This is a genomic window from Nonomuraea sp. NPDC048881 (assembly GCF_040649795.1).
Classification (GTDB): Bacteria; Actinomycetota; Actinomycetes; order Streptosporangiales; family Streptosporangiaceae; genus Nonomuraea.
In genome coordinates, this window is the sequence record NZ_JBEZGC010000005.1 from 53,891 (window position 1) to 162,419 (window position 108,529).

Sequence of the window (108,529 nt, forward strand, 5' to 3'; positions counted from 1 at the left end):
ACCCGCGCGACTCGCGGGCCACCCGCATCCGCCGCATCTCCTCCAGGATCACGTCCATGTACCTGAGCATGAACATGGCGATCTGCACCAGCAGGCTCGGCAGCCGCAGCCGCTGCGCCCCGACGAGGATGATCCGCGGCTCGGTGGTGGCCGCGAGCAGGATCGAGGCGATCACCCCGAGCGTGGCCTTGACCAGGATGTTCCAGGCCGCCCACAACCCCGGCACGCTCAGCGAGACGCCGAGCACCGTCGTGCGCTCGCCCATCCCGATCACCGGGATCAGGAACGCGAACAGCACGAACGGCAGCTCGATCACCATCCGCCGCAGCACGTGCCCGACCGGCACCCGCGCGGCCAGCGCGACGCCCCCGAGCAGCGCCGCGTAGACCGCGAACGCCCAGAAGCGCTCCCGCGGCGTGGCCACCACGACGACGGCGAAGGCGAAGACGGCGAGCAGCTTGCACTGCGGCGGCAGCCGGTGGACGAGGGAGTCACCCGGCAGGTAGAGATCGTGCCGATGCCCCGCGCCCACCGTCACTCACCGTCTCTCACAGATCAGACCCCCACGTTCGTACGGCTGCGCGCGGCGAACGCCACGGCCCCGGCGATGAGCAGCACCAGCCCGACGCCGACGATCCCCGCCACGCCGACCGGGATGCCGCCCACCTCACCGTAGTCGGCCAGCGCCCACGACCCGAACGCGTGGTCGGCCGCCTGGCCGCCGAAGCCCTTGTTCTCGGCCACGGCCTCCAGCCCGTCGGGGTCGGAGGCGGCGAAGAAGGACACCACGCCGGCCAGCACCAGGGTCAGCCCGATCCCGCCCAGCAGGAACGGCTTGAGCGCGCCCGGCCGGGCCGCCGGCGCCGGCTCGTCCACGGTCGTGGTGGCGCCGTCGGCCCCCTTGAGCACCAGCGGCTTGGCCAGCCCGCGGGCGCCGTACACCAGGTCGGGTCGGACGGCCAGCACGGCGGCGACGGTGGTGGCGGTGATCAGCGCCTCGCCGATGCCGATCAGCACGTGCACGCCGCCCATGGCCGCGGCCACGGCCGACACCTCGATGGGCGCGGTGCCGCCGATCCAGAACAGCACGGAGAACACCAGCGCCGAGGCCGGCACCGAGATCAGCGCCCCGAGGAAGGCCCCGAGCGTCACCCCGCCCCGCCCCCTGGCCATGGCGGTGACCAGCCGGAAGACGCCCCACCCGACCAGCACGGTGACGATGCCCATGATGGTGATGTTGACGCCCAGCGCGGTCAGCCCGCCGTCGGCGAAGAACACGGCCTGCACCAGGAGCACCACGGCCATGCAGAGCACGCCTGTGTAGGGCCCCACGAGTATCGCCGCCAGCGCGCCGCCCAGCAGGTGGCCGCTGGTGCCCGCCGCGACGGGGAAGTTCAGCATCTGGACCGCGAAGATGAAGGCCGCCACGAGCCCCGCCATGGGCGCGGTCCGGTCGTCCAGCTCGCGACGGGCGCCCCGCAGGCAGACCGCTACCCCGGCGGCCGCCACCGCTCCGGCGGAGACGGATGTAGCTGCGTTGAAGAAGCCATCGGGTACGTGCACGGCAACGCCTCCAGAAGGACGAACAAATCCTCCTCACTTTAGAGCATCGCCTTGCACCTGCACATAGGTGGCAATTACTGAAGGAGCTTCCTGAGGATCGTTCGCGGCGTCAGCCGGTGCACGACCGTGCTCAGCCGTCCCTTCCCCGAGGTCGCGTACGGCCGCACGCTGCGCAGCAACGCCGCGCCCCGCCACCTGCGCGGGCCGGCGACCGTGTCGGCGTCGGTCTCGATCCTGAACAGCGCGGGCGGCCCGCCGAGGTCGAGCTCCAGGTAGGCGTCCCAGGTGCCGGGCGGGAGCCGGCCCACCGCCGGCCGGGCCGCGAACCCGCCCTCGGGCAGCGCCGTCACGCGCTCGGCGCGCTCGCGGCCGGTACGCCGTTCGCGCCAGACGATCTGCCTGATCGCCGCGCACTCGGGCACCTGCCCGGCCACGCTGACCTCGCCGTGCACGACCAGCCGGTGGCCCAGCCCCCACCTGGTCCGCTCCAGCCGGACGGTGCCGGGCACGGCGACGACATGGCCGCCGACGTCGATGCTCAGGTTGCCGTTGTCCCTGGTGAAGTACGGCAGGGTCACCACGCCGCCGATCAGGCGGGGCTGCGGCCGGGTGACGCCGTTGTCCCGGTCGGCGCCCAGCCGGCCGTGGCGCACCACCCCCTCCAGCTCGACCGCCACCCGCAGGTCCCAGACGCCGGAGGCGAGCGCGGCGGCCTCCACCCGGGCGGTGAACTCCGCGCCCCGCCGCTCGGCCGGGACGACGAGCTCGCCGTGCGGGTCGTTGCGGGGGCGCAGCACCAGGGCCACGCCGTCGTCCTGGCTGATGCCCTCCAGCCCGGCCGTGCCGCTCACCACCAGGTGGTCCTCCTCCCAGCGCAGCCCGGTCAGCCGCCGCCGCACGGTGGCGCTCTCGATGCGGGCCAGCCGGACCAGGCGCTCGACGTCGCCGAGCGCGGCCACGCGCTGCTTGTCGATGGTGTTCAGCCGGGCGTGCACGCCGGGGGTGAACCACTCGTCGCACAGCGCCGCGACCTCCTGGGCGATCTCCTTGCGGCGCACGTCGTCGCTCTCCAGGAACACCGTGCCGAGCTGGCTGAAGGCGTCGAGCCTGAAGTGCCGGCGCAGCAGGTGGTCGCGCAGCGGGCCGGGCTCGACGTGCCGGGCCATGAGCCGGATGGGCCGCCGGATCATGGTCAGCCAGGCGATCGGGTCGCGGCTGCCCGCCCGCTGCATGATGCTGCTGCCGTCGGACCTGGAGACCAGGTGGTAGCAGTCGTAGTCGGCGACCACCGAGATCACGCCGGCGTGGCAGTAGGCGTGCACGGTGAACATGATGTCCTCGCCGACCAGCATGTCCTCGGCGAAACGGATGCCGTGGCGCTCGACCATCTCCCGCCTGAACAGCTTGAAGCAGCTCAGGCTGTTGTAGACGTTGCTGTCGGCGAGGGTCAGGCGCTCGGCGTTCTGCTGGAACATCGAGGCCGGGGCCCGCCTGCCGTGGCCCACGATCTTGCCGAGCACGATGTCGGAGCCGTTCCTGTCGGCCATGGCGACCATGCGTTCCAGCGCCTCGGGGCCGAGGTGGTCGTCGGCGTCGCAGAAGAAGACGTACCGGCCGGTGGCATGGGCGAGGCCGACGTTGCGCGGCCGGCCGGCGCCGCCCGACCCCTCGATGTGCACGACCTTGACGCTGGACTGGTGGTAGGTGGCATAGAGGTCGAGGAGCTCGGCGCCGCCGTCGGTGGAGCCGTCGTCGACGACGATGATCTCCTTCTTCACCCGCTGCACGAGCGCCGAGGTGAGGCACCTGTCCAGATAGGGACGGCAGTTGTGCACCGGGATGACGACGCTGACGTCGACCGTCTCGTCGTTGTTACCCGCCGCCGACATCGCCACCACTGCCGTCACCTCGGAGTCACGTTGCGCCGCCATGTCGTTTCAGTATGTGACGAACGCCCGTCGCCGCGGGGGGCGATCGGCCGTCTTGGAGTCACCTATTTGCCGACCCCGGCGATTCGTTGCATTCTTCGGATAGACCCCACAGATGGCTCTAATCAGGACATTCACCAGGGACCGAATGAGTTTCAGGGGAAAATCCTCGACCTGTCAGAGGAAGAAAACTCTCCGTCGGGATCAGGGACGTACTCCGTGGGCGTCTCAGGTCATCCTCCGGCGGGGTACACACGTCTACAGTTAGGCAACCTTGACCGGGGAGGTGGCGGTAATGGCATCGAATCTTCGCTGGCATCGGGCGGGCGGCACGGGTATGGGCAAGGCCGAGTTCGCTCGTTCATCGGCGCGCCTGACGGAGCTCTTCCAGTGCTCGGCGATGCTGCGACGTACGCGGCTGCGGGCCGAGGAGATCGTCGACGAGGCCCGCGCGCTGCTGGCCGAGGCCGAGGCCGAGGAGTTCGCCGACCCCGACCGCATCGAACGTCTGCGCGGCCAGCTGGAGGAGGCCCGGGCTTCCTACTCCAAGGTGCTGACCGCATATGTCACGATCTGCCGCAGGATCAACCAGGAGCGGCAGGAGATTCTGGCGATGCAGATGGACATCGAGTTGAACCGCGATTCCGGCCTGTCGGGAGTCGCTTGACGATTTGTCCGGGACAATTCCCGGAACCCTCGACGGAATGACTCCCTCTCCCTCCGGTCCGCGCCTCCCCTGAGAACGTTTCAGATAGATGTGAACCTATGTGACACCTGAGACGTCTTTTGTTCAGGGAGGCCCACCATGCGCGTCCTTGACGGTCTGGCGTCGCCGGACCTGGAGGAGCTCAACCTGGAGCTGATCCTGGTCGCGGCGCTGCACGAAGAGGCGGAAAGGCTAGCCGCCGAATGAACGGGCTCCAGCTCCCCGGCCCCGCCGGGGAGCTGGAGCAGGGGGCCGCGGCGTAGGATCACGGATCATGCTGCGCTGCGCCGTCCTCGACGACTACCAGGGCGTGGCCCTCGGGCTGGCCGACTGGTCGCGGGTCCGGGCCACGAGCTTCCGGGCCCACTTCACCAGCCAGGACGAGCTGGTGGCGGCCCTGGCGGACTTCGAGATCGTGGTCCTCATGCGGGAACGCACTCCGTTCTGCGCGGAGCTGTTCGAGCGGCTGCCCCGGCTGCGCCTGCTGATCACCACGGGCATGCGCAACGCCTCCGTCGACCTCGACGCCGCCAGCGCCCGCGGGGTCACGGTGTGCGGCACCGGCAGCGCCTCCACCCCGCCGGCCGAGCTGACCTGGGCGCTCATCCTGGGCCTGGCCCGCCACCTGGTGCCCGAGGCGACGGCGATGCGCTCCGACGGCCCGTGGCAGAGCACCGTCGGCATGGACCTGCACGGCGGCACCCTCGGGCTGCTCGGCCTCGGCAAGATCGGGGCGCAGATGGCCCGCATCGGGCAGGCGTTCGGCATGGACGTCATCGCCTGGAGCCAGAACCTGACCGCGGCGCGCGCCGACGAGCTGGGCGTGCGGGCGGTCGCCAAGGAGGAGCTGTTCGCCGAGTCCGACGTCGTCTCCGTCCATCTCGTGCTGAGCGAGCGCACCCGCGGGCTGGTCGGCGCGCGTGAGCTGGCGTTGATGCGGCCCAGCGCCTACCTGGTCAACACCTCGCGGGCGGCCATCGTCGACCAGGCCGCGCTGGCGTCGGCGCTGCGCGAGGGGCTGATCGCGGGGGCCGGGCTCGACGTGTTCGAGACCGAGCCGCTGCCCGCCGGGCACGAGCTGCGCAGACTGCCCAACGTGCTGGCCACCCCCCATCTCGGGTACGTCACCGGCGGCAACTACGAGACCTACTTCCGCGACGCCGTGCAGGACATCGACGCGTTCCTGGCCGGCGCGCCGATCCGCGTCCTGGGCTGACCCGGCTCACCACGGCTCACTCCGCCTTCGTCCTGGCCCGGAAGGCGGCGGTCTTGACGCGGTTCTGGCAGGCCGTGGAGCAGAAGCGGCGGGTGCCGTTGCGGGAGACGTCCACGTAGACGCGGTCGCAATGGGGGGCGGTGCAGACGCCGAGCCGGTCGCTGAACTCGCTGCCGAGCACGATCGCGAGCCCGGTCGAGCAGCTCGCCGCCCAGTCGCCCGCCACCGAGCCGCCGGGGCCGTGGAAGTGCAGGTGCCACGGCTCGCCGTCGTGGCGTTCGAGCATCGGCCTGGCCCTGCTCTCCTCCAGCAGCGCGTTCGTGGCCATGGCGGCGGCGTCGACGTCGCCGTCCGCCACCGCGCGGAACACCACGCGCAGCCGGGCCGCCACCTCGGCCAGCTCGGCGGCGTCGGCCGCGCCGATCCCGCGGTGGCCGGAATAGACGCTGCCCAGCGCGCCGGAGGCGGCCGCGGCGAGGTCGTCGGGGACGGGGAACTCGCGCCCGCGCTGCTCGCCCGGGGTCAGCGCGTTGACCAGCGCCACCGCGACCCGGACGATCGCATCTGTGTGACTGTTGTAATCCACTTGACCGGTTACACCTTCGCGTTCTAAGTTGTGACTGCTCAAATCTTAGACGACAGTTACAGGGAGATCTGATGCTCACTCAGGAAGCCGCGCTGGCATGGATCGAGCGTTGGGACCGTCAGCAGGAGGGCTATCTGCCCGACCGGGAGGCCCGCTTCACCGCGCTGATCGACGCGGTCGAGGCGCTGGGCCGGCCGGACCCCGTGGTCATCGACCTGGGGTGCGGGCCGGGGTCGTTGTCCGCCCGGCTGCTCGAACGCCTGCCTGCGGCCACCGTGATCGCCGTCGACGCCGACCCGCTGCTGCTGGGGCTGGGCCGGGCCGCCTACCCGGGGCTGCGGTTCGTCTCGGCCGACCTGCGCACCGGCGGGTGGACCCAGGCGCTCGGCCTCGACCGTCCGGCCGACGCCGCCGTCAGCACCACCGCGCTGCACTGGATCTCGCCCGAGGAGCTTCAGGAGACGTACGCCGAGCTGGCCGGCGTGCTGCGCCCCGGCGGGATCCTGCTCAACGGCGACCACATGGACTCCTCCTCCCCCACCCTGGCCCGGCTGGAGCACGCCGTGCACCAGCGCGAGACCGACCGCGTCTTCGGCGACCGCCGGCCCGAGGACTGGCGCGCCTGGTGGGACGCCATCGCCGCCGACCCCGCCTTCGCCGACCTCAACCAGGAGCGCAGCACGGCCGGCGCATCCCATCACGGCTCGGAGTCCCACCTGGTCGAGCAGCACGTCGGCGCGCTGACCAAGGCCGGGTTCGGCGAGATCGGCACGTTGTGGCAGCGCGGGAACAACCGCCTGCTGTGCGCCGTGCGAAGCTGACCCGCGCCGCCATCCGGCGGGCGCAGGCGGGCGAGACGTGGTTTCCTGTAGGTCATGGACGAGTCGCAAGTCACCCGCTACCTGGACAGATTCGGAGCGTCCCGGCCGGTGCCGCCGGACGTCCACGGTCTGCGGGCCCTGCAGCTCGCGCACCTGCGGGCGGTGCCGTTCGAGAACCTGAGCATCCACCTCGGCGAGCCGATCTCCCTCGCTCCCGACGCCCTGTTCGACAAGCTCGTCACCCGCCGTCGCGGCGGCTTCTGTTACGAGCAGAACGGCCTGTTCGCCGCGCTGCTCACCGCGCTCGGCTACCGGGTGACCCTGCTCGCGGCGCGGGTGTTCGGCGGCGGCCGGCCGGGGCCGCTGTTCGACCACCTCGCGCTCCGCGTCGACCTGGACGAGCCCTGGCTGGTGGACGTCGGCTTCGGCGACTTCGCCGACGAGCCGCTGCGGATCGACGAGCGCGGCGAGCAGAAGGACGGCGCGGGGGTGTTCCAGATCGTCCCCGCTCCCGGGGAGCACGGCGATCTCGACGTGTCGCACAACGGCGAGCCCGCCTACCGGCTCACCGCGCGGCCGTACGAGCTGGCCGACTTCGTGCCGACCTGCTGGTGGCAGGCGACCTCGCCGGACTCGCACTTCACCAGGTCGCCGGTGTGCTCGATCCGCACGGCGGAGGGGCGTACCACGATCAGCGGGCGCAAGCTGATCGTCACCCGGCAGGGCGAGCGCGCCGAACGCATCCTGAACGAGAACGAGCTGCTTCCGGCGTACCGGGAGCACTTCGGCGTGACGCTCGACCGGGCCCCGGCGGCGGGAGCCTGACCCGGGGGACGTCACACCGGCTGGACTACGGTGGCCGATCATGGCCGACTACATCTCTCCCGTCTTCTACGACCTGCTCGCGGTGCACAGCCACGTACCGGGCGTGCGCGAGAAGTTGCCGTCCCTCCTGGCCGGGGTTCGCCGCAGCGTCCTGGAGGTGGGCGCCGGAACCGGCCTGATCACCACGTCCCTGGCCGAGTGGACGCCCGCCGAGATCTTCGCGCTGGAACCCTCGGCCACGATGCGGGCGATCCTGCTCTCCCGCCTGGCCGAACGGCCCGACCTGCTCGAACGGGTCACCGTGCTGCCCTGCGACGCCATGGGCCTCGCCCTCGACGAGCCGGTCGAGGCCATGCTGATGATCAACGTGTTGTACGCCCTGGAGCCCGGTTACCGCAGGCGGCTCTGGCCCGTCCTGGCCGACCGGCTGGAGCCCGGCGGGCTTCTCGTGCTCACCTGGCGCGACGGCGGTCCGCCGAAGCCGCGGCCCATGCGGCACCTGGACTCCCGGCGGGTGGGCCGCCACACGTACACGGTCTCGTCCGAGATCATCGAGTCGGACGACGAACGCGCCACGTGCCGCTACCTCTACCGGATCACCCGGGGCGACGAAGTGCTCAGCGAGGAAGAACTCGTCGGGCACGCCTACCGTCCCGCCTGGGAGGTCCTGCGGGACGAACTCGTGGGCGCGGGTTACGTCCGGGCCGCCGCCCCCGACGGCCTCCTGGCCTGGCGACGCGCCTGATCTCCCGGGTGGGCCTCAGTCGTCGCTCCAGACGTACCAGCGTCCGTCGAAGTGGCGGTAAGAACCCGGCGCGTCGATGTCGGGCTCACCGTTCGAGCTCCAGGCGAATCCGTAGCTGCCGAAGAATCCCGCGTCCTCGATCATGAACCCGACGGCTCCGCGGGAGCCTACCAGGTACTTGACGGGATAAAGCCCGATCCATCGCCGCTCCTCGGGCGGCGTCCCGTCTGACACCGTCTGCGCGAGGTGCTCAAGACTGCCCCGCGACAACTCGAACCGCACCCTGACCGGCGCACCGACGTAGACCAGTGCCCCTGCCAGAGCCGCGGCCAAGGGCGGCACGACCCAGAACCGCCAGTGACGGCGTAACTCGACCGCCCGGTCCCTCCGGAGCAGAGCGCCACCGAGCATGACAAGCCAAGGAACCCCGAACAACACCCAGCCGGCGCCGATGGCCATCAACCACATGAAATGCCAGCCGGGAACGCTGGTCGCATAAACCGTTCCCAGAGCCAGTACAACGGCAATCGCTCCCCATGCCCTGTCCCTCACACCCAAGGAATCCTCCGCACGTGACGAGAGCGGACGCGAGGGCCGCTCTTTTTCCATCCTCGAAATCACCAGTCGGCACCCGATCGTTACGAGATATCGTCCGTCCGCCCGACACCCCTCTCTTACTCTTTTCCCTGCTATATCCACGAAATGAAGGACACTGATGAAGCTTCTCTTCGCGGGCCTCGCGACCACGACCGCAGTCGTGTGCGCGGCAGCCTTGCCCGCTCAGGCCGCATCTCCGGCAACCGCGCAGGCCGCCCCCGCGGACGCGGTGAAAGCCCTGAAGGCCCAACTACTACCAGGCAAGGGCGTGAAGATCACCGAATTAAGCAGCATCACCCTCGATTTCACCGTCGACGGCCAGGCCATGCAGGTGGAGGTGAAGACCCGCACCACCGGCACGCTGGCGTTCGGAAAGGGCAAGGTGGCGGCAGCCGACCTCCGTGTCCGCATGTCGTCCCGCCAGAAGGAGTTCGAACCTCCCTACCGGGTCGTGGCCGAAGGCAGAAACGCCTACGTGACCAACCCCGGCATCGCCAAGGCGTTGCCCGCCGGCCGCTCCTGGATCGGCTCGCGGACCAGTGAGCGCGAGAACTCCATCCTCGACATGGGCGCCACCCCGGCCGACCTGAAGTTCATGCTGGATCACTCCTCCGAGGTGGCGCCCGGCGAATACCAGGGCACCTCCACCCTCGCCGCCTACCGGCACAACAAGGCAGCCGGTGAAGGCAGCGTCGAGTTCCACCTGTACTTCGACAAGAACAACCTGCTCACCCGCACAGTCGTCGACTCGACCCCGTCGTCGGACGAGGACGACTACGGTCAGATGGCCTTCCACACCGACACCAGCTTCTCGGGCTGGGGCGCCAAGGTGCAGATCACCGCACCGGCGGCCGGCAAGGTCATCAACGAGAAGAAGCTCACCCCGAAGACCCGCAGGGCCGTCATCAAGGCCGGATACCCGGAGCCCGGCCCCTTCTGACCACCTGGCACAGGGCCCGGCCCCTTCTGACCACCTGGCACAGGGCCCGGCGTCACCGGCCCGCCGCCCGCGCGCCGAGGCGGGGCTGCCGCCGCAGCCCCGCCGATCTGCTCCGCCAGGCCGGAGCCTCCAGTACGGCGATCCGTTCGCTCAGCCACTCGGTGACCTTCTCCGGACGAAGCCCGGCGACGAAGAGCCAGGGCCGGCCCATGAGAAAGGGACGCTGTTCGAGTTGCTCCGCGAGAGCCGACGGGGCGCAGACGGTGAGCTGAAATTGTTCCTCGCCCGGCTAATTGATGACCCCGCCCATGCCTGCGAACTCCTGTAAATGTATGTCGGCCCTCACGGGGGATCAGTTACCCAGCGCTCACCCGACGGTCGTTTCGGTGACATCTCCCGCGTTCATCGACGCGCCTTTCACGGCCCACGAACGGGAACTCACTTTTCGGCCCCGACGTCTGAGAAGAGGTGAGACGTTCCGCATATTCGAGGCTGCCGATTACCGCATTAGGGGCCCTGCTCACCGCCGGCACAGGCGGTTGCTCGACACATGTCTCGCAATCGGCGTCACGACCGGCTGCCCCTCCTCCGGTACCGGACTTGCCTGCGGCCGAGGACGTCTGGCCCGAGGCGTTCTTCTCGGTGCCACGCTGGTTCAGCGACACCCGCGACGTTCGTCCACTGGCGATGCTCAGCAGGCACGAGGTGCTGATGGCCGACCCGAACGAGCACCGGCCGGTCCTGGTGAACTACGACCGGCGGACCGGCAGGCACGAACTCTTGGGGACCATCCCCGAGAGCGCGGCACGCCATCACCGGATCGAGAACGTGACCGTCAGCGATTCGCAGATCGTGTGGATCGCCGCAGTCCGCCGTCCGGACCCGCACGAGCCCCGAGTTGCAACTGTGGACGATGCCGATCACCGGCGGTCACATCCGTTTCGTGGCCCTCGTCGCGCCCGACCCCGACCGGCCCGGGGGCCGGGACGGTCGGATGTACCGCCTGGAGATCGCGGGCGACCAGATCGTCTGGTGGACGACAGGGGAGGCTCCGTCCACCGCGTCCCCCTCACCGGCGGAACTCCGGCCCTGATGGGCTCCGGCCACGTCTCCACCTGGCCTTGGACGCACGACGGCAGGAACACCGTCACCAACCTCGTCACCGGCGAGAAACGCTCCGCCGAAAAGGTCGACGGCACCTCTTCCACGACAGGTTCGGGTTCTTCGATCCGCCGAAGGTCATCGGCGAGGGTTCCTCCATGTCCACAGCCCGTGTCGGGACGTTGGAGAACGGCAGCGTGATCTACGACCGCTGCGCCGACCGGTCCGCCGCGCTCCGGCCGAAAGCGGGCAAGCCTGCCAAAAGCGGGCAAGCCTGCCAAAAGCGGGCAAGCCAGGCCGAAGGTGAGTTGACCCGTTCAGGTCGGCGGTTCCCTCTCCGGCAGCCCGCTGTTGTTCTGGCGGGACGACGCCCGCAAGCGATACATGGTCATGGATCTGGCCGCCGTCCCCGGGCAGGGATGCTGACCGACGTTCGGCTCGCCTACGGACGCTTCCGCGCGACGCCCACCGCCGGCCGCCTCCCGACGACAGAGCCTTCCTGTCGGTGCCGACTGCCAGCATGACGGCATGTCCTTGCAACCCCCCGATGTCTCCTGGCTGCGCGGCGAATACGCCGAGGAGTGCTACAGCTTCATCTACGTGCGCGCCACGCCCGAACAGGTGATCGCGCGCCTCGGCGGCCGCTGGGAGGACTTCACCCCGGGCCCCTTCCTCGAAGACCCGGACCCCAGGGCCCCTGTCGGCGTCACCTCCCTCGGCGAATGGACGTTCATCTCCGAGCCCGACTGGCTCGGCACCTGCGAAGACCTGATCACCGAGCTGTCCACGGGCACCCGCCTCGTCTCCCAGGCAGCACTCGGCGTCAAGGGCCTCGACTACTTCTACTGGTGCGAGGACGGCGAGATCAGATTCGGCTGGGGCGGCGACGACGGCTTCCTGACGGAAACGCCCGCCGAACTCCTGGACACGATGGAGGAGATCGACAGGCTCTACCCGTCGCGTCCCCGGCTCTACGAAGGCCCCGCCTTCCTGCTCGTCGAGCACCTGACCGGCATCAGGACGACGGAGCACCTGCTGAAGAGCTCCACGTTCAGATGGGGCGTCCTCCCACCTGCGACCAAGTCCTGACGCCGGCACATCGAAGCCGAGTCGTCCCCATGGCGCCGCTTGTCGGTGGTCATGTGCCCACGTTTCCCCGCGAGGCGGGATGTTGTGCCACCATGATCGCCTTGTATGCGGCAAGGGAGGCTGTTTGGTCGTCTTCTCCTGTGCGTCGTGCGGCGCCGTGTTGACCGCGCGGGTGGCGCGGGTGGCGCTCCCCGACCACTCCGGCCAGAAGTACGGCCATGACCTGCTCCCCGGTCTGCTGGAGCCGGGAACATACGTCGTGGACCCTGGGGATGGCCGCGCAAGGGCTCCCTTGACGCCCGAACCGGAGGATCACGGCGTCCGGCAGATGATGTACTGCATCACGGGCCCTCCGGACAGGATCGGGATCGCGCCGGGCGACGTCCGCGGAACCGTCTTCATCCCGGACCGGTTGGGCGGCTGCTGTTGCGGCTGGGACGGCCAGTACGGCCCCAATCTGGCCTGCGCCAGGTGCGGCTGCCCGGTGGCGACCCGCGTCGACGACTGCGGGTTCTGGCAGGTGGTGTGGCTGGAACCGGACGCCGTGCGTCCCGTCGCCGTCGCCGGCCCCGTCCAACGCGTGATGGACTGGACGGAGCTGCCGAGCACGCCGCCCGTTGATCCGCTTGGTTTCTGGAGCCCCCAGTGGGAGGCCGCAATCGCGGTGGCCCTGGCACATTTGGTGGTGGTTTCGGGCGGCAGGCGGGTGTCCGTCCCTGAGGGGCTCGTCGCGGAGACGTTTCGCCGGACGATCGACAGCCTCCTCCCTCCCGGGCCGCCGGAACGACACCTCGTCCTGGCCGGCCCCGGCCTGTCCACCCCGATCACGGACCTCGCCCTGGTGCCGAAGCACCCCCAGACCGGTGAGGTATGGCCGTGCGACGCGGAAACGGTGGTGCCGCTCGCTGCGGACGTGTGGACGTACCTGGCCTTCGACGACGATCGACGGCTCATGCCCGCGGCGCGCGGGATGCCTGCCGCCGTCCGCCGCGACGACCCGCCCGCGCTGCTGCCACACACGCTGTTCCGTCCCGATGGGCGCGCATTCTTCAACGCACTGGAGCGCCTGACGGCGGTTCGGCAACCATGGCTGCGCCGCATCCACGACTCGATGAAGGACCGCCCGTACCTGGCCCCGTTCGCATAGACCTCCCCGCGTCAGCGCGGAGATCCGGTCCCGTCGACGGGGGCCTGACCAGAGCTCCGCAATCGCTTCGCCCCCCGTACGCACGGTTGTCCAGAACGTGGGTCGCGCGCCAGTTCAGAGCGGCCCGGCAGGGCTCCCGAAGGCCATCAAGACCTCACCATCGAGACCGGCTCCGACGTCCTCCTCGATCCAGTACCAGCCGTCAGTAGCACAAACCAATGCAGGACGGGTGGATCATCACCCCATGGCACGACCTCAGAGAGGCTCGGGCAGGTAAGGATAAATTCAAGGATGCGCCTTGCCGATCTCATGGGTCATGAACTCCCAGAACGGCCGATAGCGAACGACACCGGGATACCGGGTGGGTGTCCGGATGAGATCACGCCTTGAACCAGGCAGCGAAATGTCTCCTGCGAATTTGCGCCGCCTTCCAGAGCCCTGGTGCCCTCACTGAGCTGCTGCGGCGCGGCAGCAGCAGACGCGCTGGGCAAGCTCGCACCATCTAGCATTCCCCCTCTTATGGTCGCAAGCGCCAAGCATGACCGGTACTGGACACTTTGGAGTGTTGACTTGGAGGTGACCAGAAGTAAAGATCATTTGAATTGATCACTTATAGTGATCCATCTCCCAGGAGGTACGGATGAAACGCGGTTTAAGCATCGCCGCCACACTTGCAATGTCAGTGATCGGCATCCAGTCCGCTGCTGCGAATGCCGAGTCATTGGAAAGCGACCCGCTCGTCATCACGTCAGGCATTCAATCAGGCCAGCAATACCCGACCCTCGACAGACTCGCCAGAGAGGCTGAGCAGAAGGGGGTTTCGCTGAAGAGCGCACTTGACGCCTATGCATCACACGTGGTCGCCAGCAACCCGTCCGCCCAGGGCGCTATGCCGGACGGGCCGGTACCCGATCCAACGATCAAGGTGGATGGCATTCCCTTCGCCGAGCTGATCGACCTGAATCGCCTGGCCGACAGCAAGAAAATTTCCTTCAAAGAAGCGATCGATCGCTATGCATGGACTCCGAAAATCAACTCCATCGCTGCCCAACTACGCTCGGAGCTCTCCGACGATGTCGCCGATATAGCCATTGTCGATGAAGGGCGCGGCGTTCGGATCGGATTCAAGGGAGAGATTCCGAAGAGGGCCGCCGACATTGTCGGCAATCTGCCTGTCCAGGTAAAACTCTTCCCGAACCGAGGATTTTCAGAGAAGGAGCTCCAGGCGGTCAAGGATGCCGCCTACCAGCGGCTTCGCCAAACCGGCAAGGTAGCATCGGCCATCGCCAAGCACAATGCGGAGACCGGCGAGATCACCTTCGAACTATCCCTCAAGGACAAGGCGACCAACGCGACTATGCGCGCCCAGGCGGAATCCGCCCTACAGCCGCCGGCTCCCGTGAACGACCGCATCCATATCACCATCAAGGTGGTCGACAGGCCAAATATCACACTTAAGGACAAATACATTCGCGGCGGCGGCCTGCTTGATGGCTCCTCCTTCATCTGTACCAATGGATTCAACGTCATCAATTCATCGACCGGCGCCAAGGCCAGCCTGACCGCCCGGCACTGTGCTGACCTTGAGCAGTACTTCACCTATCGAAACCATCCGACCCAGGCGGACGACACCACCACACTGTCGCGCTGGTACAGATCCCAGAACTACGACATGGCCCGGTACGACAAGAGTTCAACCACGTCCATGACGCAGACGCGCACATTCTACTATGATTGGAATCTCGCGCGCTACGCTCATGACGTAGGGACGTCGCCGGTCATCGGACAGCCCGTCTGTAAATTCGGCAGGAATAGCGGGGCCTCCTGTGACAACATCACCGACACTAATGTCGACATCACCGACTGGATGGATGACGGCAAGCAGTATCGCGGCAACATCGAGACCGATGAGATAAGCGTCAAGGGTGACAGCGGCGGGCCGCTGTACTATGGAAACCGCGCCTGGGGGATCCTCTCCGCCGGCGGATGGCGATTCAGCACATGGACGGTCGACTACTGGGTGCCGACAGACCGCGTGAACGACGCGGATGGTCTCGGGACCAATTGGAGTGTATGGACGTGCCCCACCTGTTAAGGGTCGCCCTGTCCATCTTCTTCATCACCGGCTGCGCGAGTACGGGCGTTCGCGTCGAAGGGGATGATCCCTTCATCCTCGTCCATGGCTCCAGCGTGTCGATGAAGGCCGAGTTCTCCGGAGTGCTGACCTTCGACGCGAAGAGCCGCTGTCTCAGGCTGAGTCCCGCTTCCGGCACCGGGACAGAAGCGATGCCCATTTGGCCCAACGGTACTGAGCCTATTCGAGTCAAGGGGAAACGAGGGGTCACTGTGCCGGGCGTGGGAGTGATCGTGGAGGGCGACAGATTCCGAGCGGGAGGTGGCGGGTCCACCTGGCGCGCCAATCCGCCGCAAGGAGTCATCGTCCCCAAGGGCTGCTTGCCACCTGGGGCTGAAGGGACGGTATTCATCATCGGCGAGGTCGACGAGGTCCAGCCCTCGGCCACGAGGTAGACCTTCCTTAAGGCGTCGGTGACCAGCTCGCTCACCAGGGCGTTCTTGGCCTCCTCATCGTCCCAGGCGATCTCCGGCTTGCCTGGGACGATGTAGTCGTGGGCGTGGCAGTGTGCCGCAATAGGTGCGTTCGCGCCGCGAGCCTGGCGGGCTACCCGGCGGATCGCGGCAATCAGCTGGGTGATGGTGTCATGGCTGGCGACCGCATCCAGCTGGCCCCCGGCCCAGCTCCGCGCGTTCCTCGCCACCACACAAGAGCATCGCCTGTACGCCTTCTTGTACCTGGCCGCCTACACCGGCGCGCGACGCGGGAACTGCTCAACCTCCGCTGGACAGACGTCGACCTCGATATGCCGCAGATCCACATCACCGGCACCGCAGCAGTGATCGACCACCAGCGAGCCGAAGGCACCAAGAGCGGACGTTCCCGCGTGGCGTCTCTCGGCCTCGGCACGGTCAAGGTCCTCAAGGCCCACCGCGCCCGCCAGGACGAGGAACGCCCGCCTAGGCGAATCCTGGAAGGGCGGCGGCGCATACGTCTTCACCACCGGCTGGGGAGATCCGCTGTCCCTCGACACACCCAGTTCCTTGATGCCCAAGCTCATCAAGACCCACAACGAGCAGAATCCGAAGGCTCAACTCCCGCATGCCCGCCTGCACGACCTCCGCCACGTCCACGCCGCGCCCCTGCTCCTGGCCGGCGTCCCCGTCCACGTCGTGGCGGCGGTCCACGTCGTGGCGGGCCGCCTCGGCCACGCCGATCCCGCCATCACGCTCCGGGTCTACGCGCCCGTCATCACCAGCAAGCGGCGACTGCCGCAGACGTCTTCGCCGAAGCACTCAGAAGCACGGCCTTATGTCACGTACAGAGAGGGCTCTCCGTCTTCGGGAGGGCCTCTTTTCATTGTTCGATCCACTCAGCAAGGACCTCGGTGCAGATCACACGCCCATCGACATCGAGGTCCAAGTTGACCATCGCTTCATCCATCGTGACCGTCCTCGCGATCCCACCCTGAGCGATAGAACCTCGCAGGTTGACGTACGCAGCTCCGCCCTCAGGGGCGTAGGTCCATGTGCCTGAGCGCTCTTCCGAGGCCACGAGACCCCCCGTTAGCAAGAGTGTTAGCAAGATCGCGCTATTGTCCTGACAAACAAGGAAGCCCCTGACGGCATAACGCCTGTTCAGGGGCTTCCTGTTGCAGAGCCGACGAGGGGAATCGAACCCCTGACCTTCTGTTTACAAGACAGATGCTCTGCCGATTGAGCTACGTCGGCACGGCCTACCAGTGTAGACGCTAGCGGCGCCTGTGACGAGCGACCTCGTACAGTGCCACACCGGCGGCGACGCCCGCGTTGAGGGATTCCGCGGCGGCCTGCATGGGGATGCGGACGACCACGTCGCACTGCTCCCGGACCAACCGGCCGAGGCCCTTCCCCTCGGAGCCCACCACGACCACGAGCGGCTCGGCGAGGAGGTCGGCGTCGCCGATGTCGATCTTTCCGGCGCCGTCGAGGCCGATGATGAAGAGGCCGGCTTCGCGGTATTCGCGGAGGGCGGCCGTCAGGTTGGAGGCGCGGGCGACCCGCAGCGTGGCGAGCGTGCCGGCCGAGGTCTTCCAGGCGCCACCCGTCACCCCGGCCGAGCGGCGGGACGGGATGAGCAGGCCATGCGCGCCGAACGCGGTGGCGGAACGGGCGATGGCGCCCAGGTTGCGCGGGTCGGTGACCGAGTCGAGCGCCACGATCAACGGGACCTCGGCCGCGTCCTGGGCCAGTTCGACCAGCTCGGACGGATGCGCATAGTCGTAGGCGGGGATCTGGAGCGCGATGCCCTGGTGGACGACGCCCTCCGTCATCCGGTCGAGCTTGTCGCGGGTGACTTCGAGCAGCGCGATCCCGCGCTCTGCCGCGATCTTGATGGAGTCGCGTACGCGGTCGTCGCTCTCGACGCGCTGGGCCACGTAGAGGGCGTTGGCGGGCACCCCCGCCTGCAACGCCTCCAGCACCGGGTTACGGCCGCCGATGTATTCGGGGGCGTCCTCGGAACGCTTCTGCCGGGCCGGGCCGCTGCCTGGACGGCGCGTCTCGCCGCCGCGGTCCTCCCTGGCGATGCGCTCGGACCTGGCCTTGTCCTTGTACCAGTGGCGCATCTCGGCAGGCGGCGTCGCGCCCCTGCCCTCGAGCGACCGGCGCTTCTGGCCCCCGGTGCCCTTGGAGGGGCCCTTCTTCTTCGCGGGCCTGCCCGATGCCCTACCGCCTGCTGCCATGCCATCAAGGGTATCGGCCCGTCGACCCACCCGATCCCGCCGGGCAAGCCCCCATCCGATCCCGCCAAGACCAAGAAGGGCGGCGTCCGCACACTGACGTCCGCACATGACCGGCCGCGGCACACCCGGCGAGCCGCCTGCCCTCAGGGCGCACGTAGCGCCGCTCACCACCTCACCGAGCGTCTTGCGTCAGCACATCACCACAAATCGCCTCATCGGGCCGCACGCGAGATCGGGCCGCACGCGACGCCATGACCGCACACGACGCCGTGACCGCACATCGCGACGACCGCAGGCCCGCCCGCCTCTCCCAGCAGAGCCCCCAAACCGCCCCCGCACAGCCCCCCGCACAGTGCAAAAGGCGCCCACCTCGAACCGGCCCCAGACGACTCCGAAAGCGCCCACCCCAACCCCAAAGGCCGGTTATGGTCCTTGGCCATGACTGAGTCCGCCTACCTCCAAGCCACCCGAACGGCCTACGACACCGTCGCCCCCGGATACGCCGACCTGCTGAGGAACGAACTCGACACCAAGCCCCTGGACCGGGCCATGCTGGGAGCGTTCGCCGAGCTCGTGCAGGGCCCGGACGCCGGAGAGGTGGCCGACCTGGGCTGCGGACCGGGCCGCGTCACCGCCCACCTCCACGCCCTCGGAGTGAACGCCTTCGGCATCGACCTGTCGCCAGGGATGATCGACGTCGCCCGCCGGAGCCACCCCGGCCTCCGCTTCGAAGTGGGCTCGATGACCGCGCTGGACCTGGCGGACGCGTCCCTGGCCGGCGCCGTCGCGTGGTACTCCACCGTCCACACCCCGCCGGAGCTCCTGCCGACGGTGTTCGCCGAGATCCACCGGGTGCTGGCGCCGGGCGGCCACCTGCTGATCGCGTTCAAGGTCGGCGACGAACGCCGACACCTCAGCCAGGGCTACGGCCACATGCTGTCACTGGACGTCTACTGGACTCCCCCGGAGCACATCGCCGACCTCCTCGCCACGGCCGGACTGTCCCTGGACGCCCAGCTCATCCGCGAACCCGACGAGAGCGAAAGACCCCGCTCAGGCCGCCAAGCCTTCTTCCTGGCCCACAAACCAACCGACAAACCAACCGACAAACCAACCGACAAGCCGACCGACGAACCAACCAACAAACCGACCGCCAAGCCAACAGACAAGCCGGAAACCCCAAACTCCATCAGCCAGCCCCCCGAGCACGAGCCCCGAAAACACTGACGGAGGATGTCAGCGACCACCGAATAACGTGCCCGCCACCCAGCACTACCCCGACCATCCCCCAAGGAGCAGCCGCATGATCCTGGAGATCCGCACCTACCGCCTCAAACCCGGCACCCGCGCAGACTTCCTCCGGATCATGCACGAAGAAGCCCTCCCCCTCCTGGCGAAGGCCGGCATCGACGTCGTGAGCAGCGGCGCCTCCCTCGTGGACGAGGACGGCCACGAGGAGGCGTACCTCATCCGCGCGTTCCCCTCGAAACAGACCCGCGACGAGCACGAGGACGCCTTCTACACCAGCCCGGCATGGCACCAGGGCCCGCGTGCGGGCATGGTCTCGCGCATCGACGGCTACCACACGATCGTGATCGAGACCACCGACGCCGCCGTCGCGGCCCTCCGCGGCTGACGGCGGACGCGAAAGGCGCCCGCCGTCACTCAGGAGCGGCGGAAGGTCAGCGGGCCAGCTCCCAGCGCGCGCCGTGCGGCGTGTCCTCGACCGTGATGCCCGCCGCGGCGAGCTGGTCGCGGATCGCGTCGGCCGCCGCGTAGTCCTTACGGGCCCGCGCGGCCTTGCGCTGCTCCAGAGCCACCGCCACCAGCGCGTCGACCACCGGCGACAGGTCGGAGCCGCTCCCGCGCCACTGCGGCGAGCGAGGGTCGAGGCCGAGCACGTCGAGCATGTTCTGGGTCTCGGCGAGGAGGCGCGCGATGGCCTCCTTGTCGCCCCGCGACAGCGCCACGTTGCCCTCGCGCACCACCTCGTGCACCACGGCGAGCGCCTGCGGCGTGCCGAGGTCGTCGTCGAGCGCGTCGGCGAACGCCTGCGGAAGGGGCGCGTCGGCGTCGACGTCGTGGATCACCTCGGCGGCGCGGGTGACGAAGCCCTCGATCCGCTGGTAGGCCGCCGCCGCCTCAAACAGCGCTTCCTCGGAGTACTCGATCGAGGATCGGTAGTGCGGCGCGGCCAGGTAGTAGCGCAGCTCCACCGGACGCACCTTCTGCACCATCTCGGGGATCAGCAACGAGTTGCCGAGCGACTTGCTCATCTTCTCGGCGCCGATCTTGAGCATGCCGTTGTGCATCCAGTAGCGGGCGAAGCCGTCGCCGGCGGCCTGCGACTGGGCGATCTCGTTCTCGTGGTGAGGGAAGATCAGGTCGATGCCGCCGCCGTGGATGTCGAACGTCGGCCCGAGGTATTTGGTGGCCATCGCCGAGCACTCCAGGTGCCAGCCGGGACGCCCGAGCCCCCACGGCGTGGGCCAGGTCGGCTCGCCCGGCTTGGCGCCCTTCCACAGGGCGAAGTCGCGCGGGTCGCGCTTGAGCGACTCGTCGTCGGTGTCGGCCGCCCCCCGCATGTTCTCCAGCTTCTGGTTGGAGAGCTTGCCGTAGTGGTCGGCGTAGGACTGGACGCTGAAGTAGACGTCGCCGCCCGAGGCGTAGGCGTGGCCGCGCTCGATCAGCCGCTCCATCAGCGTGATCATCTCGGGCACGTGGCCGGTGGCCCGCGGCTCGACGGTGGGCGGCAGGCAGCCGAGCGTGTCGTAGGCCCAGGTGAAGGCCCGCTGGTTGCGCTCGGCGATCACGAACCAGGGCACGTCCTCCGCGGCCGACACCCTAATGATCTTGTCATCGATGTCGGTGACGTTGCGGCAGAACGTCACGTCGTATCCGGAACGCGTGAGCCAGCGCCTGAGCACGTCGAAGTTCACGCCTGAGCGGATGTGCCCGATGTGCGGAGGCGCCTGCACGGTGGCCCCACACAGGTAAATCGACGCCCGGCCGGCTTCGACCGGAACGAATTCACGGATGGCGCGCGTGCTGGTGTCGTAGATGTGCAGGCTCACGATGGCAAGGCTAACGCCTCGGGAGCTCTCGTAGGCCGATTACTCAGCCTCGTACCGTGACCTTGTCGGGACGGATCCGGATGATCAGGCGCTCGGTGCCCGGCTTGTCCTCCCACGGCTCGCCCGTGTACTTCTGGGCCAGCTCCTGGATCAACGCGCCCTCGGGGTCCTCCTCGATCGTCACCCGGCCGCGCACCTCCACGTAGCGGTAGGGGTTCTCCGGGTCGATGACCAGCAGACTCGTCCGCGGGTCGCGCGCGAAGTTGCGCGGCTTCACCCGCCCCCGGACGGTCGAGAACAGGACGTCGTCGCCGTCCGTGCGCACCCACACCACGGTCGACTGCGGTCCGCCGTCGGGGTTGAGGCTGGTCACCGTCGCATGATTCGGGGCATCCAGGAGTTCGCGCGCTTCTTCCGGCAGCTCGGGCATGTGTCTCCCTTGATCGGTCGTGATCCCCATTCTTCTGTAGTCTCGAAGGCGCCATGGACGTGACTCCCCCCTCTACGCTCCGTCGCCTGGGCATCGCCCTGGCCGGGCTCGCGGTGGCCGCTCTGACCGGAGCCGCCTGCGCGCTGTCCTTCGACGATCTGCGCGCGCTGGCCGTCACCGGCGAGGCGCGGCAGGACCTCGCCTTCCTCTATCCGGCCGCCTTCGACGCGCTGCTCGTGGTCGCGCTGCTCGGCGTGCTGCTGCTGCGCCCCGCGCGGCCGCTGGTGCGGGCGCAGGCCGCCACCGTGCTGGTGCTGCTCATCGTGGCCGCCGCGGCGGCCAACGTGGCGACCGCGCTGCGGTTCACCTTCGACGCGCGCCAGGTGGCCGTGGGCGTGGCCCTGGCGCCCTGGGTCATGCTGGCCGTGGCCCTGTGGCTCTGGCTGCTGCTGATCAAGCACGTCCAGGCTCACCGGGGCGCGGCGCGTGAGGAGGCGGACGACGACGACTTCGTGCCCTTCCACCCGGGCCGCGCGGCCGACACGCCGCCGCCGCTCGTGACCGAGGCGCCCCCGCCGGTGCTGGAGTCCACGCCGCTGGTGGGGCCCACGGCCGCGCCGGAGACGCCGCCGGTCCCGGCCCAGGTGCCCGAGTGGCAGGCCGTACCGCAAGATCCGGACCCCGAGCCCGTACGCGCCCCTGAGCCCGAACGAGCCCCCGACCCCGAACCGGAACCCGAGCCCGAGCCGGATCCGGAACCGGAGCCCGAGCCGGAGCCCGAGCCCGAACCCGAACCGTTGAGGCGGCCGGTCCGGTGGGGCGACCGGGTGAAGCCGACCGACGTCCTGGTCCACCCCCGCACCGACACCCGGGCCACCGACACGCGCGACGTCGACACCCAGCCCGTCCCCGTCATCGAGGACGACCGCCGGACCCGCCCCGCCGCCGACGAGCCCCGGACGCCCCAGAGCGACTCTGAGGCCACCGCGCCCCACCCGGTGATCCACGAGGACACCCAGGCCCCGTCCGGCCGCCTGCGCAGCACTCCGCGCCCGCCGGACCCCGAGGAATAGCGGGCCACGCCCCGAAGAAACGCGTGAAACACGAGAGGCCCGTCCGGGATGATCCCGGACGGGCCGTTTCGTGTGCGTCTATCTCGTCTACACCCCTGGCGCCCGCTAGACCCTGGAGCCGCGGCGTAGGCCGGCGACCAGGCCGACACCGACGATCGCCAGGACGACCTGCATCACGAGCTCGATCCAGTCGATGCCGGGGGTCGTCTCGACGCCGAGCACCTGGGCGATGAGGGTGCCCAGCAGGGCGGCGACGATGCCGACGACGATGGTGAGGATCCACCCGATGGCCTGCCTGCCAGGCAGCAGCAGGCGACCGATTGCGCCAATGACGGCGCCAATCACGATGGCGCCAAGGATGGACTGAATGGTCATGACACGAAACCTCCCCGTGAGAGTGAGCCGTTCACTCTCACGGGGAGCTTCGCTACCCGATCGCCGGCGATTATGCGCCGGCTTTACGAACGAGCAGGTCAGGTCGTGGTTCGGCCGGTGCGTCCACCGCGTCCTCCCCAGCCCATCCGCGTCACGAGGAGCACGCCGACCACAGCCAGGACGAGCTGGAGTATGTGTTCGAGCCAGTCGATGCCCTTGGTGTCGGCCCAGCCGAACGCCTGTGCGATCAGGGTGCCGATCAGGGCGGCCACGATGCCCACGATGAGCGTCAGGCCGATGGACATGTTCTGCCTGCCAGGCACTATCAGCCGGGCCAGCGCACCGACGATGGCGCCGATGACTACTGCGGAAACGATCGCGCCGATCATGTGTAGCTCCCCCCGAGACGTTCACATGTCTTAGATGGGGACATACCCGACACCTGGGGAAACTACCCCTTGAGGAAGGCGGCGGCCCGTACCGCGCCAGTGACGAACCGCCGCCCCCACAGTTGGCGGGTTCGGCGACGACCCGCCGGGACACCCTCACGCATCCCACACATAAGACGCTGAATGCCTAGGAAAGGTTGACCACGAGGGCCGTGGCGATGGCGGCGATCCCCTCGCCGCGCCCGGTGAGCCCGAGCCCGTCGGTGGTGGTGGCCGAGACGCTCACCGGCGCCCCCACGGCGCCGCCGAGCGCCAGCTCGGCCTCGGTACGCCGAGGAGCCATCTTGGGACGGTTGCCGATCACCTGAACGGCCACGTTGCCGATCTCGAAGCCCGCCGCGCGCACCTGGCGGGCGGTCTCCTCCAGCAGGGTGACCCCGGAAGCCCCGGCCCAGCGGGGATCGGACGTGCCGAACAGCCCGCCCAGGTCGCCCAGGCCGGCCGCGGACAGCAGCGCGTCGCAGGCGGCATGCGCAGCGACGTCGCCGTCGGAGTGGCCGTCGAGCCCGATCTCGGCCGGCCAGTGCAGGCCGGCGAGGCTGAGCTCACGCCCCGAGTCCGCCGAAGCGAACGGGTGGACGTCGACTCCGACGCCCACCCGTGGAAGATTCGTGTTCAGGAGTTGAGAACCTCGTCGAGCAGGGCCTCAGCCTTGTCCTCATTGGTCTTCTCGGCGAGCGCGAGCTCGCTGACGAGGATCTGACGAGCCTTCGCGAGCATGCGCTTCTCGCCCGCTGACAGGCCGCGCTCGCGGTCGCGACGCCACAGGTCGCGAACCACCTCCGCAACCTTGTTCACATCGCCGGAGGCGAGCTTCTCCAGATTGGCCTTGTAACGGCGCGACCAGTTGGTCGGCTCTTCCGTGTGCGGCATCCGAAGAACATCGAAAACCCGCTCAAGGCCTTCCTGGCCGACGACGTCGCGCACACCGACGAGTTCCGCGTTTTCTGCTGGCACCTGGACGGTAAGGTCGCCCTTGTCGACCTTGAGCACCAGGTAGGTCTTTTCCTCACCCTTGATGGATCGCTTCGTGATTGCTTCGATCCGAGCAGCCCCATGGTGGGGGTAGACGACAGTGTCGCCGACCTGGAAAGTCATGTGACAAGTACCCCTTCCGCTGTACTCCAGGGTACCACGCATCCACAGGCTCCCGGAACAGTGAAATCCTCATAACTGCAGGTCAAAGCCGCATATTGGGGCTTGACAAGTCCTCGACCGTATGAATCGCATTTCCGGACATAGCGAATGACCTGCAGGGGTGCGGATATGACCATGGATTCAGGTGGATATGGTAGGCGCTGCCCAACACCCCATGCGCCATACCGCGCAAGAGCAAGGAGAACCCGCACGTGACCAGCCGTCGCTGGATTGTCGTAGCCGCCGCGTTCTTGGCAGCCCCCGTGCTCGCGGGCTGCGGGGCAGGATTCGACGCCAACACCAACAAGCCGTACGCCCCGAACGAGGCGGTCGCACTCATCGACCAGGGTGCTTATGGCACGCGCGGCATTCACATCCCGCAGGCGTTCATCCTCGGCCCCGACTCCGGAGCCCAGCTCCCGTGGCGCGGTTCAGCCCCGATCTACCTGAACATCCTCAACACCGCGGGCGCCGCCGACACCCTCCAGGCCGTCTCCGCGGGCTCGGTCGGGTCCGTGAAGGTCGCCACGCCGATCCAGCTTCCCCCCAACCAGCTCGTCAACACCGGCAAGCCGCAGCCCCAGCTGATGCTGGAGAGCATCTCCACGAGCCTCAGAGGCGGCGAGAGCGTGCGTCTGGACCTCCAGTTCGCCAACGCCGGGACAGTGACCCTGAACGTCCCTGTGGTCACGCGCAGCCGTGAGTTCAAGGACTACCCCGCCGCCCCCAACGCCACCCCGGTCGCGACGCCCTCGGCGTCGCCCACCCCGACGGCCACCGAAGAGGCCCACTGACGGCATGAGAGAACCCTTGTTCTGGTACGAACCCACGTACCAGAACAAGGGTCGTTCACTCCTCGGCGGCGTCGAACTTGTAGCCCAGGCCGCGCACGGTGAGGATGCAGCGCGGGTTCGACGGGTCCGCCTCGATCTTGGCCCGCAGGCGCTTGACGTGGACGTCGAGCGTCTTGGTGTCGCCCACGTAGTCGGCGCCCCAGACGCGGTCGATGAGCTGGCCGCGGGTGAGCACCCGGCCGGCGTTGCGCAGCAGCACCTCCAGCAGCTCGAACTCCTTCAGCGGCAGCTGCACCTGCGCGCCGCGCACCGCGACGACGTGGCGGTCGACGTCCATGCGCACCGGGCCGACGGCCAGGACGGCCGTCTCCAGCTCCTCCACCACGTCGCCCTGACGGCGCAGCACCGCGCGGATGCGGGCCACCAGCTCCCGCGAGGAGAACGGCTTGGTCACGTAGTCGTCGGCGCCCAGCTCCAGGCCCACGACCTTGTCGATCTCGCTGTCCTTGGCGGTCAGCATGATGACCGGCACCTTCGAGCGCTGCCGCAGCGAGCGGCACACCTCGGTGCCCGGCAGGCCGGGCAGCATCAGGTCGAGCAGCACGAGGTCCGCGCCATTGCGGTCGAACGTGTCGAGCGCCTCGGGCCCGGTCGCCGCGACCGACACCTCGAAGCCCTCCTTGCGCAGCATGTAGGACAAGGCGTCGGAGAAGGACTCCTCATCCTCAACCACTAGAACTCTGGTCATTTTGCGGTCTCCAGGGGAATCGAGGGTGGTACTGCCACCGCCGTGCCGCCGAAGGCGGGCAGACGGAGGGTGAAGGTGGAGCCGGAGCCTTCCTTGCTCCAGACGGACACCTCGCCCGCGTGGGCCGCGGCGACGTGCTTGACGATGGCCAGGCCGAGCCCCGTGCCGCCGGTCGCCCGTGACCTGGCCGCGTCGACGCGGAAGAAGCGCTCGAAGATGCGCTCCAGAGACTCCTCGGGGATGCCGATGCCCTGGTCGCTGACGCTGATCTCGACGGAGTCGCCGGCCGGACGGACGCTGACCACGACCCGCGTGTGCTCGGGGCTGTAGGCGACGGCGTTGTCGATGAGGTTGCGCAGGGCGGTGACGAGCAGCTCGTCGTCGCCCCAGATGCGCAGGCCCTCGGTGCCGCCGGTGACCAGCGTGATGTCCTTGGCCACCGCCTTGGTGTTGCAGTGGTCGATGGCGTCGTGGACGGCCTCGTCGATGGCGACCTGGCCCGGGGTGGGGATGGGCTCGGCGCCCTGGATCCTGCTCAACGTGATCAGGTCCTGGACCAGGTAGGTGAGCCGGGCGGCCTCGTGCTGCATGCGCCCGGCGAAGCGGGTGACCGCCTCGGGGTCGTCGGCGGCGTCCTGGATGGTCTCGGCCAGCAGGCTCAGCGCGCCCACGGGGGTCTTCAGCTCGTGGCTGACGTTGGCGACGAAGTCGCGGCGCACCGCCTCGACCCTGCGCCGCTCGGTCTGGTCCTCGGCCAGCACCAGCACCTGGCCGTAGGAGCCGAGGGGGGCGACGCGGACGGCGAAGTTCGTCGTCTCCTGACCGAACTTGTGGCCGGCGACGTCGATCTCGCTCTCGCGGATCTCGCCGTCGCGGCGTACCTGTCTTGCCAGTGCGAGCAGCTCCGCGGCCATCAGCCTGTCGCCCTTGACCAGCCCGAACGCGCGCGCGGCCGAGCTGGCGCGCAGCACGCGGTCGTGCGCGTCGAGCACGACGGCGGACGAGGGGAGCACGGCGAGCACGGAGGCCACGCCCTGCGGCAGCGCCGCTCCGGTCTCGACGCCGTCGGCTGAATCGGTCCTCTTCGGAGCCTCGATCTGGTTCCGGTAGAACAGGACCGCCAGGGCTCCCACGACGAACCCGGCCAGGGCCGCGAAGCTCATGGCCATCTCACTCATGCCTCCGATGGTAGGTGGCGAAGCTCAAGGGACAGACCTCTCACCTGCGGATGAACGGCCCTTTCCTGGAAAGTTCATCTCGCAGTAGAGGTTCGTTCATCGAGTGGCACGTACGGTGACGACATGCGCGACGCGTACCATGAAGAACTTGATCTCCTGACGGGCAAGCTGGTCGAGATGACGAGGCTGGTCCGCTCGGCCATCTCCCGTGCCACCACGGCCCTCCTCGACGCCGACCTCCAGCTCGCCGAGAGCGTCATCTCCCGCGACCAGGAGGTGAACGCCCTCTTCGCCGACATCGAGACGTCGATCTTCGAGCTGATGGCCAGGCAGCAGCCGGTCGCGGTGGACCTGCGAATGGTCATCACGGCACTGCGCATGGGCACCGACCTCGAACGCATGGGCGACCTCGCCGTCCACGTGGCCAAGGTGGCCCGGCTGCGGCACCCCGACTCGGCGATTCCGCCCGAGACTCGCTCGACCATCGTGGAAATGGGGCAGATCGCCGAGAACCTGGTCACCAAGGCCGGGAGCTGCGTGGCCTCCAGGGACGTTGAGTCGGCCCTTGAGCTGGAGGAGGACGACGACGCGATGGACCGGCTGCACCGCCGGCTGTTCCGCAACATCCTGGCCAAGGACTGGCAGCACGGCGTGGAGCCGGCGATCGACATCACGCTGATCGGCCGGTACTACGAGCGGTACGCCGACCACGCGGTGCGAGTGGCGCGGGACGTCGTCTACCTGGTCACCGGCTCCCGTCCCAGCTGACGGCCTCCCGGAGGCGAGCTCTTCACCCGGACGCAGCGGGCGGCACCTGTCGGGGGGCCGCCCGCTTCGCACGTCCCCGGCCGGGAATGAGGCAATCCGGCGGGACGAACAGCGACAAGCAGCGACAGACGCCCGCCAAGCGCCCTGTCTCCTGGCCAAAAGCGGATGCGGTGACGTCTCCGCATGTGGCAGGCTCCGCCGGTGAATCGTGAACAGATCTCCCGACTCGCCCACGCGGACCATCCGATCGCGGCTCCGCTCGACGACGACTCGGTGAGCCGCCTTCTCGACCGCGCCCTCCCCCAGGGCGGCTCGCGCGTGCTCGACCTCGGCTGCGGCGGCGGGGAGTGGCTGCTGCGCGCGCTGAGCACGCGTCCCAAGCTGCAGGCGGAGGGCGTGGACATCGCCGAGGGCTCGCTGGCGCACGCCCGCGAGAGCGCGGAGGCGCTCGGCGTCCACGACCGGCTCGTCCTCCATCGTGCGGACGCCGCCGAGTTCACCTCGCCGCACGCGTTCGACCTGGTGATCAGCGTCGGGGCGACGCACGCGTTCGGCGGCCTGCCGCCCACGCTCGCGGCGGCGCGCGAGCACCTGGCCCCCGGCGGGCGCGTCCTGGTCGGCGACGGTTTCTGGGCCGGGGAGCCGTCCGCCGAGGCGGTGGAGATGCTGGGCGAGCTCACCGGCCTGCCGGCCCTGATGGACCGCGTCACCGCCGACGGCTGGACGCCGGTGCACGGCCACATCAGCACCCGTCAGGAGCTCGACGACTACGAATGGGCCTGGACGGGCTCGCTGGCGTCCTGGGCTCTGGACAACCCCGACCATCCGGACAGGTTCGAGGCCCTCACGACGGCCGACACCCACCGCGCCGAGTGGCTGCGCGTCTACCGGGACGTCTTCGGGTTCGTCACCCTCGTCCTGCGCCCGACGTCCGACTGACGGGCCGCGCCCGCGCCTCGGCCGACGTCAGGAGGCCGCCTGCCGGCTCCTGCACACATGCCGCCGCGCCAGCTCGGCCCAGACCGCGGCGGCACGGGCGTACGGGCCCCTGGCGGTCTCCTCATGGTCCCCGCGCTCGGTGACCCGCCGCACGAAGAACTGCGCCGCCTCGAAGCACAGGACGTACTCCTCGCAACAGGACGCTTCGACCACGCGTACGAGCCCGCGCGACACATGGGGCTCCCACGTCGGCACGTCAGACCGTCCCGCCCGGAACGCGGGCTTCCCCGGCGGACGGAAGGGGGCAGGAGCGCTCAGCTCTGGCAGAGGTGCTCACATCCCCGAAAGCATAGGCACCTCGCCCCAAGCCGGCCCACACATTTCAGTGTCCGGCATCAGTGACATGCCTTCCCCGCCGCCGACACCAAGCCCCGAGCCCTCGCACGGTCGTGCGAAGGCGCCTCGCGCGGCACGCCGGGCGCCGCGCGAAGCGCCCGAAGGGCTGTGGGGTCAGCGGCCCTGGTTGGCCACTGCTTCGATGGCGGCCTTGGCGGCCTCCGGGTCGAGGTAGCGCCCGCCGCGCACCTGCGGCTTGAAGTCGGCGTCCAGCTCGTACGCCAGCGGGATCCCCGTGGGGATGTTGAGCCCGGCGATGTCGTCGTCGCCGATGCCGTCGAGGTGCTTGACCAGGGCCCTCAGCGAGTTGCCGTGCGCGGTCACCAGGACCGTGCGCCCCGCGGCCAGGTCGGGGACGATCTCGTCGTACCAGTACGGGAGCATGCGGTCGACGACGTCCTTCAGGCACTCCGTGCGCGGCATGAGCTCCGGCGGCAGGAGGGCGTAACGGGGGTCGCCGGCCTGGGAGTACTCGTCGTCGTCGGCGATGGGCGGCGGCGGCACGTCGTACGAGCGGCGCCAGAGCATGAACTGCTCGTCGCCGAACTCCTCACGCGTCTGGGCCTTGTTCTTGCCCTGCAGGGCCCCGTAGTGGCGTTCGTTCAGCCGCCAGCTGCGCTTGACCGGGAGCCAGAGCAGGTCGGCCTCGCCCAGGGCGAGCTGGGCCGTCTGGATGGCCCGGGTCAGGAGGCTGGTGTGCAGGACGTCGGGCCGCAGACCGGCCTCCTGCAGGAGCCGGCCGCCGCGCCGGGCCTCGTCCTCGCCCTTGGCCGACAGGCTGACGTCCACCCAACCGGTGAACAGGCCCTTCGCGTTCCAGTCGCTCTCACCGTGCCGTAGCAGCACCAAAGTCGCCATGCGGCCAATCCTATGGCCGCCGCCCGGAGCGCCGGCAGGTCACTGCCCGGGGTCGGCGAATCGGGCGAAAGCCTGCAGGTTGGCCAGGGATTCGCCGCGTTTGGCACGCCACTCCCACTCCCGCCTGATGGAGGAGGCGAAGCCCAGCTCCAGCGCCCGGTCGAACCAGTCGTCGGCGTACGTCAGCACGCAGCCGAGCAGCCGGTCGACCTCCTCCTCGCTGACGGCGGCCAGCGGCACCCGGCCGACCAGGTAGACGTCGCCGACGGGGTCGAGGGAGAAGTGCACGCCGTACATGGCGCCGTTCTTGCCGAGGAGCCAGCGGTAGAACTCCTCGTGGTTCTCGTCCGGCTGGCGGCAGAAGAACGCCTCGACGTGCAGCACCCGCTCGCCGACGATCAGCCAGGTCATGGTGGCGAGCTTGTGCTGTCCGGGCAGCTTGACCAGGAACGCCCCGGGCCGCGGCTCGTCGTAGGAGACGTCCGCGGCCTTGAGCGCGGCTTCGACGACATCGCGCATGGGATACAGCTTAGGAGCGCGCGACGTGAGGCCGTCCAGCCGCTAGAAGTTGAGCGCCACGGGCACCTTGTGCAGGTTCGCGACGGCGCCCGCGTACACCTCCATGAGCCGGCCCGCCGTCGCCTGCCAGCCGAAGGCGGCCGCGTGCGTGCGCGCCCCCCGCGACAACTGCTCACGCCAGTCCGGCAGGGTGACCAGGCGGTGCAGGACGCGGGCCCATTCGTCCGGGTCGTGCCCGTCCACCAGCACGCCGGAGACCCCGTCGTGGACGGCGGTGCGCAGCCCGCCCACGGCCGCGGCGGCGACCGGCGTCCCGCAGGCCTGCGACTCCAGGGCCACGAGCCCGAACGACTCGCTGTAGGACGGCACGACCGTCACGTCCGCCGCCCGGTACCAGTCGGCCAGTTCCTCCTGCGGGGCCGGCGGCACGAGCCGGACGACGTCGGAGATGCCCAGCTCACCGGCCAGTTCGGTGAGGATGGACGGCCGGGCGAGCCCGTTGCCCGACGGCCCGCCGACGCAGGCGACGACCAGCCGGCCGCGCAGCGAGGGGTCGTCGATGAGCATGCGCGAGGCCGCGCGCAGCAGCACGTCGGGGGCCTTGAGTGGCTGGATGCGGCCGACGAACAGCAGCACGCGGGCGTCCTGCGGCAGGCCGAGCCGTTGCCGCGCGGCGCCCTGCGAGGCGGGCTGGAAGACGGTGAGGTTGACGCCGGGGTTCACGACGGCCACGCGCTGTGGGGCGGCGCCGTACAGGTCGATGAGCTCGCGGGCCTCGTCGGCGGTGTTGGCCACGAGACGGTCGGCGATCTCCACGACCTGTTCCTCGCCCACCACGCGGGCCTGCGGCTCCGGCTTGTCGTCCTGGGCGAGCAGCAGGTTCTTGACCTTGGCCATGGTGTGCATGGTGTGCACGAGCGGCACGCCCCAGCGCTCCTTGGCCAGCCAGCCGACCTGCCCGGACAGCCAGTAGTGGGAGTGGATGACGTCGTAGCGGCCGGGGTCGTACATGGCCTCGGTGCGCAGCACCTCGGACAGGAAGGCGCACAGCTGCCCGGGAAGGTCCGCGCGGTCCATCTCCTCGTACGGCCCTGCCGTCAGGTGACGTACCAGGACGCCTGGGGCGAGTTCGGCCACGGGTGGCTGGTCGCGGGCGGTGGCCCTGGTGAAGATCTCCACCTCCACGCCGAGTTGCGCCAGCCTCCTGGCCGACTCGACGATGTACACGTTCATCCCACCGGCGTCGCCCGTGCCGGGCTGGTCCAATGGCGATGTGTGCATGCTGATGGTCGCGACCCGGCTGACCCGTCGTCGCCTCACTCGACATCACCTCCAAGCGGAATACAACTATCCGAATTTTTTCGACATTCCCTGCCGCGGTTCGCACCGCGTCCGCCCTGGCAGGATGAGGGGCATGCAGAGAACGGCAGTGGTGACCGGCGCGAGCGGCGGGATCGGCGAGGCGACCGCGCGGCGGCTCGCCGCTGAAGGTTACGTGGTGGTGGCGGGCGCACGGCGCCGCGACCGGCTGGACAAGCTGGCCGCGGAGGTGCCCTCGATCAGGCCGGTGACGCTCGACGTGACCTCTCAGGAGTCGGTTGACGCGCTGGTGGGCTCGCTCGACCGCTGCGACGTGCTGGTCAACAACGCCGGTGGCGCGCTCGGCATGGAATCGGTCACTGACGGCCTTCTGGACGACTGGCAGCAGATGTACGACACGAACGTACTCGGCTCCCTACGCATGACCCAGGCGCTGATCCCCAAACTCGTGGAGTCGGGCGACGGCGTGCTGGTGATGCTGACCTCGACCGCCGCCCTGGTCTCCTACGAGGGCGGCGGCGGCTACTGCGCGGCCAAGCACGCCCAGTCCGCGATGGCCGAGACCCTCCGCCTGGAGCTGGTCGGGCAGCCGGTCCGGGTGGTCGAGATCGCGCCGGGCATGGTCAAAAGCGAGGGCTTCGCGGTCACCCGCTTCCGCGGCGACGAGACGGCCGCCGCCCGCGTGTACGAGGGCGTCCCCGACCCGCTGTCCGCCGACGACGTGGCCGACGCCATCGCCTGGTGCGTGACGCGCCCGTCGCACGTCAACATCGACCGCCTGGTGATCAGACCGCGCGCCCAGGCCGCCCAGCACAAGGTGCACCGCGTCAGCGGCGGTTGAGCCGGATGGCCAGACCGGTCGGCGCGATCACCCGTGGCACGACGTGGCACAACCGGCTGCGCCGGGTCGACCGCTGGACGGCCGCCGTGCACGGCCCGGCCCTGCGCGCCGCCGTCCGCCCGCTCGTCGTCGACCTCGGCTACGGCGCCTCGCACACGACCACGTTTGAGCTGTTCACCCGGCTGCGCGCGGTCGCGCCCGACGTCGAGGTGGTCGGCATCGAGATCGACCCGGCCAGGGTGGCCCTGGCCAAGCCGTACGAGCGGGAGGGGCTGAGCTTCGCGCTCGGCGGCTTCGAGCTGCCCGTCCCGCGCCCGCCGACGCTGGTCCGCGCCTTCAACGTGCTGCGCCAGTACGGCGAGGCGGAGGCGTGGCACTACTGGGACGTGCTGTGCGGCAAGCTGGCCCCCGGCGGCGTGCTGGTCGAGGGCACCTGCTCCGAGACCGGACGGCGGGCGGTCTGGGTGGGCCTGTCCCCCGACGGCCCGCGCACGCTGACGTTCTCCGCCCGGTTCGACGCCTTCGAGCGGCCTTCCGACCTGGCCGACCGGCTGCCGAAGACCCTCATCCACCGGAACGTGCCGGGTGAGCGCATCCATGCGTTCCTGCGTGACTTCGACCACGCGTGGGCGGTCAGCGCTCCTTACGGCGTGCACGGGCTGCGGCAGCGCTGGCTGGCGTCCGTGCGGCTGCTGGCCGGGCAGTGGCCGGTGGCGGTGCGCCCGCCGCTCGGCGGCCCGGCCCGCTGGCGGCTCGGCGAGCTGACGCTGCCCTGGTCGGCGGTGGACCCGCGCTGACGGGATCCGGGCCATCGGGAGAGCTGACGGGATCCGGGCTATCGGGAGAGCCGTGCGAGGAACACCTCGTAGGCGGCGGTGTCGAACAGCACGAACCTGACCTCCTCCACCGACGTCCCGGCCGCGCGCACGGCGGCGACGGCGATGCGGGCGGCGTCGTCGAGCGGCCAGCCGTAGACGCCCGTGGAGATCGCGGGGAAGGCCACCGTCCGCGCGCCCAGCTCGTCCGCCACCCGCAGCGACTCCTGGTGGCAGGAGGCCAGCAGCTCGGAGCGGTCCTGCGACCTGGAGTAGACCGGCCCGACCGTGTGGATCACCCAGCGGGCCGGCAGCAGCCCGGCGGTGGTGGCGACGGCCTTGCCGGTCGGCAGGCCCTTGCCGTAATGCCCGGCGCGCAGCCGCCTGCACTCCTCCAGGATCTCCGGCCCGCCGCGGCGGTGGATGGCTCCGTCGACGCCCCCGCCGCCGAGCAGCGAGGAGTTGGCCGCGTTCACGATCGCGTCGGCCCGCTGCTCGGTGATGTCGCCCTGCACCAACGTGACATTCATCTCACCGAGCCTGCCAGGCGGGGTTCCGGGCCGCCACTTGCCGCTCCCGGATGCCAGCTCGACGCTTTGTAGAGCTACCCTGAAGGGCGTGAAGGGTCTTGGCGAGCTTGAGCGCAGCATCATGGACATCCTCTGGGCGGAGCACAACCCGCTGACCGCCCGCGAGGTCGGCAGGCTCATTGCCGATCGCGACCTCGCCCCCACGACGGTGATGACCGTACTCGACCGCCTCACGCGCAAGGGCTTCCTGGAGCGCACCAGGGACGGCCGCGCGTGGCGTTACGAACCGGCCGCGAGCCGTGACGCCTACATCGCCGAGCTTATGCTTGAGGCGTTGGACCTGACGGGCGACCGATCGGCCGCCCTGACCCGCTTCGCCCAGGCCGTGTCGGGCCCGGAGGCGGAGATCCTGCGGAGAGCTCTCACGGAGCTGGAGGAAGAGTGATCACGGCAGCGGTGCTAGCGGCGCTCGCCACGGCGTGCGCGCTCGGCTCCTGGCGTTTCACGACGGCCCGGTGGACCTCCCGTGCCCCGAGGCTCGCCATCATCGTCTGGCAGTCCCTGGGCGTGGCTTGGGGCCTGGCCACCACCGGCGCCATGCTGGCCTACGCGGTCCTGCCCTACAACGTGGGCGTGCTGCCGGGGCTGATCGCCTTCGCCCGCGGCAGGACACCGGTCGAGGCCTGGGACCCGCTGCACGTCCTGGCCATGATCGCCGGTCTCACGTCGCTGGCGGTGCTGGTCGTGGTGCTGCTGACGGCCGGCGTGCAGGCGTTGCGCGCGCGGCGGCGGCATCGCGTGCTGCTCGCGCTGATCTCCCGCGACGATCCGGGCGTGCCGGGGGTGCGGGTGCTCGACCATCCCAGCGCGGCGGCGTACTGCGTGCCGGGGTTGCGCTCGCAGGTCGTGGTCAGCGCGGGCGCGCTTGAGCTGCTGTCGCCGGACGAGATGGCGGCCGTGCTGGCGCACGAGGCCGCCCACGTGCGCGAGCGGCACGATCTGGTGCTGCTGCCGTTCGCCGCGCTGCGCCGGGCGCTGCCCTGGTCGAAGGTGGTGGCCGACGCGCAGGCGCAGGTGGAGCTGCTGATCGAGATGGCCGCCGACGACCGCGCGCGCCGCTACTGCTCACCGCGCAGGCTCGCGACGGCGCTGCTCAGGTTCGGTACGGCCGGCGCCATGCCGACCCCGCAGGGCATGCTCGGCGTGCACGCGCACAACGTCATGGCCAGGGTGGACCGCCTGATCAAGCCAGGGCCGGAATTGTCAGCATTTGTCCGGTACGGCTACCTAGCCCTCTCTGTGAGCTTGCTCACCACCACCCCCTTCCTGTGGGTCTACCAGCTCTGACTGCTTGCAGGTGTTAGCCGTTCCGTTTGCAATTGCAAGCACGGGACGGCAGACTGTGGGTATGGCACTACCGAAGGTCGGCTCGATCGGCGAGTACATCCGCGAGCAACGGCAACAGGCGAAGATCTCGCTGCGCCAGCTCGCGCAGGCGGCAGGGGTCTCCAACCCCTACCTGAGCCAGATCGAGCGCGGGCTGCGCAAGCCGAGCGCGGAGATTCTCAACCAGATCGCCAAGGGTCTGCGGATCTCCTCGCAGGCGCTCTACGTGCAGGCCGGCCTCATCGAGGACCGGGAGCCGCCGAGCGACGTGATCACCGCGGTCAACGCCGACACGCTGCTCACCGAGCGGCAGCGCCAGGTGCTGATCGACATCTATGAATCGTTCCGCAAGGAGAACCGCACCGAGGGCGAGCAGACCTCCCAGAACGCCCGCCCTCAGCACGACTCCACCGCGGACGACGAGCCGCCGCTGCCCAAGGAGTATCTCGCCGCGCTTGAGCCCTACGCGGCCTCCCCCGGCAACGGGACCGTCACCCAGGAAACCAAGGAAGGTTAACCCATGACGCTTGCCACCGAGGTCAAGAAGCTCACCGACTCCAAGCCGTTCTACGCCTTCGCCGGCGCCGGCGACTTCGCCGTCGAGAAGCTGCGCGAGCTGCCCGAGCAGCTGCGTCAGCTCCAGTCCCGCCGCTCGGAGCTGGCCAGGGACCTGCCGGAGAAGACCCGCGCGTACGCCGACAAGGCCGAGGGCTTCGTCCGCGAGTTCCCGGACAAGGCCCGCGAGTACGCCGACCAGCTGAGCAACAAGGCCACCGAGGTCTACGAGGACTTTGCCACCCGTGGCCGCAAGGTCGTCAGCAAGACGACCGGCGAGGCCGCCCTTGAGCTGGAGGAGGTGTCGGAGGCCGCCGAGCCGCCCGTCGCCGAGCCCGTCAAGAAGACCACGCGCACGCCTCGGGCCAAGGCCTGAGTGAGCGAGCGGGCCCGCCTCTTCGGAGGCGGGCCCGTTCCTGTTCCGGTGCCCGCTTGTCGGGGACGCCTATTAGGCTGGGGCCGATTTCATCGCGGCGTTGGGTGGAGCCAGCAACATGAATATGATCAACGGCGTTTTCAACTTCCTTTTCCTGGTGCTCGCCGCCGTCATCTTCGGCATGTCGGTCTACTCGCTGGTGCACGCGGCGCGCGTGCCGACCAACGCGTTCGTCTCGGCGGGCAAGCTGCAGAAGAAGATCTGGGTGCTCATCCTCGCGCTGGCGACCCTGCTGTCCGGCGGCGGCGCGCTGGGCTACTTCAACGACTTCATGCTGATCGGCGGCTTCCGGTTCATCGGCCTCAACGGGCTCGGCCTGTTCTCCATCCTGGCCGTCATCGCCGCCACGATCTACATCGTCGACGTCAAGCCCGCGGTCAAGGGCATGGGCCGCGGCAACAGCGGCCCCTACGGCCCCTGGTAGGCCGGCCCCGTCCAGATCAGGCCAGCTCCGCCGCCAGCCACGCGGCGATGCGCTCGTGCCCGGCGAACGTGGGATGCACGCCGTCGGGCAGCACCGTCTCCGACGGCCTGCCGGTCACCCATTTCCGGCGCATCGGGTCGAGGAACGGCACGCCCGCGGCGTCGGCCACCTCCGCCAGGGCGTCGCGCACCCGGTAGGCCTTGGCCGGGGTGTCCTCCAGCCAGATCGGGCCGACCATGACGACCTTGGTGACCGGCCAGCGGCGGCGCACCTCGGCGAGCAGTGCGGCGGCGGCCGCGCGCACCTGCCCGGTGCTCCAGCGCTGGTCGTTGTGGCCGCCGGAGATGACCAGCACGTCGGGGGCCGGCCGCCAGGCCAGCTCCTCCTCGAACGACCGCCGGAACGTGCGGCCCACCTTGCCCTCGTTGAGAAAGCCGGTGCCGCCGGCGCCGGCGATGACCGGCTGCCAGCCGAGCAGCCGCGCCGACTCCGAGGCGTAGGTCCGCCAGGGCGGCACCGGGCCGGATCCGACGGTGAAGCTGTCGCCCACGAACATCATCACGGGAACCGCCGGACGGGCGGGAGGGACGGCCTCGGGCGCCCGCTGCGGCGGCGTCCGGGCCACCGCACTCGTACATGCTGAAATTCCAGCAAATATCCCTATTAGTGCGACGACCGGGGCGATTCTTCCTCGAAGCATCAGGCCACGCATAATCACCCCGGGGCACTAGGCTGCCGATATGACCGCCGACCTCCACGGACGCACGCAACGGCTCGAACTGTCCGACCAGAGCCTGCGGGATTTCGAAGCCGTCGTGCTGGACGCGACGCCTGAGGGGATCGTGCTGAGCAGGTCGGCATTCTATCCAGGCGGCGGCGGCCAGCCTGCCGATCACGGAGTTCTGGTCTGGCAGGGCGTGGAGACGCGCATCGTCGGGGTGCGCAAAGGCGACGATCTCTACCTGATCCCCGCCGAAGGCGACCCGATCCCGCCCGCCGGCACGGTGGTCGAGGCAGCGGTGGCCGACGCCCGGCGTTCGGCGCTCATGCGTACGCACTCGGGCCTGCACGTGTTGTGCGGCGTGGTGTTCAGGGACTACGGCTGCCTGGTCACCGGCGGCAACATGGACGAGCTGAGCGCCCGCATGGACTTCGACCTGCCCGAGGTGCCGCCCGGCTTCAAGGAGGCCGTCGAGGACGCGTGCAACGCCGAGATCGCCGCCGACCGCCGCATCGACGTGCGCGTGCTGCCGCGGCGGGAGGCGTTCGAGATCCCCGACATCATCCGCACGGCCAGCAACCTGGTGCCCGAGGCCGTCCAGGACGTGCGCGTCGTCGACATCGTGGGCCTCGACACGCAGGCCGACGGCGGCACCCACGTGGCCTCGACCAAGCAGATCGGCCGCATCAGGGTGGCCAAGATCGAGAGCAAGGGCCGCGGCTTCCGCCGGCTGCGCATCGCGATCTCCGACTAGCGCCCCTCGACCAGCCCGGCGAGCCCGTCGAGCAGCGCGTCGAGGCCGAAGGCGAACAGCCGGTCGAGGTCGAGGTCGAACTCGCCGCCCAGCTCCTCGATGACGCCGGTGAAGGCGGTCAGCCGCCCCGACTCCGCCAGCGCCTGGAGCTCCCCCTCCCGGCTGGTCATCCACTCGTCGGCGGTCAGCCCGGTCGCGGCCTGGGCCTGCTGCTCCATCTCGATGTTGGCGGCCAGGCCCTGGACGAAGCTGAACAGCAGGGTGTGCACGTGCATCTTGCTGATCGGATCGAGGGGCGAGCCCTCCAGCGTGCGCATGACCCACTCGGTGTGGGCGATCAGGCTGGCCGAGGGCAGCGGCCTGGTCAGTGAGGTGACCCTGGCCATCCACGGGTGGGTGCGGTAGCCCGCCCACTGCACCCGGGCGGCGGTCTCCAGCCTGGCCCGCCATCCGTCGGGCGGCGGGTCGGGCAGCGGGAACTCCCTGATCACGTGGTCGATCATGAGCATGACCAGGTCGTCCTTGCCGCCGACGTGCCGGTAGAGGGACATGGTGGCCACGCCGAGGCGGCCCGCGACGCCGCGCATGGTCAGCTCGGCGAGGCCGTCGGCGTCGGCGATCTCGACGGCCGCGGCCACGATGCGGTCGCGGGTCAGGTCGTCGCCGGACGGGACGGGGGCCCGCCGCGCCCTGCCGCCGCGGATCTCGGCCACGATCGTGCCGACGCGCGGCTCGGCGACCACCACGCCCTCCTGGGCCAGGACCGTGAGCGCCTTGGCGGCCGTGGCGAGCGCGACCTCCCAGTCGCGGGCGAGCTGCCTGGTGGAGGGCACCCGGTCGCCGGGGCGGAGCCGGCCGTCGGCGATGCGCCGCCTGATGTCCTCGACGATGCGCGCGTAGGGCGGAGCGGTCATCACAATCCTTTCTCTGTACTAGTACAGATCGTACCAGTGGACCCTTGTGAACTGCTGTATGTACGACGTACATTCAGTCTCGCGTACAACGTCAACAACAAGGAGCGCGTCATGAAGGTTCTGGTCTCGGGAGCGAGCGTCGGTGGGCCCGTCCTGGCTCACTGGCTGCGGCGGCGCGGCTTCGAGGTCACGCTGGTCGAGCGCGCGCCGCGCCCGCGCAGGGGCGGCCAGGCCGTCGACCTCCGCGGCGCCGCCCTGGTCGTGGCCGACCGTATGGGCATCCTGGAGCAGGTCAGGGCCGCGCGGACGACCATGCGCGGCATGTCCATGGTCGACGGCGACGGCAACGAGATCATGCGCAGCACCGAGGAGACGATCAGCGGCGGCCGGCTCGACAGCCCGGACGTCGAGATCGCCCGCGACGACCTCACCGCGATCCTCGGCGCCGTCACCGACGCCCCCTGCCGCTACGGCGACTCCATCGCCGCCCTCGCCCAGGACGACGACGGCGTGGACGTGACCTTCGACAGCGGCGTCCGGGAACGCTACGACTACGTGATCGGCGCCGACGGCCTGCACTCCAACGTCAGGCGTCTGGTGTTCGGCCCGGAGCAGCGCTTCCTGCGGCACCTCGGCATGTACGTCTCCATCTACACCGCCGACAACTTCCTCGGCCTGGATCACTGGCAGCTGTGGCACCGCGAGGGGGAGGCCGGGTTCGGCCTGTTCAGCGACCGGGAGCCGGCGGTGATGAAGGTGAACATGGGCTTCGCCGCGGGCCCGATCGACTACGACCACCGCGACGTCGAGCAGCAGAAGCGCCTGGTCCAGGAGCACTGCTCGGGGCTGCGCTGGGAGGCGCCCAAGCTGCTCGCGGCCATGTGGCAGGCCGACGACTTCTACTTCGACGCCATGGCCCAGGTGGAGATGGACCGCTGGTCGCAGGGCCGGGTCGCGCTGATCGGCGACGCCGCCCACTGCCCCTCGCCGCTGTCGGGGCAGGGCACCAGCCTGGCCCTGGTGGGGGCGTACGTGCTGGCCGAGGAGCTGGGCCAGGCCCCCGAGGGGGCGTTCGACCGCTATGAGCGGCGCATGCGGCCCTACGTCGCCCTGAACCAGGCTCTGGCCCTGGAGAACCCGGGCATGGCCGCCTCGCCCGAGAGCGTACGCCGGGCGGCCGACGCCATCACCCTGGATTGACACCCGCAACCGCTACGATGTCCCGCCATGACGGGTTTCAGACTCACATTGGCCGCCCTGGGAGCCACCGCTCTGACGTTGCTGGCCACCCCCGCCTCGGCGGAGGCCGGGATCACGGACCAGGTGACGATGACGCTCGCCAAGGACGGCACTCTCCACGTGGTCGAGAAGATCACCGGGGCGTCCGGCGGCCTCAAGCGCACCCTGCTCACCAAGACCCGCTACGACGACGACAACGACCGCGTCTACCGGGTCACCAACGTCAAGGGCGGCAAGCTCGACGGCGACGTCCTGACCGTGACCGGCCAGACCGTCGAGTACGACGTCAAGGGCGCGGTGACCACCTCCGGCGGGGTCGAGGAGCTGCGCTGGTTCGCCGTCAGCGGCTGGAGCGTCCCCGTCACCAAGGCGACCGTCCAGGTCAGCGGGCCCGGCCAGGTGCAGAACCTGTCGTGCTTCGCCGGCGACCTGACCTCGGCGATCGGCTGCACCTCGGCCTCGATGGACCACACCGCCACCCGGGCCGACTTCGAGCAGGACAACCTCGCGGCAGGCCAGGCCCTGACGGTGGTCGTCGGCTATCTCAAGGGCTCCAGCTCCGGGGCGCCCATCCTGGAGCGCCGCTTCTCGCTGGCCTCGGCGTTCACCCTCGACCTGGTCACCGGCGGCGCGCTGGCCGCCCTGCTGGTGCTGCTGCTCGGCGGCGTCGGCCTGCTCTACTGGACGCGCGGCCGGGACGCCCGGGTCGCGGGCCACGAGAAGGGCGGGGTCGATCCCATCCAGAACGGGCACTTCACCCCGCCGGACGGCGTGCGTCCCGGCCAGATCGGCACGCTGGTGGACGAGCAGGCCGACGTGATCGACGTGACCGCCACCATCGTCGACCTGGCCGTCCGCGGCTACCTGCGGATCGACGAGCAGCCCCGCCAGACCTACGACGCCCCCGACTGGCTGCTGGTCAGGCTGCCGAACGCGCCGGTCAACTCGCTGCTGACGTACGAGCGCGCCCTGTACGACGCGGTCTTCGACGGCCGCGACGCGGTGCTGCTCTCCCAGCTGTCCGGCTCGTTCGCCGGCCATCTGGGCAAGGTGCGCGACGCGCTCTACAGCGACGTGGTCGAGCAGGGCTGGTTCGCCCGCCGTCCCGACACCGAGCGCACCCGGTGGACGACGATCGGCGTCGTGCTGATCGGCGTGGGCCTGCTGGCCACGGTCGGGCTGGCCTGGTTCACCACGTACGGGCTGCTGGGGCTGGCCCTGGTCATCGCGGGCGGCGCGCTGGCCGCCGGCGGCCAGTACATGCCGGCCAAGACCGCCAAGGGCTCGGCCGCGCTCGCGCACACGATGGGCTTCCGCGAGTACCTGTTCTCCGGCGACCTCGGCGAGGTGCCCGAGCAGCACCGGGTGGAGCTGTTCTCGCGCTACCTGCCGTACGCGGTGATCTTCGACGGGGTCGAGCACTGGTCGCGGGTGGTGGCCTCGGTGACCGGCAACGGCCACCAGGCCGACAACCTCTACTGGTACCACGGGCCGGCGGAGTGGGACCTGTCCAAGTTCGCCGGGTCGATGCGCACGTTCACCACGACGACCTCGGGGGCCATCTCCGCCAGCCGCCAGTTCCGCACCCTGTAGACACTCCGCGCGGCGGCGGCTCTCGCCCCTCTAGCGGATCCGCAGCTCGCCGACCGGCCGGCCGCCGCCCAGCAGCGCCGGCCTGGCCAGCTCGGCCAGCTCGGGCGCGTCCAGGCCGAGCGAGCGCAGGGCCGCCACGGTGACGGGCACGCGGGCCCGCGACGAGCCGTCCTCGATCTTGATCGTGCCGGCTCGGCCGTCCTCGAACGCGAACGCGTCGAACGCCTCCGCGCCCGCCTTCAGCATCAGCCCGGGGATCGCCCGCATGAGCTTGGCCTCGGGCCGGTCGGTGCCGGAGGTCCATTCGGGGTGGGCGCGCATGGCGTCGAAGATGCGCCGCTCGAACGAGCCCTCCGCGGCCAGCGGGAAGGCCCGGAACGCCTTGGTCACGCCGAGCATCGAGACGAAGAACAGCGGCGCGCCGCAGCCGTCCACGCCGGAGGCGGCCACCCGCTCGCCGGTCAGGTCCTCGACCGTCGCGCGGATCGCGCGCTGGAGCGGGTGCGCGGGCTCCAGATAGGTGGTGAGCGGCCAGTCGTTGAGCACGCAGGTGGCCAGCATGGCGGCGTGCTTGCCGGAGCAGTTCATGTAGACCCGGCCGAACTCGGTCGAGGTGCGCTCGAACGGGTGGTCCTCCGGACACAGCAGGGCGGACTCGTCCAGGCCCGCTCCGGCCAGGATGTTCCGTACGCCGTCCACGTGGAACGCCTCACCGGAGTGCGAGGCGCAGGCCAGGGCCAGCAGCTCACCCTCCAGCTGGAGGCCGTTGCGCATCATGCCGAGCGCCTGCAGCGGCTTCATCGACGATCGCGGCGAGGCCGGCACGTGCACCGCTCCCCGCGTCTCCACCGGGACGCCCTGCGCGTCCACGGTGAGCATGCGGGCCAGATGAGTGGACTCCACGAACCCCGACCGGACAACCTCGACAACAAGCGACATTACGCGCCCCCTTTCGGCACGAGTCTACGAACAGTTCTTTCTGCGCCAGAATGGGATGCCATGCGAGCAGTCATACAACGAGTGAGCTCGGCCTCCGTCGAGGTCGAGGGGCAGACAGTCGGCGCCATCGACGAGCCGGGGCTGCTCGTCCTGGTCGGCGTGACGCACACCGACACCCGCGCCGAAGCCGCCAAGCTCGCCGCCAAGCTGTGGGGCCTGCGCGTGCTGCACGGCGAGAAGTCGTGCTCCGACGTCTCCGCCCCGCTCCTGGTGATCAGCCAGTTCACCCTCTACGGCGACGCGCGCAAGGGCCGGCGCCCCACCTGGCAGGCCGCGGCCCCGGGGCCGGTCGCCGAGCCGCTGGTGGAGGCCGTGGTCGAGGAGCTGAGGGCGCTCGGCGCCCACGTGGAGACCGGCCGCTTCGGCGCCGACATGAAGGTCTCGCTGGTCAACGACGGGCCGATCACGCTCGTCCTCGACATCGACGCCTAGCGGGGTCAGCGGATCCGGCGGCGCAGCGAGGGGTCGATGCTGACGTTGCGACCGGCGTCCGGCGACACGACGACCTCCTGGGCGGCGGCCACGCCACCGGCCAGCAGCGGCGCGTCGACCGGGACCGTGCGCTTGACCACGGCCAGCGCGATCGGGCCCAGCTCGTGGTGGCGGGCGGCCGAGCCGACGACGCCGATCTCCTGGCTCTCGAAGATCACCGGGTCGCCGTGCGCGGGCAGGGTGTCGACGCTGCCGTCGAGGTGCAGGAACACCAGGCGGCGCGGCGGGTGGCCCAGGTTGTGGACGCGCGCGACCGTCTCCTGGCCGCGGTAGCAGCCCTTGCTCAGGTGGACGGCCGAGCCGATCCAGCCCACCTCGTGGGGGATCGTCTTGTGGTCGGTCTCGAAGCCGAGCCGCGGCCGGTGGGCCTCGATGCGCAACGCCTCGTACGCCCACAGCCCCGCCAGGGGCCGGCCCAGATGATCGGCCAGCTCGGCCCGCGGCACCAGGAAGTCTTCGGCGGCCGTGGAGAGCACCGCCAGGTCGTCGGCCCGCGACACCTCCACGCGCAGCATGAACCGCATGCGGTCGAGATAGTCGACCAGGCTCTGCGCCGTGCCGGGCTCGACGTGCGCCAGCACGCTCTCGCCGTCGTCGACCAGCGTGAGGTGGTGCAGGACGCGGCCCTGGAGGTCGAGGTCGAGCGTCTGGGTCCACTGGCCGGGCGTCAGCGTGTCGAGCTTCTGCGAGGTCAGGTCGTTGAGCCATTTCAGCCGGTCGGCGCCGGAGATGCGGACCACCTCGCGGTTGCTGCGGTCGACGACCGCCTCACCCTTGGCCAGCGCGCGCTGCTCGGCGAACAGGTCGCCATAGTGCGCGGCTACGTCGGCGTCCGGCCCGTCGGCCGCGACGGCGCCGGGGAGATCGAGCAGAGGGCTACGCATGCATCCAAGGCTATCCGCCCCCGCGACGACGCCCGACGCCGGTGCCCGACGCCGGTGCCGCGGGTCAGCGGCAGTTGCGGCAGCGGCCGAACACCGTGAGGTGATGGACGTCGGCCGCGAACCCCAGCTCCTCGTCGAGCCCCTTCACCAGCCCCTCGGCCAGCTCGGGACGCACCTCGAAGACCTCGTCGCAACCCCGGCACACCAGGTGGACGTGGTCGGCCTCGGCCGCCAGGTGGTAGGTCGGCGCGCCGTGACCGAGGTGGGTGTGGGTGACCATGCCGAGCTCTTCGAGCAGTTCGAGCGTGCGGTAGACGGTGGAGATGTTGACCCCGCGCGCCGTCTCGCGCACCTTGGTGCAGATCTCCTCGGGCGTCGCGTGCTCCAGATCCTTGACCGCTTCGAGCACGAGCTGCCGCTGCGGGGTGACCCGGTAGCCCTTGGCGCGGAGTTCCTCGTGCCACTGCGTCTCGGTCATGCCCCCGAGTGTAAAGCGCACGATCGCCTGTTCGCGGCCGTCCGATAATTACTTGCCCCCGGCATTCGCGACCGCATAGCTTCGTGAGTACGCGGAAAGGAGGTGGTCCGAATAATGGTTAGTCATAGTCGGGCTAGCGAGGTGGTTGTCCGCTAGCGCTGCGGACTGTTGTCTCGTGTCGCAAGCGAATCCGAGGCAACCACCGGGGCCCCTGGCAGCCGGAGGGCGGGATGACGCATCCCGTCCATTGGTCCATCCGGCCCGTCTGCTCGGCAGGCGGAGTGTTGCCCGGGGCCCTTCTTGTTTCTTCCCTCAGTGTTCCCCGTGGGGTTCGATCCCCAGTTCGGCGCAGGCCGCCCGGTAGAGGCGCACGACCGCCTTGCGCACCTGGGCGCGCTCGGTCAGCGTCTCGCCCCACGGCACGCGCACCCGCTCGCCGCCGTCGACCGTGAACTCCATGGCCTCGGCGTCGACGTCGCTGGTCACCGCCGAGGTGGCCTGCGGCCGGCCGCCGAGCCCGCGCACGATGACCAGGGCGTCGCCGGTGTGGTCGTCGTTCATGTGCCGCTTGATCGCCTCGACGGCGTCGGGGGTGAAGGGCGAGGTCATGCTCAGGACACCTTCTTCAGCTCGGCCGACATGTGGTCGGTGAGCGGGTGGCCGACGGCGGCCATCTCATAGGCCCACATCAGGTTGCCGTTGACCAGGCCGTAGAGGCGGTGGCCCGCGGTGTACTCCTTGGCCGTGGAGGTGCGGGCCACGACGTCGGTGCGCAGCTCGATCTTGTGGAAGACCACCTCGCCGATGTAGATCTCGACGATGCCGGTCGGGTGCGCGAGCACCACCTCGATCTGCCGGTCGGGCTGCGGACGCCAGTAGCCGGACTCGGTGGCCAGCGGCCTGACCCGGTTGCCGTCGTTGTCGAGCAGCCAGGTGCGGCTGACGTAGGTCAGGAACGGCTTGCCGTTGTGGCCGAACTCGATCTCCTGGCCGAAGTTGAAGCTCTCGATCGTCGGATAGCCGCCCACGCCGGCGCCCTCCCAGCGGCCGAGCAGGAACGCGATCTGCTCCAGAGCGGGGTGCACCTCAGGTTCTTCCATGCTCACCAAGCCTAGCGCCGGTGGCTAACCTTCTGGATCGGGGAGACGTTTCGCCGGGGGGAGCCGCGATGCTGGATGCCTGGGCCGTGCCGCCGCACGTCGACGTGCTGTTCGTGGGCGCCCATCCGGACGACGAGTACCAGTCGTTGTCCACGTTCGGGCAGTGGCGCGAACGCCTGGGGCTGACCACCGGGGTCGTGACGGTCACCCGCGGCGAGGGCGGCGGCAACGCCGCCGGGCCGGAGAAGGGCGCGGCGCTCGGCCGGATCAGGGAGGCCGAGGAGCGCGAGGCGGTCGCGCACGCGGGCATCCGCGACGTCTTCTACCTGGACAGACCGGACTTCTGGTACACACTGTCGGCACCCCTGACCGCCCGCGCGTGGGGGCCCGGCACCCTCCGGCGGCTGGTCGAGACGATCAGGGCGACCAGGCCCTCGACCGTGGTGACGATGGACCCGCGGCCCTTCAACCAGCACGGCGGGCACCAGCTCGCCGCCCGGCTGGCCGTCGAGGCGTTCCGGCTGGCCGCCGACCCCGCCGCGTTCCCCGGGACGGGCGCGCCCTGGCGGGCCACCCGGCTGCTGACCCAGAACTGGGGGCTGCGCGGCCCCGTGGGCCCCGGCTGCGCGACGGCCGCCCTGCGCGACCCGGCCACCGGGCTGCCGCAGCTCGGCGTCTGGGCGGGCGCCTGGTCGCCGCGCCACCGCGCCACGTGGGCCCAGCGGGAGCGCGACGCCGAGCGGGCGTACCGCACGCAGGGGTTCGCCACGCGGCCGGCGAAGGTGGCCGGACCGTTCGGGTGCGACTGGTTCTCGGTCGTCTTCGACGGCGGGCGGCCGGTGCCGGCTCCCGTCGTCGAGCAGGCGGGCCTGCGTCCTCTGTACGCCGAGTTCCGCGACTGGGCGCGCGCGACCGGCCTGCCCTGGCTGGCCAACCGGGCGCAGCCGGACTACCCCGAGCCGCCCGCCACCACGCTCCCGGTCGCCGGGCGCGCACCCGTGCTCGACGGCGTCGCCTCCCCCGGCGAATACGCGGGCCCCACCCTGCCCCTCGCCCACTGGGAGGGCGAGCGCTGCGCGGCGGCCGACTGCGCCGCGACCGCCCGGCTGACCCGCCACGGCGCCGACCTCTACGTCCAGGTCGAGGTCACCGACGAGGCGCGCGGCGCGGCCCTCGACGAGTGCGAGCGCCACTGGCGCACCGACGCGGTCGAGATCGCCCTCGACCCGCGCGGCGACTCCGACGACACCTCGACCACGTTCAAGCTGGGCGTCCTGCCCTACACCGCCGAGGGCGGCCCGTGCGCGGCCCGCGACGCCGACGCCCGCCAGGGCCCCGCCCCGCAGGTGGGCGTGGCGTCCGCGGCCCACGACGGCGGGTACGGCGTCGAGGTGCGCATCCCGTTCGCGCTGCTGCCCGCCCCGCCCACCGCGCTGAGAGCGAACGTGCTCGTCTACGACTCCGACACCGGGGACAGGACCGGCCAGACGCGCCTGGCCTGGTCGCCGTTCGGCAGCGCCCAGGCCGATCCGTACGTGTGGGGCCGCGTCGGTCGGGGTTAGGGTGACGCCATGGCACGATCTTTGGTGATCAAGGTGACCGCGGGGGCGGACGCCCCTGAGCGGTGCAACCAGGCATTCACGGTGGCGGCGGCCGCGCTCGCGAGCGGCGTGCCGGTCTCCCTCTGGCTGACCGGCGAGTCGTCGTGGTTCGCCCTCCCGGGGCGGGCCAAGGAGTTCTCCCTGCCCCACGCGGCGCCGCTGGCGGACCTGCTGGAGGCCGTCCTGGCGGCCGGCCGGGTGACCCTGTGCACGCAGTGCGCCGCCCGCCGCGACATCACGGTCGACGACGTGATCGAGGGCGTGCGCATCGCCGGCGCGCCCGCGTTCGTGGAGGAGGCGGTCAGCGAGGGCGCCCAGGCCCTGGTCTACTAGGCCGTCAGCCGGACAGGACGGTGCTCAGCCGCTCCTGGCGCAGGGCCTCGTAGCGGGAGTCGTCGAGGGGCGTCAGGTCGCCCACGCGCCACGACAGCAGCAGGTCGGCCAGGGCCGGGTTGCGCGCCAGGGCCGGGCCGTGCAGGTACGTGCCCACCACGTGGCCCGCGTAGCAGCCCTCGAAGCCGTCGCCGTTGCCGACCCCGGCGACCGTCTTGGACAACGGCCGCACGCCCGGCCCGAGGTGCGTGACGCCCATGTGGTTCTCGAAACCGGTCAGCGTGGGCAGGTTGAGGGCGGCGTCGACCTCCGCGACCAGCTCGCCCACGGCCCGCGCGGGGCCGCGCGAGCTGGCGATGTCGAGCAGGCCGATGCCGTCGACCGGCTGGCCCTCCTCGCCGCCGAACGTGCTGCCCATGATCTGGTAGCCGGCGCACACGGCCAGCATCGCCGCGCCCCGGGCGATGGCCCGCTGGAGGCCGCCGTCGCGGCGCAGGCGCTGGGCGGCCAGGATCTGCGGACGGTCTTCGCCGCCGCCGATCAGGTAGATGTCGCCGGTCTCCGGCACGGGGTCGGCCGAGCGGACGTAGACGGTCTCGACCTCGATGCCCCGGCGCTGCGCACGCTGCTCCAGGACGAGCACGTTGCCCTGGTCGCCGTAGGTGCTCAGCAGGTCGGGGTAGATCCAGACGATGCTGAGGGCGCTGTCAGACGGCACGTCCGAACTCCGATCGGATCTGCTGGAAGGCGGTGTAGTTGGCGATCACGTCGACCCGGCCGGGCGGCTGCATGGCCAGCGCCTCGGAGAACGAGCTGCACAACGTGAACGGCACGTCGGCCACGTCGAGCCGGAGCGCCAGGTCGAGCCGCCGCTCACCGGTGACGAAGACCGGACGGCCGCGCAGGATGCGGTAGTCGACGTCCCACAACCACGAGGTGTCGCGGCCGTCGGGGCCCTGCGCGTTGACCGAGAGGATGATCGGCAGTTGCGGGTCGGCGACGTCGAAGGCCTCCAGCCAGCCAGCCGGGTTCTTGGCCAGCAGCAGCCGCGCGTGGCGGCCCTCACGCTCGACCGTGGTGTAGCGGCCGGCCACCGAGGTGACCTCGCGCAGCCGGGGCAGCGCCCGGTCGACGGGCAGCCCGAACGCCTCGGCCACGGCCAGCGCCATCACCGCGTTGGAGCGGTTGGCCAGGCCGGGGAGCTGGATGTCGAGCATCCAGCGCTGCCCGCGCGGGTCGATGGCGACGTCGTCGTCGAGCACCCACTGCGGCTCTGGACGGTGGAAGGTGCACTCACGGCAGGACCAGTCGGCGTCTTTGCGGTCGAGGGGGCCGCCGCACTCGGGGCAGCACCAGGAGTCCTCCTTCCAGCGCTGGCCGCCGGCGACCCAGGTGACCTTGGCGGCGGTGGAGGCCCCCCAGGTGACGAGGGGGTCGTCGCAGTTGGCGATGACGTGGGTGGGCCTGCCCGACAGCGCCCTGCGCCACTTCTGCGCGAGCAGCCAGATCTCGGCCGCGCGGTCCATCTGGTCGCGGCTGAGGTTCATCAGGCAGACGACGCCGGCGCCGGTGGTGTCGAGCACCTCCGGCAGGTACTTCTCGTCGACCTCCAGCACGCCGTAGGGGGCGCCCTTGTGCTGGGAGAGCGCCGAGACGTGCCCGGCCGGCATGTTGGCGCCGAAGGCGTTGGTGGCGACCTCGCCCATCTCCAGCAGCGCGGAGGTGATCAACCTGGTCGTGGTGGTCTTGCCGTTGGTGGCGCTGACCAGGGCCAGCTTGCGGTCGCGGGCCAGCTTGCGCAGGAGGTCGGGTTCGAGCATCAGGCCCACCCTGCCGCCGATCACCGAGCCGTCACCGCGCCCGGTCATCCGCGAGAGCGTGGCAGCGCTGCGTCCCAGGGCGCTGGCGAGCTGAGCCCGCAGAGGAAGCTGGGTCATGCACATGGATCCTAGTCGCCGTTGAGTCCTACTCTGGAGTTGCACACGAAAACGCGGCCCGGTTGGTAGCCCGGGCGAAGCATCACGTATCCGCCCTTACCAGGGATGTCCGGTGTGCCGGAGGCGGCCTGTCCAGGTCGCTTTCCCGGCATGTCTGGTGAAGGGCGGAGAAGATGGTCACGTTGTCGGTCTATTTGGACGGCCCGTTCTGGGTCGGGGTGCTGGAGGTCGCCGAGGGCGGGCGGCTGCGGGCGACCCGGTTCACCCTCGGGTCCGAGCCCACCGATCCCGAGCTGCACGCGTTCCTGATGCGCCACGGCGTTTCGCTGCTGGAGCAGGCCCATGCCGCGCCCGCCGTGGCCGGCGGGGAGCGGGCGCGGCGGGTCAACCCCAAGCGGGCGGCCAAGCTGGCGGCGCGGGCCGCCGCCCAGGTGTCCGTACGGGGCACGGCCGCGCAGGAGGCGATGCGGCTGGAGCTGGAGAGCCGCAAGCGGCAGGCCGCGCAGGGACGGCGGGAACGGCGGCGCGAGCTGGCCGAGCACAAGCGCGAGGTGGCCCGCCGCAAGCGCCTCGAACGCCGCCGCGACCGCTGACCCGTCCCCCGGGCGGTCGTCAGGCCGAGGGGGCGTCGACGAAGGCGATCTCCGGGGCGCCCCCGTGGTCGAACGGCAGGACGAACCGCTGCGGCCACGACAGCACCCCCTCCAGCCAGCCCGCGCCCATCGTCTGGCCGACGTGCCTGATCCTGGCCGACGCCTCGATGCCGATCGCCACGTTGGTGATGTCGCGCTGCACGCTCTCGTTCTCGTCGTCGCCCAGGATGACCCGCCAGGCCAGGGCCCGGTTGTGGTCCACCTCCATGGACAGCGGGTGGTGGCGCAGGGCCTTGGCGCGGTGGCCGAGCAGCTCGGCGTGCACCAGGTCGGCCGTGCCGTTGCCGTTGGACTGGCGGAACAGGGCGTACTCCATGGGCGGGGCGGGGCTGCGCAGGTTGGGGGCGGGCTGGCCGTACGGGAAGAGCCGGTCGACCTCGTGCAGCCAGCGCACCTGCGGGATCACCCACGACGCGCCCGGACGGTCGCCGCCCGGCTCGGCCCCCGACAGCAGCCGCGCGGCGACCTCGGCGGCCTTCTCGGTGAGCAGCGCCGGGTCGAACCAGCTCCGCAACGACCAGGCCCGCCGCTGGACGGCGCGTTCGACCAGCGTGGCGAGCAGGCACTCGCGGCGGCGGGCGGGCAGCTCGCCCCAGGCGGCCGACAGGGCGCGCGGCACGCCGGGCAGGGGCCGGTTGCTGACGAAGGCGAGCACGACCGTGTCGCACCAGATGCGCAGCCACGCCCAGTCGGGCCCGTCGGCGAGCACGTCGGCCTCTCTGAGCTCCACCAGGGTGCACGCCTGGCCGGTGCGGCACTGCGCCCCGCACGCGGCCGACCTGCGTCCGCGGATGGGCGGCTGGGGGCCCGGCAGCGGCTTCTCCCGCGACTCGCCCAGCGGGACGCGCACCCGCAGCGGCCGGTCCATGCCGTCGGCGAAGACCGCGGCCGAGCCCGGCTGGAGCGAGACGACGTGCCTGGACTGCTCGTCGCTGAGGTTCATGGCCGCGCCGACGAGCTTCCTGTCGTCCTCGGCGGGCAGCCGGTGGACGACCTTCAGCGCGGTGTTCTTCACGACGTCGGAGACGAGCTTGGTCGGGATCTGCTCGGCCACCACGATGCCCTCGCCGTACGCCCTGATCTCGGCGAGCAGGCCGGCCAGCAGCTCCACGGCGTGCGTGGAGGCCCGGCCGTGGCCGCGGTCGCGCAGCAGCCGGTGGGCCTCCTCGATCACGATGACGTGCCGCAGCCCGGCCGACTTCTCCTTCCTGGCCCGCATGCGCAGGTGCTCGACGATCCGGATGATCAGCGTGCCCATGAGGAACGCCTTGTCCTCGTCGTTGGCGACGTCCTCGATGGCCAGGACGACGTTGCGCTCCAGCAGGCCGCCGATGTCGGCCGGGTGGCCGCCCTCGAAGAAGCGCCCGGCCGAGCCGACCCGCAACGACCGCAGCCTGAGCGAGATGAAGCCCTCGACGTCGGCCTGGACCTCGCGGCCGTAGCCGATCTCCTTGATGACGTCCATGGCGTGCTGCTGGAGCTGTTCGAGCGTCGGCACGCTGGGCGGGACGTTCGAGCCGGGCACGGCGCCGCCGGTCACGACGTCCCAGCCGGTGGCCTCGTAGACCCGTTGCAGGGACAGCGACATGATCTGCGGGAACGGCTCCTCGGCGTCGAAGGCGGCCATGAACAGCGCCCTGATCATGTCGATGTGCGCCTGGACGGGGTAGCCGGGCTCGGGTTCGAGCGGATTGACGCTGAGCGGCACTCCCTCGGGGGCCGACGGGTTGATCACCGTCACCGGGTCGGCGATGCGGCCGGCCATGGCCGCGTACTCGGACTTGGCCGGCTCGATGGCCAGCCACGGGATGCGCGCCTCGCTGAGCTGCTCCAGCAGGTGCCGGACGGTCTGGGACTTGCCCGAGCCGGTCGCGCCGGTGACGAAGGCGTGCCTGTTGAGCGTGGCCAGGGGCACCCGGAAGCTGCCCACGCCTCTGTCCTGGCCGTCGAGGATCTCGCCCAGCTCCAGCTCGCCGCCGTCGGCCTCGGACGTCACGTCGAAGAAGCCGGAGTCGAGCACGCGTACGCCGGGCACCTCGCGCCTGGGCAGCCCGGCCAGCGCGGCCAGCGCACCGGCGGTGGCCGCGAAGGGCGCGGCGGCGCCGTCGGCCGGGTCCTGCATGGTGATGGCCAGGGCCTCCGACAGCGCGTAGACCGCGCCGTGCGCGCTGCGCAGCCGGTACGGGTGGTGGCTCATCTCGACAGACCCGACGAGCACGGGCGCGATCTGCCGCAGTTCCTCGGCGGTGGCCCCGCCGGCCAGCACGCGCACGTTCCACAGGCCGGCCTCGCGGAAGGCGTCGAGCTCCTGCATGCGGCGCTCGGCCCGTTCGGCGTCGAACCGGGAACGCTCGGAGGCGTCGCCGTACTGCCGCAGGACGTTGAGCTGGGTGCGCAGGTGCGCCACCTCGGCGTCGAGCAGGTCGGTCGGCTCGGCCACCACCAGCCAGGCGAACGGCCGCGACATGAGCGTGACCAGCGTCGACTCGAACAACGTGGGCCGCTTCAGCTCGTCGGGGTCGGACCCGGCGAACTCGCGCCCCCGCCCGCCCAGCGGCGGCGCCTGGCGGCCGGGGCACGGCGTCCAGACCAGGTCGGCGAGGTCGGCCAGGTACTCCTCGTCCAGCTCGACGCCCCGCGCGCCGCCCGGGAACAGCAGCGGCTGGGGCCCGGTCGGCAGGCCGGGCACGTCGGTCGCCCTGCGCGGCTGGCGCGGCGGCGAGAGCGGGCCGGCGTTGGTGATCAGTTCGAGCGGCGCCCCGGAACCCCGCGACAGCCACCCGATGACGAACGGCCGGTCACGCTGCGCCGCCGACAACACGGCGGGCAGCACGGTGACGAAATCCCATTCCGCCGACGAGCTTCGCGAGGGTGCGGCGATCGACTGGATCCGATACCAGGGCCCGCTCAGCGAGACACTCGGCTGCATCTTCAATTCCCCCACAGTCGGTTCTCAGTAAAATCCCGCTGATCGTCAGCTCCTCACCACGCCCTTGACCAGGTCATTGCCTGCCCTTGCGCCAGTCAAGGCGTGGCGGTGGTGGCCCGAGGTTGGGTGGCGGCTCCTCGCCCTCGTCCTTGGCCTCCAGGGCCAGCACGGCCTCGCGCACCTCCTCCAGGTCGCCGAGCGTCGTCTTGGGGAAGGTGAGGATGGCCGGGTTGGCGTCGGCCAGCCGCACCCGCCTGCCCTCGGCGGTCGCGTCGGTGACGATCACGGACGTCGTGGGGAGCTGCTGGAGCTGGTGCGGCTCGACCAGGAACTCGCGCGACCGGTGGAGCACGCGCTCGGTCTCGGAGATCTTGTCGGCCGTCCGGCCCCACTCGGTGGACTCGGTGATGTCCTCGACCAGGTCGGCGTGGCCGTCGCCGCGGTCGTGGCGGGCGTCGTCCACCTGGGAGATGGTGGAGGTGTAGCCGCCGTCGAGGCCCGGCAGGGCGTCGCTGATCGTCTCGGTGAGCTGGGCCAGCTCCAGCCGGTGCTCGGTGCCGACGTGCTCGCTGGCGACCCGGGCGTCCTCGGCGTTGCCGAGGCGCATGAACGCCACGGCCGCGTGGCCGCGCCCCAGCCGCTCCTTCACGGTGGGGGTCAGGCTCCGGTACGTCAGCACCAGCCCGGTACGCGAGGTCTCGCACGCGTCCATGAGCCGGTCGAGCACGTCGCCGCGGAGCTTGTCGGCGCCGGCCACGATGATCGTGTGGTACCAGGGCCGGTCGGAGGCGGGCGACTGGCGCAGGATGTGGGTGAGCGCGGTGGCCACGTACGTGCCGAGCACCCGGTTGCCGAACACGCCGGCCTGCCGGTCCATGCTCACCACGCGCAGCCGGGCGGGCGGCAGCCGCACCGCCTGGGTGCCGAGCGTCTCCAGCTTGCGCAGCTGCGACTCAAGGGCCCAGGCGCGCTCGATCACCACCCGGTCGCTCACGCCGCGGCCGAACAGCGTGCCGATGCGTTCGAGCTGGGTCGCGGTGATCAGGCCGAAGCGCAGGTCGTCCCGCGGGTCGCCGACCTGCGCCAGGGCCCGCAGGGCGGCGGTCACCTGGCTGATGGTGGCGTTCTCGCCGAGCACTTCGAGCACCCGTTCCAGGATGGCGTTGTCGAAGCTGAGGTCGCGGGTGGTGCGGTGCTCCTCGCTCACGCTCACCACGTGGGCCAGCACGTCGGCGAACGCCTCCGGCTTGAGCGTGGCCCCGAGGTCGAGCTTCGGCAGGTCGACCGGCAGCACCCAGACCAGCGGGTCGTCGCCGCCCTTGCGGGCCAGCTCGATCAGGTCTTTGGCGATCGCGCCCTCCGACAGGTCGAGCACGGTCAGGTGGCCGCCGCTGTAGAGCCGGGTGGCGCCGAGCAGCGTGATCAGCGCGGACCAGCCGGGCAGCGTGCCGCCGGCCACGTCGATGCGGTCGATCTCGTCGGGGACGGCGACGGCGTACCAGGTGAGCTGGCGTTCGTGGCGCTCCTTCGACTCCTGCCAGTCGCGGTAGCGCCGGGCGTGCTCCTCCTGGGCGCGGAACAGCTCCTTGTCACGTTCCTGACGTTGCCGGTCGTCCCTGGCCTGCTGTTCGAGCACTCGGTAGCGGACCGCCCGGTCGCCCTGGAGCAGGGCGTAGGTGCAGATGCCCGCCACGCCGCCGGCCGCGACCAGCCCGAGGAGCGCGAACGACCATCCCAGGTAGCCGCTGACCGCGGCCACGAGGATCAGCGCGGACATGGTCAGGCTGATGGCCCGGATGACGCGTACGGGCCGGTTGAGCATGTCCTCCTGGAGCCGCTCGCGGCGCAGCGCCTCGGCCGCCGCCCGGCCGGACGACTCCGCGTCCGGCGCCGGCTCCTTCTCGGGCGAGGGACGCTTGGGCGGCGGCCCCGGGTCGGGATGCAGCAGGATGTACTGCCACCCCAGGTAGATGCGGTCCGCCTGGAGCTGGGCATGCTCGGGATGCACGTCCGCCACGTGACCCTCCGGCCGCGATATGTCGTTAGTTGCAGGGGCCAGCCCTTTTCCGCTCCGTGACAGCGTATGAGCTTCCACCCCCGTAGCGGCAGGGTTCGCGGCAATTCCCCCCGCCAGAAGGGACCATTGCGGCAGATGGGGCAACCGTGACCTATTACCATCCATACCCATGACGGAACCCTCCGGCGACAGCACGAGGCCGAGACGCCCGGTGGCGGTGCCCATCGCGGCTCTCGTGGCGGTCACGGCCGTCGGCATCACGGCCTTGCTGGGCGGGCTGAACGAGGCCCCCGACAAGGGCCCCGACCTGCTCGGTCAGGGCGCGACGCTCGACCAGGGCCGTTACTCCACGCGCTTCGTCGAGTCGCGGGTCAAGGTCGAGCGGGCCAAGACGCAGTTCGACGAGGACAAGCGGTTCGTGGAGCTGGTCTTCGAGGTCACCAACAAGGGGGACGAGACCTCCAGTGTCGGCCTGCCCCCCGACCCCGCGCAGCCGGACAAGGCGTGGCTCGGCTCGTCCTTCGCCGACTCGCTGGTCGCCATCAGCCCCAGGTTCTCCAAGGAGTCGGGGCCCTTCGTCTACGCCCTGGACAAGGGCGACGAGACCCGGCAGCTCCACCCCGGCGTGACCAGCCAGGTCCTCGTCCGGTACCGGCTCGGCGCGACCGAACGGCCGCCGGACAAGATCACGTTTGACGTGGCCGCCTTCGAGTACGTCCCCGGCTTCCAGGACGAGCGGCTGCAGTGGCAGATGGTCGCCAAGGAGAAGGACGACAAGTTCTACCCCGAGGTGAAGGCCCGCGTGACGCTGCCGGTCAAGGCGGGTGAGGGCGCATGACCGCCACCCAGCCGCGTTCCTCCGCCGTCCCCGAGCGCCCCGAGCGGCCCGGCCGCCGCGCCGGACGCGGGCCTGGCGGCGGTTCCAAAGTGCTCAACGCCTGCGCCGGGCTGCTGCTGGCGGCCGCCGCCGTCGGGCTGCAGACGTTCCACCTGACCGCCAACGAGGCGAGCGCCAGGGTGACCTACACGGGCGCCAAGGGCGAGGACGTGGACGCCAGGCGGTTCACCGTCCGGCTCGACTCGTTCCTGGCCGCCAAGACGATCCAGAACAGCGACGAGACCATCACGACGGACAACCTGTTCCTCGTCGTCAACGCCTCGGCCAGGTCGAGCCTCAAGCCGTACCATCTGGGGCAGCCGCAGCTGCTGACCGCGGACGGCAAGAAGTTCACGGCCACCGACCGCGTGGCGAGCACTCTGACGCTGGCGAACACGTGGGTCCAGCCCGACATCTGGGTCAGCGGGCGGTTCTTCTTCGAGGTTCCTTCATCGGCGCTGCCGGGGGCGCGGGTGGTCTTCGGGCTGCCGGCCGAGATGCTGGTGGAGCCGTTCCAGCCGGAGGTCGAGATCGACCTCGGGCTCGACGAGGAGGCCGCGCGCAAGCTCGCGGCCTCGCCGCAGGCCGTCTACTCCACCGTCAAGAAGTGATCGCACTGTGAGCACGAACGAGCGCGACTGGTTCGCCCCCAGGAACGACCACCACTCCGAGGACCCCGCCCCGGCCCCCTCGGCCTTCCCGCCTCCCCCGGCGCCCGCGACCCCGCCGGGGGCTCCGGCCTTCCCCCCGCCCGCGGCGGAGCCGCCGCCGTCCCAGCCGCCCGCGGCGGGGCCGACGCCGCCTGCGCCGCAGACGCCGCTGCCCGCCCGGCCCCGACGCCGCCGTACGGGCTCGCCGCGCGACCGCGCCACCCCGCCGCCGACCCGTCCCACGCCGCCTCCCGGCTACGGCCCCGCCCCCTCGGGCCCCGTTCCCTCCGGCCACGCGGCTCCCCCGGCCGGCCCCGCCGGGGCGCCTCCCGGTCACGACGCGCGGTCTCCCGGCCGTGGCGGCGCGCAACAGCCCGGCCCTGGGCTGCCCGGCGGGCCCGGGCGGGGGCGGTTCGTGCATCCGGACCAGCAGGTGTGGCCGCCGGCCCCCCGCGAGTCCTCAGGAGGCAGCACCCAGCCGTTGCCCGCCATCCGGCCCGGCATGGCCATGCCGTCCCCCCAGCGCCCCCCGGCCGCGGCCGCCGTACCGCCCGTCGAGCAGCCGCCGGCGGCCCCGCGGGACGCCCGGCCGCCCAGGCGCGGCCGGCTGATCCTGGTCGCCGTGGGCGCCGCCGTGGCCTCCGTCCTCGCCATGGGCCTCAACACCTACGACGGCTACCGCTTCTACGACACGACCATCACCGACGGCATCAAGATCAACGAGGTCGCCGTCGCCCCCGGCCAGTCGGGGAAGGTCCACGACATCGAGTGGCGGGCCGCCCTGAAGGCCGTCCAGGCCCCCGAGGGCAGCAAGCACGGCCCCGAGGTCACCTGGCTGAAGGTGGACATCACCCAGAAGCTCCTCGACGAGTCCAGCGCCACCATGACCGCCCCACCGGACAGGGCCAAGCTGGAGGACCGCGCCGGCCGGACCTGGACGGTGGAGTTCACCCCGGGCGACCGTCCGACGGACCGGCTGGAGCTGGGCAAGGAGTACAGGTTCGAGGGCATGGCGATCGTCCCGGCGCCGGTCGCGGACGAGGTCGAGCTCTCCTTCAGGGTGAGCGACTACCGCTCCGACACCCCGACGGCGGACTACTTCAAACGGGAGAAGGCCGGCAAGCCGGAGGCGGACGTGCTGCGGTTCACACGTCGCTGAGCGGCTCGCCCTTGAGCCGGGCCCGCGTGGCGGCCAGATCGTACGTGGCCGCCAGCAGCGCCATGGTGAGCACGGTCACGACCAGCCCGCGCACGAACGTCACGGGCCCCTGCTTGTACGCCCACACCCACTCGGCCTGCGAGCCGACGAGCGTCACCACGGCGCGCTCGGCGTACTCGGCGCCCACGGTGAGGGCGACGTAGCTCAGGCACATCATGCCGAACAGCGGCGCGCCGCCCTTGGCGATCATCCGCAGCGAGTTGGCCAGCGGCAGCCAGCGGTCCCGGAAGCCGCCGGTCAGCTGGTCGAACGACCTCTTGGTGAGGTCGTGGCTGTCCTCCAGCCGGTCCACGCCCCGTTCGAACCGGGTGCCCTTGACCAGGCTGCGGGTCTCGTCGGAGTAGGCGCCGAACACCAGCATCGCCACGGTCAGCCAGGCCAGCGGGACGGCGACGCCGCCGATGAAGAACGGCCAGAAGTCGCTCACCGCGTCCGTGACCGTCTTCCACAGCGGCACGCTCTTCTCCGCCTGCTCCAGCAGGTCGTTGGTGCCGGCGACCACGTTGCGGTGCTCCACCCAGTCCGAGCGCAGCCCGGCGATGGCGACGGTGGCGTTCAGGCCGTAAAAGACGAAGGCGAACTCGGAGAAGGCGGCGCCGAAGCCGTACAGCTTGCCCTTGCCCTGCTCCACGAGCTTGGCGAACAGCCACTTCAGGCCGAACAGCACGACCATCGCGCCCAGCGAGACCCGCCAGTCGAGGTCGGTGAGGCCCTTGCCGACGTGGGTCTCCTCGCCGAACCAGGCCGCCGACTGCATGTCGTAGAAGTGGTGGTTCAGGTCCATCTGCTGGAGGGCGCGGGCGTCCTCCACGTGCCAGCCCCACGACAGGTAGAGCACCGCGAAGGCGGGGGCCACCCGGTCCAGCACCCGGAAGAAGCGCTCGTCCTCGACGCCCTCCTCCCGCCTCGCGCGCATCTCCCACAGCGCGCCGCGCAGGGTGTAGAGCATGCCCGTGGTGACCGTCATCGCCGCGAGGACGATCAGGGTCAGGAAGGTGACCGTGCCCACCAGCCGGAGCTGTCGCAGGTCGCCGTAGGCGAGCTCGGTGGCGGCGTACAGCAGGACGAAGCGCACGACCTGGCCCGCCGCGTACCAGAGGATCAGCGGCAGCGCGCAGCTCCCCGCGAGGCGCAGCGCGTGCAGGGGCAGCGAGTACGGCGACGGCATCCGCTGAGCCGGCGTAGGCCCAGGTCGGGGCGGCGCCATCACACCTGTCGATCCGGACATCTGCTGAATCGTAGCGGTCTGTCCCTTACGCCGCAGCCGCAACCCGTGGAGAGCCTGTGGCCGGCGTGTTTCCAGGCCACTCCTGAGCAGTGGCAAATCCGGGAAACGACGATTCGGCCCCCGAGAGACGGTCACACCGGACGAGCCTTGCGGCACGATGGCGTCATGGAGCCGCTGCCCGCGTTCGACCAGGACCCCGCCGTCGTCGGTGACCGGCTGCGACGGCTGCGCCAGGCGCGCGGAGTCTCGCTGTCCGAGCTCGCCAAGCGGGCGGGCATCGGGAAGGCCACGCTGTCCGGCGTCGAGACCGGCACCCGCAACCCCACGCTGGAGACGCTCTGGGCGATCACCGCGCAGCTCGGCGTGCCCATCGGGGCGATACTCGACTCGCCGCCCGAGCCGCAGACCATGCGCGGCGCCGCCATCGAGGCCGACCTGCTGGAGGTCTTCGAGGACGACAGCGTCACCTACGAGCTCTACCGCGTCCGCGTGCCCCCGGGCGTCACCCAGACCTCGCCCGCCCACCACAAGGGGGTGAGCGAGCACGTCACGGTCTTCACCGGCACGCTCAGCGCCGGCCCGATCCACGAGCCGCTCACGGCCGGGCCGGGCGACCACATCTCCTGGCTCTCCGACGTCCCCCACGGCTACCGCGCGCACGGCCCCGACGTCGTGCGCGCCACCCTCCTGATGCGCTACCCGACCAAGCCCTCCGCCTGAGCGGGCCGGCAGGTGCGGCACGGCCGGTAGCCGGCCGCCCTGGCCTGGGCGACGCTGCGGAAGCCGTGCCGGTGCGCGGGGGTGATCCGGCGGGCGTTGTGGCAGGTCGGGAAGCACACCACGCCGGTGGTGTCGCTGGCCAGGTAGAACACCTGCTCCCCGGCCAGCGCGCGCACCCGGTCCAGGTCGACGCCCTCGGCCAGCAGCAGCCGTTCCTTGGCCGCCCGGCCGAACACGTAGTCGCCGCTCACGCCGTCGGACCTGACGACCCGGTGGCACGGCACGAGCAGCGGCACCGGGTTGGCGCCGAGCGCCGTCCCCACCGCGCGTACGGCCCGCGGCCGCCCGATCTGCCCGGCCACCCACGAGTACGGCCTGACCTCGCCCCTCGGGATCGTCCTGACCGCGTCGAGCACGTCACGCTGGAAGCCGCTGACGCCGCGCAGGTCCAGCGGCACCTTGCCGAGACGGCCGGTGCGCAGCGCGGGCACCAGCCCCGCGGGCGGCCGGTCGGCGGCCAGCAGCGGCCGGCCGAACCGTTTCCTGAACGAGGCGGCGAAGTCGTCGCCGGCGTGCACGTACGCCACGCCCTGGTCGGTGAAGGCCACCCGCAGCTCGCCGATCGGCGCGGGCACGCTCACCCAGCGGGCGGCGATCCGGTCGAGCAGCCCGGCGGGGGCGTCGGTGGCCAGCGCGGCCAGCCCGGCCAGCAGTGAATCGTCGTTCATCGGGCACCTCCCAGTTCGCGCAGCCGCCGCAGCCCTCGCGACACGTGCGACTTGACCGTGCCCTGCGGAATCCTGAGCACGGTGGCGATCTCGCTGACCGGCAGGTCGACGACGTGCCTGAGCACCACGGCGGCCCGCTGTTCCGCGGGCAGCAGACCGAGCAGCTCCGACAGCTCGTCGCCGGTCTCCCTGCGGGCCGCGGCCTCCTCGACGTCCTGGGCGGGGTCCGGCTCGTCCACGGGCTCGTCACGCAGGTCGGGTGGCGGTTTGCGGGATTTGGCCCTGGCGCAGTTGCGCCAGATGTTCATGAGGATCGTCATCAGCCAGGCCCGCGGCTGCAGCGCGGCCACGCGGTCGGGCCCGTAGCCCGCCAGTGCCCGGTACGCCCGCAGGAACGCCTCGGCGGTGAGGTCCTCGGCGTCGGCCCAGCGCCCGCTCAGCCGCAGCGCGGTCGAGAAGACCAGGCCGCGGTGGGCGGCGTACAGCTCGGCGAAGCCCTCGTCGAGGTCGTCGAGGAGCGCCTTGCGCACCGGGTCGAGACAGTCGGTTCCACTCACGCCCTCTACAACACCGCCGCGCCGGGTTTCGTTGCGCTCGCCCGGAACGGGAACGGGGCCCGTGTCCGGTGTGGACACGGGCCCCGTCTCGGCGCTGTCTGGGCTCAGACGGCGACCGCGAGCTGGGAGACCTCACCCAGCCGGGCCTCCACCTGAACGTCGCGGGTGACGCCGCCGCCCGCGATGATGCGGACGGTCCAGTCGCCGGGCGCGGCGAAGAAGCGGAAGACGCCGTCGTCGGAGACGACGACCTCACCGGTGAACTCGCCGGAGTGGTCGAGCAGCCGCGCGTAGGCGGTGGTGGCGCCCGTCACCACGCCCTGGATGACGGCCTGGTTGGACAGATCGATCCCGGCCGGCAGCGCGATGGTCTGCTCCGGCGCTCCGCAACCCTGTGCAGTGGTCATCAGCGGGCCTCCCCCAGCTCGATCGGCACGCCCACGAGCGAGCCGTATTCCGTCCACGAACCGTCGTAGTTCTTCACGTTGCCCTGGTCGAGGAGCTCGTGCAGCACGAACCAGGTGTGCGCCGAGCGCTCGCCGATGCGGCAGTAGGCGATGGTGTCCTTGCCGAAGTCGACGCCGGCCTCACCGTAGAGGGCGCGCAGCGCGTCGTCGGACTTGAAGGTGCCGTCGTCGTTCGCGGCCTTGGACCACGGGATGTTGCGGGCGGTGGGCACGTGGCCGCCGCGCTGAGCCTGCTCCTGCGGGAGGTGGGCCGGGGCGAGCAGCTTGCCGGTGAACTCGTCGGGCGAGCGCACGTCGACCAGGTTGAGCTTGCCGATCGCGGAGACCACGTCGTCGCGGAAGGCGCGGATCGCGGTGTCCTGCTCCTGGGCGACGTACTGGGTCTTGGCGCGCTCGGGCACGTCGCGGACCAGCTCGCGGGAGTCGAGCTCCCACTTCTTGCGCCCGCCGTCGAGCAGCTTGACGTCCTGGTGGCCGTAGAGCTTGAAGTACCAGTACGCGTAGGCCGCGAACCAGTTGTTGTTGCCGCCGTAGAGCACGACGGTGTCATCGTTGGAAATGCCGCGGTCCGACAGCAGGGCCTCGAAACCGGTCTTGTCCACGAAGTCGCGGCGGACCGGGTCCTGCAGGTCCTGCCGCCAGTCGACCTTCACGGCGCCACGGATGTGGCCCTTGTCATAGGCGCTGACGTCTTCGTCGACCTCGACGAGTACGACGTTGGGGGTGTCGAGGTTGGCCTCGACCCAGTCGGCGTCCACCAGGGCGGCGGAGCGGCTCATTGGGAAACCTCCATTTTGGCGGCGGGCAGTAGACGGCGGGTGAGCAGGTACGTTTCGCAGCCGAGGCAGAATCCGAAGGCTGCGTTGAGGAAGGCGGCGAGGAGAGCCGCGGCCGTGGCCCCGAGGGCCAGCGGTGTGATCCCGATGACGAACCCGGCCAGCCCCGCGACCGCGAAGAGCAGCCCCACCCCCTGCGCGAACCGCGGCGGGCGGGCGTCTTCGGTCTCCTTCGGAGCGCTCCTGACGAGCGCCTTGAAGAGCATCGTGTACGGCGAGCGGCGCGCGACTCCCAGCGCGAAGACCACCGCCTGGACGGCGAGCAGCCACGCGCTCCCCGTCACGAGGACGAGAGCGAGGACCAAGGTGGTGACGGCCGCGCCGAAGCGCAGCGCTCTGGGATCAGCACGCATCGCAGGATGCTCCTGAAGGGGTCGGATGGGGCGGACCAGATGTCCGCGGTGACCGTCCTCAGGCAGCGCGACAGAGCGCGGTGGCGACGCGGCAGAAATCAACCGCGCGCCGCTTCGTGAGCAGCTCTGTCGACGGGTTCATAGCGACGACCCTACTCGTCGTCTCGCCATCTGTCACATCTCGTCCGAGTTCTGAGACAGTTCGTGAGACGGCCGTGACTCCCCGGAGGGGATCGCGACCGCCAGCGCGGCCAGCACGTCGGCCTTCCGTGGCTGGCCAGAGGCCTTTTTGACCACGTTGCCTGACGGATCCAGCACAAACACGGTGGGCGTGCGCATGACGTCGAACCGCCGCACCAGATCGAGCCGGGACTCGGCGTCGATCTCCACGTGCGCCACCCCGGGCACGAGCGCGCTCACTTCGGCCAGCACCCGCCTGGTCGCCCGGCAGGGCTGGCAGAACGCGGTCGAGAACTGCACCAGCGTGGCCCGCTCGCCCATGGCGGCGCCCAGCATGTCCGCGGTCAGCCGTTCCCCGGCCGCCGCGCGCACCCGTCCGTCGCGGCGCAGACGTACCACCCCGATCACCGTGCCGAGCGCCAGCGTCGCCAGCGCGATCCACAGACCCGTCACCTCAGGTGCCAACCACGGGCGGCCGCGATTACTTCCTGGCCGGGCCGGCGACGTCCACCAGGACGCGTCCCCGCCGGTCGACGACCTCGAAGCGGTCGATGCGCCGCATGAGCACCGGCGTCGCCATCTGGAAGACGGTCTCCTCGCGGTAGCTCTCGCGGCTGACGGTCCAGCTCCCGACGACCTCGCGCCGCCCCCTGTCGTCGTAGACGGCCAGGCTGCAGACGGTGCCGACCGGCACGTTCCGCACGGTCACCAGCAGCTCGGTGCGCCCGTCGCCGGGCAGGGCGTAGACCGTGGCGTAGTAGTCCTTGGCCCGGTTCTCGCCCTTGAACGCCCGGCCGTCGGCGGTGGTGCTCAGGGCCGTCGTGGGCATCGTGCTCGGCGTCGGCAGGGCCTTCCTGAGCTGGGCGTCGGGCGCGGCGTCGCTGGCGACGAAGCCCTCGGTCTCCGGCGACTTCGCGGCCGCCGAGGACTGGGGGGCGGCCGCGGGGGCGGCCGCGGTCCGCTGCGTGACGTCCTGCCGGGTGACGGTCCAGACCGTGCCGCCGACGGCGATCACCGCGACGGAGGCGGCCACGGCCAGCATGAGCCGGCCGCGCCGGTGACGCCGGGCGCGGGCGTTGAGCAGCCGGTCGAGCACCTGGCGCGGCGGGCTGGCCACCAGCTCGACGTCGTGCTCGGACACCTTGCCGAGGAAGGCGACGACGCCTTCGAGTTCGAGCAGCTCGGCGCCGCAGGTCTCGCAGGTGGCCAGGTGGTTGTCGATCTCCAGCGCCTCGTCGGGTTCGAGCGCGCCCAAGGCGTGCGCGCCCATGGCGATGCGCACTTCTTCGCAGGTCGTCACGGCGCCAGCCCCCGCTCTTCGAGCGCCAGCTTGAGCGCGCGCAGCGCGTAGTAGGTGCGCGACTTGACCGTGCCCGGCGGTATGCCCAGCGTCGCCGACGCCTCCTTCACCGATCGCCCCCGGTAGTAGACCTCCAGCAGCACCTCGCGGTGCTCGGGCCGCAGCGCGGCCAGCGCCTCGGCCACGGCCCACGACTCGACCGCCCGTTCCAGCTCGTCGTCGGCCGGCAGGACCGCGAGGGCCTCGTCGCCGGTCTCCTGCGGCCGGGCCTTCTTGGCGCGGTGCTGGTCGACCACGAGGTTACGCGCCACCGTGAACAGCCAGGCCCGGATGGGACGGCCGGAGAGCGCGTCGGGGTGCCGCCAGGCCCGCAGCAGCGTCTCCTGCACCACGTCCTCCGCACGTCCGGAATCACCGGTGAGTCGCAGCACGTACCCGTAGAGTGGCCCGGCGTGCTCGTCGAAGAGGGTGCGTACGAGCTCCTCGTCCGCGGTGCCTGCTGCGCTCACGCCCTCATCACGTACGGGGGGCCGCAGCGGTTCAGGCTCATCCACGGATCGGCACGTCAGACGCTTCGGCCGAGAACTCCAATCCGTCGGCCACGCTCTTGACCCCGGTGATCTTCACGTCGAAGGGCAGGCCGCCCTTGAACGGGATCGTGTAGGTGACGAAGTGGGCGAGTTGGTCGGGCACGCCCTGGATCTTCTCCGCCTGGAGCCTGATGGCGCCGTCGGCCACGTCGACCCGCATCTCCGCGGTGAACTGCACCTTCTGCACCCCCACCGTCACCTCTCCCGACGCCACGAGCCGTCGCCCGTTGCCGCTGATCTTGATGCCCCGGGGCGCGTGCTTGTCGATCGTGGCCCGGGTGAGCACGCCGCTCACGGTGACCCGCCCGGCCCGGACGTCGGCACGGTTCTGCAGCACGTCGGACAGCGGGGCGGTCACGTCGTAGGCGACGCCGCGCAGGTTCTTCACCGGCACGCCTCCGTAGGTGAGGGTGCCGAGATCGAACCGTACCTCGGGATAGTGCCCCGAGACGGCCTGAGTGAGAAACGGGATGCCCTCGATCGTCACCTTGGGGGCGCCGCTGAGGTCGGTGGCGGCGGCGATCCGGTTGGACAGGTCACGCTCCACCCCGGCCACCGCGACGCGGTCGACGACGACGAAGAGGACGGCCAGGACGATCAGAAAGATGATCAGCTTGCGCATGGGGCTCCCTGTCGTCGGCGGGGGTTTCGAGCCTATCGATCCGGCGGTCTCCTTCCCCGCCGGAGCCGTGGATCACCCGCCGGCGAAGGGCGGCAGCACCTCCACCGTGACGCCCTCGCCGAGCACCACCGTGTCGTGGGCGCGCCGGCCCACGGGGGCTCCGTCGACGAGGAACGACGAACGGCCGACCACCCGGGCGAGCTCGGCCCGGTCCTGTGTGATTTTGGTCATCAGTTCGTCAAGAGTCGCCGCTTCGAACGACTCTTCCGCGACTCCGGCGGCCTCCTTGGCCGCCGCCCAATAACGTACTTTTCCTGTGGCCATGCGTTGCCTCACAATCGCCTTCGCTCTATTGTGCGACGCCCTTAACACGCTTGTTTCAAAGGGCCCGCTGTTCACCTGGTGGACGCGCAATGGACGCGACTAAGCCGTGGGATATCCTCGCGTACAGGACCTGGGCGACGTCGCCTCCGGGTCCTTGTGTGTTAGAGGAGGCCGTGATGAGCAACCTGCTGCTGCTGACCAACGCCCTCGAGCCGTCCTCCGAGGTGCTGCCGGCGCTGGGGTTGCTGCTCCACTCCGTGCGGGTCTCGCCGGCCGAGGCGTCGGCGCTCATCGACACGCCGCCCGCCGACGCCGTCGTGGTCGACGCGCGCAAGGAGCTCGTGCAGGCCAAGAGCCTGTGCCGGTTGATCCGCACCACGGGCATCGACTGCCCGCTGCTGGTGGTGGTGACCGAGGGCGGCCTGGCCGCGATGACCGCCGAGTGGGGGGTCGACGACGTGCTGCTGGAGACCGCCGGCCCCGCCGAGGTGGAGGCGCGGCTGCGCATGGCGACCGGGCGCAGGTCGCAGACCGCCGCCGAGGACGTCCCCGACGAGATCCGCAGCGGCGACCTGTCGATCGACGAGGCCACCTACACCGCGCGGCTGCGGGGGAACGTGCTCGACCTGACGTTCAAGGAGTTCGAGCTGCTGAAGTACCTGGCCCAGCATCCCGGCCGGGTCTTCACCCGCGCCCAGCTCCTGCAGGAGGTCTGGGGCTACGACTACTTCGGCGGCACCAGGACGGTCGACGTGCACGTCCGGCGGCTGCGCGCCAAGCTCGGCACCGAGAACGAGTCGCTGATCGGGACCGTCCGCAACGTCGGCTACCGGTTCGTGCCCGACCGGAGCGATTCGGCGCACGTGTGATCCGTTGACCCGTGTTCGCCTGATGTGACACTTTGTCGTTGGGACTGTTTCCAACCTGTCATGTCGAGGACACCGCCGTCCCCAGATCGGTGGTGGCATGGGTCTGTTCAGGTCACTCGTGGACGAGGGCGCGAGCCTCCGTCTCTTCCGCCGCGGCGAGCTGATCTGCTCGCCGGTCCGGCCGGTCAACCGCGTCCACCTGATCGACCACGGGTACGCCCGCGAGCACGTCCCCGGCGGCGACCGGGAGGTCGTGCACGACCTGCGCGGCCCCGGCGACCTGGTGGGCGAGCTGGCCTTCTGGAGCCCGGGCGAGCGCGTCAAGGTGGACGCCCTGACCGAGGTCCGGGCCTGGCCCATCGACCTGCGGCGGTTACGCGAGCACGCCTCGGCGGTCCCGGCCGTGGCGACCGCGCTCGTCCAGGAGCTGTTCGCCAGGAACCTGGCGGCCCGCAGGCACGAGGCGCTGGCCCGGGCGCCGGTCGCGGCCCGGCTGGCCGTGTGGCTGCTGCACCTGGACGAGCGGTACGAGCTGGCCTCCCCCGCCGCGCCGCCGCTGTCCGTGGAGACGCTGGCCGACCTCGTGGGCAGCGCGCCCGACGTCGTGCAGCGGCAGCTCACGCAGTGGGTCAGGCGCGGCTGGCTGGCGCGGCTGGGGTACCGGAGGCTGCGGATCGCCGACCCGGTGGCGCTGCGCGAGGCCGCGGGGGCCTGGGAGCACCTGTCCGAGCCGTGGCGCGGCCGGGTGACGCCGTTCCTGACGCGACCGGGCGCGCAGGCCGGGCCGCTGCCGGTCGGCGAGCTGCCGAAGCCGCGCCAGCTGCCCGCCGACGCGTCCGACTTCACCGGCCGCCAGCAGAGCCTCGACCTGCTCACGGCCTGGCTGGACCGGCCGCGGCGGACGAACACCATGGTCGTGCAGGGCCTGACCGGCGTGGGCAAGACCGCGCTGGTGACGCACTGGGGCCACCTGCACGCCGACCGGTTCCCCGACGGCCAGATCATGATCGACCTGCGCGGCCACTCGCCGACCCAGCCGCCGATGAGCTCGGCCGAGGCGCTCGGGCAGATCCTGCGCTCGCTCGGCGTCGGCGAGCACATGCCGGCCTCCGACGAGGCCGAGCTGATGCTGCTCTATCGCAGCAGGATCGCCGGGCGCAGGCTGCTGCTCGTCCTGGACAACGCGGCCGACCCGGCCCAGGTGCGGGCGCTGCTGCCGGGCGGCAAGGACTGCGTGGTGCTGGTGACCAGCAGGACGCGGATGGCCCCGCTGCGCGCCACCGGGCACGCCGACCTCATGGACCTGTCGGTGCTCGACCCGGGCAACGCGGTGGCGCTGCTGGTGTCGGTGCTCGGCGAGGGCTCGCCGCGGGCCGCCGACCGGGACGCGCTGGCCGAGCTGGCCCGGGTGTGCTCGTACCATCCGTACGCGTTGCGGATCTCGGCGGCCAAGCTGGCCGAGGACCCGGGGCTGAGCGTGCGGGCGCGGGCGGCGGAGCTGCGTACGCCGGACCGGCCGCTGGCCGGGGACCCGGAGGAGGCGTTCAGGTCGGCGCTGGACCTGGCGTACGAGTCGCTGAGCCCCGCGCAGCGGCGGGCCTTCCGGCACGTCGGGCTGCTTCCCGGGCGGGACTTCGCGCCGGAGGTGCTGGCGGCGGCGCTGGGCGTGCCGGTGGGCGAGGCGGTGGCGGCGGTGGAGGGGCTGCACCGGGCGTACCTGGTCGAGCCGCTGCCGGGGTCGCGGTACCGGGTGCACGACCTGGTCAAGTGGCAGGCCAGGGAGCTGGGCCGGCACGCGGAGGCGGGGGTGCGCGAGGCCAGGGTGCGGCTGCTCGACCACTACCTGGCGGTCGCGACCGGTCCGGACACGCCGCGCGAGTGGTTCGAGGCCGAGCGGCGGTCGCTGGTCTCGGCGGTGCGGCTGGCCGAGGAGAGCGGGGCGTACGGGATGGCCTGGCAGCTCGCCGAGGCGGTGTTCGAGCCGTTCAGGCGCCTGCGGTACTACGAGAACAACCTGGAGGTGCAGCAGGCCGGGCTGACCTCGGCCATCCAGGTGGGCGACCGGCGGGCCGTCGCGCTCATGCGCAGCCACCTCGGCTCGATCCACCGCGACATCGGGCCGTCCACGCTGGCGGCCAGGTTCATCGGCGAGGCGCTGGCCGACTTCACCTCGCTGGGCGACCGCGCGGGGCTGGCCCGCGCGCTCAACGACCTGGCCGAGGTGCACGGCATCGCGGGCAACAGGGACGAGGCGTTGCGCCGCGCGGGTGAGGCGCTGGAGGTGCACCGGGAGATCGGAGACCTGTCCGGCGTGGCGAAGTGCCTGCACACGCTCGCCCGGCTGCACCTGTCGCAGGAGCGCAACGATCTGGCGCTCCAGTACGCCGGCCAGGCGCGGCGCGTACGGGAGGAGCTGGGCGACCGCAGGGGCGCCGCGCAGAGCCTGATCATCTCGGCCCGGGTGCGGCGGAGCCTGGGCGAGCCCGACGCGGCGCTGTCGGAGGGCCTGGAGGCGCTGTCGATCTGCCACGAGCTGGGCGACGAGCACGCCGAGGCCGAGACGCTGCTCTGCCTGGCCGAGATCTACGACCAGCTCGGGCTGCAGCAGGACGCCCGCCGCGACGCCGAACGCGCCCTGTCCGGGTACACGGCCACCGGTGACCAGCACGGGTGCGGGCGGGCGCTGTGCGCGCTGGGCCGCATCGCGCGCAACGGCTCGCGCTACGACGAGGCGCTGGCCTGCTACGAGCAGGCGCTCGCGGTGCAGGTCGAGCTCCACCACGAGCAGGGCAAGGCCGAGACGCTCGGCGACATCGGGGTGGTGCACTGGCGGCTGTCGGACTACCTGCGCGCCGACGACTACCTCAACCAGGCGCTCGTCATCAGCCGGGTGATCCGCGACGAGCCCGTCGAGGCCCGCATGCTCAACCGGCTGGCCCGGGTGCGCCGCCGCCAGGGCCTGCCCCAGGTGGCCTTCGTGTACGCGCTGGAGGCGCTGGACCTGGTCCAGGGGCTGGGCAACCGGCGAGCCGAGGCCGACGTGCAGGAGACGCTGACCTACACGTACCTGTCGCTCGGGCGGCACGAGCCGGCGGTGCGGGCGGCGCGGGCCTCGCTGGCGATCCGGGAGGAGACGGGCGACAGCAGGGCCAGCGCGCTGCTGTCGATCGCGCACGCGCTCCACGCGGCGGGCGAGCCCGCGGCGGCCCTGGAGTACGCCGTGGAGACCGTCGAGCTGCAGCACGTGACCGGCACCAGGGATCGGTGGGGGGCGGCGCTCACGACGCTGGCCATGGTGCTGCTCGACCTGGACCGGGCCGAGGAGGCGCTGGTCCACGCCAAACAGGCCAGAGACGTGCACCTGGAGTGCGGGACGCGGCGCGACCTGGGATGCGCGCTGAGGGCGCTCGGCCTGATCACCGCCAGGCTCGGGGACCGCGAGGCGGCGGTGGCCCATCTGGCCGAGGCGGTGCGCACGCTGGACGAGGTGGGGGACGTCTTCGAGGGCCGGCGGGCGGCGCAGGAGCTGCGGGAGCTCTCCTGAAAGACCGCTAAAAGTCGGGAAATCTCGGAAGTGAGGTCGCAGATCTTCTCCGCGCCTTCTCGTTAGCTGGTGCCACCAGCGACGACACGGAGGTGATCCGGATGCTCAAGCACCAGATGCGTCGAGACCTGCAGTCACTCAAGCGACAGGCGCGCAGGGATCGGCGGGTCACGCTCGGCCTGCTGGCCGGGGTGCTGGCGGCCTGGACCCGTCAGCTCTCGCCGGGTGACCCGCCGGCGGGGCCGGGGGTGCTGCTCGCCCTGTCCGTCGGGCTGCTGACCGCGTCGGGGGCGGCCTGGCTGATGGCGGCCTGCTTCGCGGTACGGGCGGTCAGGCCGCGGTCCGAACCGGTGGAGGTGCTGGTCTGGGTGGCGCGGGTGAGCAGGAGCAAGGAGTGGGCGTTCTGCTCGCTGGCCGCGTACGTGGCCTGGCACCTGCTCCAGTTCGTCTCCGCGCTGCTCCTGGCCTGAACGGGGGCGCGGCGGGCCGTCACCTTCGCGGTGGCGTCCCGCCGTCTTCGCGGTGGCGTCGTCGGTCAGGACCACGCCCTTGATCGAGGCGTGCATGAAATACCAGCCGGTCTCCGCGTCGATCACGAAGGGATCATGACACGGTCCGCGGACCCGCGGGCGGAACCCGGGGGAAGGCGGATCGATGCGGGCCGGTGCCGGTGCCGAGGTCAGGGGAAGGCGGACCGGTGGGGGCCGGTGTCGGGGTCGAACTCGTGGCGGATCCTGGCGCAGTCGTCGAGCAGGGCGCCGTACAGGGGCCACAGGGGGCCCTTGGGCGGGGAGCCGGCCAGCTCGGCGGCCAGGTGGCGCTGCTGGTGCTCGCCCTCGCGCAGGGCCGCGCACAGGTTCGCCATGTCCCTGGACGCGGCCTTGCCCACCTGGATCAGGCCGAAGTCGCGGAAGATGCGCGACAGCGCGCGCAGCTCGCCGGCCAGAGGCTCGGGCAGGTCGGCGGCCTTCTCGCCGGGCAGGCCGCGGGCACCGGCGACCAGGTCCACCAGCCCGCGCGCGATGCTCCTGAGCTGGTGCCCGGCGTGGTCGAGGCAGGTCGCGGCCTCGGCCGACTGGCGCAGCCGCCGGTCGTAGCGGCGGCGCCGGCGGAAGGTCAGGCGCACGGACTCGGCCGCCTGGTCGGCGGTGTCCTTGGTCTCCTCCAGGCGCTGGGACAGCTCGCGGGCGCGGTCGAGCCAGTCGCGGGCCATGTCCTCCGTCCAGTGGCCGCTCAGGCCGTCGGCCATGTCCTGGGCCAGGTCGGCCAGCTCGGCCGACATGTCGCACAACTCCCTGGCGGCGTGCTCGACGAAGCGCGGGGGCAGGATGAGCAGGTTCGCCGCGATGCCGATGGCCGCGCCGAGCAGGACGTCGGCCAGGCGCGCGAAGCCGTACGTGCGGCCGAGCGAGAGCACCAGCAGGGCGGTGATCGGGATCTGCACGTTCTGGGCCGGCAGGTTGAGCAGCCGGGTCAGCACGAGCCCGGCGGCCACCAGCAGGCCCAGCGTCAGCGCGTTGACGCCCATCAGCCAGATCAGCCCCGACGCCGCCGCCACCCCGACCACGACCGCCCCGACCTGCTGGAACCCGCGGACGACCGTGCTGTAGGCGGTGGCCGAGACCGTGAGCAGCACCCCGATCGGCACCAGCACGGGCAGCGGCACCTTCAGCGCGAACGTGGCGAGCCACCACCCGAACACGCAGGCCAGCGTCACCTTGACTGTCTGGGCGAACGCCTCCCGCTCGGCCCCCAGCCACTCCCGGAACCCCTGGGCGCGCAGGCGCGCGAGCCCGGCCGCCGCGCCCGAGAAGATCCGCCCGAGCGGCGCGCCGGCGCTCTGCTGCTTGCGCCCCGGCTCCTTGTCCATACTCCCAGGTCAATGCCCATTCGAGCGGTGGATAGAGGTCGCCGTGCCTGGGTAGCGGCAAGGTTGTGGCGCAGCGGGGCAGCGCGCCCGTCGGAGGTGAAGCATGACCGGCGACCTGGTCGTCCCTGACGCCGCCCGGGGGGTGGTGGTGTTCGCGCACGGCAGCGGCAGCGGCCGGCTCAGCCCGCGCAACCGGTACGTGGCCGAGGTGCTGAACAAGGCCGGCCTGGGGACGCTGCTGTTCGACCTGCTCACGCCCGAGGAGGAGGCCGACCGGGCCAACGTGTTCGACATCGCGCTGCTGGCCGGACGGCTGCTGGAGCGTACGGAGGAGCTGCGCGGGCACGAGGAGGCCGCGGGGCTGCCGATCGGCTACTTCGGCGCGAGCACGGGCGCGGCGGCGGCGCTGTGGGCGGCGGCCGAGCCGGACAACCGGATCGCGGCGATCGTCTCCCGCGGCGGGCGGCCCGACCTGGCCGGGAAGCGGCTGGCCGCGGTGCGCGCGCCCACGCTGCTCATCGTCGGCGGACGGGACCCGATCGTGATCGACCTGAACGAGGAGGCGCAGCGGCACCTGAGCGCCGAGCACCGCCTGACCGTCGTGCCCGGCGCCACCCACCTGTTCGAGGAGCCGGGCGCGCTGGAGAGCGTCGCCGGACACGCCCGCGACTGGTTCACCACGTACTTCAACGCGCCGTGACCGGTGCGGCTTTCAACGGCCCGTGATGGGTGCGGCCTTCAACGGCCTGTGATGGGTGCGGTTTTCAAAGGCCCGTGATGGGTGCGGCGCCCTTCGCCTCGGCGAGCAGGTGCGCGTAGACCTCGGGGTCGGTGGTCTCGCAGCCCAGGCGGTGGCCGGTCAGCTCGCCGTGGTCGTCGCTCGACCCGGTCACTTCGAGGCCGAGCCCGGCGGCGAGGCGGCGCAGGCGGGCGCGGGCCTCGTCGTCTTGGTCGAGGTGGTCGGCCTCCACGCCGAAGAGCCCGGCCGCGGCCAGCTCGGCGATCCACTCGTCGGGCACCGCCTCGCCGCGCCGGACCGCCTTCGGATGGGCCAGCACGGGCACCCCGCCGGCCGACCGCACCAGGCGCACCGCGCGTACGGGGTCGAGGGCGTAGCGGGTGACGTGCGCGCGACCGCCCGTGCCGATCCACTCGGGCGTGAACGCCTCCTCCGGCGCGGCCACGGCCCCCGCGGCGACCATGGCGCGGGCGATGTGCGGCCGTCCGACCGGGCTGTCGCCGGCCACCGCGGCCACCTGCTCCCAGGTGATCGGCACGCCGAGCTCGACCAGCCGCTCGACGGTCAGCCTGCCGCGTTCCTCGCGGGCCCGGCGGATGCGTTCGCACTCGGCCAGCAGCTCGGGGTCGGCGGGGTCGAAGAGGTAGGCGAGCAGGTGGATGCTCTGCCCGGCCCGCCGGCACGACAGCTCCATGCCCGGCACCAGCGTCAGGCCCTCGGGCAGCGCCTCGACGGCCGCGCGGTGCCCGGCGACGGTGTCGTGGTCGGTCAGCGCGAGCACGTCGAGGCCGCGCTCGCGGGCGCGGCGCACCACGTCGGCCGGCGGCTGCGTGCCGTCGGAGGCGGTGCTGTGGCTGTGCAGGTCGATGCGCATCGCTCGATGGTAGGCGGTCACACCTGCACGGTCGCGAGGATGCGGCCGTCCAGGGTCTCGATGGTGAAGTGGTTGAGGTCGTCCTGGGTCAGGCTGGTGCCGCCGTGCAGCAGCAGGGGGTCGGGGGCGCCCGGGACGCCGTACCCCTTGTCGGGCACGCCCCAGCTCGCCACGGTCTCCGAACGGCCGTCGTCGCCGAAGGCCACCAGCCGGCACTTCAGCGGCCCCTTGACGCCCTTGAGCTCCAGCGCCACGTGGGTGCCCCAGCCCTTGTCCTCGACGCCCACCACGCCGGACACGCCGGTCGCGGGGTCGTTGACCGGGTAGGTGCGGCCGGTCATGAGCAGGGCGCGGGCTGGGCTGTGCACGCTGTCGGGGTTGGGGCCGGAGGTCGCCGCGTTGACGGCGAGGAAGACGCCGGTCGCGACGAGGAAGCACGCGGCGGCCGACATGAGCCCCCGGTGGAGGGTGCGGCGGCGGCGCTCCACGGCGGCCCGGCGCACCAGCAGCGACTCGACCGGGGAGTCCAGTTCTGCATCGACCGGTCCGGCGCGCAGGTCGTCGGGATCGACGTCGCGCATCAGCTCCCCCATGGCCGCGAACGCGCCGACCTCGCCGGCGCAGCTCGGGCAGCCGTGCAGGTGGCGTTCGAAGGCGTTGCGCTCGTCGTCGTCCAGCAGGCCCAGCGCGTACGCCGCCACGTCCTCGTGGTGCACTTCGTTCACGGGAGCCCCACCCCCCTTTCCTCCAATGCGATGCGTAACGCCCGCATCGCGTAGTACACGCGGGACTTCACCGTGCCCACGGGCACGCCGATCGTCTCCGCGGCCTCCTGCAGTGTGCGATCGCGCAGGAAGGTCTCCGTGAGCACCTGGCGGTGCGCCGGCGACAACGAGAGCATGGCGTCGGTCACCACGATCTCGCGCAGCAGGCGGTCGTCCTCGGCGGCCACGGCGTTCGCCCGTTCCGGGACCTCCTCCACGGTGTCGAGGGGACGCGTGCCGGCCCGCCGCCGGTCGTCGATCACGACCCGGCGGGCCACGGTGGCCAGCCAGGGCATCAACGAGCCGTTGTCGGTCCGCAGGTCCCCCAGGTTGCGCCAGGCGCGTACCAGCGTCTCCTGGACGACGTCCTCCGCCCAGCGCCGGTCGCCGCCCGTCAGCCGCACGGCGAAGGCCATCAGCGGGGACCCGTATTCGCGGTACAGGGCCCGCACCATGGCCTCGTCGGTCACACGATGATTCACGCGGCGACTCCTCGCGCTGCGTACATCATGAAATGTCGCCCGGATAACTACTGATATTGAATTATTGCCCTAGCACGGGCGAGGAACAAGATACGGGATTTGCATCAATCCCCCCGCCTGTTGATTCATCGATAAAAAGCTGATCATTCCCCCGATGACGCACGCCCGTGCCGACCCGCCGCTCGCGGCCGTACCTCCGAACGCGCCGGCTCGTGCGGACCGGCCCAGGCCTCGGCCTCGCGCAGCAGGTCGCGCACCGAGGCGTGCCGGGCGGAGGCCGCGTGCCCGAGCAGGACGCGCACCAGCTCGATCGCCGTCGGCCGGGCGGCCGGGTCCGGCCGGCGGCACCGCTCGACCAGTCCGCGCAGCGGGGCCGGCAGCCGGCCGGGGTCGTCGCCGCCCCCGGTGTGCCCGGCGGCGGCGAAGACGATCACGTCGGCCCACTCGCGCACGTCGGCCGGCGGGAGGTCGCTGCTCCGCGGGCCCGGCGCGAACGACGTCTCGCCGAGCGGCCCGACCAGCACGTTGTGCGGCCCGAGCCGCAGCCCCGCGATCCCGGTCAGATGCAGCCTGGCCATGGTGGCGGCCGTGCCCAGCGCGAGCCGGTGCAGCGCCTCCCCCTCGTACGGCCCCGCCGCCGCGACCACGTCGGCCAGCGGCTCACCCATGCCCAGGTAGTCGCGCGGCCGAAGGGCCAGCCCGCCACCCCATCCCTGACTGTCCATCGCCGTCCTCCGGCTCGGTGCTCGTCGTCAGGGTGTACGCCGTCCCGCGCGGGCCGGGTTCAACGGCTCCCATGCGGAAAACTCATGGAACGGCCGTGAAGAACTCGTAGCTGTGACCGTTCGGGTCGCGCACGTAGACGCCCCTGCCGCCGCCCAGGTCGCTGGTCCGCCCGTCGCATTCGACGACGTGGGCGCCTGACATTTCGGTCGCGAATTTAGATGAGATCAGCTCATGTTCGGTCTTGCCGGGACCCTTCCGGCGGTGGATGCTTGCGGCGACCCCGGTACCGCAGCCTGGGAGGTGGTCCCGTGTTCCACCGTCTCATCCGCCGGGCGGCCGCAGCCGTCCTTCTCCTGACCGGCGCGCTGGTCGCGCCGTCCGTCCCGACCGCCGCCGCGCACGCCGCCGCCGCCGTGAGCGGCTTCGTGGACGGCCACAGCCACCTGTTCTCGTACGAGACGTTCGGCGGCATGCTCATGTGCGGCAAGCCGTTCGACCCCGACGGCATCGAGCACGCGCTGACCGACTGCCCCGACCACTACCCGAACGGCGAGCTGGCCTGGTACGAGAACTTCACCAGGACCGGCAAGCCCACCGGCACCCACGACCCGGTGGGCTGGCCCACCTTCCGCGACTGGCCGGCCAACGACTCGCTGACCCACCAGCAGGCGTACTACACCTGGGTCGAGCGCGCCTGGCGCGGCGGGCTGCGGGTGCTGGTCAACGACCTGGTGGCCAACCGGCAGCTGTGCGCGATCTACCCACTGAAGAAGTACTCCTGCGACGAGATGACGTCCATCCGCCTGCAGGCCCAGCGGGCCCGCGAGCTGCAGGACCACATCGACGCCGAGTCGGGCGGCCCCGGGCGCGGCTGGTTCCGCCTCGTGAACGACCCCGCCGAGGCCAGGAGCGTGGCCGCGGCCGGCAAGCTGGCCGTCGTCCTCGGGATCGAGACGTCGGAGCCGTTCGGCTGCCGGCAGATCCTCGGCATCCCGCAGTGCACGAAGTCCCAGATCGACCGGGGCCTGGACGAGATGTACGCGCTCGGCGTGCGCAGCATGTTCGTCTGCCACAAGTACGACAACGCGCTGTGCGGCGTGCGCTTCGACTCCGGCACCCAGGGCGCGATCGTCAACGTCGGCAACCTGCTGTCCACCGGCTCGTTCTGGCAGGCCCGCACCTGCACCGGCCCCGAGCACGACAACACCATCGACCCGGCCGGCGTGCTGCCCGACCAGATCGCGCGGCTGCTGCCGCCGGGCGTCTCGCTGCCGCTGTACCCGCCGGCGCCCCACTGCAACACCCGGGGGCTGACCTCGCTCGGCACGTACATGGTCCAGGGCCTGATCCGGCGCGGCATGATGGTGGAGATCGACCACATGAGCGTGAAGGCCGCGGCCCAGACGCTCGGCCTGCTGGAGGCGGCCCGCTACCCCGGCGTGATCTCCTCCCACAGCTGGGCCGACCCGGGCTTCTTCAGCCGGATCTACGCCCTTGGCGGCATGATCACCCAGTACGGCCACAACTCCCCGGACTTCGTCGCGGAGTGGCGGCGCACCGCACCGCTGCGGCAGCAGTACAACGTCCCCGGATACGGCTACGGCCTGGACGTCAACGGCATGGGCCGCCTGCCCGCCCCGCGCGCGGGCAACGCCGCGAACCCGGTGACGTACCCGTTCACGTCCTTCGACGGGAGCGTTCGCCTCGACCGCCAGCGCACCGGGCAGCGGGTCTGGGACGTCAACGTCGACGGCGTGGCCAACTACGGCCTGGTCCCCGACTGGATCGAGGACATGCGCCTGCTCGCCGGTCAGGACATCGTCCGTGACCTGGCGAGCGGCGCGGAATCGTACCTGCGGACCTGGGAGGCGACCGCCGCGCGGCGACTGCCCTGAGGCCGGCGTCCCCGTCGTTCACGCGACCGGCTGGACGGACCGCGAGGTCCGCCGGCCGGTGGCGAGGTTGAGCAGCAGCGAGGCCGCGGTCAGCGCCACGCCGAACCACACGACGCTGGTCACGCCGACGTTGTCGGCGAACAGCCCGCCGAAGAGCGCGCCGAGCGCGATGGAGGTGTTGTACGCCATCGTGTTGAGCGACATGGCCGCCTCGAAGGTCTCCGGCGCGGCGGCGAGCGTCATGTTGACCTGGGCGAGCTGCACCACCCCGAACGACAACCCCCAGACGACCAGCGCCACGATCGCCCCCGTGGCGCTGCCGCCGAGCGCGAGCAGCAGCAGCATGGCCGTCACGAGCCCCGCGGCGCCGACGACGAAGCTGCCCCGCAGGCTGCGGCTCACGGTGTGCCCGGCGACGAAGTTGCCGATCGCGCCGGCGACCCCGAACACCATCAGCACCCCGGTCACCAGCAGCGGCGAAGCGCCCGCGTTGGCCTCCAGGAAGGGCCGGACGAAGGTGTAGGCCCCGAAGTGGCCGAGCACGAACAGCACCACCGTGAACAGCACCATGCGCAGCGGCACGTTCCGCAGCGGGAGCCCGAACACCTCGCGGACCGAGACGGCGTTCGCCGACGGCAGCGACGGGATCGCGGAGGCGACCGCCAGGAACACCAGCCCGCTCAGCCCGCTCCAGATGAGGAACGTGGTGCGCCAGTCGGTGAGGCTCTCCAGGAAGGTGCCGAGCGGGATGCCGACCACGGTAGCGACCGAGATGCCGGACATCACGATGGCCGCGGCCCGGTTGGCGTGCCGTTCCTCGACCAGCCGCATCGCCATGCTCACGCCGATGGCCCAGAACACGCCGCTGGCGAAGCCCAGCAGCAGCCGCGTCGACAAGATCACCGTGTAGCTCGGCGCGATGCCGGTCACCAGGTTGCCCACGGCCAGCACCGCCAGCAGGACCGACAACAGCACCCGCCGGTTGACCCGCCGCGACCACGCCACGATGAACGGCACCCCCAGCCCGGCCGACACGCCCTGCAACGTCACCATCAACCCGGCCGCGCCCACGGAGATGCCCAGATCCTCGCTGAGCGGGGTCAGCAGCCCCACCGGCATCAACTCGGTCGTGAGGAAGACGAAAAGGCTGGCCGTGATCGCGGCGACCCCCGCCCACGCCCGGAAGGCGGAGCGCGTCGCCTGCGGAGAAAGAGTTTGCGTCATGCGCCCAGCCTGCCGACACTCCATCGATGAGTCCAACACATAGTTTTCATCACGTTCGATCGTCTGACACGATTGATCCATGGAGCTTCAACAGCTGCGGTACGTCCTCGCCGTCGCCGAGACCAGCAACTTCACCCGGGCCGCCGAGCGCTGCCGGGTCGTGCAGTCGGCGCTCAGCCACCAGATCGCCGCCCTGGAGCGGGAGCTGGGCGCCCGGCTGTTCGAGCGCACCAGCCGCCGCGTGCGGCTGACCGCGGCCGGGGAGGCGTTCCTGCCCGCGGCCCGCGACTGCCTGGAGGCCGCCGACCGGGTGCGGACCGACGTCGCGGCGGCCAGCGGCGAGATCCGCGGGCGGCTCGCCGTCGGCTCGATCCCCACGGTCTCCGCCGTGGACCTGCCGGTCGTGCTGAAGGAGTTCCGCCGCCGGCACCCGCGGGTGCGCATCACGCTGGTCTCCGCGGGCAGCGAAGACCTGATCGAACGCGTCCGGCGCGGCGAGACGGACGTCGCCTTCCTCGGCCTGCCGACCCGCGCGGAGCCGAAGGCCGTGCAGAGCCGCCCGCTGGCCCGGGGCGAGCTGGTCGCCGTCGTCGCCCCGGACCACCCCCTCGCGGGCGGCGAGAGCGACCTGCGCGGCCTCGCCGACGAGCCGTTCATCGACTTCCGCGCCGGTCACGCCGGGCGCATCCAGTCGGACGTGGCGTTCGCGGCGGCCGGCGTCCACCGCGAGGTCGCCTTCGAGGTCACCTCCGCCGAGTTCATGGTCGACCTGGTCCGGCACGGCCTCGGCGTGGGCCTGCTCCCCGCCGCCTACGCCCCCCGCTTCCCGAACCTCGGCCTCGTCCGCCTCCGCGACGCCCCGGCCCGGGTGGAGCACCTGATCTGGGGCGCCCACCCGTCCGCGGCGGCCACGGCGTTCCTCGGCCTGATCGGCCCGTCGTCCGGCGGCGGGAGCGGGGTCAGCCGCGCAGCAGCGGCTGGCCCGGGAGCTTGACCTTGGTCTTCATCAGGCTGGGCGCGCCGTTGCCGCCGATGTTGACGAAGTAGAGCGCCTTGCCGTCGAAGGCCAGGCTGGCGGGGCTGTCCAGCTTGTCGGCCAGCACCTCCACGCCGCCGCCGGTGCGGACGATGCTGAGGGTGTTGCCCGTGTAGCTCGGCACGTAGAGCTGCCCGCGCACGTCGAAGGCCACGCCGTCGGCCCCGGCCAGCTTGGCGTCCTTGACGTACACGGTCGGCACGCCCGCCTTGCCGCCCTTGCCGTACGGGACGCGGACGATCTGTCCTTCGTCGGACACGGCCACGTAGAACGCGCCCGAACGCCAGGCGATGCCGTTCGCCCCGGTGCCGTCCGAGCCGACGAACAGGGACGACTTGGCCCAGACCGCCGCCTTGCCGTCGGTCACGCGGTAGACGACGCTGTTCGTGGTGTCGGTGACGTAGAGCGCGTGGTCGGGCCCGAAGGCCAGGCCGTTGGCGAAGCCGATCGGCAGCGCGGCGTAGAGCTTGGCCTCGCCGTAGGAGGTGATCCGCCAGATGCCGTTGGTGGCGGCCTCACCGGAGTTGAGCGCGGCGTAGACGTTGCCCTGGCGGTCGGTGGCCAGGCCGTTCAGCTTGCCCTCGCCGATGGGCAGGGCGGCCAGCAGGCTGTCGGTGCCGGTGCTGTCGACCTTCCTGATCTCGCCCTTGGTCAGCAGGCCGACGTAGATCGTGCCGTCCGGGGCGACGGTGACGCCCTCGGTGAGGTCGCTGTACGGCTGCACGACGATCGGGCGCAGTGCGGCGGCCTGGGCCGGCGTGGCGACCAGCGTCAGCAGCGCGGCGGTGGAGAGGAAGAGGGGGATGCGCTTCATGGCTGTGATCCTGACGCCGCAAGATCGCCATGACGTCACCGCCACTTCCGCGAATCATCATGTGATCGGCACACCATGCGCGCCGGGGCTCTCCTCGCTCCCCTGATGGTCGGTGAGGTCGCGCAGGCGCCGGATCGGCGAGGCCAGCAGGACCAGCGGCACGCAGACGGCCGCGACGACGAAGATCAACAGGGTCGCCCGCGCGCCGAGCAGCCCGGCGATCACCCCCGCGACCAGCCCGCCGACCGGGATCGCGCCCCAGGAGACGAAGCGGACCGTGGCCATCACCCGGGACAGCAGCTCGGGCGGGCTGGCGAGCTGCCGGTACGTCCGGGTCACCACGCTGAGCACCACGACCCCGGCGGCGAACACCACGTTGCCGACGGCGAACGCGGCGAAGCCCGGCCAGCCGTCGCCGAGCGGGATGACCAGCGCCCCGGCCACCACGACGAAGCCCGCGCCGACCAGCGTCCGGGCGGTGCCGAACCGGGCCGTGAGCCGGCTGGTCGTCGCCGCGCCGATCAGCGTGCCGACGCCCTCCACCGCCAGCAGCAGGCCGACGAGGCCGGGCTCGGCGTGCAGCTCGCGTACCAGGTAGAGCGCGTAGAGCGCGTGCTGCGCCCCGCAGACCGTGTTCACCGCGGTGGCGGCCCACATGCACGGACCCATGACCGGGTGACGCACGACGAACCGCCGGCCTTCGCGGATCATCTCGCGCATCGGCGGCCAGCGGTCGGGGGTCTCGGGACGGCGTTCGGGCAGGGTCCGCAGCAGCAGGGCCGAGACGAGGTAGCTGACGGCGTCCACGAGCAGGGTGGGCACCGCCCCGAGCACCTGGACGACGAGCCCCCCGACCGACGGCCCGCCGAGCTGGGTGGTGGCGTGGGTGCCGGAGGTCAGGCTGTTGCGGGACTGCAACTGCTCCTTGCTCACGATCGACGGCAGGAAGGTCGCGTTGGCGACGTCGAAGAGCACGTTCGCGAAGCTGGTCACCAGGGCCACGATCACCAGCTGGGCGATGGTCAGCTCGTCCAGCCACCAGGCCACCGGGATGGACACGATGGCCGCCGCGCGCGCCAGGTCGGCGGCGACCTGCACCGTCCGCATCGGAAGCCGCTGCACGATCACCCCGGCGGGCAGGCCGATCACGATCCAGGCGACGTAGGCGGCGGCGGCGATCACGCCCATCTCGAACGCGGAGGCGTCGAGCACGGTCAGGGCGGTCAGCGGTAACGCCACCGCGCCGACCGCCGAGCCGACCGCGCTGGTCGTGCCGGCCGTCCACCACCGCCAGAAGACGGCCGCGCCACCTCCGCCGTCGATCCCCATCCCGCACCTCCGGCAAGTAAGTTCCAGAATGGAACGCACTATACTGGAGACCGTGAAGCGCGCCGATCTCCCCGACTCCGACTGCGGCATCGCGCAAGCCCTCGGCGTGATCGGCGACTGGTGGACGTTCCTGGTCGTACGCGACATCGCGGGCGGCACCACCCGCTTCGACGGCCTGCAGCGCGAGCTCGGCGTCAGCCGCCGGGCCCTGGCCGAACGCCTGGCCAAGCTGGTCGAACACGGCGTGCTCGAACGGCGGCCCTACTCCACCCGCCCGCCGCGCCACGACTACGTGCTGACGGCGAAGGGCGAAGGTCTGCTGCCGGCGCTCGTCGCCCTCCAGGACTGGGGCGTGCGGCACGTGATGGGCGACGGCGCCCTGACCGCCACCAGCCAGAACGGCTCCGCCGAGAGCCGTCGCGTGCACGAGCTGGTCGGCCGGAAGATCCCCGGCGTCCTGCTGGAACGCCACGACGGCGAGCCGGTCGCGCCCAGCGCGCCGGGCGTCTGGACGGTGCTCTACTTCTTCCCCGGCGCGTTCGCCCCGGACGCCCAGGACTACCCGCCCGGCTGGGCCGACATCCCCGGCACGAAGGGCTGCACCCTGGAGGCTCTCACCTACGCGTCACGGTTCGCCGACTTCGAGGCGGCGGGCGCCACGATCCGCGGCGTGAGCACCCAGCGCCCCGACCAGCTGGCCGCGTTCGTCACGCACGCGAAACTCCCCTTTCCCCTGCTGTCCGACCAGAACGACAGGCTCGCCGCCGGGTTGCTGCTGCCGACCTTCCGGACGGCCGGCGTCGACCGATTCAAGCGCCTCACCCTGCTGGTCGACCCCGACGCGGTCGTCCGGGCCGTGCAGTTCCCGATCACCGATCCGGCCGGTTCGGTGGACGAGATGCTCGCCCTCGTCCGCGACCGCTGACCGTCGGCCTACGGCAGGATGGCGCCATGCTGGAGATCGACTTCCTGACCGAACCCGACCGCGCCCGCTGGGAAGTGCTGGCCCGCGGACAGGACGCCTACTTCGACACCGAACGCGACGACGACGCCTACGAACGGACCTGGCGGCGCCTGATCGACGACGAGCAGACCCGCGGGATCACCGCCCGCCTGGACGGCCACATGGTGGGCATCGCGCACTACCTGTTCCACGCCAGCGTCTGGTACGCCGGGAGGTGCTACATGGCGGACCTGTTCGTGGATGCCGAGTTCCGGCGGCGGGGCATCGCGACGGCGGTGATCGAGTGGGTGGCCCGCGACGCCAAGGACCACGGCTACCCCAGCCTCTACTGGAACACCCTCGAAGACGCCCAGGCCCGTGCCCTTTACGACAAGATCGGCAGATTCCACGAGGGCCTCATCCTCTACACCTACCGCCGCGACACCGCCCGGTAGGGGCCGTCAGCCGCCGCCGTACAGCGTTGTGAGCTGCGCGGCCAGCTTCGTCAGCTCCTGCTGGACGGACTCCGGGCCCTCCACGACGACGAGGTCGCCCCAGCCCGCGAGCTGGCGGGCGATGTCCAGCGCGGTCGGCGCGGTGAGCGTGACGCGCACCCGCTCCCCGTGGGAGATCACCTCGCAGTGGCGGCCGAAGCGGTCGCGCAGGACGCGCAGGTAGCGGGGCTCGATGGTCGCGGTGGCCGTGGTCGTCGCGCGGCGGGCCTCCATCGCGGTGACGACCTCGTCCCAGGCCGTCGCGAGGTCGAAGTCCGCCGGGCGTTCGGCCGGCTCGTCGGTGACCTCGGCGTCGGTGACCCGGTCGACGCGGAAGGTCCGCTGCCCGTCGGGGGTGCCGGCGATCAGGTACCAGGTGTCGTCCTTGTCGACGAGGCCGTACGGCGCGACGACGCGCTCCCGTCCTGAGTAGGTGAGGCGGACCTTCCGGCGCCGGACCACCGCGTCCTCCAGCAGGTTGACGAGCGCGGGCCGGGCACGGCGGTGCTCGCCCCAGCGGGCCGGATCGACCACGACGGCGTCCGCCGCCGCCTCGGCCTCCTGCCGGAACGTCGAGGGCAGGGCGCGTACGAGCTTGCGCAGCGCCGCCTTGGCCTCGGGCGCGATCGCCGCGGCCGGGCCGAGCAGCAGGAACAGCGCCCTGGCCTCGGAGGCCTTGAGCCCGGACAGGTCGGTGCGGGCGCCGCCGAGCAGGGCCCATCCGCCGCCGCGCCCGGCCTGCGGGTAGACGGGGATGCCCGCCGCCGACAGGGCCTCCAGGTCACGGCGCGCCGTGGCGACCGAGACCTCCATCTCGGCGGCGATGTCCGCCGCCGTCACCCGTCCGCGCGACTGCATCAGCAGCAGGACGGCCACCAGTCGATCCGCTCTCATGTCTTCGACGATGCCAGAAAAAGTGCTCATTCGATGAGCACTTTGCCTGGCAGCATCGATCTCACAAGCCACCGCACGAAAGGCGCGAGGACATGCTCCGCGGACTCACCACCATCAGCTTCTACGCCCACGACGTCGCCGCCGCCCGCGACTGGTACGCCGACCTCCTCGGCATCCCCGCCTACTTCCAGCGCCCCGAACAGGGCGACCCCGTCTACGTGGAGTTCCGCGTCGGCGACTACCAGCACGAACTCGGCATCATCGACGCCCGCTTCGCCCCGCAGAGCTGGAGCACCGAAGACGGCGGCGCCATCGTCTACTGGGCCGTCGACGACCTGGAAGCCACCTGGGACCGGCTGCTGGAGATGGGCGCCACCCCCTACGACGAGCCCACCGAACGCGGCCCCGGCTTCACCACCGCCTCGGTCCGCGACCCCTTCGGCAACATCCTCGGCATCATGATCAACCACCACTACCTCAACGTCCTCACGAGCCGGAAGGGCTGACCACGATGACCGACGACGCCCTGCGCCTGGACGACGCCGCCGCCTGGAAGTCCTGGCTCGCCGAGCACCACGAGACGGCCGCCGACGTCTGGCTGCTGATCGCCAAGAAGAACAGCGCCGCGACCACCGTCACCCTCGACGAGGCCCTGGACGAAGCCCTGTGCCACGGCTGGATCGACAGCCACCGCAGGGCCTTCGACGGCGACCACTACCTCCAGCGCTACTCGCCGCGCGCCCGCCGGAGCCCCTGGTCCCGCATCAACGTCGCCAAGGCCGAGGCGCTGACGGCCGCCGGCCGGATGCGCCCGGCGGGCCACGCCGCGATCGAGGCCGCCAAGACCACCGGCCGCTGGCCCGCCTGACGCCTTCCCGCTCGGCAGGGACGCTCCGGCCCCTCGTGACCTGCGCCTTTCACGGGGCTCGAAGCCGTGTCAGAACGATGTCAGGGCCGTGTCGGGTCGCCCGGCCACGATTGCCGGCATGGACACAGCAACGCGGCCCCCGGCCGGCGCCCACCCGACAGGCTTCGTCGCGAAGCTCCTCGCGGACCGTCACTCCGTCCCGCTCTCCATCGCACTGCACCTGGTGCCCGGCGCGGCCATCGTGGCCGTGTACGCGTTCGTCGCCGCCCCGCTGGTGCGGGCCATGGGCGCGCCGATCTTCGCGGCCTGGGCCATGGCCCTCGCGATCGTGCTCTTCCCGCTCCAGCTGTTCCTGCTGTGGCTGGGCAGGAAGCAGACCGGCCGCTTCACGCTGAAGGGCGTCGTCCGCTACCGCGACAAGCCGCTCACGCGCCGCAAGGTCATGTGGCTCGGGGGCGCGTGCCTGGTGTGGATGACCGTCGTCTCGCTCGCGCTGACCCCGCTGGACAACCTCGTCTACGACTGGTTCTTCACCTGGGTGGACTACCAGGGCGCCGGCCCCGACGGCACCACCTACCTCCAGGGCTACCCGCAGGCGGTCGTGCTCACCACGCTGCTCGTCTGCGGGCCGTTCACCGGCTTCACCCTGCCGCTGATCGAGGAGTACTACTTCCGCGGCTTCCTGCTGCCCCGCCTGCCGCAGCTCGGCAAGTGGGCCCCGATCTTCAACACCCTCCTGTTCTCCGTGTACCACTTCTGGGCCCCCTGGACGGTCCTGTCGAAGCTCGTCTTCCTCTACCCCGGCGTCTGGCTGGCCTGGAAGAAGCAGGACATCCGCATCTCGATCACCATGCACCCCGGCACGACGCTCCTGATGACCGTCGTCGGCATCGTCGCCCTCGCCTCCGGCGCCGCCTCGATGTGAGCCGCCCCCTTCCCCGGAACGACGAAGGCCACGACCCCGCAGCGTTGTGCGGGGCCGTGGCCGTACGGTTTTCCCTGCCGGACGAACACGCCGGCCCCCCCGTCGGTCCGGTTGCGGACGAAGGCGGCGCTCGACGAGCGGCTACTCGGGGCGCAGCAGCTGCTCGCGCCTGGTCAGCAGCCGCGACTGCTCGGCCAGCAGCTGGCCGCGCCGCCCCTTCAGATGCGCCCTGGTCTCGCGCACCCACTGCGCCAGCCGCTGCACCTCGGCCCTGGTCTTCTCGATGCGCTGATGCTTGAGCACGTCGCTGATGACGTTGTCGAAGAAGGCGTCCACGAACCATCGCGTGTCCACCTTGGGCATCACCGGCCGGGACGCGATCCCGGTGTCGGCCAGCTCGCGGGAGAAGACGTCCAGAGCCCGCTGGGCGTGCCAGGCGGCCTTGTCGGCGCTGGTCAGCCTGTCGTGCTCGAAGGCGTCGGCGATCAGGCCGCCGCCGAACACGTCGAAGGTGGAGGCCGTCCTGGCGGAGTCGAGCAGGCGCAGCACGACGGCCAGTGCCTCGTGCGCGCCCTGCCCCGCCTGCTGGGCCTCGTCGCACTCACGCACCTCGGCGCTCAGCCGGTCGAGCGCGGCGCCGAGGTCGGCCAGCTCCCGCGCCCGCGGATCGCCGCTCCGGACGATCTGCTGCTCCTTCTCGACCAGCAGTCGCGCGTACTCGCGGGAGGCGGGGTCGAGCACGGCCAGCTCGGCGTCGGCCGCCGCCACGTCGGCTTCGAGCTGGGCGAGCCGGGCGCGGTGACCGTCCACGCGTTCCCTGGCCACCACCACCTCGGCGCGCTCGCGTGCCAGCCGCTCCTCCCGGTTGCCCAGCAGGCGGGACAGGACGGCGGACAGGCCGCCCTCCAGCCGGGCGACGTCGCGCTCCTCGTCGGCCAGCTCGGACTCCAGGCCCTGGAGGGTGTCGCGGACGTCCGCGATCTGCTGCGCGGCGTTCCCGCGCAGCCGCCGGACGTGTTCGGCGCGGTGCATCCTGGCGGACGCCTCGCGCAGCCGTTCGTCAAGTTCCGGGGAGGGGGTCACGCAATGAACGACGAACAGCCCGGACCAGACGTTCCTCCGGCCGTGCGGAGAGTGCTCATTCGATGAGCACTCTGCCGGGAAGCATCGATCTCACCAGCTACCTGAACGTCCTCGCCAGCCGGACCGCCTGAGACCGGCTTGACCTTGACGCGGCGTCAAACTGTTCAATGAGGGCATGCGGATCGGCGAGTTGGCCGCGCTGGTCGGGGTTTCCACCCGTACCGTGCGCTACTACCACCACCTGGGAATCCTGCCCGAGCCTGAACGTCTTCCCAACGGCTACCGGGAGTACCGGCTGCGCGACGCCGTACGGCTGGCGCGGGTGCGGCATCTGGCCGGGCTCGGGTTGTCGCTGGAGGAGTTGCGGGACGCGCTGGCCGACGACCGTGGCGTGGACTTCCGGGAGGCGTTGCAGGAGCTGGACGCCGACCTGGCCAGGCAGCAGGAGGCCATCGCGGCGCGGCGGGCCCGGCTGGCGGCGTTGCTCGCGCAGCCCGGCCTGAGCCCGGAGTCGATGATGTCCCCCGACGCGGCGGCCGTGCTGCGTGACCTGGGCGGCGGCGGGTCGGCCTTCGGGGCGTTGGACCACGAGCTGCTGACCCTGGCCACCATGTTGTCCGACGAGGAGGGCCAGGCGGGCCTGGCCGAGCTGATGCGCCCGATGACCGAGCCGGGCGCGCTCGCCGCCGGGCACGAGCTGTACCGGCGGCTGGACGAGCTGGCGGACGCGCAGGCCGGGGACGAGCGGATCGGGCCGCTCGCCGCGGACATGGCCGCCCACATACCGGACGAGCTGGCCGGGATGGTGCCCTCCGGCCCGGGGGCCGACCTGTCCTGGATGGAGACGATGGTCGGCGAGTTGTCGCCCGCGCAGGCGGAGGTGCTCCGGCTGCTGTTCACCACACTCACGGAGACCGACGCCAAGGAGAAGACGTGATGATAAGCGTGGTGCGCGCGGTCCTCAGGTTCGAGCTGGCGGGGCTGACCAGCGTGGCCCTGTGGGCGGCCCGGCGGCGGCACGGCGTCCCGGCGGGGGCGACCGCCGTGTCGTACGCCAAGGAGCAGACGTTCACCCTGGGCCTGTTCATGTTCGCGATGGTCGTCGAGACGGCGGTCGTGGACCTGCTGCTGGTGGTGAACGACGTGCCGGCGGCGATCCGCGTGCCGGTGCTGGTGGGTGACCTGTACAGCCTGCTGTTCGTGGTCTTCATGGCCGCCGCCTCCGTCACCAGGCCGCACGTGGTCACCGAGGACGAGCTGCGCGTCCGGTACGCCGCCTACTTCGACCTGCGCGTGCCGCGCGACCTCATCGCCTCCGTCCGGACCGTCCAGAACTACAACGAGGCGGGGCTGATCAGCGTGGACGGCGGCCGGCTGGGCGTCGCGGTCGCGTCCAGGACGAACGTGACGGTGGAGCTGACCGGGCCGGTCGTCGCGGTGCGGCCGCTCGGCGGGCGGGCCGAGGTCACCTCGATCCGCTTCTTCGCCGACGACCCCGCCGCCGCGGTCGCCGCCCTGCGCTCCCCGAGCCGTACACGCTGAGGGATCCCGGGCGGGCGGCGACCCGCCCGGGATCGCCTGCTCAGCGTGCCGACTGCGAAGTGAGCGCGGTCTTCGCGGCGGCGGCGGTCCGCGGCGGGATGCCGTTCAGGTTGAAGGCGAACCTGGCCGTGGAGTCGGCCACGGCGTCGGCGTCCACGTCGAGCGCGGTCGCGTTGATGTTGGCGATCGTGTCGCACGCCTGGTGGTAGCAGGAGTCGTAGGGCTGGCCTGCGACGCCGCCGAACAGCGCGGCCTCCTCCGCCGTCTTGATGCCCTCGGCGCCGGTGAAGATGCCGCCCGCGGGGATGCCGACCGCGATGAACGGCCCGTAGTCGGAGCGTCCGTCGAAGTCGGTGCCCACGGTGGGCAGGTGGCGGGAGGCGTAGAAGTCGGCGAGCTGCCGCTCGATCTGCGCCGATCCGGGCGGACCGGCCGGCGAGCCCTGGCCGTCGGAGTCGTCGCCGTCGTACAGCTTGTACGCGTAGTTGGGCGAGGCGACCATGTCGAAGTTCAGGTATACCCTGATCCGGTCGCGCTGGGCCTGGGACAGCTTCTCGACGTACTGGTCGGAGCCGAGCAGGCCGATCTCCTCGGCGGCCCAGAACGCGAAGCGCACCTTGTTCTTGACCGGGAAGAGCGCCATCTCCTCGGCCACTTCGAGGATGGTCGCGCTGCCCGAGCCGTTGTCGTTGACGCCGGGGCCGACGGTCACGCTGTCGAGGTGCCCGCCGACCATGACGACGTTGCGCGGGTCGCCGAACCGGGACTCGGCGATCACGTTGTCGTTGGTGCCCAGGACGAGGTTGGCGTCGACCTTGAGCCGCACGGTCGGCGAGCCGGTGGCCAGCTCGTTGCCGACGGCGAAGTCGGCGAAGACCATGGGCACGTTCGCCCGCCACTCGCCGATGTCCAGCGGGAACGCGTCGGTCCGGCCCGGCTGGCCCTCGTTGAACACGATGATCCCGGACGCGCCGGCCCGGCCCGCGTTGCGGATCTTCTGGGCGAACGCGCAGGTGCCGCGCTGGATGAGCGCGATGCGCCCGGCGACGAACCCGGCGAAGTCCGACTCCTCGCAGCCGCTGGTCGAGGTGGGCGTCGGGGTCGGGGGCAGGGTCAGGTCCACGCCCTGGACCTGCGCGGTCACGTCCCCGGCGGGTGAGGGCTGGAAGGAGTAGAAGTCCTCGTTCGGCACGTACGACTTGGCGTCCGGCGCGGTCCGGTTGAGCGTGGGCGGGCTGTTCTCGGTCCAGCTCTCGACGAAGTTGATCGGCTGGAACGTGACCTTGTAACCGGCCTTGCGCAGCTTGCCCGCCACGTAGTCGCGGGAGGCGTTGTAGCCGGGTGTGCCGGCGGCGCGGGTGCCGCCGTTGGCGTTGGCGATGGATTGGAGTGCTTCCAGGTGCTTCTTCACGTTCTCGCCCTTGACCTGCTTCACCAGCAGCTTGGCGAAGACGTCGTCGAGCGGGCCCGCGCTCGCCGGGACCGCCATGGCGACGGGTAAGGCGAGAGCGGCGACCAAAGCGATGATGATTCTGCGCATGCAGGCTCCCCTAGGAGTGAGATGCGGAGAAATCCCCCGAGCCGCAATGATTCGCAAGGTAGCCCGTCGAAGCAGCCCTGAGAAGGTCTACCGGCCTACGCCAATGCGTCAATATCCGGACACTACGATGACTCGGCACGCCGGGCGCGGGCGCGACGCTTGCCCTCGTGCATCGCCTGGACGCGGGCCACCGGGATGGTGTGCCCCTCCGTGACCAGGTCGGCGGGCAGCTCGCGCGGCTCCGGCATGAGCTCGGCCCACGGGTCGCGCCCGCCGAGCAGCCCGGCCGCGTTGTGGATGGTGAAGTCGGCGGGCACGACCTGGTCGAGCTCGTCCCAGGGGACGGGGAACGAGACCGGCACGCCCGGCCGCACCCGCGGGCTGTAGGCCGACACGACAGTCGCGCCGCCGGCCCTGGTGGAGTCGATGAACACCTTGCCCGCGCGGTCGTCCCTGATGAAGGCCGTCGTGGCCAGCGCCGGGTCGAGCCGCTCGGCGCGGGCGGCCAGGGCCCGGGTGGCCGCGGCCAGGTCGTCCATGGCGGTGCCCGGCGGGACGGGGACGAACACGTGCACGCCCTTGGCGCCGCTGGTCTTGACCGCGCCCGCCAGCCCGGCGTCGGCGAGCGCCTGGCGGACGAGGTGGGCGGCCCGTACGGCGAGCGGGAAGGAGTCGTCGCCCTCGGGCGGGTCGAGGTCGAGGATCATGTGCGTGGGCCGGCCGTCCAGGAACAGCGCCGGGTGGTACTCGACGGCCCGCTGGTTGGCGAACCAGAGCAGGGTGCGCCGGTCGTCGCACAGCGCGTACGACACCTGCCTGCGGGACGCCTCGGCCCACACACTGACCGTCCTGATCCAGGAAGGGGCGTATTTGGGCAGGTTCTTCTGCATGAAGGGTTCCTGGCCCGGCCGTACCCGCAGCACCGACAGCGCGCGCCCGCGCAGCGCCGGGACGATGCGGTCGGCGACCGCGTCGAGGTAGTCGACCAGGTCGCGCTTGGTGGCGCCGGACCCGTCGAACAGCGGCTGGTCGAGGTTGGTCAGGGCGACGTCATCGGCGGTCACCCGCCCCACGATGCCCACTGGCCCGCGCCCGGGTCAACCACGGCCGGACCGGGCGAGTTCCCGCGAGGAGCCGATCTCCTCCCGCAGCCGGGCGACCACGCGGCCGGTGTCCGAGTCCGGGTCGGCCGTGTACATGACGATCGCCAGGTCGGGCTGGCCCGGCACGGCCAGGGTCTCGTACCCGAACTCCAGCTCGCCCAGCTCGGGGTGGCGCAGGCGCTTGGTCCCGTACGTCTTCTCGGCGACCCCGTGCTCGGCCCACAGGCGGACGAAGTCGGGGTCGGCCGACAGCTCGGCGACCAGCTCGGCCAGCAGCGGGTCCTCCGGGTGACGGCCGGCGTACAGCCGCAGGTACGCGACCGTGTCGGCGGCCACCTCGGCCCAGTCGGGGTAGAGGGTGCGCGTGTGCGGCGCCAGGAACACCTGGAGGAGCTGGTTGCGCCGGCCGTCCGGGACGCCGGCGAAGCCGCTGACGCGGTCGGCCAGCGCGTTCCAGGCCAGCACGTCCATCCGGGGCCCGAGGACGAACGCGGGCATGCCGTCGGCCAGGTCGAGCAGCCTGCTCAGTCCGGGCCGCAGGACGGGCCGGCGCACGTGCCTGGCCGGTCGGATCAGGTCGCGCAGGTGGGCGCGTTCGGTGTCGTCCATGCGCAGGACCCGGGCGACGGCGTCGAGCACGGCGTCGGAGACGTTCTGGACGCGTTCCTGCTCCAGGCGGATGTAGTAGTCGACGCTCACGCCGGCGAGCAGCGCGACCTCCTCGCGCCGCAGGCCGCTGACCCGCCGCCGCCCCGACGTGGGCAGCCCGGCGTCCGCCGGATGGATCCGGGCCCGACGAGAACGGAGAAACTGCCCCAAATCACCTTCCACCGCTTCAGGGTAGTACCGCCGTTACCAGGAAAAGCCGTGCGCTGGGTAAGTCCGTGCGGCTCGGCCAGGGTGAGAGCCATGACGAACTACGAGAACCTCTCGGGCCGCATCGCCGTCGTGACCGGAGCCGCCAGCGGCATGGGCGAGGCCACGGCCCGCCTGCTGGCCGCCAACGGCGCCAAGGTGGCCCTGCTCGCCCGCCGCGCCGACCGGCTGGCCGAGCTGGCCGCCAAGATCGACGCCGACGGCGGCACCGCGCTGCCCGTCACCGTGGACGTCACCGACGACGCGAGCGTGGCCGCCGCCGTGGAGGTCGTCCACACCGGGCTGGGCCGGGCCGACCTGGTCGTCAACGCGGCCGGCGTGATGCTGCCCAACCCCGTCCAGGACGGCCGCCTCGACGAGTGGACGCGCATGCTGGACACCAACGTCGCCGGCGTGCTCCGCGTCACCGGCGCCTTCGCCGCCGACCTGCTGGCCGCCGCCGACGCCGGACGGACGGCCGACCTGGTCAACATCTCCTCGATCGGCGCGCACGTCACGTTCCCCAACTACGCGGTCTACGGCGCGACCAAGGCGGCGCTGACCCACCTGTCGGCCTCGCTGCGCCCGGAGTTCGGCCCGCGGGGCGTGCGCGTGACCAACCTCGAACCCGGCCTGACCGCGACCGAGCTCGGCGACCACATCGACAACGCCGAGCTGGGCGCGCAGCTCGCCAGGATGTTCGAGGCGTTCACCCCGCTGACCGCCGACGAGATCGCCGACCTCATCGGCTACACGGTCAGCCGGGCCCGGCACGTCAACCTGCGCCAGGTGGTCGTGCTGCCGACCGCCCAGGCGTAGGCGGGAAGCCCGCGCGCGTCCGGCGTGTTGACGCCTGCATGGACGATCGTTTCGCGGATCAGCGCGTGATCAGGCAGCTGCTGCACGAGGCCGGGACGTGGGTGTTCGTGGGGCTCGGCGACGACCCGCAGCGCACGGCCTACGACCAGGCCCAGCGCATCCAGGCGCGGGGCAAGAAGATCATCCCGGTCCATCCGGCGGGCCGGCCGGTCCTGGGCGAGCCGGGCTACACGTCGCTGGCCGAGGTGCCGGTCAAGCCCGACGTGGTGGCGGTCTACCGGCGTTCGGAGTTCGCCGGCCAGGTCGTGGACGAGGCCATCGCGGCCGGCGCGAAAGCGGTGTGGCTGCCCATCGGCGTGATCGACGAGGCGGCCGCCCAGCGCGCCCTCGACGCCGGGCTCGACGTCGTCATGGACCGCTGCCCCGCGGTGGAATGGGCGTTGCGCCGCAACCCCTGATCGCGAGGTACGGTGCGGTGAGGGAGGGCGGATCCATGGAAGACGACCACATCACCACGATCGGCACATGCTTCGCGTGCAAGCGCACGTTCCCTTACACCACCGCGAACGTCACCATGATCACCATCGACCCGGAGACCGGCCTGCCTCCGGACCGGACGGTGCTCGGCACCCAGCGTGAGCCGGCCCCGGAGGCCCTGGCCCGGTCGGTGCCCGAGCCCGTCTGCCCCGACTGCCTGACCAGGGCACGCGAGTTCAAGGAGCGCATGAGCTCCCCCGCGCCGTTCGAGACCTGGCGCCGGCCCGGCCCGAACTGACCTCAGCCGGCCGGCGGCCGGGCGCTCCCGGCGCACAGCTCCTGGTAGGCCAGCGCCAGCAGGGTCACCACCGCCGTGCCCGCGGCGGGCCCCACGACGAGCGCCGCCGACAGCTCGCCCGCGTGCCAGCCCGCCGCCGTGATCGCCGCCGACGTCAGCACCGTGACGCCGAACGTCGCCGCCCACAGCGGCAGCAGCCGCAGGTAGGCGAACACCAGCGGGAACGCCGCCCACACGAACGGCGCCGCCGCCACCGCGAGCACGGCCCAGCACGCGGTCACCAGCCCCAGCCACACCCGCCCGAGCATCGGCCGCGGCGGGCCGCCCTGGATCACCTGACCCACGCCGTAGAGCAGCCCGAGCAGCACGCCACCGGCGGCCTCGGCGGACCGCTCCTCGCCCAGCACGGCCACCACCGCGCTCGCCAGCGACGCCCAGAAGGCGCCGTGGACGGACCATCTGAGCAACCGCAATACGGAAGACATCCACGGAAAGTCCATAACTGTTCACCAACAGTAACGGAAGCTTCCCGGTGCTGAGAAGGTCAGCGGCGGCGCAGGGTGAGCACGAAGTACAACACCCCGGCCAGCAGCAGCGCGATGACCACGCCGATGTTGGCCGCCCCGAACGTGCTGTTCCGCAGCTCGTCGCTCATCAGGAACCCGACGACCGCCGCGATGTGCTCGTCCGCGGACGTGATCAGGCCGACGCCCACGACCGAGGCGACCACCAGGGAGACCAGCCCGGCCGGGTTGAGGGCGGGCGCGCCGGGACGCAGCAGGCGCTCGTCGTAGGCGCGGCCGCCGTCCCGCAGCCGCCACATGTCCACCAGGAAGATCGCCACCCAGGCGGCCATCACCACGCCGATGATCGCCAGGAACGCCTGGAAGGTGCCGAAGAAGTTGTCGGAGACGAACAGCAGGTAGTAGCCGCCGAGCACCATGAGGAGCCCGTCGATCAGCACCGCCAGGTGCCGTCTGACCGGCACGCCGAGCGCCAGCATCGACAACCCCGACGAGTAGATGTCCATGATGGCCCCGGCCAGGAAGCCGCCGATCGCGGTCAGCAGGTACGGCAGCAGGAACCAGGTCGGCAACGCCGCCGCCAGCGCGCCCACCGGGTCGCCGCCCGCCGCCTCGGCCAGCTTCGGGTCGCCGCCCGCCAGCAGCACGCCGAACACCAGCAGCACCATCGGCGGCAGCGCGCCGCCCAGCGTCGTCCACAGGGCCACCGACCTGGGCCGGGAGCCGGCGGGCAGGTAACGGGAGTAGTCGGCGCCGCAGTTGACCCAGCCGAGGCCGAGCAGGGTCATGGAGAGGATGACGCCGCCCACCCAGCCGCCGGGGCCCGCCGTCGTCTCCAGCGAGCCGCCCAGCTTGGGCAGCATGAGGATCAGGTAGACGACGGTCAGCACGACGAACGCGTACGTCAGGTAACGCTGGACGACCATGATCATGGCGTGGCCGTACACGCCGACGGCGATCACGACCAGCGCCGCGACGGCGAAGCAGCCGGCGGTGGCGGTCGTCTCGGGGATCCCGGGGGCCACGCGGCGCAGGATGGCGGCCCCGCTCTGCGCGGAGAGCGTGACGAGCACGATCTCCCAGCCCACGTTCGACACGTACGACAACGCCGCGGGCAGCTTGTTGCCCTGGTACCCGAAGGGCGCCCGGCCCAGCGTCATCGTCGGCACGCCGGACCGGCTGCCCGCGACGGCGACCAGGCCGACCAGCAGGAACGACAACGCGTACCCGACCGCGCCGGTCACGACGGCGGGGACGACGCCGAGGCCGAGCCCGACGACGTACACGCCGAACGCCACCCCGAACAGGGACAGGTTCGCCCCCGCCCAGGGCCAGAACAGGTCGGACGGTCTTCCCCGCCGCTCGCTGTCGGGGACGGCGTTGATGCCGTTCCGCTCCACGGCCATCGTGTCCATGATCACTTGCTCCTTCGCGGGGGCCCGGCAAAGAAATCATTGTCCGCCTAGGACGATATTTCCCAGCCTGGGGGGAATCATGATCGCTGCCGCTGTTCCGCAGAGAGGTCGCGATGCAGGCACCCGGTTCCGACACGCGCAGGCGGGCACTGGGCGTGTGCCTGGTCGCGGCGTTCATGTCGGGCCTGGACGTGAGCATCGTCAACGTCGCCCTGCCCTCCATCCGCGCGGGCCTGCACGCCTCGGACGACGGCCTGCAGTGGACGCTGTCCGGCTACGCGCTCACGTTCGGCCTGCTGCTGGTCCCGGCCGGGCGGATGGGCGACGCCAGGAGCCGCAGGACGCTGTTCATGTGGGGCGTGGTGCTGTTCACGGCGGCCAGCGCGGCCTGCGGCTTCGCCTGGAGCATGCCGGTGCTGATCGCGGCCCGGCTCGTGCAGGGCATGGCGGCCGGGATGCTGAACCCGCAGGTGTCCGGCCTGATCCAGCAGATGTTCCTGGGCCACGAACGCGGCCGGGCCTTCGGCGCGCTCGGCGCGACCATCGGCGTGGCCACCGCCGCCGGGCCGCTGATCGGCGGCGCGCTGGTCACCGGGTTCGGGGCCGCGCAGGGCTGGCGGTGGGTGTTCCTGGTGAACCTGCCCATCGGGATCGCGCTGCTGCCGCTGGCCTGGAAGTGGCTGCCCGAGCCCGCCCCCGGGCCGGTGCGCACCGGGCGGCGGGAGAGCATGGACCCGGTCGGCGTGCTGCTGCTCGGCGTGGGCGTGGCGACGCTGCTGCTGCCGTTCATCCAGCAGCACCAGTGGAAGGGCGAGGCCAAGTGGCTGCTCGTGCCGGCCGCGCTGCTCGTGCTGGCCGGGTTCGTGCTCTGGGAACGGCTGTACCGCAGGGAGCCGCTGGTGGACCTGTCGCTGTTCGCCAGGCGGTCCTACAGCCTCGGGTCGGCCATCGCCCTGTTCTACTTCGCCGGGTTCACCGGGATCTTCTTCGCCTTCACCCTGTACCTGCAGAGCGGCGAGGGCTACAGCGCGCTGCTGGCCGGGTTGTCGATCACGCCGTTCGCGCTGGGGTCGGCCGGGTCGTCGGTGGTGGGCGGCAGGCTCGTGGGCCGGGCGGGCAGGAAGCTGGTCGCGGTGGGGCTCGGGACGGTGATCGCGGGCCTGCTGGCGACCATGGTGGCGACGCTGCTGGTGCCGGGGGCCGGCGTGGGCGCGGCGACCGCGCTGCCGCTGCTGGTCGCGGGCATCGGCAGCGGCCTGGTGATCTCGCCCAACCAGGCGATCACGTTGTCGGAGGTGCCGCCCGCGGGCGGCGGCAGCGCCGCCGGGGTGCTGCAGACCGGGCAGCGGCTCGGGTCGGCGATCGGCATCGCGGCGGCGGGCTCGGCGTTCTTCGGCTCGCTGCCGCAGGGCTGGCCGACGGCCTTCCGGCACGGCCTGTGGGTGGTGCTGGGGTTCGTGGTCATGGCGCTGGCCGCCGCCCTCTACGACCTCTTCCGCTCCCGCGCCGCCCACTGACCGGGCTGCTGCCGGGCGGTTACAGGTCGGCGGGGTCCGGATCGTCCTCGTCGCCGTACTCGGCGGGGGTGAGCGGGCCGCGGGTCCTCGCCGGCTCGCGGTCGGGGACGCGGACCCGCCGGACGGGCTCGGGCTCCCCCGGCACCCGGACGGTCAGCCCGGGGGCGAGCATCTCGACGCCGGCCTGCTCGGGAGTGCGCCGGGCCCGCCAGGACGCCGCCAGGGCCAGGGCGAGCAGCAGCTCCGCGGCGCCCCCGCCGTAGAACATGATCTCCGCCGCGCCCGTGAGCTGGTCGGACGGCACCGGCAGGTCCAGCCATCCGGCGTACATGACCCAGGACAGGCCCGCGTGCACGGCGACCGCCACCCCGACCACGGCCAGCCGCACCGGCACCGGCGGGCGGCGCGGCGCGGGGTCGGGCCCGGCGACGACCCAGGCGAACAGGTAACCGGTCAGCAGGAGGTACGCGTGCACCGGCGGCGCGGGGACGAGCCCGTACAGGGGCGTGCAGGACAGGGCCGCCATGCCGCCGGCGCTGAGCGCCAGCGCGGTCCACGGGTTGACCGGCAGGTGGACGGCGGGCCCGCGGAGCGCCAGGGTCAGGCGGCGGGCCTGCGCGACCGGCAGCGAGCGCAGCAGCAGCGTCACCGGCGCGCCCAGGGCCAGGAACAGGGGCGCCGCGATGCCGATCAGCAGGTGCTGGAGCACGTGGCCGCGGAAGTCGGTCGCGGCCAGCGCGGCGACGGGGTCGGTGAGCGCCACGGTCACCAGCGCGCAGCCGCCCGCGAAGCTCGCGGTACGCCACCGGCTCCACGTCGTCCGCCCGGCCAGCACCACGTACGTCACCAGCACGACGAGCGCCGGCGCGGCCCAGAACCCGCTCAGGTGGTGATGATGCGGCACAGATCGATCACCTCGCCCATGTGTCGCGGCAGCCGCCCGGCGAGGACCGGCGGCCTGCCCGTGGCGCCTCCCACGTGATCCACTATTCGAGCGCCACGCCGGGCCGCCCCGGCGGGACACCCCTCTTTGCGGGCCGCTTGCCGAATCTCGATCCGGACTTTTCCCCGTTCAGGTCTCCATGGGTAGGTCTCAGGGGATGGCGAAAAGGCTCTTTCCCCGCTCGATCCGCGGGCGCCTGACCACGCTCGCGACATTGGTGGCGGCAGTGGTCCTGGCCGTCACGGGCGCGCTCGCCCTCACCCTCGGGCCGGACAACCTGCACGGGCTGGTGGAGACCCGGGTGGAGCTGGCCGTCCGCAGGGTGGCCAGCGAGGCCCGCGCCGGGCAGCTGCCCGCGTCGCTGGAGGCCCCGGCCCGGGTGCAGCTCCTGCAGGTGGTCGACGCCGACGGACGCGTGCTGGCCACCAGCCCCGGCCTGCACCACGGCCAGCGGCTGTCCGGCATGCGGGTGGACAAGCCGGAGACCCTCTACAGCGCCGAAAGCACGCTCACCGGCCTCAGGGACGAGAAGGAGGCCCAGTACCTGATCATGGCGATGAAGGTGCGCACCCCCGACGGCCGGCTCGTCACGGTGTACGGCGCCTCCTCGCTCAGCGACGTCAACCGGGCGCTGTCCTGGCTGAACGCCATGGTGTTCCTCGGCACGCCCATCGCCCTGGTGCTCGTCGCCGGCATCACCTGGGTCGTGGTCGCCTCCGCGCTGCGCCCGGTCGAGCGCATCCGCGCCGAGCTCGCCGAGATCACCGGCCGCGACCTGAGCCGGCGCGTGCCCGTCCCCGACACCGGTGACGAGATCACCTACCTGGCCGCCACCACCAACCACACCCTCGACCGTCTCGAACGCTCGGCCGAGACCCAGCGCCGCTTCGTCGCCGACGCCTCCCACGAGCTGCGCAGCCCCATCTCCGCCCTGCGCACCCAGCTGGAGGTCGCCAACGCCTACCCCGACGAGACCGACTGGCCCGCCACCGGCGCCCGCGCCCTGGCCGCCGCCGAACGCCTCACCGGGATCATCGACGAGCTGCTCCTGCTGGCCCGCCTGGACGCCGGCGCCATCCCCGACCGCCGCGTCGTCGACATGTGCCGCCTGGCCGAGGAGCAGGTGCGCCGCCGCGAGGGCGGCAAGATCCCCATCGTCGTGGACGTGTGCGCCCACGCGCCCGTCCTCGGCTCGCCCGTCCAGCTCGACCGGCTGCTGACGAACCTGCTGGACAACGCCACCCGGCACGCCGCGCACCGGATCGACCTCAAGGTGTCGGTGGAGGGCGACCACGTCTACGTCTCGGTCACCGACGACGGCGACGGCATCCCGCCCGCCGACCGCGAGCGCGTCTTCGAACGCTTCACCCGGCTGGAGGACGCCCGCCGGAAGGAGAAGGGCGGCAGCGGGCTCGGCCTGCCGCTGTCCCGCGAGATCTGCGCCTCGCACGGCGGCACACTGAAGGTCGCCGACCACGAGCCGGGCGCCCGCCTGGTGGCCTGCCTGCCGCTGTACCGCGAACAGGAACGCCCCGCCGACTCACCGCACCGGTCCTGACGTCCGGCTCACCGCACCGCGTCCTGACGTCCGGCTCACCGCACCGCGTCCTGGCGTCCGGCTCACCGCACCGCGTCCTGGCGTCCGGACGCACGCCGTCGCGCTCTGTCCGGACGCACGCCGTCGCCGTTCTGTCTGGAAGGGCCGGAGGGCCCGCACGGCGGGACCTCCGGCCCGGAGATCACTTGATCATCGTGATGCGGTCGGCCGCCGACGGGCTGATCGGCGAGTGCGCGGTCAGGTACGCCGTGAACGCGTCGAGGTCGACCGGTCCGCTCCACGTGTCCGTGCTCTGCGTGAACACCGAGAAGCCGTCACCGCCGCCCATCAGGAAGTTGTTCGCGGCGATCTTGATCGACTGCGCGTCCGTGACGGGGGCGCCGTTGAGCTTGATGTCCGACACGCGCGACCCCACCGGCTTGGTGGTGTCGAAGGTGTAGGTCAGCGACGACGACACCTGGAGCAGCCGGTGGTTGATCGCGCCCGTCGCCGGGTTGGGCGTCCAGACCTGCTGCTCCAGCAGCGCCTTGAGCTGCGCGCCCGTGTAGGTGCGCACCTGCACGATGTTGCTGAACGGCTGGACGGCGAACGCCTCGCCGTAGGTGACGACGCCGTCGCCCTCGGCCCCCGACTGCGCGTACGTCAGCGAGGTGCGGATGCCGCCCGGGTTCATCAGCGCGATCTCGGCGCCCGCCGGCTTGGCCGCCTCCAGCTGGGAGTCGGCGATGAGGTCGCCGAGCGGCGTCTCCGGCCTGGTGGTCGCGGCCGAGGTGTTGGTGACGACGTTGGTGATGTCACCGGTGATCGAGCCGATCTTGCGGTTGGCCACTTCGGCGCTGCGCGTCCGCCATGTCTGGACCTGCGCCTCGACCTGCGGGTCCGGGGTGACCGTACGGGCGACGACCTTGTTGTCCGCGGTGACCGAGGAGCGGACCACGTCCCGGGTGCGCTTGTCGACCCGCAGGTCGATCTGGGTCAGCACGCGGCCGAACGACGAGCCCTGCGTATAGTAGCGGTCCTGGCCCGCCGGGTCCTTGGTCTTGCAGATGTAGGCCTGGTGCGAGTGGCCGCTGATGACCAGGTCGATCTGCGGGTTCAGCTCCCTGGCGATGCGCGAGCCGGCGTTGGCGGTGTTCGCCGAGCACGCGTCCGGGCTCTGGTTCGGGGTGGTCGAGTCGCCCTCGTGCATCAGGACGACCTGCGCCTTGACGCCCTTGCGCGCCAGGTAGGCCGAGGCCCGGTTCGCCGCGGCGACCTCCTCGGTGAACTGCAGGCCCTTGATGCCCTCGGCGGTGACGATGGTCGGCGTGGTCGCCGTCACCAGGCCGATGAAGCCCACCTGCACGCCGTTGATCTTCTTGACGTAGAACGGCGGCAGGGCGTACTGGCCGGAGCCCTCCTTGAGGACGTTGGCGGCGAGGAAGTCGAAGTCCGTGCCCTTCCACTGGCCGGCGGGCGAACAGCCGTCCACCGGGTGGCAGCCGCCGTTCATGAGGCGCTGCAGCTCGGCGTACCCCTCGTCGAACTCGTGGTTGCCGGCTGCGGTGGCGTTGAGGCCGAGCGAGCCGAGCACCTCCAGGGTGGGCTCGTCGTGGTAGGCGGCCGAGATCAGCGGGGACGCGCCGATCAGGTCGCCCGCCGCCACGAGCAGCGTGTTCTCGGTACGCGCCTGCTTGACGTACGTCGCCAGGTACGACGCGCCGCCGGCGATCGAGTACTTGCCGCCGGGCAGCCCGGTCAGCGAGCCGTCGGCGTCGACGAGGGGGCCGTCCGGGTCGAGGATGCGGCTGGAGGAGCCCGACGGCGGTTCGAGGTTGCCGTGCAAATCGTTGATGCTCAGCAGGCGGACCGGGACGGTCGGCCCGCCGTGGCCGGTTCCGCGACCGGCCGAGCCGCTGGTCGCGGCGACCGCGGGCGCCATGGCCAGGGCGATCCCGGCCGCGGTGGCGGCGCCGGCCGTGCACAGCCGGAGGAGGGTGCGTGACGTCATGAGAGGGACGTTACGACGTCTCCCTATGCAACGAATGTCGCAAAGGTAACGATTGACCGGGGCAGCCCATGGCATTGTTCGCCATTGGTACGCCTAGAGTTCCTTATGTGGGTGCACATGTGAAGATCTGCGAACGGCTCGACGACGACGAGGTCTCCCAGGTTCTCCGCATCGTCGAGGCGGCGACCGAGACGGACGGGGTCCGCCCGCTCAACGAGCACGTGATGCTCCATCTCCGGTACGGCGGCGACCCCCGTGCCCGCTCATTGCTGCTGCACGCCGACGACGGCGCGCCCGCGGGCTACGCGCACGTCGACCCGACCGACGAGGTCGAGGGGCCGAGCGCGGAGCTGGTCATCCATCCCGCCTACCGGCGACAAGGCCACGGGACGCGGCTGCTGCGGGCCGTGCTGGAGCTGACCGGCGGCAGGGTGCGGCTGTGGGCGCACGGCGACCACGCCGGCGCCGGGGCGCTGGCCGCGTCGTTCGGCTTCGACCGGGTGCGCTCGCTGTGGCAGATGCGCCGCTCGCTGTTCGCCCCGCTGCCGCCCTACACGCTTCCGGAAGGTGTGGAGCTGCGCACGTTCGTCCCGGGCCAGGACGAGGAGGCGTGGCTCAAGGTGAACTCCGCCGCCTTCGCCCACCACCCCGAGCAGGGCGCCTGGACGCTCGACGACCTGCACCGGCGCGAGCGCGAGCCCTGGTTCGACCCCGAGGGCTTCTTCCTGGCCGTCCGCGGCGACCGGCTCGCCGGCTTCCACTGGACCAAGATCCATGGCTCGTCCGAGCACGGCCACGAGCCGCTCGGCGAGGTCTACGTCGTGGGCGTCGACCCCTCCCAGCAGGGCACCGGCCTGGGCCGGGCGCTCACCCTGGCCGGACTGACCCACCTGCGCTCGCGCGGCCTCGCCCACGCGATGCTCTACGTGGACGAGGCCAACACGGCCGCGATCAGGCTGTACGAGTCCCTGGGCTTCGCCCGCTGGGACGTGGACGTGATGTACGCCGGCGGATAGCTCCCGGCTGATGGACGCCGACGGACAGCCACCGGCGCCCCACTCCACCGTCAGGCCCGACTCACCATCAGGCCCTACTCCACCATCAGGTGGAGGACGCCGTAGGCCAGCGCCGCCACGAGGGCCGCCGCCGGGATGGTGAGCACCCAGGCGGTCACGATGTTGCCGGCCACGCCCCACCGCACGGCGCTCAGCCGCTTGGTCGCGCCGACGCCCATGATCGCCGTGGTGATGGTGTGGGTGGTGGAGATCGGCGCGCCGAACCCGATCGCGGCTCCGTACAGGACGGTGGCCGCGGCCGACTCGGCGGCGAACCCCTGGGGCGGGTCGAGCGCGATGATCCGCCGGCCGAGCGTGCGCATGATGCGCCACCCGCCGGCGTACGTGCCGAGCGAGATCGCACCGGCGGCGCTCAGGATGACCCACTGCGGGATCCCCTCGCCGGGGCTGGCGTACCCGCCGACCGTGAGCGCCAGGAAGATGACGCCCATCGTCTTCTGCGCGTCCTGCAGGCCGTGCCCGAGCGCCATGGCGGCGGCCGAGACGGTCTGCGCGTAGCGGAAGCCGCGGTTGGTCCTGCCCGGCTGGCTGTTGCGGAAGATCCAGTAAATTGCGATCATGATCAGCGCGGCGAGGCTGAACCCGATCAGCGGCGACAGGATCATCGGGATGACGACCTTCTCGACGACGCCGTCCCAGTGCACCACGCTGGCCGAGGCCAGCGCGGAGCCCACCAGGCCGCCGATGAGCGCGTGACTGGAGGAGGAGGGCAGCCCGAAGTACCAGGTGATCAGGTTCCAGACGATCGCGCCGATGAGCGCCGCGGCCACGACGACCAGGCCGTGCGGACCGTTGGGAGCGTCGATGATCCCTTTTCCGACGGTCTGGGCCACCTGAGTGCCCAGGTGGGCGCCGATGAAGTTCATCGCCGCGGCCATGAACAGCGCGGCCCTGGGGGTGAGCGCCCGGGTCGAGACGGAGGTCGCGATGGCGTTCGCCGCGTCGTGGAACCCGTTGGTGTAGTCGAAGGCCAGGGAGATGACGACCACGCCGATGACGAGGGCGAGCGTGAGGTCCACTGGGCCTAGCTTTCCTTGACCGCGATCGACTCGACGGTGTTGGCCACGTGCTCGAAGGCGTCGGCGGCCTCCTCCAGGGCGTCGACGACCTCCTTCATCTTCATGACGGTGAGCGCGTCGTACTCGCCGCTGAACAGCTTGGCCAGCAGCCTGCGGTAGACCTGGTCACCCTGGTTCTCCAGGCGGTTGACCTCGATCCAGTACTCGTTGAGGTTCTTCATGGAACGCAGCCGGGGCATCGCCTCGGCGGTCAGCTCGGCGGCGCGTTCCAGGACCTCGACCTGCCGGACCACGTCTTTGGGGAGATGGTCGATCTGGTAGAGGACGATGAGGTCGGAGGCGGCCTCCATCGCGTCCATCACGTCGTCGAGGTTGGAGGCGAGGCGGTAGATGTCCTCACGGTCGAACGGAGTGATGAAGCTCTCGTTGAGCCGGTTCATGATCGCATGGGTGCGTTCGTCACCGGCGTGCTCGCAGGCGCGCATCTTCTCGGCCAGGGCTTCCCTGTCCGATCCGTCACTGATGATCTCGACCAGCAGACGGGATGCCGTGACCAGGTTGTTCGCGGAGTCGGCGAACAGGTCGTAGTAGCTGTCCTCACGTGGCGTGAGACGCAGGCGCACGTCGTTCTCCAGATGTGCGGGGATGGTCCGTGGAAGAGGGTACGGGTTACCAGGCGAAATGCGAACTTCATGTCCCCTTCGCCTTCTGGCTACCCTGCGTATGTTGTGCGACACCGGCGTCCGGAGTAGTTTGGCCGCTTTTTGCAGGGAAATCCGGCCGGTGACGTGGCCTGTTGTGGGGTGTGCGGAGGGCTCATCCTTCCGCGACGTTCGCTAAATGTTCACCTGTTGTTCACTCAAATCTTCGTCCGGTGGAAGTTCCTGAACGACCGGGACGGAGTCGGGCCCCGCTGCCCCTGATACCGGGACTCGTACTTGGCCGATCCGTACGGGTGCTCGGCGGGCGAGCTGAGCCGGAACACGCACAACTGCCCGATCTTCATCCCCGGCCACAGCTTGATGGGCAAGGTCGCCACGTTGGACAGCTCAAGCGTGACGTGCCCACTGAAACCGGGATCGATGAACCCGGCGGTGGAGTGCGTCAGCAGGCCCAGCCGTCCGAGCGAGCTCTTCCCCTCCAGCCGCGAGGCCAGGTCGTCGGGAAGCGTGATCACCTCATAGGTGGAGGCCAACACGAACTCCCCCGGATGCAGGATGAACGGCTCGTCACCGGCCGGCTCGACCATCCGCGTGAGATCCGGCTGCTCCACGGAGGGGTCGATATGGGGGTACTTGTGGTTCTCGAAGACACGGAAGTAGCGGTCGAGCCGTACGTCGATGCTGGACGGCTGGATCATGTCCTGGTGGAAGGGGTCTAGGGCGAGCCGGCCGGAGTCGATCTCAGCAAGGATGTCACGGTCAGATAGCAACACGGTGAGCCAACTTACCGTCCCGGCCGGAAAAGGTGGGGCGTTGGGTTTGCTGTTGGGGGGCAAGTTTCCGCTACAGTGGGGACGCGTACTTCGGTTCGTGCGGGTGTAGTTCAATGGCAGAACATCAGCTTCCCAAGCTGACAGCGCGGGTTCGATTCCCGTCACCCGCTCCAACTACTCGGCCTTGCGCCCTTGTTGGGCGCTTCGCGCCTTGCTTGGGCTACAGACGGCCTTCCCAAGGGGCTTCGCCCCCAACCCGCGCTCGCTCCGCTCGCCTTCGCGCCACATCTTGTCCGACTGCCGCGCTCCACCTTGACCTCACGGCCCTGGCCCGCCTCCCCCTTTGGGCTGGTCGACGGCAGACGGGATGATCAGTCAGGGGAGATGCGCGCGGTGCGCCTCAACATGCACAATGCGCTCGTGGAAATCGTTCGTGCGACCGCCGAAGTGATCACCGTGAATCTGGGGCCTGACGACGCCCTCGCGATCAACAATGCCCTCAACGAGGTCTGTAACGGCGTCCACCTTGACGATTGGGATTTCCAGACCCGCATGGGCGTTGAACGCGATCAGGCTCGGTCTGTGCTGCGCGCCATCAGCGACTCCATCGACGCGATGCGAGAACAGCGCTTGGCGGAGGGGAAGCAGTGGTAGAACGGCAGGTCGGAGCCTGACGACCGGGCCATCAAGAGGCGTGATGAGGGTCAACCACGGTCACTCAGGACCAGCCCGCTGCCCAGCTCAGCGCCCCGACAGACCGTGATCGGTGCAATTCACAAGCTGACAGCGGGTTCGATTCCCGTCACTCGCTCCACATGCCCACGGTCACGGAGTGAATCCCGACCGGACCTTACGCCGAGGGCGTGCTGGGGACCATCAGGGATCGCGCGCAGGATGCGGGGATAATAGATGTTGTGGTTCCAACGTCTGCGATTCTCCACGGTCATGTGTCGATCCTGCCGGACAGCCGTTGATGGATCCCTCTAAGAACCCCTAGCCAAGTGAAGCGCGTGATCGATCGGGAGACCGACCCCACTGTGCCTGCGGTCTGCGATCCACCTCATGTCGTCACGTACTGAAGTGGGAATCCGACGACCAAGTACGCCAGTGGCGCGAGGGCCAGGGCCGTCAGCAGGGTCGGCATCCGCTCTCTTTGCCGACGTGCCATCACCAGCGGTACAAGGACCAGGACGGCCAGACAGGCCCATGCCTGCGGAGCGTAATGCAGGACGAAGGCATAGAGGATGCCTTCCATCCCGAAGACACCTCCCAGCGCCGCGAGCCCTATGACACGGTTGCGGATGGTGCGTCCGTTCCACCACCACAGCCCAGCCACACCGAACAACGGGCCGCTGATGACCGCCATCACAAGCCACACCAGCGGATAGGTGAGGCTGCCCATGCCGTCACGGCCGAACTCCGCGTACCCGTAATACCCAACGACCAGGCCGATCGAGGCACACAGGCCGGCGACGGCGGCTGACCGCGCTGACGCCCAGCCGGCAAGCAGGGCGCCGACGACGAACGCTGGGACACACCAGACAGCACCGGAGTTGGCGACCTGGTTCCAGGCGCCTGGAAGCCAGCCCTGGGCAAGATTGGTGACAACACCGAATCCCAGGCCTGCCAGCAGTGCGGATGTGCACCAGACGCTGAGCTTTACGATCGGCCCGAAGCGGCTGCTCATCAGGAAGATCCCCCTTTTCTTCCCTCGCTGGACATCGGCGGGTCGCAACTCTATATGCAAGCCATACATGCTGGGTCTGGTTGGTGATCACGTCGTCACCGCAAGATTCCTCACTGACAAACCAGCACGATGATGTACATCATTCTGTTCGGCACTCAAAGGCAACCACCCCTTAGTGACGCTGTTGATGGCGCCATGGGGGAAGCGGTCGCGATCACTGCATGCCAGAACGGACGATGATCAAGGGTGAGTCGCAGGGACTCCCGGCCACTCGACCAGCCTTGACCTGCCTCCCCATTTCCCCAGCTCGGGACGGCAAGATCAGTAGCCCATTCCCAAGCTGACAGCTCGGTTCGATCCGAGGGTGTTCCCGGTGCGACGAGGGTCATGGAAGTGGAAGCCGCTGAGCTTGGCATTCTTCAAGGCCGCCGCCCAGACACGGGTGAAGTTCGCACGCCGGAGCTTGGCTCCCTTGGGGCCGACGAAGACGTGCCCGTCGTCGGACTGCTCGGCGTAGGTCTCCATGTGTGCGCGAGGGTCTGCACCGCAGGTCAGAGATTGTTGGACAGCAGGACGAGTGACGCCCCGTAAACCGTCGGCACTCCGATTTTGGGAGCCATCTTGGGAGCCAACAGGCCGTACGGCTCCGGACCGAGTTGGATATCTGGACAGGCGACTCGGTCACGACCTGCGCGGCGAACTGGCTTGAACGGCCCTGGCCATCGTTTGGGAACCTTCCGATCAGATGTCGCGGGTCGCATCGCGATCTGATCGCTGCGTGACGCAGATCACGTCCCCTGACACGAACTCGTGCCGCCCTCTCGGGCGAAAGCTGGTGAACCACCGCTCAGGGATTGGAGCACCATGTGACCGATGACGAATCCGGTAGGGCTGTCGACGCCGAGCTGATACGGCGGTCGGAGCACGACCCGGAGTCCTTCGCCGACCTGTTCGACAG

The 108,529-nt window shown here is 71.0% G+C and carries 120 protein-coding genes, 2 tRNA genes and 2 pseudogenes (2 of these 124 cut by a window edge); 57 read left to right on the top strand and 67 right to left on the bottom strand.

What is annotated here, in order from left to right:
• From cbiQ to AB0C33_RS18740, 3 genes are all read right to left on the bottom strand, one after another.
• Positions 1–532: the 5' portion of a cobalt ECF transporter T component CbiQ gene (gene cbiQ / locus AB0C33_RS18730; protein WP_358289233.1), read on the bottom strand. 224 nt of this gene lie to the left of the window's left edge; the window shows 532 of its 756 coding nt (coding positions 1–532); the start codon lies at positions 530–532; the stop codon falls past the left edge of the window.
• Between the two features lie 23 nt (positions 533–555).
• Positions 556–1,563, bottom strand: a complete 1,008-nt coding sequence (locus AB0C33_RS18735; protein WP_358289236.1) for an energy-coupling factor ABC transporter permease — start codon at positions 1,561–1,563, stop codon at positions 556–558.
• A gap of 74 nt (positions 1,564–1,637) precedes the next feature.
• The gene (locus tag AB0C33_RS18740; protein ID WP_358289239.1) at positions 1,638–3,494 is read right to left on the bottom strand and encodes a glycosyltransferase family 2 protein; all 1,857 of its coding nucleotides are present in this window, start codon (positions 3,492–3,494) and stop codon (positions 1,638–1,640) included.
• 292 nt (positions 3,495–3,786) lie between these two features.
• Between AB0C33_RS18740 and AB0C33_RS18745 the strand changes: the two genes are divergently transcribed.
• Complete coding sequence (locus AB0C33_RS18745) at positions 3,787–4,158, top strand: hypothetical protein (protein ID WP_358289241.1); 372 nt, start codon at positions 3,787–3,789, stop codon at positions 4,156–4,158.
• A gap of 313 nt (positions 4,159–4,471) precedes the next feature.
• Positions 4,472–5,413, top strand: coding sequence for a D-2-hydroxyacid dehydrogenase family protein (locus AB0C33_RS18750; protein ID WP_358289243.1), 942 nt, complete (start codon positions 4,472–4,474; stop codon positions 5,411–5,413).
• A gap of 16 nt (positions 5,414–5,429) precedes the next feature.
• On the opposite strand, the gene AB0C33_RS18755 is transcribed toward AB0C33_RS18750, so the two are convergent.
• Positions 5,430–5,999 carry a CGNR zinc finger domain-containing protein gene (locus tag AB0C33_RS18755; protein ID WP_352355400.1) on the bottom strand — a complete coding sequence of 190 codons (570 nt, stop codon included), beginning with the start codon at positions 5,997–5,999 and terminating at the stop codon, positions 5,430–5,432.
• 71 nt (positions 6,000–6,070) lie between these two features.
• Here AB0C33_RS18755 and AB0C33_RS18760 point away from each other — a divergent pair, with 71 nt between their 5' ends.
• From AB0C33_RS18760 to AB0C33_RS18770, 3 genes are read left to right on the top strand one after another with little or no spacing between them, the layout of a single operon-like run.
• Positions 6,071–6,820 carry a class I SAM-dependent methyltransferase gene (locus AB0C33_RS18760; protein ID WP_358289247.1) on the top strand — a complete coding sequence of 250 codons (750 nt, stop codon included), beginning with the start codon at positions 6,071–6,073 and terminating at the stop codon, positions 6,818–6,820.
• A 54-nt stretch (positions 6,821–6,874) separates the two neighbouring features.
• A complete protein-coding gene (locus AB0C33_RS18765; protein WP_358289250.1) occupies positions 6,875–7,645 on the top strand; it encodes an arylamine N-acetyltransferase in 771 nt (256 codons plus the stop codon).
• 40 nt (positions 7,646–7,685) lie between these two features.
• Positions 7,686–8,390, top strand: coding sequence for a class I SAM-dependent methyltransferase (locus tag AB0C33_RS18770; RefSeq protein WP_358289253.1), 705 nt, complete (start codon positions 7,686–7,688; stop codon positions 8,388–8,390).
• Positions 8,391–8,405: 15 nt separating this feature from the next.
• On the opposite strand, the gene AB0C33_RS18775 is transcribed toward AB0C33_RS18770, so the two are convergent.
• Positions 8,406–8,849 carry a hypothetical protein gene (locus AB0C33_RS18775; RefSeq protein ID WP_358289256.1) on the bottom strand — a complete coding sequence of 148 codons (444 nt, stop codon included), beginning with the start codon at positions 8,847–8,849 and terminating at the stop codon, positions 8,406–8,408.
• A 406-nt stretch (positions 8,850–9,255) separates the two neighbouring features.
• Between AB0C33_RS18775 and AB0C33_RS18780 the strand changes: the two genes are divergently transcribed.
• Positions 9,256–9,927, top strand: coding sequence for a hypothetical protein (locus AB0C33_RS18780; RefSeq protein WP_358289258.1), 672 nt, complete (start codon positions 9,256–9,258; stop codon positions 9,925–9,927).
• 52 nt (positions 9,928–9,979) lie between these two features.
• Here AB0C33_RS18780 and AB0C33_RS18785 read toward each other — a convergent pair.
• A pseudogene (locus AB0C33_RS18785) lies at positions 9,980–10,204 on the bottom strand (Imm8 family immunity protein); the annotation flags it as partial.
• A gap of 621 nt (positions 10,205–10,825) precedes the next feature.
• On the opposite strand from AB0C33_RS18785, the gene AB0C33_RS18790 reads away from it, so the two are divergent.
• The 5 genes from AB0C33_RS18790 (at position 10,826) to AB0C33_RS18810 (ending at position 15,793) form a co-directional block, all read left to right on the top strand.
• Complete coding sequence (locus AB0C33_RS18790; RefSeq protein WP_358289261.1) at positions 10,826–11,020, top strand: hypothetical protein; 195 nt, start codon at positions 10,826–10,828, stop codon at positions 11,018–11,020.
• 536 nt (positions 11,021–11,556) lie between these two features.
• Positions 11,557–12,117, top strand: a complete 561-nt coding sequence (locus tag AB0C33_RS18795; protein ID WP_358289263.1) for a DUF6461 domain-containing protein — start codon at positions 11,557–11,559, stop codon at positions 12,115–12,117.
• Between the two features lie 124 nt (positions 12,118–12,241).
• On the top strand, positions 12,242–13,264 hold the full coding sequence (locus AB0C33_RS18800) for a hypothetical protein (protein ID WP_358289266.1): 1,023 nt from the start codon (positions 12,242–12,244) through the stop codon (positions 13,262–13,264).
• 640 nt (positions 13,265–13,904) lie between these two features.
• On the top strand, positions 13,905–15,359 hold the full coding sequence (locus AB0C33_RS18805) for a S1 family peptidase (RefSeq protein ID WP_358289269.1): 1,455 nt from the start codon (positions 13,905–13,907) through the stop codon (positions 15,357–15,359).
• Entirely contained in the window at positions 15,338–15,793 is a 456-nt protein-coding gene (locus AB0C33_RS18810; protein ID WP_358290776.1) for a hypothetical protein, read from the top strand. The genes AB0C33_RS18805 and AB0C33_RS18810 overlap by 22 nt, the downstream gene beginning before the upstream one ends.
• 5 nt (positions 15,794–15,798) lie before the next feature.
• On the opposite strand, the pseudogene AB0C33_RS18815 reads toward AB0C33_RS18810, so the two are convergent.
• The 4 genes and pseudogenes from AB0C33_RS18815 to rlmB form a co-directional block, all read right to left on the bottom strand.
• Positions 15,799–16,002 (bottom strand): annotated as a pseudogene (locus tag AB0C33_RS18815) (IS5/IS1182 family transposase); the annotation flags it as partial.
• An 81-nt stretch (positions 16,003–16,083) separates the two neighbouring features.
• Entirely contained in the window at positions 16,084–16,398 is a 315-nt protein-coding gene (locus tag AB0C33_RS18820; RefSeq protein WP_358289272.1) for a hypothetical protein, read from the bottom strand.
• A 597-nt stretch (positions 16,399–16,995) separates the two neighbouring features.
• A tRNA-Thr gene (locus tag AB0C33_RS18825) sits at positions 16,996–17,068 on the bottom strand.
• Between the two features lie 20 nt (positions 17,069–17,088).
• Positions 17,089–18,060: a 23S rRNA (guanosine(2251)-2'-O)-methyltransferase RlmB gene (gene rlmB / locus AB0C33_RS18830; RefSeq protein ID WP_358289275.1), complete on the bottom strand. Its 972-nt coding sequence runs from the start codon at positions 18,058–18,060 to the stop codon at positions 17,089–17,091.
• A gap of 438 nt (positions 18,061–18,498) precedes the next feature.
• Here rlmB and AB0C33_RS18835 point away from each other — a divergent pair, with 438 nt between their 5' ends.
• Both AB0C33_RS18835 and AB0C33_RS18840 read left to right on the top strand, forming a co-directional pair.
• Positions 18,499–19,287, top strand: coding sequence for a methyltransferase domain-containing protein (locus tag AB0C33_RS18835; protein ID WP_358289278.1), 789 nt, complete (start codon positions 18,499–18,501; stop codon positions 19,285–19,287).
• Positions 19,288–19,363: 76 nt separating this feature from the next.
• Positions 19,364–19,696, top strand: coding sequence for an NIPSNAP family protein (locus tag AB0C33_RS18840; RefSeq protein ID WP_358289281.1), 333 nt, complete (start codon positions 19,364–19,366; stop codon positions 19,694–19,696).
• Between the two features lie 46 nt (positions 19,697–19,742).
• Here AB0C33_RS18840 and cysS read toward each other — a convergent pair whose 3' ends face one another.
• Positions 19,743–21,134, bottom strand: a complete 1,392-nt coding sequence (gene cysS / locus AB0C33_RS18845; protein WP_358289283.1) for a cysteine--tRNA ligase — start codon at positions 21,132–21,134, stop codon at positions 19,743–19,745.
• A gap of 43 nt (positions 21,135–21,177) precedes the next feature.
• On the bottom strand, positions 21,178–21,594 hold the full coding sequence (locus AB0C33_RS18850) for a PPOX class F420-dependent oxidoreductase (RefSeq protein WP_358289286.1): 417 nt from the start codon (positions 21,592–21,594) through the stop codon (positions 21,178–21,180).
• A 29-nt stretch (positions 21,595–21,623) separates the two neighbouring features.
• Here AB0C33_RS18850 and AB0C33_RS18855 point away from each other — a divergent pair, with 29 nt between their 5' ends.
• A complete protein-coding gene (locus AB0C33_RS18855; RefSeq protein WP_358289289.1) occupies positions 21,624–22,637 on the top strand; it encodes a DUF2637 domain-containing protein in 1,014 nt (337 codons plus the stop codon).
• Between the two features lie 105 nt (positions 22,638–22,742).
• Here the strand turns inward: AB0C33_RS18855 and AB0C33_RS18860 are convergent, their stop codons facing one another.
• The 4 genes from AB0C33_RS18860 to AB0C33_RS18875 all read right to left on the bottom strand — a co-directional run bounded on the left by AB0C33_RS18860 (position 22,743) and on the right by AB0C33_RS18875 (position 24,559).
• Positions 22,743–23,012, bottom strand: a complete 270-nt coding sequence (locus AB0C33_RS18860; protein WP_352322341.1) for a GlsB/YeaQ/YmgE family stress response membrane protein — start codon at positions 23,010–23,012, stop codon at positions 22,743–22,745.
• Between the two features lie 98 nt (positions 23,013–23,110).
• Positions 23,111–23,401: a GlsB/YeaQ/YmgE family stress response membrane protein gene (locus AB0C33_RS18865; RefSeq protein ID WP_352322343.1), complete on the bottom strand. Its 291-nt coding sequence runs from the start codon at positions 23,399–23,401 to the stop codon at positions 23,111–23,113.
• Positions 23,402–23,588: 187 nt separating this feature from the next.
• Positions 23,589–24,059 carry a 2-C-methyl-D-erythritol 2,4-cyclodiphosphate synthase gene (gene ispF, locus AB0C33_RS18870; protein ID WP_358289293.1) on the bottom strand — a complete coding sequence of 157 codons (471 nt, stop codon included), beginning with the start codon at positions 24,057–24,059 and terminating at the stop codon, positions 23,589–23,591.
• 17 nt (positions 24,060–24,076) lie between these two features.
• Complete coding sequence (locus AB0C33_RS18875) at positions 24,077–24,559, bottom strand: CarD family transcriptional regulator (protein ID WP_043624891.1); 483 nt, start codon at positions 24,557–24,559, stop codon at positions 24,077–24,079.
• Positions 24,560–24,810: 251 nt separating this feature from the next.
• Between AB0C33_RS18875 and AB0C33_RS18880 the strand changes: the two genes are divergently transcribed.
• Positions 24,811–25,392, top strand: a complete 582-nt coding sequence (locus tag AB0C33_RS18880; RefSeq protein WP_352322347.1) for a copper chaperone PCu(A)C — start codon at positions 24,811–24,813, stop codon at positions 25,390–25,392.
• Positions 25,393–25,447: 55 nt separating this feature from the next.
• Here AB0C33_RS18880 and AB0C33_RS18885 read toward each other — a convergent pair whose 3' ends face one another.
• Positions 25,448–26,140 carry a response regulator transcription factor gene (locus tag AB0C33_RS18885; RefSeq protein WP_352355444.1) on the bottom strand — a complete coding sequence of 231 codons (693 nt, stop codon included), beginning with the start codon at positions 26,138–26,140 and terminating at the stop codon, positions 25,448–25,450.
• Positions 26,137–27,318, bottom strand: a complete 1,182-nt coding sequence (locus tag AB0C33_RS18890) for an ATP-binding protein (RefSeq protein WP_357967218.1) — start codon at positions 27,316–27,318, stop codon at positions 26,137–26,139. The genes AB0C33_RS18885 and AB0C33_RS18890 overlap by 4 nt, the downstream gene beginning before the upstream one ends.
• A 123-nt stretch (positions 27,319–27,441) precedes the next feature.
• Between AB0C33_RS18890 and phoU the strand changes: the two genes are divergently transcribed.
• Entirely contained in the window at positions 27,442–28,086 is a 645-nt protein-coding gene (gene phoU, locus AB0C33_RS18895) for a phosphate signaling complex protein PhoU (protein ID WP_352355448.1), read from the top strand.
• Positions 28,087–28,287: 201 nt separating this feature from the next.
• Positions 28,288–29,025: a methyltransferase domain-containing protein gene (locus AB0C33_RS18900; protein WP_358289298.1), complete on the top strand. Its 738-nt coding sequence runs from the start codon at positions 28,288–28,290 to the stop codon at positions 29,023–29,025.
• Positions 29,026–29,052: 27 nt separating this feature from the next.
• On the opposite strand, the gene AB0C33_RS18905 is transcribed toward AB0C33_RS18900, so the two are convergent.
• From AB0C33_RS18905 to mshA, 4 genes are all read right to left on the bottom strand, one after another.
• Positions 29,053–29,259: a hypothetical protein gene (locus AB0C33_RS18905; RefSeq protein ID WP_352319699.1), complete on the bottom strand. Its 207-nt coding sequence runs from the start codon at positions 29,257–29,259 to the stop codon at positions 29,053–29,055.
• A gap of 276 nt (positions 29,260–29,535) precedes the next feature.
• On the bottom strand, positions 29,536–30,279 hold the full coding sequence (locus AB0C33_RS18910; protein ID WP_352355458.1) for a phosphoglyceromutase: 744 nt from the start codon (positions 30,277–30,279) through the stop codon (positions 29,536–29,538).
• A gap of 39 nt (positions 30,280–30,318) precedes the next feature.
• A complete protein-coding gene (locus AB0C33_RS18915) occupies positions 30,319–30,798 on the bottom strand; it encodes a YbjN domain-containing protein (protein WP_357967206.1) in 480 nt (159 codons plus the stop codon).
• 42 nt (positions 30,799–30,840) lie between these two features.
• Complete coding sequence (gene mshA, locus AB0C33_RS18920; protein WP_358289301.1) at positions 30,841–32,118, bottom strand: D-inositol-3-phosphate glycosyltransferase; 1,278 nt, start codon at positions 32,116–32,118, stop codon at positions 30,841–30,843.
• Between the two features lie 94 nt (positions 32,119–32,212).
• On the opposite strand from mshA, the gene AB0C33_RS18925 reads away from it, so the two are divergent.
• On the top strand, positions 32,213–32,959 hold the full coding sequence (locus AB0C33_RS18925; RefSeq protein ID WP_358289304.1) for an SDR family NAD(P)-dependent oxidoreductase: 747 nt from the start codon (positions 32,213–32,215) through the stop codon (positions 32,957–32,959).
• Positions 32,960–32,964: 5 nt separating this feature from the next.
• Positions 32,965–33,756: a class I SAM-dependent methyltransferase gene (locus AB0C33_RS18930; RefSeq protein ID WP_358289307.1), complete on the top strand. Its 792-nt coding sequence runs from the start codon at positions 32,965–32,967 to the stop codon at positions 33,754–33,756.
• Positions 33,757–33,794: 38 nt separating this feature from the next.
• Here AB0C33_RS18930 and AB0C33_RS18935 read toward each other — a convergent pair whose 3' ends face one another.
• Positions 33,795–34,304, bottom strand: coding sequence for an O-acetyl-ADP-ribose deacetylase (locus tag AB0C33_RS18935; protein ID WP_358289310.1), 510 nt, complete (start codon positions 34,302–34,304; stop codon positions 33,795–33,797).
• A gap of 88 nt (positions 34,305–34,392) precedes the next feature.
• Here AB0C33_RS18935 and AB0C33_RS18940 point away from each other — a divergent pair, with 88 nt between their 5' ends.
• The 5 genes from AB0C33_RS18940 to AB0C33_RS18960 all read left to right on the top strand — a co-directional run bounded on the left by AB0C33_RS18940 (position 34,393) and on the right by AB0C33_RS18960 (position 37,105).
• On the top strand, positions 34,393–34,749 hold the full coding sequence (locus AB0C33_RS18940) for a BlaI/MecI/CopY family transcriptional regulator (RefSeq protein ID WP_352319711.1): 357 nt from the start codon (positions 34,393–34,395) through the stop codon (positions 34,747–34,749).
• Positions 34,746–35,651, top strand: a complete 906-nt coding sequence (locus AB0C33_RS18945) for a M56 family metallopeptidase (RefSeq protein WP_358289313.1) — start codon at positions 34,746–34,748, stop codon at positions 35,649–35,651. Before AB0C33_RS18940 ends, AB0C33_RS18945 begins: the two co-directional genes overlap by 4 nt.
• A 61-nt stretch (positions 35,652–35,712) precedes the next feature.
• On the top strand, positions 35,713–36,207 hold the full coding sequence (locus AB0C33_RS18950; protein WP_358289314.1) for a helix-turn-helix transcriptional regulator: 495 nt from the start codon (positions 35,713–35,715) through the stop codon (positions 36,205–36,207).
• Positions 36,208–36,210: 3 nt separating this feature from the next.
• Positions 36,211–36,621: a hypothetical protein gene (locus AB0C33_RS18955; protein ID WP_357967190.1), complete on the top strand. Its 411-nt coding sequence runs from the start codon at positions 36,211–36,213 to the stop codon at positions 36,619–36,621.
• Between the two features lie 124 nt (positions 36,622–36,745).
• Positions 36,746–37,105 (top strand): DUF2516 family protein, encoded by a 360-nt coding sequence (locus AB0C33_RS18960; RefSeq protein WP_358289316.1) that lies wholly within the window; start codon positions 36,746–36,748, stop codon positions 37,103–37,105.
• Positions 37,106–37,121: 16 nt separating this feature from the next.
• Here AB0C33_RS18960 and AB0C33_RS18965 read toward each other — a convergent pair whose 3' ends face one another.
• The gene (locus AB0C33_RS18965; RefSeq protein ID WP_358289319.1) at positions 37,122–37,730 is read right to left on the bottom strand and encodes an SGNH/GDSL hydrolase family protein; all 609 of its coding nucleotides are present in this window, start codon (positions 37,728–37,730) and stop codon (positions 37,122–37,124) included.
• A 115-nt stretch (positions 37,731–37,845) separates the two neighbouring features.
• On the opposite strand from AB0C33_RS18965, the gene AB0C33_RS18970 reads away from it, so the two are divergent.
• On the top strand, positions 37,846–38,580 hold the full coding sequence (locus tag AB0C33_RS18970) for an alanyl-tRNA editing protein (RefSeq protein WP_358289322.1): 735 nt from the start codon (positions 37,846–37,848) through the stop codon (positions 38,578–38,580).
• Here the strand turns inward: AB0C33_RS18970 and AB0C33_RS18975 are convergent.
• A complete protein-coding gene (locus AB0C33_RS18975; protein WP_358289324.1) occupies positions 38,577–39,494 on the bottom strand; it encodes a GntR family transcriptional regulator in 918 nt (305 codons plus the stop codon). The genes AB0C33_RS18970 and AB0C33_RS18975 overlap by 4 nt on opposite strands.
• 111 nt (positions 39,495–39,605) lie before the next feature.
• On the opposite strand from AB0C33_RS18975, the gene AB0C33_RS18980 reads away from it, so the two are divergent.
• Both AB0C33_RS18980 and AB0C33_RS18985 read left to right on the top strand, forming a co-directional pair.
• On the top strand, positions 39,606–40,694 hold the full coding sequence (locus tag AB0C33_RS18980; protein WP_358289327.1) for an FAD-dependent monooxygenase: 1,089 nt from the start codon (positions 39,606–39,608) through the stop codon (positions 40,692–40,694).
• A 27-nt stretch (positions 40,695–40,721) separates the two neighbouring features.
• Positions 40,722–42,326 (top strand): DUF2207 domain-containing protein, encoded by a 1,605-nt coding sequence (locus AB0C33_RS18985; RefSeq protein ID WP_358289329.1) that lies wholly within the window; start codon positions 40,722–40,724, stop codon positions 42,324–42,326.
• A gap of 30 nt (positions 42,327–42,356) precedes the next feature.
• Here the strand turns inward: AB0C33_RS18985 and AB0C33_RS18990 are convergent, their stop codons facing one another.
• Positions 42,357–43,265 carry an asparaginase gene (locus AB0C33_RS18990; protein WP_358289333.1) on the bottom strand — a complete coding sequence of 303 codons (909 nt, stop codon included), beginning with the start codon at positions 43,263–43,265 and terminating at the stop codon, positions 42,357–42,359.
• A gap of 60 nt (positions 43,266–43,325) precedes the next feature.
• Between AB0C33_RS18990 and dtd the strand changes: the two genes are divergently transcribed.
• Positions 43,326–43,757, top strand: a complete 432-nt coding sequence (dtd, locus tag AB0C33_RS18995; protein WP_358289336.1) for a D-aminoacyl-tRNA deacylase — start codon at positions 43,326–43,328, stop codon at positions 43,755–43,757.
• A gap of 5 nt (positions 43,758–43,762) precedes the next feature.
• Here dtd and AB0C33_RS19000 read toward each other — a convergent pair whose 3' ends face one another.
• The 4 genes from AB0C33_RS19000 to AB0C33_RS19015 all read right to left on the bottom strand — a co-directional run bounded on the left by AB0C33_RS19000 (position 43,763) and on the right by AB0C33_RS19015 (position 46,279).
• The gene (locus AB0C33_RS19000) at positions 43,763–44,701 is read right to left on the bottom strand and encodes a folate-binding protein (protein ID WP_358289339.1); all 939 of its coding nucleotides are present in this window, start codon (positions 44,699–44,701) and stop codon (positions 43,763–43,765) included.
• A 64-nt stretch (positions 44,702–44,765) separates the two neighbouring features.
• Entirely contained in the window at positions 44,766–45,179 is a 414-nt protein-coding gene (locus tag AB0C33_RS19005) for a Fur family transcriptional regulator (protein WP_357967168.1), read from the bottom strand.
• Positions 45,180–45,491: 312 nt separating this feature from the next.
• Positions 45,492–45,788: a DUF2470 domain-containing protein gene (locus AB0C33_RS19010; RefSeq protein ID WP_352319738.1), complete on the bottom strand. Its 297-nt coding sequence runs from the start codon at positions 45,786–45,788 to the stop codon at positions 45,492–45,494.
• Positions 45,789–45,790: 2 nt separating this feature from the next.
• Positions 45,791–46,279, bottom strand: a complete 489-nt coding sequence (locus tag AB0C33_RS19015; protein WP_352319740.1) for an FABP family protein — start codon at positions 46,277–46,279, stop codon at positions 45,791–45,793.
• A gap of 68 nt (positions 46,280–46,347) precedes the next feature.
• On the opposite strand from AB0C33_RS19015, the gene AB0C33_RS19020 reads away from it, so the two are divergent.
• Both AB0C33_RS19020 and AB0C33_RS19025 read left to right on the top strand, forming a co-directional pair.
• A complete protein-coding gene (locus AB0C33_RS19020) occupies positions 46,348–47,841 on the top strand; it encodes a sugar-binding protein (protein WP_358289342.1) in 1,494 nt (497 codons plus the stop codon).
• 9 nt (positions 47,842–47,850) lie between these two features.
• Positions 47,851–48,213 (top strand): DsrE family protein, encoded by a 363-nt coding sequence (locus AB0C33_RS19025; RefSeq protein WP_352319743.1) that lies wholly within the window; start codon positions 47,851–47,853, stop codon positions 48,211–48,213.
• Positions 48,214–48,217: 4 nt separating this feature from the next.
• Here the strand turns inward: AB0C33_RS19025 and AB0C33_RS19030 are convergent, their stop codons facing one another.
• On the bottom strand, positions 48,218–48,931 hold the full coding sequence (locus AB0C33_RS19030; RefSeq protein ID WP_358289345.1) for a glutamine amidotransferase: 714 nt from the start codon (positions 48,929–48,931) through the stop codon (positions 48,218–48,220).
• Positions 48,921–50,150, bottom strand: coding sequence for a MurT ligase domain-containing protein (locus tag AB0C33_RS19035; RefSeq protein ID WP_358289348.1), 1,230 nt, complete (start codon positions 50,148–50,150; stop codon positions 48,921–48,923). The genes AB0C33_RS19030 and AB0C33_RS19035 overlap by 11 nt, the downstream gene beginning before the upstream one ends.
• 173 nt (positions 50,151–50,323) lie before the next feature.
• Here AB0C33_RS19035 and AB0C33_RS19040 point away from each other — a divergent pair, with 173 nt between their 5' ends.
• The gene (locus AB0C33_RS19040) at positions 50,324–50,743 is read left to right on the top strand and encodes a YjdF family protein (protein WP_358289350.1); all 420 of its coding nucleotides are present in this window, start codon (positions 50,324–50,326) and stop codon (positions 50,741–50,743) included.
• Positions 50,744–50,762: 19 nt separating this feature from the next.
• Here AB0C33_RS19040 and AB0C33_RS19045 read toward each other — a convergent pair whose 3' ends face one another.
• Both AB0C33_RS19045 and AB0C33_RS19050 read right to left on the bottom strand, forming a co-directional pair.
• Positions 50,763–53,732, bottom strand: coding sequence for an ATP-binding protein (locus AB0C33_RS19045; protein WP_358289352.1), 2,970 nt, complete (start codon positions 53,730–53,732; stop codon positions 50,763–50,765).
• Between the two features lie 73 nt (positions 53,733–53,805).
• Positions 53,806–55,749, bottom strand: a complete 1,944-nt coding sequence (locus AB0C33_RS19050) for a hypothetical protein (protein WP_358289355.1) — start codon at positions 55,747–55,749, stop codon at positions 53,806–53,808.
• 169 nt (positions 55,750–55,918) lie between these two features.
• On the opposite strand from AB0C33_RS19050, the gene AB0C33_RS19055 reads away from it, so the two are divergent.
• Genes AB0C33_RS19055 through AB0C33_RS19065 form a run of 3 tightly spaced genes read left to right on the top strand, consistent with a single transcriptional unit; the run spans position 55,919 to position 58,435 of the window.
• The gene (locus AB0C33_RS19055; protein ID WP_358289357.1) at positions 55,919–56,587 is read left to right on the top strand and encodes a hypothetical protein; all 669 of its coding nucleotides are present in this window, start codon (positions 55,919–55,921) and stop codon (positions 56,585–56,587) included.
• Positions 56,584–57,237: a hypothetical protein gene (locus AB0C33_RS19060; protein WP_358289359.1), complete on the top strand. Its 654-nt coding sequence runs from the start codon at positions 56,584–56,586 to the stop codon at positions 57,235–57,237. The genes AB0C33_RS19055 and AB0C33_RS19060 overlap by 4 nt, the downstream gene beginning before the upstream one ends.
• Before the next feature lie 7 nt (positions 57,238–57,244).
• Complete coding sequence (locus AB0C33_RS19065) at positions 57,245–58,435, top strand: hypothetical protein (protein ID WP_358289362.1); 1,191 nt, start codon at positions 57,245–57,247, stop codon at positions 58,433–58,435.
• Here AB0C33_RS19065 and AB0C33_RS19070 read toward each other — a convergent pair.
• Complete coding sequence (locus AB0C33_RS19070) at positions 58,422–59,663, bottom strand: hypothetical protein (protein ID WP_358289365.1); 1,242 nt, start codon at positions 59,661–59,663, stop codon at positions 58,422–58,424. The two genes, AB0C33_RS19065 and AB0C33_RS19070, sit on opposite strands and share 14 nt — an antisense overlap.
• A 225-nt stretch (positions 59,664–59,888) precedes the next feature.
• Between AB0C33_RS19070 and AB0C33_RS19075 the strand changes: the two genes are divergently transcribed.
• Positions 59,889–60,443 (top strand): XRE family transcriptional regulator, encoded by a 555-nt coding sequence (locus AB0C33_RS19075; protein ID WP_358289368.1) that lies wholly within the window; start codon positions 59,889–59,891, stop codon positions 60,441–60,443.
• Here the strand turns inward: AB0C33_RS19075 and AB0C33_RS19080 are convergent.
• From AB0C33_RS19080 to AB0C33_RS19125, 10 genes are all read right to left on the bottom strand, one after another.
• Complete coding sequence (locus AB0C33_RS19080; protein ID WP_358289371.1) at positions 60,419–61,171, bottom strand: methylated-DNA--[protein]-cysteine S-methyltransferase; 753 nt, start codon at positions 61,169–61,171, stop codon at positions 60,419–60,421. The two genes, AB0C33_RS19075 and AB0C33_RS19080, sit on opposite strands and share 25 nt — an antisense overlap.
• Positions 61,168–61,728, bottom strand: a complete 561-nt coding sequence (locus tag AB0C33_RS19085; protein WP_358289374.1) for a sigma-70 family RNA polymerase sigma factor — start codon at positions 61,726–61,728, stop codon at positions 61,168–61,170. The genes AB0C33_RS19080 and AB0C33_RS19085 overlap by 4 nt, the downstream gene beginning before the upstream one ends.
• A gap of 104 nt (positions 61,729–61,832) precedes the next feature.
• Positions 61,833–62,135 (bottom strand): DUF1416 domain-containing protein, encoded by a 303-nt coding sequence (locus tag AB0C33_RS19090; protein WP_357706203.1) that lies wholly within the window; start codon positions 62,133–62,135, stop codon positions 61,833–61,835.
• Positions 62,135–62,974, bottom strand: coding sequence for a sulfurtransferase (locus AB0C33_RS19095; protein WP_358289377.1), 840 nt, complete (start codon positions 62,972–62,974; stop codon positions 62,135–62,137). Before AB0C33_RS19095 ends, AB0C33_RS19090 begins: the two co-directional genes overlap by 1 nt.
• Positions 62,971–63,384 (bottom strand): DUF4395 domain-containing protein, encoded by a 414-nt coding sequence (locus AB0C33_RS19100; protein ID WP_358289380.1) that lies wholly within the window; start codon positions 63,382–63,384, stop codon positions 62,971–62,973. The genes AB0C33_RS19095 and AB0C33_RS19100 overlap by 4 nt, the downstream gene beginning before the upstream one ends.
• 174 nt (positions 63,385–63,558) lie before the next feature.
• A complete protein-coding gene (locus tag AB0C33_RS19105) occupies positions 63,559–64,017 on the bottom strand; it encodes a thioredoxin family protein (protein ID WP_358289383.1) in 459 nt (152 codons plus the stop codon).
• A 28-nt stretch (positions 64,018–64,045) separates the two neighbouring features.
• Entirely contained in the window at positions 64,046–64,864 is an 819-nt protein-coding gene (locus AB0C33_RS19110) for a zf-HC2 domain-containing protein (RefSeq protein WP_358289385.1), read from the bottom strand.
• Positions 64,861–65,373 carry a sigma-70 family RNA polymerase sigma factor gene (locus AB0C33_RS19115; RefSeq protein ID WP_125643242.1) on the bottom strand — a complete coding sequence of 171 codons (513 nt, stop codon included), beginning with the start codon at positions 65,371–65,373 and terminating at the stop codon, positions 64,861–64,863. Before AB0C33_RS19115 ends, AB0C33_RS19110 begins: the two co-directional genes overlap by 4 nt.
• Positions 65,374–65,410: 37 nt before the next feature.
• On the bottom strand, positions 65,411–66,076 hold the full coding sequence (locus tag AB0C33_RS19120) for a DUF2993 domain-containing protein (RefSeq protein ID WP_358289388.1): 666 nt from the start codon (positions 66,074–66,076) through the stop codon (positions 65,411–65,413).
• A 72-nt stretch (positions 66,077–66,148) separates the two neighbouring features.
• The gene (locus AB0C33_RS19125; protein ID WP_358289389.1) at positions 66,149–66,400 is read right to left on the bottom strand and encodes a MoaD/ThiS family protein; all 252 of its coding nucleotides are present in this window, start codon (positions 66,398–66,400) and stop codon (positions 66,149–66,151) included.
• 176 nt (positions 66,401–66,576) lie between these two features.
• Between AB0C33_RS19125 and AB0C33_RS19130 the strand changes: the two genes are divergently transcribed.
• The 3 genes from AB0C33_RS19130 to AB0C33_RS19140 all read left to right on the top strand — a co-directional run bounded on the left by AB0C33_RS19130 (position 66,577) and on the right by AB0C33_RS19140 (position 71,283).
• Positions 66,577–67,269: a response regulator transcription factor gene (locus AB0C33_RS19130; RefSeq protein WP_357994472.1), complete on the top strand. Its 693-nt coding sequence runs from the start codon at positions 66,577–66,579 to the stop codon at positions 67,267–67,269.
• A gap of 97 nt (positions 67,270–67,366) precedes the next feature.
• The gene (locus AB0C33_RS19135) at positions 67,367–70,813 is read left to right on the top strand and encodes a tetratricopeptide repeat protein (RefSeq protein ID WP_358289392.1); all 3,447 of its coding nucleotides are present in this window, start codon (positions 67,367–67,369) and stop codon (positions 70,811–70,813) included.
• Positions 70,814–70,914: 101 nt separating this feature from the next.
• Positions 70,915–71,283 (top strand): hypothetical protein, encoded by a 369-nt coding sequence (locus tag AB0C33_RS19140; RefSeq protein ID WP_358289395.1) that lies wholly within the window; start codon positions 70,915–70,917, stop codon positions 71,281–71,283.
• 209 nt (positions 71,284–71,492) lie between these two features.
• Here the strand turns inward: AB0C33_RS19140 and AB0C33_RS19145 are convergent, their stop codons facing one another.
• On the bottom strand, positions 71,493–72,683 hold the full coding sequence (locus AB0C33_RS19145; protein WP_358289398.1) for an aromatic acid exporter family protein: 1,191 nt from the start codon (positions 72,681–72,683) through the stop codon (positions 71,493–71,495).
• Positions 72,684–72,786: 103 nt separating this feature from the next.
• Here AB0C33_RS19145 and AB0C33_RS19150 point away from each other — a divergent pair, with 103 nt between their 5' ends.
• Positions 72,787–73,383: an alpha/beta hydrolase gene (locus tag AB0C33_RS19150; RefSeq protein ID WP_358289401.1), complete on the top strand. Its 597-nt coding sequence runs from the start codon at positions 72,787–72,789 to the stop codon at positions 73,381–73,383.
• Between the two features lie 64 nt (positions 73,384–73,447).
• Here the strand turns inward: AB0C33_RS19150 and AB0C33_RS19155 are convergent, their stop codons facing one another.
• The 4 genes from AB0C33_RS19155 to AB0C33_RS19170 form a co-directional block, all read right to left on the bottom strand.
• On the bottom strand, positions 73,448–74,296 hold the full coding sequence (locus tag AB0C33_RS19155) for a PHP domain-containing protein (RefSeq protein WP_358289403.1): 849 nt from the start codon (positions 74,294–74,296) through the stop codon (positions 73,448–73,450).
• A gap of 17 nt (positions 74,297–74,313) precedes the next feature.
• Positions 74,314–75,021 carry a zf-HC2 domain-containing protein gene (locus AB0C33_RS19160; RefSeq protein WP_358289406.1) on the bottom strand — a complete coding sequence of 236 codons (708 nt, stop codon included), beginning with the start codon at positions 75,019–75,021 and terminating at the stop codon, positions 74,314–74,316.
• Positions 75,018–75,512 (bottom strand): sigma-70 family RNA polymerase sigma factor, encoded by a 495-nt coding sequence (locus AB0C33_RS19165; RefSeq protein WP_352355860.1) that lies wholly within the window; start codon positions 75,510–75,512, stop codon positions 75,018–75,020. The genes AB0C33_RS19160 and AB0C33_RS19165 overlap by 4 nt, the downstream gene beginning before the upstream one ends.
• A gap of 173 nt (positions 75,513–75,685) precedes the next feature.
• Entirely contained in the window at positions 75,686–76,267 is a 582-nt protein-coding gene (locus tag AB0C33_RS19170; RefSeq protein ID WP_358289409.1) for a hypothetical protein, read from the bottom strand.
• A gap of 309 nt (positions 76,268–76,576) precedes the next feature.
• On the opposite strand from AB0C33_RS19170, the gene AB0C33_RS19175 reads away from it, so the two are divergent.
• On the top strand, positions 76,577–78,163 hold the full coding sequence (locus tag AB0C33_RS19175; RefSeq protein WP_358289412.1) for a Coagulation factor 5/8 type domain-containing protein: 1,587 nt from the start codon (positions 76,577–76,579) through the stop codon (positions 78,161–78,163).
• Positions 78,164–78,181: 18 nt separating this feature from the next.
• On the opposite strand, the gene AB0C33_RS19180 is transcribed toward AB0C33_RS19175, so the two are convergent.
• Positions 78,182–79,387 carry an MFS transporter gene (locus AB0C33_RS19180; protein WP_358289414.1) on the bottom strand — a complete coding sequence of 402 codons (1,206 nt, stop codon included), beginning with the start codon at positions 79,385–79,387 and terminating at the stop codon, positions 78,182–78,184.
• A gap of 79 nt (positions 79,388–79,466) precedes the next feature.
• Here AB0C33_RS19180 and AB0C33_RS19185 point away from each other — a divergent pair, with 79 nt between their 5' ends.
• Positions 79,467–80,381, top strand: a complete 915-nt coding sequence (locus AB0C33_RS19185; protein WP_358289417.1) for a LysR substrate-binding domain-containing protein — start codon at positions 79,467–79,469, stop codon at positions 80,379–80,381.
• On the opposite strand, the gene AB0C33_RS19190 is transcribed toward AB0C33_RS19185, so the two are convergent.
• Both AB0C33_RS19190 and AB0C33_RS19195 read right to left on the bottom strand, forming a co-directional pair.
• Entirely contained in the window at positions 80,347–81,237 is an 891-nt protein-coding gene (locus tag AB0C33_RS19190) for a hypothetical protein (RefSeq protein WP_358289420.1), read from the bottom strand. The genes AB0C33_RS19185 and AB0C33_RS19190 overlap by 35 nt on opposite strands.
• Positions 81,238–81,294: 57 nt before the next feature.
• On the bottom strand, positions 81,295–82,566 hold the full coding sequence (locus AB0C33_RS19195; protein ID WP_358289423.1) for an MFS transporter: 1,272 nt from the start codon (positions 82,564–82,566) through the stop codon (positions 81,295–81,297).
• Positions 82,567–82,618: 52 nt separating this feature from the next.
• Between AB0C33_RS19195 and AB0C33_RS19200 the strand changes: the two genes are divergently transcribed.
• A complete protein-coding gene (locus AB0C33_RS19200) occupies positions 82,619–83,491 on the top strand; it encodes a winged helix-turn-helix transcriptional regulator (protein ID WP_358289426.1) in 873 nt (290 codons plus the stop codon).
• Positions 83,492–83,517: 26 nt separating this feature from the next.
• Entirely contained in the window at positions 83,518–83,964 is a 447-nt protein-coding gene (locus tag AB0C33_RS19205) for a GNAT family N-acetyltransferase (protein ID WP_358289429.1), read from the top strand.
• Between the two features lie 6 nt (positions 83,965–83,970).
• Here the strand turns inward: AB0C33_RS19205 and AB0C33_RS19210 are convergent, their stop codons facing one another.
• Positions 83,971–84,897 carry a WYL domain-containing protein gene (locus AB0C33_RS19210; protein ID WP_358289432.1) on the bottom strand — a complete coding sequence of 309 codons (927 nt, stop codon included), beginning with the start codon at positions 84,895–84,897 and terminating at the stop codon, positions 83,971–83,973.
• A gap of 92 nt (positions 84,898–84,989) precedes the next feature.
• On the opposite strand from AB0C33_RS19210, the gene AB0C33_RS19215 reads away from it, so the two are divergent.
• The 3 genes from AB0C33_RS19215 to AB0C33_RS19225 all read left to right on the top strand — a co-directional run bounded on the left by AB0C33_RS19215 (position 84,990) and on the right by AB0C33_RS19225 (position 86,690).
• The gene (locus tag AB0C33_RS19215; RefSeq protein WP_358289435.1) at positions 84,990–85,403 is read left to right on the top strand and encodes a VOC family protein; all 414 of its coding nucleotides are present in this window, start codon (positions 84,990–84,992) and stop codon (positions 85,401–85,403) included.
• Between the two features lie 5 nt (positions 85,404–85,408).
• A complete protein-coding gene (locus AB0C33_RS19220; RefSeq protein ID WP_358289438.1) occupies positions 85,409–85,765 on the top strand; it encodes a hypothetical protein in 357 nt (118 codons plus the stop codon).
• A gap of 118 nt (positions 85,766–85,883) precedes the next feature.
• The gene (locus AB0C33_RS19225) at positions 85,884–86,690 is read left to right on the top strand and encodes a CPBP family intramembrane glutamic endopeptidase (RefSeq protein WP_358289441.1); all 807 of its coding nucleotides are present in this window, start codon (positions 85,884–85,886) and stop codon (positions 86,688–86,690) included.
• 141 nt (positions 86,691–86,831) lie between these two features.
• Here the strand turns inward: AB0C33_RS19225 and AB0C33_RS19230 are convergent, their stop codons facing one another.
• Positions 86,832–87,773 (bottom strand): hypothetical protein, encoded by a 942-nt coding sequence (locus tag AB0C33_RS19230; protein ID WP_358289444.1) that lies wholly within the window; start codon positions 87,771–87,773, stop codon positions 86,832–86,834.
• Positions 87,774–87,948: 175 nt separating this feature from the next.
• On the opposite strand from AB0C33_RS19230, the gene AB0C33_RS19235 reads away from it, so the two are divergent.
• Positions 87,949–88,710, top strand: coding sequence for a MerR family transcriptional regulator (locus tag AB0C33_RS19235; protein WP_358289447.1), 762 nt, complete (start codon positions 87,949–87,951; stop codon positions 88,708–88,710).
• Positions 88,707–89,315: a hypothetical protein gene (locus tag AB0C33_RS19240; RefSeq protein WP_358289450.1), complete on the top strand. Its 609-nt coding sequence runs from the start codon at positions 88,707–88,709 to the stop codon at positions 89,313–89,315. The genes AB0C33_RS19235 and AB0C33_RS19240 overlap by 4 nt, the downstream gene beginning before the upstream one ends.
• A 40-nt stretch (positions 89,316–89,355) precedes the next feature.
• Here the strand turns inward: AB0C33_RS19240 and AB0C33_RS19245 are convergent, their stop codons facing one another.
• The 3 genes from AB0C33_RS19245 to AB0C33_RS19255 form a co-directional block, all read right to left on the bottom strand.
• The gene (locus AB0C33_RS19245; RefSeq protein ID WP_358289453.1) at positions 89,356–90,855 is read right to left on the bottom strand and encodes a M28 family metallopeptidase; all 1,500 of its coding nucleotides are present in this window, start codon (positions 90,853–90,855) and stop codon (positions 89,356–89,358) included.
• A 122-nt stretch (positions 90,856–90,977) separates the two neighbouring features.
• Entirely contained in the window at positions 90,978–91,919 is a 942-nt protein-coding gene (locus AB0C33_RS19250) for an ATP-dependent DNA ligase (RefSeq protein WP_358289456.1), read from the bottom strand.
• Between the two features lie 33 nt (positions 91,920–91,952).
• Positions 91,953–92,789 (bottom strand): helix-turn-helix transcriptional regulator, encoded by an 837-nt coding sequence (locus tag AB0C33_RS19255; protein WP_358289459.1) that lies wholly within the window; start codon positions 92,787–92,789, stop codon positions 91,953–91,955.
• A 78-nt stretch (positions 92,790–92,867) separates the two neighbouring features.
• On the opposite strand from AB0C33_RS19255, the gene AB0C33_RS19260 reads away from it, so the two are divergent.
• From AB0C33_RS19260 to AB0C33_RS19270, 3 genes are all read left to right on the top strand, one after another.
• Complete coding sequence (locus tag AB0C33_RS19260) at positions 92,868–93,632, top strand: SDR family oxidoreductase (protein WP_358289462.1); 765 nt, start codon at positions 92,868–92,870, stop codon at positions 93,630–93,632.
• Between the two features lie 65 nt (positions 93,633–93,697).
• Positions 93,698–94,090 (top strand): CoA-binding protein, encoded by a 393-nt coding sequence (locus tag AB0C33_RS19265; RefSeq protein WP_352319836.1) that lies wholly within the window; start codon positions 93,698–93,700, stop codon positions 94,088–94,090.
• A 35-nt stretch (positions 94,091–94,125) separates the two neighbouring features.
• On the top strand, positions 94,126–94,407 hold the full coding sequence (locus AB0C33_RS19270) for a hypothetical protein (protein ID WP_358289466.1): 282 nt from the start codon (positions 94,126–94,128) through the stop codon (positions 94,405–94,407).
• 2 nt (positions 94,408–94,409) lie between these two features.
• Here AB0C33_RS19270 and AB0C33_RS19275 read toward each other — a convergent pair whose 3' ends face one another.
• Both AB0C33_RS19275 and AB0C33_RS19280 read right to left on the bottom strand, forming a co-directional pair.
• A complete protein-coding gene (locus AB0C33_RS19275) occupies positions 94,410–94,874 on the bottom strand; it encodes a hypothetical protein (RefSeq protein WP_358289469.1) in 465 nt (154 codons plus the stop codon).
• Positions 94,875–94,951: 77 nt separating this feature from the next.
• Positions 94,952–96,346 (bottom strand): cytosine permease, encoded by a 1,395-nt coding sequence (locus AB0C33_RS19280; protein WP_358289472.1) that lies wholly within the window; start codon positions 96,344–96,346, stop codon positions 94,952–94,954.
• 113 nt (positions 96,347–96,459) lie between these two features.
• Here AB0C33_RS19280 and AB0C33_RS19285 point away from each other — a divergent pair, with 113 nt between their 5' ends.
• Complete coding sequence (locus AB0C33_RS19285) at positions 96,460–97,863, top strand: MFS transporter (protein WP_358289475.1); 1,404 nt, start codon at positions 96,460–96,462, stop codon at positions 97,861–97,863.
• A gap of 19 nt (positions 97,864–97,882) precedes the next feature.
• Here AB0C33_RS19285 and AB0C33_RS19290 read toward each other — a convergent pair whose 3' ends face one another.
• Entirely contained in the window at positions 97,883–98,767 is an 885-nt protein-coding gene (locus tag AB0C33_RS19290; RefSeq protein WP_358289478.1) for a cytochrome c oxidase assembly protein, read from the bottom strand.
• Positions 98,768–99,023: 256 nt separating this feature from the next.
• Here AB0C33_RS19290 and AB0C33_RS19295 point away from each other — a divergent pair, with 256 nt between their 5' ends.
• Complete coding sequence (locus AB0C33_RS19295; RefSeq protein ID WP_358289481.1) at positions 99,024–100,364, top strand: ATP-binding protein; 1,341 nt, start codon at positions 99,024–99,026, stop codon at positions 100,362–100,364.
• A gap of 181 nt (positions 100,365–100,545) precedes the next feature.
• Here AB0C33_RS19295 and AB0C33_RS19300 read toward each other — a convergent pair whose 3' ends face one another.
• Positions 100,546–102,354 (bottom strand): bifunctional metallophosphatase/5'-nucleotidase, encoded by a 1,809-nt coding sequence (locus AB0C33_RS19300; protein WP_358289484.1) that lies wholly within the window; start codon positions 102,352–102,354, stop codon positions 100,546–100,548.
• 119 nt (positions 102,355–102,473) lie between these two features.
• Here AB0C33_RS19300 and mshD point away from each other — a divergent pair, with 119 nt between their 5' ends.
• Positions 102,474–103,370, top strand: coding sequence for a mycothiol synthase (mshD, locus tag AB0C33_RS19305; protein ID WP_358290745.1), 897 nt, complete (start codon positions 102,474–102,476; stop codon positions 103,368–103,370).
• Between the two features lie 74 nt (positions 103,371–103,444).
• On the opposite strand, the gene AB0C33_RS19310 is transcribed toward mshD, so the two are convergent.
• From AB0C33_RS19310 to dcd, 3 genes are all read right to left on the bottom strand, one after another.
• A complete protein-coding gene (locus AB0C33_RS19310) occupies positions 103,445–104,449 on the bottom strand; it encodes an inorganic phosphate transporter (RefSeq protein ID WP_358289487.1) in 1,005 nt (334 codons plus the stop codon).
• 5 nt (positions 104,450–104,454) lie between these two features.
• Positions 104,455–105,072, bottom strand: coding sequence for a DUF47 family protein (locus AB0C33_RS19315; protein ID WP_106243913.1), 618 nt, complete (start codon positions 105,070–105,072; stop codon positions 104,455–104,457).
• A gap of 236 nt (positions 105,073–105,308) precedes the next feature.
• Positions 105,309–105,884 (bottom strand): dCTP deaminase, encoded by a 576-nt coding sequence (gene dcd / locus AB0C33_RS19320; protein WP_358289490.1) that lies wholly within the window; start codon positions 105,882–105,884, stop codon positions 105,309–105,311.
• 99 nt (positions 105,885–105,983) lie between these two features.
• On the opposite strand from dcd, the gene AB0C33_RS19325 reads away from it, so the two are divergent.
• Both AB0C33_RS19325 and AB0C33_RS19330 read left to right on the top strand, forming a co-directional pair.
• Positions 105,984–106,057 (top strand) — tRNA-Gly (locus tag AB0C33_RS19325).
• A gap of 211 nt (positions 106,058–106,268) precedes the next feature.
• Positions 106,269–106,538 carry a hypothetical protein gene (locus tag AB0C33_RS19330; protein WP_358289493.1) on the top strand — a complete coding sequence of 90 codons (270 nt, stop codon included), beginning with the start codon at positions 106,269–106,271 and terminating at the stop codon, positions 106,536–106,538.
• A gap of 406 nt (positions 106,539–106,944) precedes the next feature.
• Here AB0C33_RS19330 and AB0C33_RS19335 read toward each other — a convergent pair whose 3' ends face one another.
• A complete protein-coding gene (locus AB0C33_RS19335; RefSeq protein ID WP_358289496.1) occupies positions 106,945–107,571 on the bottom strand; it encodes a DUF6518 family protein in 627 nt (208 codons plus the stop codon).
• A gap of 321 nt (positions 107,572–107,892) precedes the next feature.
• On the bottom strand, positions 107,893–108,096 hold the full coding sequence (locus AB0C33_RS19340; protein WP_358289499.1) for a hypothetical protein: 204 nt from the start codon (positions 108,094–108,096) through the stop codon (positions 107,893–107,895).
• Positions 108,097–108,437: 341 nt separating this feature from the next.
• Here AB0C33_RS19340 and AB0C33_RS19345 point away from each other — a divergent pair, with 341 nt between their 5' ends.
• On the top strand, positions 108,438–108,529 hold the 5' portion of the coding sequence (locus AB0C33_RS19345) for an RNA polymerase sigma factor (RefSeq protein WP_358289502.1). The gene runs 499 nt beyond the window's last position; only the first 92 of its 591 coding nucleotides appear in the window; its start codon is at positions 108,438–108,440; the stop codon falls past the right edge of the window.

Coding starts and splice junctions, on each gene's coding strand:
- AB0C33_RS18740 (WP_358289239.1), bottom strand. CDS start 3,494: ATGGCGGCGCAACGTGACTCCGAGGTGACGGCAGTGGTGGCGATGTCG.
- AB0C33_RS18745 (WP_358289241.1), top strand. CDS start 3,787: ATGGCATCGAATCTTCGCTGGCATCGGGCGGGCGGCACGGGTATGGGC.
- AB0C33_RS18750 (WP_358289243.1), top strand. CDS start 4,472: ATGCTGCGCTGCGCCGTCCTCGACGACTACCAGGGCGTGGCCCTCGGG.
- AB0C33_RS18760 (WP_358289247.1), top strand. CDS start 6,071: ATGCTCACTCAGGAAGCCGCGCTGGCATGGATCGAGCGTTGGGACCGT.
- AB0C33_RS18765 (WP_358289250.1), top strand. CDS start 6,875: ATGGACGAGTCGCAAGTCACCCGCTACCTGGACAGATTCGGAGCGTCC.
- AB0C33_RS18770 (WP_358289253.1), top strand. CDS start 7,686: ATGGCCGACTACATCTCTCCCGTCTTCTACGACCTGCTCGCGGTGCAC.
- AB0C33_RS18775 (WP_358289256.1), bottom strand. CDS start 8,849: ATGGCCATCGGCGCCGGCTGGGTGTTGTTCGGGGTTCCTTGGCTTGTC.
- AB0C33_RS18795 (WP_358289263.1), top strand. CDS start 11,557: ATGTCCTTGCAACCCCCCGATGTCTCCTGGCTGCGCGGCGAATACGCC.
- AB0C33_RS18805 (WP_358289269.1), top strand. CDS start 13,905: ATGAAACGCGGTTTAAGCATCGCCGCCACACTTGCAATGTCAGTGATC.
- AB0C33_RS18810 (WP_358290776.1), top strand. CDS start 15,338: ATGGACGTGCCCCACCTGTTAAGGGTCGCCCTGTCCATCTTCTTCATC.
- AB0C33_RS18820 (WP_358289272.1), bottom strand. CDS start 16,398: ATGAGCTTGGGCATCAAGGAACTGGGTGTGTCGAGGGACAGCGGATCT.
- rlmB (WP_358289275.1), bottom strand. CDS start 18,060: ATGGCAGCAGGCGGTAGGGCATCGGGCAGGCCCGCGAAGAAGAAGGGC.
- AB0C33_RS18835 (WP_358289278.1), top strand. CDS start 18,499: ATGACTGAGTCCGCCTACCTCCAAGCCACCCGAACGGCCTACGACACC.
- AB0C33_RS18840 (WP_358289281.1), top strand. CDS start 19,364: ATGATCCTGGAGATCCGCACCTACCGCCTCAAACCCGGCACCCGCGCA.
- AB0C33_RS18850 (WP_358289286.1), bottom strand. CDS start 21,594: ATGGGGATCACGACCGATCAAGGGAGACACATGCCCGAGCTGCCGGAA.
- AB0C33_RS18860 (WP_352322341.1), bottom strand. CDS start 23,012: ATGACCATTCAGTCCATCCTTGGCGCCATCGTGATTGGCGCCGTCATT.
- AB0C33_RS18865 (WP_352322343.1), bottom strand. CDS start 23,401: ATGATCGGCGCGATCGTTTCCGCAGTAGTCATCGGCGCCATCGTCGGT.
- AB0C33_RS18875 (WP_043624891.1), bottom strand. CDS start 24,559: ATGACTTTCCAGGTCGGCGACACTGTCGTCTACCCCCACCATGGGGCT.
- AB0C33_RS18885 (WP_352355444.1), bottom strand. CDS start 26,140: ATGACCAGAGTTCTAGTGGTTGAGGATGAGGAGTCCTTCTCCGACGCC.
- AB0C33_RS18890 (WP_357967218.1), bottom strand. CDS start 27,318: ATGAGTGAGATGGCCATGAGCTTCGCGGCCCTGGCCGGGTTCGTCGTG.
- phoU (WP_352355448.1), top strand. CDS start 27,442: ATGCGCGACGCGTACCATGAAGAACTTGATCTCCTGACGGGCAAGCTG.
- AB0C33_RS18910 (WP_352355458.1), bottom strand. CDS start 30,279: ATGGCGACTTTGGTGCTGCTACGGCACGGTGAGAGCGACTGGAACGCG.
- AB0C33_RS18915 (WP_357967206.1), bottom strand. CDS start 30,798: ATGCGCGATGTCGTCGAAGCCGCGCTCAAGGCCGCGGACGTCTCCTAC.
- AB0C33_RS18925 (WP_358289304.1), top strand. CDS start 32,213: ATGCAGAGAACGGCAGTGGTGACCGGCGCGAGCGGCGGGATCGGCGAG.
- AB0C33_RS18930 (WP_358289307.1), top strand. CDS start 32,965: ATGGCCAGACCGGTCGGCGCGATCACCCGTGGCACGACGTGGCACAAC.
- AB0C33_RS18935 (WP_358289310.1), bottom strand. CDS start 34,304: ATGAATGTCACGTTGGTGCAGGGCGACATCACCGAGCAGCGGGCCGAC.
- AB0C33_RS18950 (WP_358289314.1), top strand. CDS start 35,713: ATGGCACTACCGAAGGTCGGCTCGATCGGCGAGTACATCCGCGAGCAA.
- AB0C33_RS18955 (WP_357967190.1), top strand. CDS start 36,211: ATGACGCTTGCCACCGAGGTCAAGAAGCTCACCGACTCCAAGCCGTTC.
- AB0C33_RS18960 (WP_358289316.1), top strand. CDS start 36,746: ATGATCAACGGCGTTTTCAACTTCCTTTTCCTGGTGCTCGCCGCCGTC.
- AB0C33_RS18970 (WP_358289322.1), top strand. CDS start 37,846: ATGACCGCCGACCTCCACGGACGCACGCAACGGCTCGAACTGTCCGAC.
- AB0C33_RS18975 (WP_358289324.1), bottom strand. CDS start 39,494: ATGACCGCTCCGCCCTACGCGCGCATCGTCGAGGACATCAGGCGGCGC.
- AB0C33_RS18980 (WP_358289327.1), top strand. CDS start 39,606: ATGAAGGTTCTGGTCTCGGGAGCGAGCGTCGGTGGGCCCGTCCTGGCT.
- AB0C33_RS18985 (WP_358289329.1), top strand. CDS start 40,722: ATGACGGGTTTCAGACTCACATTGGCCGCCCTGGGAGCCACCGCTCTG.
- AB0C33_RS18990 (WP_358289333.1), bottom strand. CDS start 43,265: ATGTCGCTTGTTGTCGAGGTTGTCCGGTCGGGGTTCGTGGAGTCCACT.
- dtd (WP_358289336.1), top strand. CDS start 43,326: ATGCGAGCAGTCATACAACGAGTGAGCTCGGCCTCCGTCGAGGTCGAG.
- AB0C33_RS19000 (WP_358289339.1), bottom strand. CDS start 44,701: ATGCGTAGCCCTCTGCTCGATCTCCCCGGCGCCGTCGCGGCCGACGGG.
- AB0C33_RS19005 (WP_357967168.1), bottom strand. CDS start 45,179: ATGACCGAGACGCAGTGGCACGAGGAACTCCGCGCCAAGGGCTACCGG.
- AB0C33_RS19010 (WP_352319738.1), bottom strand. CDS start 45,788: ATGACCTCGCCCTTCACCCCCGACGCCGTCGAGGCGATCAAGCGGCAC.
- AB0C33_RS19015 (WP_352319740.1), bottom strand. CDS start 46,279: ATGGAAGAACCTGAGGTGCACCCCGCTCTGGAGCAGATCGCGTTCCTG.
- AB0C33_RS19020 (WP_358289342.1), top strand. CDS start 46,348: ATGCTGGATGCCTGGGCCGTGCCGCCGCACGTCGACGTGCTGTTCGTG.
- AB0C33_RS19025 (WP_352319743.1), top strand. CDS start 47,851: ATGGCACGATCTTTGGTGATCAAGGTGACCGCGGGGGCGGACGCCCCT.
- AB0C33_RS19035 (WP_358289348.1), bottom strand. CDS start 50,150: ATGACCCAGCTTCCTCTGCGGGCTCAGCTCGCCAGCGCCCTGGGACGC.
- AB0C33_RS19040 (WP_358289350.1), top strand. CDS start 50,324: ATGGTCACGTTGTCGGTCTATTTGGACGGCCCGTTCTGGGTCGGGGTG.
- AB0C33_RS19045 (WP_358289352.1), bottom strand. CDS start 53,732: ATGCAGCCGAGTGTCTCGCTGAGCGGGCCCTGGTATCGGATCCAGTCG.
- AB0C33_RS19055 (WP_358289357.1), top strand. CDS start 55,919: ATGACGGAACCCTCCGGCGACAGCACGAGGCCGAGACGCCCGGTGGCG.
- AB0C33_RS19060 (WP_358289359.1), top strand. CDS start 56,584: ATGACCGCCACCCAGCCGCGTTCCTCCGCCGTCCCCGAGCGCCCCGAG.
- AB0C33_RS19070 (WP_358289365.1), bottom strand. CDS start 59,663: ATGCCGTCGCCGTACTCGCTGCCCCTGCACGCGCTGCGCCTCGCGGGG.
- AB0C33_RS19075 (WP_358289368.1), top strand. CDS start 59,889: ATGGAGCCGCTGCCCGCGTTCGACCAGGACCCCGCCGTCGTCGGTGAC.
- AB0C33_RS19080 (WP_358289371.1), bottom strand. CDS start 61,171: ATGAACGACGATTCACTGCTGGCCGGGCTGGCCGCGCTGGCCACCGAC.
- AB0C33_RS19090 (WP_357706203.1), bottom strand. CDS start 62,135: ATGACCACTGCACAGGGTTGCGGAGCGCCGGAGCAGACCATCGCGCTG.
- AB0C33_RS19095 (WP_358289377.1), bottom strand. CDS start 62,974: ATGAGCCGCTCCGCCGCCCTGGTGGACGCCGACTGGGTCGAGGCCAAC.
- AB0C33_RS19100 (WP_358289380.1), bottom strand. CDS start 63,384: ATGCGTGCTGATCCCAGAGCGCTGCGCTTCGGCGCGGCCGTCACCACC.
- AB0C33_RS19120 (WP_358289388.1), bottom strand. CDS start 66,076: ATGCGCAAGCTGATCATCTTTCTGATCGTCCTGGCCGTCCTCTTCGTC.
- AB0C33_RS19125 (WP_358289389.1), bottom strand. CDS start 66,400: ATGGCCACAGGAAAAGTACGTTATTGGGCGGCGGCCAAGGAGGCCGCC.
- AB0C33_RS19130 (WP_357994472.1), top strand. CDS start 66,577: ATGAGCAACCTGCTGCTGCTGACCAACGCCCTCGAGCCGTCCTCCGAG.
- AB0C33_RS19135 (WP_358289392.1), top strand. CDS start 67,367: ATGGGTCTGTTCAGGTCACTCGTGGACGAGGGCGCGAGCCTCCGTCTC.
- AB0C33_RS19140 (WP_358289395.1), top strand. CDS start 70,915: ATGCTCAAGCACCAGATGCGTCGAGACCTGCAGTCACTCAAGCGACAG.
- AB0C33_RS19145 (WP_358289398.1), bottom strand. CDS start 72,683: ATGGACAAGGAGCCGGGGCGCAAGCAGCAGAGCGCCGGCGCGCCGCTC.
- AB0C33_RS19150 (WP_358289401.1), top strand. CDS start 72,787: ATGACCGGCGACCTGGTCGTCCCTGACGCCGCCCGGGGGGTGGTGGTG.
- AB0C33_RS19155 (WP_358289403.1), bottom strand. CDS start 74,296: ATGCGCATCGACCTGCACAGCCACAGCACCGCCTCCGACGGCACGCAG.
- AB0C33_RS19170 (WP_358289409.1), bottom strand. CDS start 76,267: ATGGACAGTCAGGGATGGGGTGGCGGGCTGGCCCTTCGGCCGCGCGAC.
- AB0C33_RS19180 (WP_358289414.1), bottom strand. CDS start 79,387: ATGACGCAAACTCTTTCTCCGCAGGCGACGCGCTCCGCCTTCCGGGCG.
- AB0C33_RS19185 (WP_358289417.1), top strand. CDS start 79,467: ATGGAGCTTCAACAGCTGCGGTACGTCCTCGCCGTCGCCGAGACCAGC.
- AB0C33_RS19190 (WP_358289420.1), bottom strand. CDS start 81,237: ATGAAGCGCATCCCCCTCTTCCTCTCCACCGCCGCGCTGCTGACGCTG.
- AB0C33_RS19195 (WP_358289423.1), bottom strand. CDS start 82,566: ATGGGGATCGACGGCGGAGGTGGCGCGGCCGTCTTCTGGCGGTGGTGG.
- AB0C33_RS19205 (WP_358289429.1), top strand. CDS start 83,518: ATGCTGGAGATCGACTTCCTGACCGAACCCGACCGCGCCCGCTGGGAA.
- AB0C33_RS19210 (WP_358289432.1), bottom strand. CDS start 84,897: ATGAGAGCGGATCGACTGGTGGCCGTCCTGCTGCTGATGCAGTCGCGC.
- AB0C33_RS19215 (WP_358289435.1), top strand. CDS start 84,990: ATGCTCCGCGGACTCACCACCATCAGCTTCTACGCCCACGACGTCGCC.
- AB0C33_RS19220 (WP_358289438.1), top strand. CDS start 85,409: ATGACCGACGACGCCCTGCGCCTGGACGACGCCGCCGCCTGGAAGTCC.
- AB0C33_RS19225 (WP_358289441.1), top strand. CDS start 85,884: ATGGACACAGCAACGCGGCCCCCGGCCGGCGCCCACCCGACAGGCTTC.
- AB0C33_RS19235 (WP_358289447.1), top strand. CDS start 87,949: ATGCGGATCGGCGAGTTGGCCGCGCTGGTCGGGGTTTCCACCCGTACC.
- AB0C33_RS19245 (WP_358289453.1), bottom strand. CDS start 90,855: ATGCGCAGAATCATCATCGCTTTGGTCGCCGCTCTCGCCTTACCCGTC.
- AB0C33_RS19260 (WP_358289462.1), top strand. CDS start 92,868: ATGACGAACTACGAGAACCTCTCGGGCCGCATCGCCGTCGTGACCGGA.
- AB0C33_RS19270 (WP_358289466.1), top strand. CDS start 94,126: ATGGAAGACGACCACATCACCACGATCGGCACATGCTTCGCGTGCAAG.
- AB0C33_RS19280 (WP_358289472.1), bottom strand. CDS start 96,346: ATGGACACGATGGCCGTGGAGCGGAACGGCATCAACGCCGTCCCCGAC.
- AB0C33_RS19285 (WP_358289475.1), top strand. CDS start 96,460: ATGCAGGCACCCGGTTCCGACACGCGCAGGCGGGCACTGGGCGTGTGC.
- AB0C33_RS19300 (WP_358289484.1), bottom strand. CDS start 102,354: ATGACGTCACGCACCCTCCTCCGGCTGTGCACGGCCGGCGCCGCCACC.
- AB0C33_RS19330 (WP_358289493.1), top strand. CDS start 106,269: ATGCGCGCGGTGCGCCTCAACATGCACAATGCGCTCGTGGAAATCGTT.
- AB0C33_RS19335 (WP_358289496.1), bottom strand. CDS start 107,571: ATGAGCAGCCGCTTCGGGCCGATCGTAAAGCTCAGCGTCTGGTGCACA.
- AB0C33_RS19340 (WP_358289499.1), bottom strand. CDS start 108,096: ATGGAGACCTACGCCGAGCAGTCCGACGACGGGCACGTCTTCGTCGGC.